The organism is Cellvibrio sp. BR (assembly GCF_000263355.1).
Lineage (GTDB): Bacteria > Pseudomonadota > Gammaproteobacteria > Pseudomonadales > Cellvibrionaceae > Cellvibrio.
Window position 1 is genome coordinate 875,523 of the sequence record NZ_JH668201.1, and the last position, 115,343, is coordinate 990,865.

The following is a 115,343-nucleotide window of genomic DNA, read 5'->3' on the forward strand; positions in this document are numbered from 1 at the left end:
AGCTATAGTCCTAAGGAGGGGCGCACTTTACCAAGGTGAATTCGCAAGGACAAGACCCAAAAACACTTTTTTCTGCCCTGGCCTCACAAACCCTTAGTAATTGCCTAAACCGCGTGCAAGATCGGCTTTTAAATCACCAATATCTTCTAGACCCACTGCAACCCGAATCAGGTTTTCGGTAATTCCGGCATCAGCTTTTTGCTCAGGTGACAAACGCCCATGCGTTGTTGTTGCCGGATGGACGATGGTGGTTTTGGTATCACCCAAGTTAGCAGTGAGCGACATAATACGTGTCGAATCAATAACCTTCCATGCTTCCTCGCGCCCGCCTTTCACCCGGAACGACAAAACACCACCAAACGCAGATTGTTGTTTAGTCGCTAATTCATAGCCGGTGTGGCTCGGCAAGCCAGCATAAAACACTTTCTCAACCTGAGGATGACCGTTCAACCATTGCGCCAACTCCAGCGCATTGCGTGAGTGAGCCTCCATACGCAATCGCAAGGTTTCCAAGCCTTTGAGGAAAACCCAGGCATTAAAAGGGCTCATGCTTGGGCCGGCACTACGAATGAAACCCAACACCTCATCAACATATTGTTTAGCACCGGCAACTACGCCCCCCAAACAGCGCCCCTGCCCATCGATGTATTTTGTTGCTGAGTGAATAATCAGATCAGCTCCAAATTTCAAGGGTTGCTGCAAAGCTGGGGTACAGAAGCAATTGTCGACCACAAACAAAGCATCGTGAGCATGAGTCAAATCGGCTAAACGCTGGATATCAATTACGTCGCACAATGGATTTGAGGGCGTTTCAACAAACACCAATTTGGTATTGGCAGTAAACCCGGACTCCCACTCAGCGTAATTAGTTGGGTTGACAAAAGTCGTTGTCACACCAAATTTTTGTAAATATTTAGTGAACAAAACAGTAGTGGTGCCAAATACACTGCGCGAGCACAAAATATGATCGCCAGACTTTAGTAATGCAATGCAAGTAGAAAGAATAGCGGCCATGCCTGAAGATGTACCTACGGCAGTCTCTGCGCCTTCGAGGGCCGCGATACGCTCTTCAAACATCCGTACCGTTGGATTGGTGTAACGCGAATAGACGTTACCCGGCTGCGCTCCGGAAAAACGCTCAGCCGCCTCTTGCGCACTACCAAAGACATAACTTGAAGTTAAGTAGAGCGCTTCACTGTGCTCCCCTTCGTGAGAGCGTGTTTGCCCGGCGCGAACAGCCAAGGTGTCCAGTGCCGCACCAAAGAGCGGATCTTCCGCCAGATGATTATCAAAATTATCCATTGTGATTACCCGCTTGTTTTATTAGCCGCGCGCTGCACCGTTGTGCAAACCAATTGGCAACTCCATTTGTTTGATTTTTTTGCCAGACTTCGCACTGTCATTACGCGCTGCTGCCACCTTTTCCAAATATTCGGGAGTCACATCACCAGCACAATACTCACCGGTAAATACCGAGCAATCGAATTCCGTAACATTACTGTTACCTTCCGTTGATGCCGCCACCAAGTCATCCAAGTTTTGGTATATCAACCAATCTGCACCAATCTCGCGGCAAACCTCTTCATCGCTATGACCATGTGCAATTAACTCGGCCGTTGTAGGCATATCGATGCCATAAACGTTGGGATATTTAACAGCGGGTGCAGCCGAAGCAAAATAAACTTTTTTCGCTCCCACATCGCGCGCCATTTGGATAATTTGCTGACAGGTGGTTCCGCGAACAATCGAATCATCAACCAGCAATACATTTTTACCTTTAAATTCCAACTCAATGGGATTGAGTTTTTGACGCACCGATTTTTTACGCTGCTGCTGGCCGGGCATAATAAATGTACGACCGATATAACGGTTTTTTACCAAACCTTCGCGAAATTTCACACCCAGCTTTTGCGCTAGCGCCTGACCGGCAACACGACTGGTATCGGGAATAGGAATCACCACATCAATGTCGTGATCAGGGCGCTCGCGCAAGATTTTTTCTGCCAGCTTTTCACCCTGACGCAAACGGGCTTTATAGACGGAAATACCATCCATAATCGAATCAGGGCGTGCAAAATATACATGCTCAAAAATACAGGGAGTTAAGCGGGTTTCTTTAGCGCATTGACGACGATGTAATTCACCCTCCTCAGTAATATAAATTGCCTCGCCGGGAGCGACATCACCAATCAATTCAAAACCCAATACATCCAACGCCACGCTTTCTGAGGCCACCATATATTCGATACCGCCCTCTTCTGCTACGCGCTTACCGTAAACGAGAGGACGAATACCATGCGGATCGCGGAATGCAATCAATCCATAATTCGCAATCAGCGCGACTACCGCATAACCACCGGTAACTCGATTGTGAACGCCCGCAACCGCAGCGAACATATCATCTGCCGTTGGGCTCAACTTTCCTTGTACTTGCATTTCATGGGCAAACACATTGAGCAACACTTCTGAATCAGAATCTGTATTTACATGTCTAAGATCGGTTTTAAAAATATCCTCACTGAGTTTATCGGCATTGGTCAGGTTGCCATTGTGTGCAAGTGCAATACCATAGGGAGAATTTACATAAAAAGGTTGTGCCAATGCAGGGCCAGAACTGCCCGCGGTTGGATAACGAACATGACCGATACCCATATTGCCCAACAAACGCTGCATATGACGTGTTCTAAACACATCCTGCACCAAACCGTTAGCTTTTTGTTGGCTCATCCGGCCATCCTGACAAGTGACCATGCCAGCGGCATCCTGTCCACGGTGCTGCAAGATCGTCAACGCATCGTAAAGCTGCACATTCACATCGCGTTTACCTACAATACCTACAATGCCGCACATAAGATTGCCTCAATAACAATTAAACAAGATTAAACTTTTTCAGGTGCGTCAACACTGCCAAACAGCGTTAACAACCATTCACTGATCTGGTTATAAGCCGAAACCACCCACTCCTCACAAGCCAGGAAATGGGGAATCAGCGTTGACTCATGCCACCAACCATCCTGATCGACCGGTAAAAAACCAGGCAGAAGAATCAACAGCGCCATAACAACAATAAATGCTCTGGCAGCACCAAATACCATTCCCAATAAACGGTCTGTGCCAGATAACCCCGTGGCACGCACGAGAGCACCAATCAAATAACTCACTATCGCACCCAGTAATAAAGTAGCGACAAACAGCACCGCATAAGCGGTCATCAAACGTATGGAAGGTGTTTCTATCTGATTAGCCAAAAGATGTTCGAACTGGCCACCAAACACTTTGGCAACCAAGACAGCAGCAACCCAAATAAATAATGACAGGGCTTCACGCACAAACCCACGGATCATGCCAATCAAACAAGAGAGCGAAAATATAGCGATAATGGCCCAATCAGCCCAATTCATAGGCTCGCCCGCTCCCATATCAGCAATGAGTGGTTTACAGAGGCGCGCATTCTACCAGAGGTCTATAGTTGATTGCTTTAGGGTTTGAAAGGTAAAACGAGAGAATTAACTTTTAGGCGGGAATCTAATTGGGTTTTGAGCGCGGTGGCTTCTGCTTTGTTTTGTTTTGGCCCAATAAATACCCGGTAAATCGTAGTGTTAGCTAAAGGAACTGCTCTTACATATGCCCGGTGACCGTCGGCTTGCAATTGATCGCGCAGTTTATTTGCACCCTCTTGCACACTGAGGCTTGCCACCTGGATAACCCAGCCTTCCGGCAAAACCTGATCGACCGGTGGCGTAATCGAGGATACGGAGCTCGACTGAGACGTCAGTGATACGGCTGAAGATGCACTGACAACCACAGGGGATGCGGCATTTTCTTTTTCATCAGGCAAAGATGACACGGGAGGATCTTCGGGCACAAACATCGTTTCCGGTGCAGGGGCAGGCTCTATACCCTCCGGCTGTTCAGGCTCATTGAAATCAACAGCGGTAATGCTAGGGCGACCGGGTATATGTGAACTGGTATCTACTTGATATTGCTGGCGGTCCTTAAAAAAGCTAGGCAAGAATAATACCGCGACTGCCGCCAACACTGCCGCCCCAATCAAACGGTGTTTTACTGATTCTCTCACCTAAAACCCCTGTATCAAAAGTTAACCTAGCAAATTACAGCGCGTTATCGATGGCTTTCAAGCCTGCAGCAACCGTATAGAAAGAACCAAAAACCAAAATAATATCGCCCGGGTTTGACGCCAAATGCGCCGCCACCAAACAGTTTTCTACACTGCCACTGAATTGTGCTGAGCACCCCATACTTTCGAGCGTCTCCTGCAATTGGGCAACTGAAGCCGCTCGGGGAATTGATGAAAGATCAGCGACATACCAATGAGTAACAACATTTTTCAAATTTGCCAAACTCTCGGTGCGATCCTTGTCTGACATCATCGCAACCACAGCATGAATTGGCCGAGACACTAGCTGCGATTGCTGTAAGCGGGATAACAAATAAGCAGTCGCTGCAGGATTGTGCGCCACATCGAGAACTATCTCACGATCACGCCACTGCAAACGCTGAAAACGCCCCGGAACCCGCAATCGCGACAAACATTCAAAAGCATCAATGAGAGTCAAATCCAAACCCAAGAGAATAGCAACTTGCAGTGCAGCGGCTAAACTCGGCAGTGGTAATTGCGGTAAAGGCTGATCTGCGAAACGACAATCTCCGCACCACCATGACCAACTATTGTCGTTCTGGGTGAGATAACCAAAATCACGCTCAATGAGATGTAATTTTGCGCCTACTTCTTTAGCATGAGTTGCAATCGACGCTGGCGGTGATAAATCGGCGCACACGACGGGCCTGTCAGAACGCATAATGCCAGCTTTTTCAAACCCAATCACTTCACGGTTATCGCCCAGCCAGTCGGTATGATCCAGTGCAATACTGGTAATTACGGCGATATCAGCATCGATAATATTAATGGCGTCCAAGCGCCCGCCCAACCCCACCTCTAATACCATGGCAGAAACACCACGGCGACGGAAAATCTCCAGCGCAGCAAGAGTGCCATATTCAAAATAAGTCAAACTAAGTGGTTGAGTTGCAAATTCATCTGCTTGCTGACATGCATTAAATATCGCATTAAAAGCAGCACAAATCTCAGCATCAGAAGCTGGATCGCCATCAACAACAATTCGTTCGTTGTAGCGGATCAGGTGGGGGGAGGTATAAACGCCAACCGAGAAACCAGCTGCGCCAAGCAGTGCAGCGGTTGCCGTAACACAAGAGCCTTTGCCGTTAGTTCCCGCAACCGTGACCACTTTGGCAGCGGGAGCTAACAATGACATGCGCTTTGCTACCGCAGAAATACGCTCAAGGCCAAGCTCTATCTCCCGCGGATGATTTTGCTCCAACCAGGAGAGCCAAGCAGGTAGCGACGCTGACTGCATAAATTAACTGTTCGCTTAAACTGCAGCTTTACGGGTGAATTTCGCTAGAAGCGACGCCAATTTATCGCGCATATCACGGCGATGAATAATCATATCGATTGCACCATGCTCCAACAAAAACTCAGCGCGCTGGAAGCCTTTAGGTAATTTTTGACGAATGGTTTGTTCGATAATACTGGGGCCAGCAAAACCTGCACGGGAACCTGGCTCACAAATATTCAAATCGCCTAGCAAAGCTAAACTAGCGGATACACCACCATACACGGGGTCAGTCATGACTGAAATATAAGGAGTCCCCTGCATTTTCAAGCGCTCAATTACTGCGCTGGTTTTTGCCATTTGCATCAAAGAAATAAGTGCTTCCTGCATACGTGCACCGCCAGTTGCAGAAAAACAAATAAAAGGAATATTTTCTTTCAGCGCAATTGTTGCCGCACGGGTAAAACGCTCACCCACGACATACCCCATAGAGCCACCATGGAACGCAAACTCAAACGCTACCGCAACAACAGGCATCCCTTTTAGTTCACCACGCATTGCAACCAGCGCGTCTTTCTCGCCCGTTTCTTTTTGCGCAGCGGTCAAACGGTCTTTATATTTTTTAACATCTTTAAACTTCAAGCGATCAATTGGCTCAACCTCGGTCGCCAATTCCTGGCGATTTTGCGCATCCAAAAACATATTTAGGCGTGCGCGTGCGCCAACCCGCATGTGATGATCGCATTTAGGGCAAACATCCAGTGTTTTTTCCATTTCTGGTTTATATAAAACTGCATCGCACTTAACGCACTTCTCCCAAAGCCCCTCAGGCACTTTGGTGCTACGTTTGGTATCTGTGCGGGAAATACTAGGGATAATTTTATCTAACCAACTCATGGTTGTTTCTCTGTACTCATGTAGATGAAATTAATCGGACGACTTCAGATATAAACTCGCCCGACTCTTTATGAATAAAATCAGTAACTCAAAGACTGTCTATAGCAACACGTATACTACCGACTATATCACCAACAGCACCGGCAATTTCCTGCGCATCTCTACCTGCCATACTGCCCATTTTATCAACCAAAACACTGCCCACAACGACCCCATCAGCCAAGGCAGCAACGGCTTTTGCTGTTTCTGGATCTTTAATACCAAAACCAACGCACACAGGGAGATCTGTCAGTTTGCCAAACTCGGCAAGCTTATTCTTGACTGAATCAACATCCAGATGACCAGCGCCAGTCACACCTTTTAGTGACACGTAGTAGAGAAAACCAGTGGCATGTGCAGCAATTTTTTGCGCACGCGCCACGGTCGTAGTAGGTGCAAGCAAGAAAATATTATCAAGATTATTGGCATCCAAATGAACCTTGAGCTGGACCACTTCTTCCGGCGGTAAATCAACCGTCAAAAGACCATCAACCCCTGCGTCTGCAGCAGCCTTGGCGAACTCAGCATAACCGAAGCGTTCCACTGGGTTAGCGTAGCCCATCAACACAATTGGGGTTGTTGTGTTAGTAGTACGAAACTGCTTAACAAGCTCGATAGTTCCCTTGAGGCTAATATGGTGCTCAAGGGCACGCTCATGACCTTTTTGGATAACAGGCCCTTCCGCCATTGGGTCAGAGAAAGGGACACCTAGCTCAATCACATCAACACCCTGTGCGACCAAGGCATGCATAGTTGGCAATGTAGCCTCAGGATGAGGGTCACCATTAACAATATAAGCAACTAGAATTTTTTTGCCCGCACTCTTGGCTTGCAATAAACGCTGGGAAATACGACTCATCGACAATTCCTGATTTTTCCTGCCGTCACAGCAGTGAATTAAAATATTTTTTGCACCAGTTGAATTAAACAGTTATTCCATCCAAACCAGCGACGGTCAAAATATCCTTATCGCCGCGACCAGAAAGGTTCGCGATAATAATCTGGTCTTTGCTCATAGTTGGAGCCAACTTCTCAACATAAGCCAAGGCATGGCTTGATTCCAAAGCAGGCATAATACCTTCGGTTTTTGTGATTTTGCGAAACGCAGCAAGCGCTTCGTCATCATTGATCGCCACATAATTTACGCGACCAATATCTTTTAACCACGAATGCTCTGGACCAACACCAGGGTAATCCAAACCAGCGGAAACCGAGTGGGTTTCAATGATTTGGCCGTTTTCATCTTCCATCAAATAAGTGCGGTTACCATGCAACACACCCGGAACACCTTTGTTCAAAGGTGCTGCATGTTTACCGGTTTCGATGCCTAGACCACCAGCTTCCACACCATACATTTTGACTGATTCATCAGTCAGGAATGGATGAAACAAACCGATTGCATTGGAACCACCACCCACACAGGCAACCAACGCATCAGGTAGTTTGCCAGCCTGCGCCAATGATTGGCGGCGCGCTTCACGGCCGATAATTGATTGGAAATCACGCACCAATTGAGGATAAGGATGTGGGCCAGCAACGGTACCGATAATGTAGAAGGTATCATCCACATTGGTAGCCCAATCGCGCATAGCTTCATTCATCGCATCTTTGAGAGTGCGTGAACCTGAAGTGACCGGAAATACTTCCGCACCCAATAGCTTCATGCGATACACATTGAGCGCTTGCCGTTTTACATCCTCGGCCCCCATGTAGACACGGCATTTCAAACCCAGGCGAGCAGCCACAGTTGCGGTTGCAACGCCATGTTGCCCTGCACCGGTTTCAGCAATAACACGCGACTTGCCAGTGAATTTTGCCAGTAATGCCTGACCAATCGTATTGTTCACCTTATGAGCACCGGTGTGATTCAAATCCTCTCGCTTGAGATAAATTTGTGCACCACCCAGCTCACGAGTCCAGCGTTCAGCCAAATAGAGTGGCGATGGGCGCCCAACATAATGGGCCATATCCTTGTCGAACTCAGCCTGAAAACCTGGGTCATCTTTCAGGCGAGAGTAAATAGACTCAAGCTCATCAAGAGCATAGATCAGCGTTTCGGATACAAAGCGGCCGCCGTATGGACCAAAATGGCCTTCTGCGTTCGGAAATGCACTGTAATCAATAACAGAATTCTGGTCAGTGTTACTCACCGTTTAATCACCTGTAAGAAGTGGATGCTGTATCAGGCTGAAGCCATACAGCGTCGCGCGTTATTAATAAAAGCTGTTAGTTTGTTGTGATCTTTTTTCCCGGGTGCAGACTCTACGCCACCGCTAACGTCAACACCGTAAACACGCGTTGCCGCTATCGCCTCTCTCACATTGGTAGGAGTAAGACCGCCAGCCAAGACCAGCGGTGTTGATAACCCTTGCGGAACACGCGCCCAATCAAAGGTATCACCTGTTCCACCCGGCACACCGGGACGGTATGCATCAAGGAGGATTCCAGACGCACCTGGATAAGCAGCAATTGCGGAACTTACTTCCAACCCCGGACGCATACGTATAGCCTTCATATAAGGGCGCTTGAAGGATTCACAATAAGCCTCCGCTTCATCACCATGAAACTGCAATAACTGCAGAGGGACTTGATTCAATACGCTGTGTACAAACTCTGGATCAGCATTAACGAATAAGCCGGTAACCGACATAAATGGCCCTGCAGCCAACGAAATTTTTCGTGCCACATCCAGACTAACTGCCCGGGGACTCGCGGCATAAAAAACTAATCCAAGCGCATCGGCGCCAGCATGGGCGACTGCGATAGCGTCATCAACCGAAGTAATACCGCAAATCTTCACACGCATAGAAGACAAAACCGGCCGCTCCAATGTTCAAACCAAAACAGAGCCCGCCAAGAAGTTCCAGAGGGCAAAAATAAGGCGGCGATAATAACAGAATTTACTCATTATGGCCGCAAAAACACGGGAGTAGACTCAGCCCTTATTAGCAAAACCACCAATAGGTTCAGGGAAATACAAAGGCCCGGGTGGAGCACTGGGTAATTCAAAACCTGCAGAGTATTCAACACCAACGAGATATAAACCAAATGGCTTGGCAGTCACACCGCCTGCACTCCTATCACGCGCAGCAAGCACCTCACCAACCCACTCCACCGGCTTATCACCCGCACCAACCGCCATCAGCACACCAACTATATTACGTACCATATGATGCAAAAAGGCATTAGCTTGCACCTCCAGCACAATCAATTCACCGCGCCGCACGATATGCATATATTCGATGCGGCGGACAGGGCTTTTAGCCTGACATTGCGTAGCGCGAAATGAAGTGAAATCGTGCTGCCCAACCAAGTAACTGGCTGCCGCGCGCATCGAATCGACACACAATGGACGCGACGACCAAGTCACCTGATCATGCAATAATCCTGATGGCACTTTCGCATCAGTTAATAAGTAACGATAGGTACGATTCTGTGCCGAAAATCGCGCATGAAATTGGGGAACAACTTCTTTTGCCCAGCGCACACTGACTGAATCTGGCAAATATGGGCGTGTACCTCGCAGCCAAGCCTTTTCAGGCCGAACAGCCAAAGTGTCAAAATGAATAACTTGATTGGTTGCATGAACACCTGCATCTGTTCTCCCAGCACAAACCAAAGATATAGACTCGTTCGCCACTCGGGAAAGAGCAACCTCTAACGCTTGTTGTACAGTCTTAACACCATTTGGCTGAACTTGAAAACCATGATAGTCAGTCCCCTTATACTCAATACCCAAAGCAATTCGATGCATACCCTCTGGCCATAGGGTATCCATTACAATTTCACCACTGCGTGTATAAGGCTTGGAGCTCGGCACATAGTTATCGTTCATACAATACCAATCAAAAAAATCTGAAATAAAAAAGCCTTGCAGGTTAGTGCAAGGCTTTTTAAAAAACAGCGAAGGTTACACTATACGACCAAGCAACTCGTTAGCCTCATCGCGCTGCTCTTCATTGCCTTCATTCATAACCTCAGCAAGTATATCCTTCGCCCCTTCAGTATCCCCCATATCGATGTAAGCACGCGCCAAATCAAGCTTGGTTGCTGCCTCATCGGCATCAGCAAGGAAATCCAACTCCGAATCCATATCCTCATCAGACAAATTGGCCAAGGTAGATTCATCACTGGAATAACTGTCTATATTCAACTCATCGGATTCAGCACCAAAATCAGACAAGGCCTCATCAAACAAATCCTCGTCCTGCTCCAAATCCAGCGGTTGCTCAAATGCAGGGACGGATGCAACCTGCCCGGTCAAATCCTGTAAACCATCACTACCATCGAGTGCCGATGGAAGTTCGTCATGCAGCTCAAGATCGACAACCTCCTCATCAGTGGCAGGCAACCCCGCATCTATAGACTGCTCATCTAGTGCGGCAAACTCTTCATTGAGGGACTCAAAATCAAGTGATTCATCTGCATCTGACAAGTCAAATGCAGTGTCATCAACTTCTGCCAACAAAGATGCGTTTTCACCATCTCCCAGCAGGTCCGCATCGAGTTCAACTTCTTCAACTTTATCAAGATCATCAGTCAACACCAACTTGGTGGAGTCGAGATCCTCTGCCAAAAACTCCAATTCGCTTTCAGTGTGCAAGGGGTAAATATCATCATCAAGATCGAGACCTGGCTCGGCCTCGTCTTTAGCTATTTCAGCAGCAACAAATTCAGCAATGACCGGCTCTTCATCCAGAGCTGATTCTCCATCAAAGTCCACATCAAGACTTTCCATTTCATGATCAAGCGCCGCCAAATCAACATCATCAACATCCATATCCAGATTGAAATCATCCGCAACAACCTCCAGCGATTCAGCGCCGGCCACCGGGCGGGGGGAAACGTCCACCAAACCAAGATCGTCATCAAAATCAAAACTGAATTCCTCGTCTAGATCCTGTGCACCTGACGACACATCAGTAACAATCGAGCTGTTATCTAATTCATCCAACTCTAAAGAAAGGTCATCAGTATTCCCAACCGTAGCAGCTACCTCTGGCTCATCTATATCCGACAAATCAAAATCGAATTCTGATACACCGTCCGCAACATCAGGACTCGCAAGCTGAGAGGGCGCCAGCGAAGCAATGGTGGACTCATCGTCATCCAGGTCCAAATCAAAATCGAAATTGAATTCATCTTCGCTCCCTACCGGAGCAGATACCGCTGGCTCGTCACTGGTAGATGACAAGTTTGCATCCGCTGCACCCAGATCATCTAAAGAGAAATCACCATCAAACTCATCACTGCTGGAAACGTCCGCCACTGCGGAAAACTCTCCAGCACCAGCAATTGTTTCGCGCAACTCAGATGCACGCGATATGAGTGCAGCTCCCGCAACCGGCAAAAGAAGCGCATAGTGTTTATCAAAGGCTGGGGCATTTTGTTGCTGTGCATAAACCTCCAGCAATTTCATGCGAATATCGGCTGACTGTGGATCTTTATTCAGAGCATTGACCAGCATTTCCTCCGCCTGATCCAGCTTCCCATAGGCAATATAAATATCAGCCTCACCAACTACATCACCCGTTTCCGCAACTGCAGTTGTTTCAACATTCTCTTCAAACAGAGAGGAATCGATATCGTCAACAGCTTCCTCTTCATGACGGGATGAGTAGTCTTCTTGATCAGAGACAGACTCATCCAACGCAAATACATCCTCTTCCTCAGCCTGCTGTTGCTCGGCCTGCTGGCGACGACGATAAGCGTAAGCCGCTGCACCGGCACCAAAGAGCCCAAGAACGGCCAGCGCGAGCCATAAAGGATTATCTTTGAGCGAATCAAAAATACTTGGCTCCGCTATAGGCTGTTGAACAACTGGTTTAGGCTTGGGTGGTGTAGGTTGGGGCGGCTGAGCAGCAGCCACACTGGACGCTGCTGCGGAGACAGCTGGAACAACTTCTGTTGCAGCAGCGGATGCTTGAGAAACCTGAGAAGCTGACTGCTCTGCTGCTGGTTCTTGTCCGGCAGCAACTTGAAGAGCTCGTAACTTCTCGTTGCTCACGGCAACCAGACGCTCCATGGTTTCTATTTGAGCTTCGAGATCTTTAACACGAGACCCAAGCTCAGTATTTTCGGATTTGGTTTTGTCCAGCTCTTCCAGCGTGGTAGCCAATTCACTCTCAAGCGCCCTGCCTGAGCCATCGTTAGCACCACTGCCCTGCCCAGCGTTATTGGCACCTGAGGTCGGCGCCGCTAATTTGACTCGACCACTCACCTCTGCAGATTCGGTGCGATTGCTAGTAGAGCGACGAGAAGCATTGAGCTGGGCACCGTAGTTTGAATCGCCAGTGGCCTGCGCAAACTGACTGACAGCTTCCGACTTGGCAACCGAGGTCATATCACTGGCATCAGGAACACGTAAAACCTGCCCACGACGCAACTTGTTGATGTCACCGTTTATAAACGCGTCAGGGTTAGCGCGATATAGGGCCATCATGCTTTGATGTACTGACACACTGGAATCAGGGCGAGCACGCAATGCGATCTCCCATAAAGTATCGTTGGCACGAACTTCATATTCATCGCTATTAAGTGGGGACTTGGTAGCACTGGATGGCTGACGAGATGATGGTGCACCCGAGGACACTGTAGCACTGCGTGAGGTAACGGGTGCCGTAGTTTGCGCACGCGGTGATGGGGCCGTAGCCGCTGGTGCAGCCACCGAAGAGACCTTGGCATCCTCCTCAAATGTCGGCAAATCCATCAATAATGTGTATTCACGCAACAGGCGCCCAGCAGTCCAACGCGCCTCTATAAGAAAGTTCAAGTAAGGTTCGCGTACCGGGTTGCGCGACCTGATAATTACTTTGGGGCCATCCGCAGACTCCAAATCAACCTGAAATTGCAGTTCGGTATAAAAGTAAAGGCGATCTACGCCATTTCGTTCAAAATCTGCCGGAGAAGCAAGCGTAACGAGAATTTGTTCAGCGGTTAAATCGCGGGTATCAAGCAACTTTACTTCAGCTTCGAGCGGCTGATTAAGCGATGATTTGAGTTTAACCTCACCCAACCCCAAAGCACTGGCATAGGGCGACAGCACAAAGGATGTAAGACCACAGGCTAAAACCAACTGACGAAGACGCATAGCGCTATCCTTTTATTATTCCACGGCTTAATTGAACTAGAGCAGCCAGACATTTTAGTTGATAAACACAGCGTAACGCCGGTCAAGAGTGCTGTGTCAAAGAGGTATAAAACCTCGAATGAATCTTCAGTATCGTTCGTAAGTATTCATTATAAATAGCTTTTTATCAATACTCGGGGTCTTGACAAAGCCCTCGGAAAGATCACTTTTTAATGATTTCCAGCAGCGTTTTGATAAAAATGTGAAAAAAGGCTGACATTTAAATCCTTGTTTAGCTTGTTTTGACCTATAAAAAAGCAAAAACCTCCGAGGAAGCCATACCCTCGGAGGTTTTAATTTCGTTCAAATCATTAAATCAAAAGTGACTATTTGGACTCTTTGAGTATGCGCAGCATACGGCGCAATGGCTCAGCAGCACCCCACAACAACTGGTCACCAATCACGAAAGCAGAAATATATTCTGGACCCATGTTGAGCTTGCGCACTCGACCCACACCGATTTTAAGACCACCCGTGATGGAAGCTGGGGTCAATTCCTGCTCAGTGATGCTGCGGTCGTTTGGCACAAACTTAACCCAATCATTGCCTGACTTGATGATGGATTCAATCTCTGCAAGCGGAAGATCTTTTTTGAGCTTGATAGTCAACGCCAAACTATGGCACCGCATAGCGCCAATGCGCACACACAAACCATCAACCGGTATGGTGTCGGCATTCCCCAAAATTTTGTTAACTTCAGCCTGACCTTTCCACTCTTCTTTGGACTGACCATTATCCAATTGCTTGTCGATCCAAGGGATCAAACCGCCAGCAAGCGGAGCTGGAAAAAATTCGCACGGCACATCGTTACGGATAGTGTTAGCCACTTTTCTGTCGATATCCAAAATCGCTGAAGCAGGTGTTGCCAACTCATCAGCCACAGCATCATGAATCACACCCATACCTTTCAACAATTCGCGCATGTGGTTGGCACCACCACCCGAAGCTGCTTGATAGGTCATAGAGCTAACCCAATCCACCAAGCCCGCATGGAACAAACCACCTACACCCATCAGCATGATGGAGTTAGTGCAGTTACCCCCAATAAAATTTTTAACGCCTTTTTTCAGCGCCGAGTCGATAACACCCTGATTAACCGGGTCAAGAATAATGACCGCATCATCTTCCATACGCAGACTGGAGGCCGCGTCGATCCAATAGCCCTTCCAGCCAGAGGAGCGCAGCTTCGGGAAAATCTCATTGGTGTAGTCACCACCCTGACAGGTAACAATCACATCCAATTGCTTTAAGTCATCAACTGAATAAGCATCCTTCAATGCAGGTAGTCCAGCGGCAACAGCCGGGGCAGCACCACCTACATTTGACGTGGTAAAAAATACGGGCTCGATAGCTGCAAAGTCGTTTTCTGCTTGCATACGCTCCATCAACACAGAGCCGACCATACCGCGCCAACCTACAAAACCTACTTTCATCTCAGTCTCTCTTTAACAATTCACAAGCTAATGATTAGGCCAGCGCTGCAACAACAGCATCGCCCATTTGCGAGGTAGATACTTTGGTCTTACCTTCCGTATAAATATCTGCGGTGCGATAACCTTGGTCCAACACCTTGCCGACCGCAACCTCGATTGCGTCTGCAACCTGAGGATAACCGAGCGAATAACGCAGCATCATGGATACTGACAAAATCGTCGCAAGCGGGTTAGCTATGTCCTGCCCGGCGATATCCGGTGCAGAACCATGGCAAGGCTCATACATACCGCGACCATCCTTATCCAATGACGCCGACGGCAGCATACCGATAGAACCCGTCAACATAGCAGCCGCATCGGACAAAATATCACCAAACATGTTGCCAGTCACCAACACATCAAACTGTTTTGGCGCGCGCACCAATTGCATAGCGGCGTTATCGACATACATGTGCGACAGCTCGACATCCGGATACTCTTTATGCAGGGTATCCATCACCTCGCGCCACAACATAGTAGCTTCAAGCACATTCGCTTTATCTACCGAGCAGACTTTTCCATTACGCTTGCGCGCCATTTCAAATGCAGTACGGCCGATGCGGATAATCTCGCTCTCGGAATATTTGTAAGTGTTGTAACCTTCGCGCTCGCCATTTTCCAATACACGAATACCGCGCGGCTCACCAAAATAAATACCGCCTGCCAATTCGCGTACGATCAAAATATCCAAGCCAGAAACCACTTCCGGCTTCAGCGATGATGCATCTACCAACTGTGGATATAACAACGCCGGGCGCAGATTCGCATACAAACCCAATTGTGAACGGATCTTCAGCAAACCTTTTTCCGGGCGAATCGAGCGATCCAATTTATCCCACTTGGGGCCACCAACAGCACCCAACAAAATCGCATCGGCTTTGCGTGCTTTTTCGAGCGTGGAATCCGCCAGAGGAACGCCATGCACATCAATTGCGCAGCCGCCCATCAATTCGTTTTCAAAGGTTAAGCCCAAATCGAATTTGGCATTAACCACATCCATCACTTTGCGCGCTTCACGCACAATTTCAGGGCCGATGCCATCGCCTTCCAGAATTAAAATATGTTTGCCCACAAGCATTCTCCAATTAAAAAATTCTTATTTCGCCTCTCATTTAACTACATCAAACAACCAAGGAGCTTCAACACGCTTTTTGGCTTCGTAAGCGCGAATGGCATCGGCATGTTCAAGGGTTAAACCAATATCATCCAAACCATTTAACAAGCAATGTTTGCGAAATTCATCTACATCGAACGCAAAACTTTCACCGCTTGGGGTTTTAACAACTTGCGCAGCCAAATCAATTGTCAATTGATAGCCTTCTGCCGCGTACATTTCATTAAACAACTTATCGACAATCACATCACTTAATACGATAGGCAGCAAACCATTCTTGAAACAGTTGTTATAAAAAATATCGGCAAAGCTGGGGGCGATCACGCAGCGAAAGCCGTAGTCATCCAATGCCCAAGGCGCATGCTCGCGGCTGGAGCCACAACCGAAATTTTCGCGCGACAACAGCACAGTCGCACCTTGGTAACGGGGGAAATTCAGAGGAAAATCCGGGTTTATTGGGCGCCCTTCGCAACTTTGATCCGGCTTACCTTCATCGAGATAGCGCAGCTCATCAAACAAATTTTTTCCGAAACCGGTACGTTTAATCGATTTCAAAAATTGCTTGGGAATAATCATATCGGTATCGACATTGGCGCGATCCATAGGAGCAGCAACGCCTTGCAAAACGGTAAAACTTTTCATCGCGGTCTCCTACTGATTAATTGAATGTGCGCACATCGACAAAATGACCGGCAATTGCAGCGGCAGCAGCCATCGCCGGGCTCACCAAATGCGTTCTGCCACCGTAGCCCTGGCGCCCTTCAAAATTGCGATTGGATGTTGATGCACAGTGCTCGCCATTACCCAATTTATCCGCGTTCATCGCAAGGCACATAGAGCAACCCGGCTCACGCCACTCCAAACCGGCAGCGATAAAAATTTTATCCAGCCCTTCGGCTTCCGCTTGCGCTTTTACTGCACCAGAACCAGGAACCACAATCGCCTCTTTTACCGATGACGCCTTGGTGCGGCCTTTCACCACTTCAGCTGCGGCGCGAATATCTTCAATGCGCGAATTAGTGCAAGAGCCTATAAATACGCGATCAACATGAATCGAGGTAATCGGTTGGTTGGCTTGTAAACCCATATATTGCAATGCGCGCAACATACCTTCGCGCTTGACCGGATCAGTTTCTTGCGCCGGATCGGGCACCTTGTCCTCAACCGAAACAACCATCTCCGGCGAAGTACCCCAACTCACTTGCGGCTTGATATCAGCGCCGTTTAATTCAACGATGGAATCGAAATGTGCGCCCTCATCACTCACATAATTTTTCCAATCGGCTACGGCTTTTTCCCACAATTCACCCTTGGGTGCATAGGTGCGCCCGTTAACGTAGTCGATGGTCGTTTGGTCTACCGCCACCATACCGGCACGGGCACCCGCTTCAATCGCCATATTACATACAGTCATACGACCTTCCATGCTCATATCGCGGAAGACCTGACCGCCAAACTCCATCGCGTAGCCAGTGCCACCGGCGGTACCGATTTTGGCGATGATCGCGAGCACAACATCTTTTGGTGTCACACCCAAACCGAGCTTGCCATCCACTTTAATGAGCATGTTTTTCATTTTTTTAGCGACCAGACACTGGGTCGCCATCACGTGCTCTACTTCGCTCGTACCTATTCCGTGTGCCAATGAACCCAAGGCGCCATTGGTAGCGGTATGGGAATCACCACAGACGACGGTCATACCGGGTAAACAGGCGCCGGTTTCAGGGCCGACAACGTGCACAATACCTTGGCGGTGATCATTGATCTTGAACTCGACAATACCGAATTCATCGCAGTTATCATCCAACGTCTGCACCTGGATCAAGGACACCGGGTCTTCAATCCCCGCAACACCATGAGCCCGCTCTTTTTGCGTAGTTGGAACATTATGGTCTGGGGTCGCGAGGATAGAATCCACCCGCCACGGCTTGCGGCCAGCCAAACGCAGGCCATCAAACGCTTGCGGGGAGGTCACCTCGTGAACTATGTGACGATCTATGTAAATGAGTGCAGAGCCATCATCGCGCTGCTGCACGAGGTGGGCATCCCAAAGTTTGTCGTAAAGCGTTTTAGCGGCCATGGTGAATCTCCAATCATTCGGCTTACACGGTGTTTTGTTATGAATAATCAGGTCTGCCCGATCATTACTGCATGGGAGCAATAGTACGACCAGACAACCCATAAAACAAATTTATCTTTTTTATATATTGCATTCCAAAATGGAATGAATTAAAAAGCCTTATGGATACTCAACATTTACAAGCATTTGTTGCCATAGCAGAGAGCGGCTCATTCTCGGCAGCAGCCGAACGATTACATCTTACGCAGCCTGCAATCAGCAAACGCATTGCTTTGCTGGAGGAGCAATTAAAGTCACCATTATTTGATCGGATAGGTAGACAGGTTGCACTCACCCATGCTGGTCAGGTTTTGTTAAGCAAAGCGACACTAATATTGTCCGAGGTGACAGCCGCCCAACGCGCCATTGCGGACCTGAAAGGAGAAGTTGAAGGCAAACTGAGCATAGCCACCAGTCACCATGTAGGACTTCATTACTTACCACCTTATTTACGCGAATTCTCCAAGCAATTTCCTCAAGTAAAGCTGGATTTGCACTTTTTGGATTCGGAGCAGGCATATCATGAAATACTCCAAGGCAGATTCGACCTCGCCATCATCACGCTCGCACTCGAACAGGATGCGCGCCTCCAAAGCCACAACCTCTGGCACGACCAACTCCACTTCGTTGCGGCGCCAACCCACCCCCTCACCGCGCAATCGTATCTTCAGCTGGCCGATTTAAGCCAGCACCCTGCGATAATGCCCGACACCAACACCTACACAACACAGTTAGTTAGCAACCTCTTTGTGACGCAAAATGCAGCGTTGAACATTGGTATGGTCTCGAATCATCTTGATACGATTAAAATGCTGTTGAGTATTGGCCTCGGCTGGGGGATCCTGCCCAAACGGATACTGGATAACCAACTGACTATTCTGGATGTTGTACACGAACCTATTATGCGCCCACTAGGCTGTATTCATCATAAGCAGCGCTCACTGAACAACGCCGCAAAAATGTTTCTGCAACTTTTGCACAAGGAAAATCACTCCATCACTCCTACCGCTTCCCAGTGAAAAAACAGCACACAAACACACTATTGTCATGCACTATTATTTACACTAACGCCACTCGTTTCAGTATCTTCAACAAAAGGAACTCACCATGAAATCACTCTCACCAATTGCTAAATACTCGTTTGGCGCCATGTCCTTGCTGATAGCAAGCCATGCCAGTGCCGATACTATTTTTGGCATTTATGCTGGCGCAGGCACTTGGCAAAGTGAATACAGCGGTAGTGTCGGCAACCCTTCAGCCACTATGGATGAGCTGGGTTTTGATGAAAACAACAACAGCTTTTATTACATTGCCGTTGAACACCCCGTCCCACTAATTCCGAACATCAAATTGCAGCACAACGACATTAGCAGTCGCCAAACCGGCTCCTTAAACAGTGATTTCAGTCTGGATAACACCACTTATCCCACAGGTACCGAAGTTTCAACTGATTTTGACCTTAGCTATACCGATGCCGTGCTCTATTACGAATTTCTGGACAATTGGCTGAATCTGGATTTGGGTGTGACAGTTCGTAAATACTCAGGCCAAATGCAAGCGGAGGCATTCGGTGTAATCGATGAGGTCGATGTGGATGTGACACTACCCCTGGGCTATGCACGCTTCCAATTCGATTTACCACTCACTGGTTTTTCGGCCGGCTTTGAAGGCAATTACATCAATTACAGCGGCAACTCAGTCTCTGATTACAGCGCAAAAGTCAGCTACATGTTCGATTCAGCACTGGATCTGGGCATTGAGGTTGGCTACAAAGCCGCGTCCATTAAAATTGACGAAGACGACATAGATACTGATATTCGCTTAAAAGGCCCTTACGCAGCCGCGATTTTCCACTTCTAAGCTTCAGCTACACCAAGTAACCACAACAAAATACAAAGCCCCGCACATGCGGGGCTTTGTATTTTCAACACCTACGAATTACAGGGCGCCTAGCTGCAAATACAGATTGTAATCGCCACTAAATGTAAACCCATAGCCTAAATACAAAGGCCCCAATGGGGTCTCCCCACCCAGATAAATAACGGCAGAATCAAGCCACAAATCATCAGAATTAAGCGTGTATATTTGATCCAATCGCGCGGCTTCTATACCCAAACCAAGACGCAAGTCCCCATTCAAACCCAGCGGCATACGCCCAATAATACGCTCAGTACGAAGGTGCGCATAAAACGCATCATCACCCAATATTTGATTACTCGCATAGCCCGACATATTCAAAAAGCCCCCTAACATCACCGCATCATAAACCGGCAAAACACCCTTCAATGAGGTGATATGAGCGGCGCGCGCCCCAACCACAAAATCATCCAATTTATAAACTGCACCCAGATCAAGCGATAACTTTTTGTAACCCTGATCAGGTGAATCAAAATAACTAATATCCGCTCGCCACCCATGCGAAGGGAAATACAAGCGGTTGCGACGATCCAAATTTAATTCATAAATAAAACCACCATACTGTTCATCCACATCAGGCAATACAACAGCACTAATATCGGCGCTGCCGCGCATGTGATAATCCCTCCACCCAAATTTCGATCGCCCATAAACTCCCAAATTTTTACCCAGTGCCAGCTCGTAATAAGAAGTATCCAATTTGTATTCTGCGACCTGCTGGTCATCGCTATAAATACCAATAGTCTCGCGCTTTCTGAAATAAAGTGGTTCCACAAAAAAGCGCTGACTGGGTGTTAATGGCTGATAAAAATTCAACTCCATTGAAGGCTTCCCACCCACATCGATCGCAGCAAAAAACTCACCGCCATAGGTATTTATCCAGGTATTACGATAGGCTCCGCGAAAATTAAAACTGGAACCCTGACGGTACTCATTATCAATCGCGAATCCGAAAGTAACATAATCAGAACCCCAGTCTTTTTCTCTAACCAATACCTCCAACACATTGCGCTCATCGCGACGAACCACCCTGTAATCAACGCCATCGTAAAAACCATCTCCATAAGTGCGAATTAAATCTTGCTCCAATGCAGCACGATCCAGCGTTTGACCGACCTGCTGATGAATGTGACGGGCTACGAACGCTGGGTGTACCCGCTTGGTAGGCGCTATAACAACTTCATCAATAACGACCGCCTCGCGTACCGAACTGCGCCGCTTTTGCCCCCACAGCGCATAACTTTCCGGTGTCGCTGTGAGCAGACGCAATGCCGATAACTGCCGCTCTGCAGCAGCACGCCCTGTTGCAGCAGCCTCTTCGTAACGGGCAAAGTCAGTGGCCCGGATATCCCCCAACTCTGGCGCGATATAGATATCCACCCCCGTCAAGGTCGATAGGGATCGCTCCACATTTTGTTTGGTTAATATGCCAATCATCTGGGCAGAAACACTGAGCAACGACCCAACTTCCTCAGGCGCCTTCAGGGGTGAGCCAACATTCACAACAATAACCCGATCGGCCTGACAGAGATCGCGCGCGACCTCGACCGGCAGGTTATCAACCAAACCACCATCGACCAGCTTGCGCCCCTGATATTCCACCGGCGCCATCAGCCCTGGCACCGACATACTTGCGCGCATTGCCTGGGTAAGGCTACCGTTGCGAAACACCACCCGCTCACCGGTACCGATATCGGTTGCCACTATTGCGAGCGGGATGGGAAGTTGTTCGATATTGCGCTCACCCAGGTCTTCATCCACTAGCTGATTAAAAAAGAGCTTGATCTTCTCACCTGCGACCACCCCCGGTTGAATTTGAAAACCTCGCTCAGACAACCCCACCTGGGTACCCGCCAAGTAGCGCCTGCTCACTCGCTTTTGGCGGTAACTCAATTGCGAGTAATCGGCCAAATCAAGAAATATGTCTGTCCAATCAGCACCTGCCAGCTTGTCCCGCATCATTTTGGGCGAGAGCCCAGCCGCATAGGATCCTGCCACCAAACCGCCCATGCTAGTGCCCACCACACAATCCACAGGGATACGCTCTTGCTCAAGCACTTCAAGCACACCGATGTGGGCAGCGCCGCGTGCGCCCCCACCACCCAGCACTAACGCGGTACGCCCCGATTCCGCAACAGCAGCCACACTGATGCTGATCAACAACAAACTTACAGCCAGTATTCTCTTCATCTGGTCTCAATCTTCCTTAGGATCTAAACAGGGATATGGGCTTGCCAATAACAGGTACTACGAAGGATCAATCACAAAGGCAAACATAGCAACTTTCTTATAACACCCCAATATCAGCTGCAAATAGCTCACTTATTAACCTATAGAAGACAGATTTAGTTGCTATTCAGAGCACTTAAAGGAGTAGATAGAGGATATATGTCCCTAAATTAGACTCGATTTGAGGATTAATGAAACGACAGTCGTTTTTTTTCATGACACACAAACTACACATCCCAATTTAAGCGTAATTATCAGGTGTTTTGTCATTATTTATTAGCCCAATTAAAAAAAGCATCCCACTTTTTGCATATCATTCGGTAGAATGACCTACAAATTACGAACCTTCAGGAAGCCATGACCATGTCCCACACACAAGTTGATGACCTCAATGTGGTCTCACAAGAGCTGCTGATTTCCCCTGCAGCCTTAAAACATAAAATTCCCCTCACTGAAAAGGCACGGGACGTTGTTACTCAGGGCCGCGAAGTTGTACGCAACATCCTCGACCGCAAGGATCATCGTATTTTTGTAGTGATTGGCCCCTGCTCTATTCACGACGTGGCAGCTGCCAAAGACTACGCCCAGCGCCTGAAAAAACTGGCAGAAGAAGTGAGCGACACTATCTACATAGTAATGCGTGTCTATTTTGAGAAACCACGCACTACCGTGGGCTGGAAAGGGTTAATTAACGACCCCTACCTAGACGATTCCTTCAAAATTGAAGAGGGTTTACATATTGGTCGCCAACTGTTGTTGGATATTGCCGAACTGGGTTTACCTGCGGCAACCGAAGCACTGGATCCGATTTCACCACAATACTTACACGATTTGATCAGCTGGTCAGCCATTGGCGCACGCACTACCGAATCGCAGACTCACCGTGAAATGGCCAGTGGTTTGTCATCTGCTGTGGGCTTCAAAAATGGTACTGATGGTGGCCTGACTGTCGCTATTAACGCACTGCAATCAGTATCCAAACCACACCGCTTCCTGGGCATTAATACCGAAGGACAAGTCGCAATTATCCACACTCGCGGCAACGGTTACGGCCATGTGGTACTGCGTGGCGGCAATGGCAAGCCCAATTACGATTCGGTGAGCGTGGCGGTTTGCGAACAAGAATTAACCAAGGCAAAAGTAGTCCCCAACATCATGGTCGACTGCAGCCATGCCAACTCAAACAAGAATCACGAGTTGCAAACACTGGTAATGGAAAATGTCGCCAATCAGATTCTTGAAGGCAACAAATCCATCATCGGCTTGATGGTTGAAAGCAACATTGGTGCAGGCAGCCAAAGCATCCCAGCCAACTTATGCGACCTCAAATACGGTGTTTCAGTGACCGATGCCTGTATCGATTGGGCCACGACAGAGAACAGCCTACGAAAAATGCGCGACACTATCAAAGAAGCCTTGGTAAAAAGAGCGCAGGTATAGTATTGCCCTCTTACAAACCACAAAAAGCGGCCTTTCATGGCCGCTTTTTTGTTTACAGGCATACCGGATAAAAGTTAGCTTGCTCACAGATTGTTAAATTTATCGACACAAATACCGTTCGTCTCTGGTCTTTTCAGGGGCCGACTGTTAGATTCCACGCCGCAATGACTCTCAGGATGCAACCTCATCTCAATTTAATCCGGTCACCTTGAAAGGCTCACTATGGCACCCAGTCAACCACTCAAAACTGCAATTACCAACATCCACTCAGCGCACCATACCCTTGGCACAACTGCGGTCGTGAAAGCGGTGGAGCTGGGCGAGCTGGCATTGAGCGTGAGTACCATGTTGGGCTGCGACTATATTTTCGTCAGCCATTTTGGCCCCCATGTACTGCTAAGCCCACAGCACCTACATCGCACAATCCGCGAGCTACTCGATATGCTCGACACCTCACCCCAACAAAGCCTGATAGTTAGCGCCGATGAATTACCCGAAGGGAAAATCACTTTCACTCGTTACGATTACGTCTGGGAAAACCGGAAAGTGGTTAGAGTAAACCCCAATCACATAACCGACCAAGAGCAGATCGATTTTATCCAAATGATGTTTGATTGCAGCTCAACCTGCTAACGCCTCTCACTGCTAGCACAGCCCGGCTTCTTGACCTACACTCTCAAAAATTAAAATAAACAGGCACTCATAAGAGCGCCTGTACTTATCGGCAATTATTCAGTCAACCTGTTGTGCAACGGTGAATGCGAACAGAAATGGCGCAATCTTGCGCTGTCCCCTATCGCACATAATTATCAGTCAACTCTTGACGAGTAGTATTTATGCCCAGCTTCATCAAAAAAATCCCCAGTGTTTTCTTAGGGCTCTTTTTCTCTCTAAGCATTTCCCATTGCGCAACGGCAGAACAAAAAACAGTAGTCACCAACATGAAATCCAACGTGCAAACGGATTACATGAACGGGCTGCTAAAGTTGGCACTTTCCTACGCCAATACAAATTATGCCTATACCTCCACACCCGAAGTTTACTCGCGCCCAAGGGTAATGGAGTCCGTCAAATCTGGCAGTATTTCAGTGATGTGGGGGGGAACCTCGGAAGAGATGGAGCGCGATTTTATCCCCATCAGAATCGATGCCTACAGAGGCCTAATGAATCACCGACTCTTTTTCATACGTCAGGGTGATCAGGCGCGCTTCGACAATATCCAAACGCTGGATGATCTAAAAAAAATAAAAATGGGCCAAGGTCGCAGCTGGCAAGATGCGTCAATCCTCGAAAGTGCGGGTCTTGACGTTGTTAAAGCCACAAAAAAGCCCAGCCTCTATTATATGTTAGAGGGGGGGCGCTTTGACGCATTCCCACGTGGGGCCAACGAGGTCTGGACTGAACTCACCGCCTTTCCCAACTTGGCACTGACCGTAGAAAAGCGACTGGTCTTGATTTATCCACTGCCCACTTATTTTTTTGTAACTCCCAAAGACCCAGAGTTAGCCAGAGATATAGAAAACGGGCTCGAAGCAGCTATTAAAGACGGTGCTTTTGACCGATATTTTTATGGCAGCCCTGAAGTTCAGGAGGCACTGGAAAAGGCGGATCTACCTAATCGCCGAGCTATTCGCATCAACAACCCTTATCTCCCTAAAGCAACCCCACTGGATAGAAAAGAGCTATGGCTAGACCTGACACGCCAGGCACCAATCGAAAGCAACAATCAAGAAAATGGGATACAAAACGAGGAATTGCCCCAAGAGTAAAATCGCGCATTAGCCAAAAAGGAAACTTTTCGCGAAAAATATAATCCCATTCATGGTCGGCCCTAGGTTGTTTAGGGGGCCGATACTGCTTTTACCCCCCCATTTCCGCTATTATGAGAGCAACAAGTGGGGCATCCCCTCTAATCGTTCCTGCCACTTTCGCTCGTATGTATTTGACCTTTTGAGAAGCTCTTTATGCAAATTGCTGTTGTGAGATCGCTAAAATTTACACTACTCAGTGTTTTGATAAGCTTGTCGCTCCCAGGTTTAGCCGCTGTCGAAGAGCTCAAACCTAGCCCGGAGCAAAGTAAAGCCGTTACTGATCTGGTAGAAAAACTCAGCAAAGAGCATTACCGGGATCAAGAACTCAATGACGCCCTCTCCTCTCGTTATTTAGACGAATATTTGAAATCGCTGGACAATGCGAAAAATTTCTTTTTACAAGCGGATATTAACGAATTCGAAAAGTACCGCAAAACATTTGATGATGACTATAAAAAAGGTCAATTGGATAATAGCTTCGCCATATATAACCGCTTCAACAAGCGCATGGTTGAACGCTTGGAAAAAGTTATTAAAGAGCTGGACGATCCCAAAACAAAATTTGATTTTGATGTAGAAGAATCAATTGTAATTGATCGTGAAAAGGCGGCCTGGCCAGCTACTGCTGCCGAAGCAGACAAACTGTGGCACCAATACCTCAAGTCAAACCTGCTCAATTCAATGCTGTCAGAAAAGACGCTGGAGGAAAGCAAAACAACACTGCGCAAGCGTTACGCTAATCAACTGCGCCGCCTCAAGCAGCAAACTCCCGAAGAAGCATTTAGCGTGATGATGAACTCACTCACCACACTCTATGATCCACACACCAATTATTTATCGCCCGAAAATGCCGAGAACTTTGATATTAGTATGTCACTGGAACTACAGGGAATTGGCGCCGTATTGCAGAGCGATGAAGATTACACCAAAGTCAGTAGTTTAGTGGTGGGCGGCCCGGCGCAAAAACAAGGTCAACTAAAACCCAACGATAAAATTGTTTCTATTGCACAGGGTATTGATGGCGAGTTTGTCGATGTAGTTGGCTGGCGCCTTGATGAAGTAGTCAAATTAATTCGCGGGCCCAAAGGCACTATTGTTCGCCTGGAAGTGATGCCTGCCGACCCAACCGCTACCGCGAACAAGCAGGTCACTATTAAACGTGAAACAGTAAAATTAGAGGATCAGGCTGCCAAAAAAGCGGTATTTGAAATTAAAAATGGTGACACCACCTTTAAACTGGGTGTTATTGATATTCCGACTTTTTATATGAATTTTGAGGCTTACCAAAAAGGCGACCCCAATTACAAAAGTACCACTCGCGACGTTTACAACTTACTTAATGAATTAAACAAAGAAAAAGTTGACGGGATTATTATCGACTTGCGCGACAATGGTGGCGGGTCTTTACCGGAAGCAGCAATGCTCACGGATCTGTTTGTTGACCCGGGCCCTGTTGTACAAATTCGCCAAAGCGATGACACAGTTTCGCGCAATTATCGCGCTTATCAGCCCGCTGTTTATCGCGCTCCTGTCGCCGTGCTGATCAACCGTTTAAGCGCCTCTGCATCGGAAATTTTTGCAGGGGCAATTCAAGATTACGGTCGTGGCATTGTGATTGGTTCAACCACCTTTGGTAAGGGTTCAGTGCAAAACCTGGTTGACTTAAAACATGGTCGCCTGAAGATAACTGAAGCCAAATTTTATCGCATCTCTGGTGACAGTACCCAGCATCGCGGCGTCATCCCTGATGTCTCACTACCGAGCCTTCTGGATCCGGATGAAATCGGCGAAAGCAGTTACGACAATGCACTGCCTTGGGATCGAATTCATCCAGCACCGCATCAAAACTATTACAACATTAGTAAATTTCTACCGCGGATTGAAACAGCGCATCAAGAGCGCTTGGCACGAGACCCTGAATTTATTTACTTGAACAAGCAAAGCGAAATATTTAAAGAAGCAGCGGCAAAAAAAGAAGTTTCTTTGCGCCTTGCAACACGTAAACAAGAACAGCAGCAGCTTGAAGAACGCATGCTGAAAATGGAGAACGAATTGCGCGCTGCGAAAGGAGAAAAACCTTACGCTGATTATGCAGCGCTCAAAGCAGACAAAGGTGGAGACGATCCGGATGCAGAACCTGAACAAGAAAATAATAAGGAAATTAATCCCAAAGAAGATCCTTACCTGATGGAAGCCGGTCACATCCTTGCCGACTTTATTGGCCAAGTTAAAGCGCCCGAATCAAAAGTCGCACAACAGTAGTATTTTTCCTAAAAAACCCCAAACACCTGAGCACTTGTGCTCGGGTGTTTTTTTAAAAGAGTTTAGTTATGAAGGCCATATCCTTTAACGTCAATAGTATTCGCATGCGTTTCCATCAGCTTGAAGCGGTGATTGCAAAGCACAATCCGGATTTCATTGGACTACAAGAAACTAAAGTTAACGACCCCGAGTTCCCATTGGAAACGATTCAATCGCTCGGCTATCACGTTGAATATTTCGGCCAGAAAACTCACTACGGTGTTGCTCTCCTTTCCAAATATCCATTCAAAGAAGTCATTAAAGGTTTTCCGGGCGGCGATCCGGATGCACAACGCCGTTTTATCGGTGGAGTATTCGACACGCCACTTGGTGAGATAACAATACTCAATGGTTATTTCCCTCAGGGGGAGAGCCGCGACCACGCCATAAAATTTCCAGCCAAACGAAAGTTTTATGGCGATTTGATCGATTACCTGAAAAATTTTGAAACACCGGATAAACAACTGATCGTCATGGGTGATATGAATATCTCGCATCAGGATATTGATATCGGGATTGGTGAAGTCAACCGCAAGCGTTGGTTAAAAACCGGTAAATGCAGTTTTTTACCTGAAGAACGTGAATGGCTGAATGAATTGCTGGCCTGGGGCTTAAAAGATAGTTTTCGCGAGCATAACCCGGAAATTTGTGACATTTTTAGCTGGTTTGATTATCGCAGCGGAGGCTTTGAGGATAACCCCAAACGCGGCCTGCGCATTGACTTGATTTTGATGACTCAAAGCCTGCTGGATAAATGTGGCGCCAGCGGAATTGATTACGATGTTCGAGGAATGGAAAAACCTTCAGATCACTGCCCTATCTGGGTTGAACTGAAGGTTTAAGCTTTAGAGCGATAAATCAAAAATTGTGGTTAGAACAAGCTATCAATAACACCGTGATGGCAAGAAATGACATTCACCGTGCAATAACCCTATGAATACCCGGTTTCATAACCACACATTGTTGGTAAATGAAGCTTCAATATTTCCGCCAGCCGGCGTGTTGCCGGTCCGGCGAAATCGCGATCCGCAAAGGTCAAGTAAGTGGTCACCTCGCGCACCGCACCTACCTCAACCGGTAAATACTTCAAGCGCCCAGCGGCAATATCCTCATAAGTGTAAGCATCGGGTAACCAGGCATAACCAAGCCCCAACCGAATGGCATCAAGTGAGGTTTTGATATGGCTCACCGTCCAGCGCTGATCAGCCTCCTGCCAACCTTCAGTCCTGCGGCGATACTGCCCCGAATCGCGCACGATAATTTGTCGATGCTGGCGCATATCTTCATAAGTAATAGGTCGACCAAGATGCTGTAACGGGTGGTCAGGACTAGACACACCATGCATCACAACCGTGACTAATTTTTCCCCCATAAACCCCGTAGGCACTCGTCCGCCAATCGCTAAGTCAACCTGGCGCTGCAGCAACGCATCCTCGGTACCACTGAGTACTGACTCAAACACTTCCACCCGTGTATCCGGAAAATCCTCTGCAAAAATGGCCAAACACTGCAACACCCGCGCCGGAGGGATGATGATATCGGCAGCGATTTTAACCAAAGGCTCGACTTGCACAGATAAACAGCCCGCCGACTTTTCCAAGCGCTCCGCTTGTTCCAATAGTTGTTTTGCCCGCCGATATAACAGCTCACCCGCTGCCGACGCTACCGCTTTACGTCCCTGCAATTGGAAAACCTTTACTCCCAGCGCCAATTCCAATTGCGATATGGCATAAGACACTGCCGATTGGCTTTTATTGAGCAACTCAGCTGCCTTTGCATAACCGCCCGCATCGATCACCGCCAATAACGCGCGCCATTGCTCCAGAGTTACTTTATTTTCCGTGCTGACCACCCGCGCCGGGGTTTGATCTTGTGCCATAGCGACGCTCCCACTCCAATGCCATCAAATTGATTAAATAATTAGATCATAAGCAACCAAATATCGCTATTTATCATTCGCTCGTCAAATCATTAAATGGATACATGGCAATTAAGCCACCCCAACGAGGAATATGACATGGCAACTCTTTTACAGATCAATAGCAGTTTGTTCGGCGAGAATGGTAACTCCAGCCAACTTTCCCAAGAATTTGTACAACGCTGGAAAGCCCTAAATCCAACTGGTGAGGTAATCCTGCGCGATTTCGCCAAGGAAACTATTCCCCATCTGGATGCAACTCGGGTACAGGCACTCTTTACCCCTGAAGCAGACCGCACGACAGAACAACAAGCAGTCGTCGACTACTCGGACAAAATTATTGCCGAGATTCAAGCGGCAGATGTGATTGTGATTGGTGTACCACTCTATAATTTTGGTGTGCCTTCAACGCTGAAAGCCTACTTCGACCACATAGCTCGTGCGGGCGTCACCTTCAAGTACACCGAAACCGGCCCCGTTGGCCTGTTAAATGACAAACCTGTTTACATCATTGCTGCTCGCGGTGGAGTTCATCAAGGTCTGCCCAGCGATACCCAAAGCCAGTTCCTGAACAACTTCCTGAGCTTTGTAGGGCTAAAAGATGTACGTTTCATTTATGCAGAGGGTCTGAACATGGGCCAAAAAGATCAAGCCTTTAGCGCCGCTAAAGCAGCAATTAGCGAAGAGGTTGCGGCTTAAGCCGCCCTCCCGCCTAACCTTAACGAGGAAAATATTATGCAACGCCAGTTACAACAAATCCTTCAAGGGCGCGAGACCAGTGATGGTGCTGGTGTTCGCATTAAACGCAGCCTTGGGCAGCATCAACATGCGCGCTTTGATCCCTTCCTGATGCTCGATGAATTTGGTAGCAGCAGTGCAGATGATTACATCGCCGGGTTTCCTGCTCATCCACACCGCGGATTTGAGACAGTGACCTACATGCTTGAGGGCCACATGTTGCATGAAGACCACATGGGCAACAGAGGCCATTTACGCAGCGGTGATGTGCAATGGATGACCGCCGGGCGCGGCATTATCCACTCCGAAATGCCACAGCAGGAACATGGCTTGATGCGCGGTTTTCAGCTCTGGTTGAATTTACCCGCTGCGGAAAAAATGAAACCAGCACACTACCGTGATATTCCGGCCGCCGATATTCCACAAGCAAACTTACCGGGTGGCGGACGCATCAAGGTGATCGCCAACACAGCAGTGATCAATGACAAAATTGTCAGCGGCCCCATTCAAGGGTTAAGCACTGAAGCAATTTATTGGGATGTACATCTACCCCAGCATGCAGAGTTCAATCATGCCATTCCAAGCGAGCACAATACTTTCATCTACGTGTATGAAGGCGATGTTGCAATCGGTGAAGATAGACGTAAGCTCACCCAAGGCAATGCAGGTCTGTTAAGCAAAGGGGATGAACTGAAAGTACAAGCACTCGGCGCAGACACCCGCTTTTTGGTGATTTCAGGTAAACCCATCAAAGAGCCGATTGTGCAGTACGGCCCGTTTGTGATGAATACTACGGATGAAATTGAACAAGCTATTCAGGATTATCGCGCGGGAACCCTGGCTAGTTGAATGAAATAATGTATCGATAGGCCATTGCAGTCGCTATCGATACAGCAAATTAATAATCTAAAACCATGGTTTGATAACGGCGGCGCCCCAGTGGCCTCTCTTGATGCGCAGCTAACCTGGCTTGCGCATAATGTTCCGCCACGGCTATTGCCGCACAATTAATGATATCCAAATTACCTGCATAGGTTGGCAAATAGTCGCCAACGCCCTCCACAGTCAAAACGATTTGCACACCACCATCAATGCTTATGGGTTCGGACTGCAATTTATATCCGGGCACATAGGCCTGCACTATTTTTTCCATGTCCAACAATGCACAACGCAAAGCGACCATATCAATCGCATCCGCATAGGCACACAAGGTATTTAACATAGGTTTTTGCGTATGCGCTTCGTCACTGATCAACTCAATATCAATCGTGTTAATACCAGTGTATTTATATAAACCAGCGCGGGTATTGCGATAATACTCATCGATATTGGCAAGAGTACCAGGGCCGATAGAATCAGGAGAGACAACAGACTTCAGGCTGAGGCGACTAATATTGGGAATCAAGCTGGCTAGCACATAGGCAAGAGGAATGGATGATTGGCCGCCACAGGAAATCATACTGATATTTTTATTTTCCAACGCTTCACTAATACCCAACGCAGGCACACAGCACTCACCTATTTGAGACGGCGTTAAGTCGATAGCAAATATTCCCAACTGATCAAAAATTTGTGCGTGCTCTATATGGTGTGCGGCTGATGTGGCATCAAAAACAATATCACAGCGGCAAGACTGATCAGAAAAAACCCTAACACCTTTATCGGAGACAGGTACACCTAACTTAACTGCATGTTGCATTCCTGCCGATTGTAAATTTCTGCCCGCAAATATTACGCATTCCATATAGGGTGATCGCTGAACTTTTATCAGTAAATCTGTCCCGATCTTACCTGTTCCCAAAATACCTACCCGCAACCGGCCACTCGGTTTAGCGACGGCAGCTTTTCCACCCGTAAAAAAATCGCCTTTTAATAATGATGTAATAAACTGCATAATCAAATCCTTAAGAATTATTGCATTAACCGACCAACTATCGGCGACCACTAAAGCGCAGCAAAGATTCCACAATAGCGTCATGTTGAGAACATCAAGGATTAATTTTCGCGAACCATCTCGCATTAATTTAAAAAGTAAATATAGAAAAATAAAATAGAGCTACGAATATAAATATTACAATTTGAAAAATACTTAATAGAAACAGCATCAAAATCATAAAATAAATTAGAACACCAATTTAGATGCCACAATTTTTTTATCCCGCGCTAAAAACCTATCATCACACTCTGCAAATGTTCATAATCGCGCGCCCACTGATAAAGAGTGAAGCCACAATATTAATAACGAATTCAAGATAGCCTTAGCACTGCATTCGCACCTGTACTTTGACCTGAGGTATTGTCGAAGTGAAATATGTTTTTTGACAATTACGAACCAAAGGAGAATCAAGTGGTAAAACAGCCCAAGTATTATTTCGAGACCATTCTGGGAATTAATGCGCCATGGTCGATACAGGACGTAAGTATTGATGAGAAGAATAAAATAATTAAAATCGATATTGCCTATCAGCTGGAAAAATCAAAGTTTTCTTTCTTTGCAAAGCCCAGTGAAACAACATCACAAAAAATTCAACATACCAATAATGTTAAGCGTTGGACACATACCCGGCTAGGACAATACAGCTGCCAAATTAACTCTGCTTACTTTGATCCCACTATTACAACCTTGGGTGTAAGTAGAGATAGCCTGTTACAACCTGGATTTTTGGGGGATGCCAACCGGAACTATAGTCATCAGCTGCGGCAACAAATTGCGCTAGCTCATACCCGAGGTTTGGCTGCTGAAGCAATTTCACAAATGCTGCTGATTGAACCATCATTGGTTGATGAAGTGCTATCGGATATAGAGAAAACACCAGAATCCTATCGTATGGCAATAGTTTTACCCACCGAAGTAGATCCCATTTGGGAAAACATGGTCCACGATAAATTTCACCTAAAAACCCAGTCCTTTCCGCTGCGACTAATGCTATCAAAATTAAAGCTAAGTATTATCGACCCCAATACCCATGTTCAAATAAACGATGCAGTGAATGAACTGCGCAAGTTTTTTATTGCGCATATAAATCACTTGGAATCCGAAGTTGGGCAAATATGCGCGCTATCCAATAAAAAACACACCATAGATGAAAGACAAACAACAACTACAAAATTGGTTTTGCCTTCACTAAAAAATAGCATTTGGATGAAGTTGGTAAGCGGAAAGGTAGATCTAAAATCCACAAACATGCCATTGAATCTATTTTTGGTTCGGCTGCGACACGCGTTCACCCATATGGATGATAATAATAATCGTATTACAGCACTTAATTCATTGCGGGAATTCTTTCGTAAGAATGCAAGAACATTGAAAAAAGAGTTGATATTAATGAATCAACTCATGAATGCACCTGAGGAAAATCAGTTTACGCTACCGGATGAAAACAGTGGTATTTGGCAACGAATTCTTAAAGACGACACGTTTATTCCCAGCTCACACATAGCTTACAAATTATTGCTGGCTAATCTTCGCTCCCAGTTGCTGATGAACCCTGACCCGGTCGTTGAATTAACGGCTGCGCGCCGCGTAAGGGATTTCATCAAACACAACCAGCGCTTCATGCAACAAGAATTGCGCATGGTCATAAATAATAGCCACGCACATTAATTCGATTCCCAAGGAGATAGATATGGCACAAGAGGCCGACATCAGTATTCGCAGCGAGCTTATCGACCGCGTGCAACTTATCGAAAAAATTAACAAAGGGGAGTATTTGGTTATTGCAGCAGATGAATCAGTATTGACTGATCTTCCTTCGGGCAATTGGATTGCAGGGACTATTCCTTACTTCATGACCGCAGAGGGTGGCACTGCAGATCGCAACAATATGTTTGTGCATACCATAGACGGTGTGCAGTCCTCTAACGCGCCGCGCATTACCCTTTGTGATGGCAATTCCATCTCACGCATAGCACAAGAGGCGCCGGAGCATGGCTTCACCATTGTGATATTGCCAGCTATGTCAGAAATACATTTAGCCTACGCACAAAATTCACCGGACTACACCAATATGTATTTTTCACCCATTATTGGTTGGATTTCGGGCGTGCACCTGGACGATATTGGCAGCCGTAACGCAAAGGTAGGGTTTGGCCCGGCGCGTGGCATGCTCTTTGATCAGCAAGCGGTTGCAATGCATATTCCATTGCCGGTTAATCAACTTGCCAACATTAATATTGTCAATCTGTTTACCCAGGGTAACGGCCCTGAAATCAAATTCAAACATACCGGTTTTAGCGCTACTGATTGCACCATCAACGGTGAGCCAGCAAATTTAGCCGATTACATCAAGCATGCAAAAATTGATACTCGCCTACCACTGGTAGCAAATTATTCCGGCGTGATGGTAAATGTCAGTATCCAACAGGTTGATGAAGCAAATAATAAAGTTGAGCTTTATGCACCGGTGTTTGCAGATATTAGCTATCGTTTTGCCAAGCCGGTGGATAATTACATTGAAAGTTTTAACAAAGAATTATCGGCATCTGCCAGTGAGGGAATTTCATTTTCCTGCAACTGTATTCTGAACTATCTTTACTCGGAACTGGAGGGAAAAAAGACCCGGGATTTAACTGGCCCGATTACCTTCGGTGAAGTTGCCTATCAATTGTTAAACCAAACTCTGGTGTATTTAAGTATAAGCGGCGGTTCACGCTAAGTAGATAAAAACAATAAAACCCAACAACCATTAACAATCAATAAATAACAGCCAATAAATAATAAAAAGAAAAATACACGAGCAATAAAAAAGGCGGGCACTCAGGTGCCCGCCTTTTTTATACTCGGCAGCAACAATCATCGCCCGGCGCCATACGCCTGAATATATTGCTGTAAAGTTTTTTCATTGCGGCGAATAAAATCAATATCCGCCTGTGGAACTGCCAATACAGCAGGGTCAGCTTTTTCTTTTAATTGCTTGGCTTGATCTTCCGTCACTTTACCCAAATCGCCAAACAAAAAGTAAGCGGCAATTGCATTACCTAACTTGGTGCTTAACCGCATATATTCACCCACTGATTTCCAACCGTACTGTCGAACTATGCTATCAGCCTGCCCCAACAAATTCTCCTCACGCAGCACCAATTCAATGTACTGATCCTGCTCTATCGAAGAGAGAGCTTCAAATGTTTTAAATGATTCTGGAGTGAGGTGGCGAGCATCAATAGCCTGTATCAGTGGTGCCATATCGCGGTTGCTTTTCATCCAGCGATTAACCGATTGCACATTCAGGTTATTGTTGTCGGGCAACAATTGCGCATGGCTTGACATCGCCACCAATACTATTAAAAAAACACTGAGAAACTGAGTTATACATTTCATTGTGTTTACCGCCTTATCAAGAAACACGCAAGCTAATGGCGGCGGTCAGCGACCAAATCCAAAAGAAAAAGAATACTAAAAATGGGGTAAGAATACCCAATGACAAACCTGCCACCCCCTTCCCTTCATAAAAGGGAAAAAACACAAAGAGTGTGATCAGGGTAGGAATCAAGGCAATCACGAAGCTACGCGCAAATATACTGCTCGCATAAATCGGCAACAAAAACAAAAACCCCCACAAACCACCCCATACAATGCGTGGGTACATCCAATGCGGGGAGAGAGAACCTGCAAGCCGTACATTTAACGATTGGGTAATGCCGTAATAACTAAATAGCCACATAACCACACACATGACCAACCCACCCAAACAACCTGCCCCAAATACCGTTAATGTATTTCTCATAAAAGCTCACTCGCACAATGACTGATGTATAACGACAGCGAAGGTCCAAACCCGACATAACACCTGACAGGAATAGCCCCCTCTATTTAGTGGACGACAGTGTAGCACCGCAAATTAACACTTGGTTACACGAAGTCTGCAGTTTGAGCTGTTACAATAGCGGCTCAGTTTTTAGTCAGCCCTTCTTATTTATTACCGGCGATTGCATTATGTTTCGTTTTTTTGAAAGCCTGATAAAGCCCTTCCCTCCGCAAGAACCCACTAGCCCACCCAAAACGCTCTATGCATTTTGCCGGCACTATAGCCGGGGCGCGGAATTTTATTTGATTGCCATGGCCGTATTTACCGGCCTCATTGCGATTTTAGAAGTCTCGCTGTTCGGCTTTCTTGGCAATTTAGTGGATTCGCTTAATCAGCACACACCGGCTGTTTTTTGGGCGGAATCCCGGCAGGAATTAATCTGGATGGCGGTTATCCTGTTAATCGGTTTACCCGTTTCAGTATTAATGCACTCATTAATCATGCACCAAACTTTGCTGGGCAATTTTCCCATGCGCATTCGCTGGCAAGCACACCGCTACCTGCTGGGACAGAGCTATCAGTTTTATCAAAATGAATTTGCGGGCCGTGTAGCGACCAAAGTGATGCAAACGGCGCTGGCAGTACGCGAAACTATTATGAAGCTACTGGATGTACTGCTTTATGTAATGGTGTACTTCAGCAGCATTCTGGTATTAGCCTTTTCGCTGGATTGGCGCCTAGCGCTCCCCTTAATTGTTTGGTTTTTTGTGTACTGTGGCCTGCTCTATTACTTTTTGCCACGCCTCTCTCAAATTTCTACTGCGCAAGCCCATGCACGCTCGGATATGACAGGCCGCCTGGTGGATACCTATACCAATATTTCTACGGTGAAATTATTCTCCCACTCCAATCGCGAGGCCGATTACGCCAAAAAAGGCATGGAATATTTTTTAACAACAGTTCACCCACAAATGCGCCTTGCCACCCTACTCGGCACCAGCGTATGGGTTATTAGTGTGATCCTTATTTTCTCCATTGCTGCCACCTCGCTTTGGCTATGGTCAAACGCAGCGATTACAACCGGAGCCATTGCTGCGGCCATTGGTTTGGTATTGCGTTTAAACGGTATGGCGCAATGGATTATGTGGGAAGTGTCTGCACTATTTGAAAACATTGGCACCGCGCGCGATGGCTTAAACACCTTGTCCATTCCCCGCGAAGTGCAGGACAAACCCAATGCCAAGCCGTTACTTATCCAACACAGTGCAATTGACTTTAAATCGGTAAACTTTAACTACGGCAAACACGAAGGTTTGCTGAATAACTTTAACCTGCACATTAATGCCGGTGAAAAAATTGGCCTGGTTGGTCGCTCCGGCGCGGGCAAATCCACTCTGGTGAATTTATTGCTGCGGTTTTACGATGTGGACAGCGGCAGCATATTAATCGACCAACAAAATATCGCCGACGTGAAACAAGAAAGTTTACGCGCACAAATTGGTATGGTGACGCAGGACACCTCGCTCCTGCACCGCTCTATTCGCGACAACCTGCTCTACGGTAAACCAGACGCTACCGAAGCAGAAATGGTTCAAGCAGCACAGCAAGCGGAAGCGCATGATTTTATTATGGGTCTCAGCGATAACGAAGGCCGCACCGGCTATGACGCCCATGTGGGCGAGCGCGGTGTAAAACTATCAGGTGGGCAGCGCCAGCGCATTGCTATAGCGCGGGTGCTCATTAAAAACGCACCCATTTTGATTATGGATGAAGCTACATCAGCACTCGACTCCGAGGTGGAAGCCGCCATCCAAACCAATTTAACCACGCTAATGCAAGGCAAGACTGTAATCGCAATCGCGCACCGTTTATCCACCATCGCGGCGCTGGATCGTTTAATCGTGTTGGATAAAGGCCAAATTATTGAACAGGGAACCCACAATGAATTGATTGCATTAGGCGGTGTGTATGCGCATTTGTGGGCACATCAGTCAGGCGGATTCCTGGGAGAGTTCTAGCACGTTTTTGAAATCATTTTCATTGTGATAAATGTGGCGGGTTGCTGCGCGAACCCGCCCTACTTACACACACAGCTACTTCTTGGCGAAATGTAAATCCCATATCACCAACAAAATTCCAATCAAAAAACCCACGTGGGCTAATACCGCACCCACCGCAAATAACCAACCCAAAAATACCGGGCCACCATCATCAGGGCCAAACAAACTGTACAGCATGATCGGCGCTGCACTTGCCAGCACCAACATCAAACTTAACGCAATTATTTTTATACCGCGCGGCGATTTACTATGCAGCACCATGCGGATGGGATTCCACATAGCCCTTACCACATCAAATCGTCAGGAATGACGTAGTCTTTATAGGGATCATCTTCATCCACTTTATTGTCTTGCTTGGTATTGGCAACCACCACAAATTTATCATCGCGCTGTGCTATTTTGTCAGCAACGATACGCGGCACCAGCTCGTAACCTTCACCCAATTTCACTACCGCTAATAAACCCCGCGCAATTTGCTCCAGCACCAAAGGCGATACCCGCATTTTCTTGATGAGCTTACCATCGGTAAAGTTGTACTCCACATCGCCATTACCCGCACCTTTAGATTGGCGATGATTTTCGATCAGCTGTTTAATTTGCGCAGCAATGGCTTTTTGTTGCAACTCCAAATCGCGCTGGCGATTTAATTCGCGGTCGCGCTCGATTTTTTCCAACCGCGCCTGCTCGGCCGATTGTTTTACTTCATCTATCACTTCTTCGCTGGAGCGGCGCGCCACATTGGTTTCTTTGCGTTTCTCTTTGTTGGCCTGTTTGGCTTTTTTGGCATCAATCAAACCGGCTTTTAATAGTTGGTCTTGCAAGGAGGCCATAATAAATTCTGCTCAAAAAATTAAGTTGTTGAATTAAGTTGTTGGATAGGCATTTGCCGGGTAATGCGCCCTCACCCACGCAGCACGTTTGGCAATCGCACGGCGTTTTTCATCGCTCTGCGCGTCCAGGTGTTTTACCTGTAACGCGAGGCGCGGATGCTTGACGAATTTTTCGCGATGTTTGGCGAGAAATTCCCAGTACAGCGTGGTAAAGGGGCAAGCATTTTCCGTTTCAGCAGCATCGGGCTGGTAAACACAGCCATCGCAGTAATTGCTCATTTTGGCAATGTAGCGACCAGTGGCAATGTAGGGCTTGGACGCCATTATGCCACCATCGGCGTACTGGCTCATCCCCAATACATTGGGCAATTCCACCCATTCCACCGCATCCACATACATAGCGAGATACCAAGCGTGAATTTGCTGCGGTTGCACCTGCCACAGCTGGGCAAATAAACCGGTCACCATTAACCGCTGGATGTGGTGCCCATAGCCGTGATCCAATACTTGTTTGATGCTCTGCGCCAAGCAGTTCATGTCCACCGCACCGGTCCAGTAAAAATCCGGTAGGTTGTGCTGGGCGTCCAGCGCATTCATGGTTTGCCACTGCGGCATCAAGCTCCAATAAAGTCCGCGCACGTACTCGCGCCAGCCGAGAATCTGACGAATAAAACCCTCCACGGCATTTAAAGGCACAGCTCCTTTTTGATAGGCGCGCTCGGCGGCGGTGATCACCTCCAGAGGCGAGAGCAGTTTGAGATTAAGTGCCGCCGATAAGCGCGAGTGGTAGAGCCAGGGTTCGTTAGTCCACATGGCATCCTGATATTCACCAAACAGCGGCAGATTTTTGTCGATAAAAAAGTCCAACAATTGCAGCGCCTGGTTGCGATTAACCGGCCAGCCAAAACTGATTAAATTACCAGGATTAGTGGGGAAGAATCGCTCAATTGTCGCGATGGCACTCTGGGTCACGGCATCAGCCGGAAATACTAATGCGGCATCCAGCAAGCCAGGGCCTTGCGCCGAAAAGGACCCGCGATTGTCTTTATCGTAATTCCACTCGCCGCCTTCGGGCTGATCACCGCGCATTAAAATGCCGGTGCGCTTGCGCAATTGGCGATACCAATATTCCATACGCCACTGTTTTTTACCTTTTTGCCAAGCGGTAAATTCGCCGGGTTGGGCGATGAAATGATTATCCGCCAGCAGCTCCAACGGCAGATGGTGTTCGGTGCAAAAGCGCCGGAAGGCTTGCAGCACCCGATGATCCCCCGGCAACACCAAACGCAGTTGTGCAGGCTGATAGTGCGCCAGCGTTGCTGCAAGCGCAGCGGAAAAATCGCGTAGGCAAAGCTCATCCAGCGAAATGTAATGCAGCGGCAATTTTTCATCGCGTAGGATTTGTGCAAAGTGTCGCATGGCCGCCAGAAACATCACACTGCGCTGTTTATTGGAGGGAACATGGGTACTTTCGCCCTGCACTTCTGCCATCCACAACAGATCTTGTCCGGGATCAAAATCATCAAACAACGCACTATCGCAATTGAGTTGGTCGCCCAAAATCACACACAAGCGGCGAATATTTGCAGGGGGGTTGTCGCTTGTGGGCGCAGTTTTTGTAGCAGGCTTAGTCATTGATTGGTTTTATCCTTGGTTTTTCGCGCGGAACTAGCGCAAGCTTTGGAACAATATTTAACCTCTTGCCACACCCGCTCCCATTTCTTGCGCCAGCTAAAAGGGCGCTGGCAGTGAACGCAGATTTTCTCGGGTAAATGTTGTTTTTTCATAATGTCATCTATACGTGCCGGGGCGTTTTGCTAATACGAAAGCGCCGCCTGCTGGTATCATTCGCGCCTTATTTATCCTCGTGTAAACCTGACTATGCCAACCAACACCATCAAACGCTGGGACATATTTTGCCGTGTGATCGACAATTTTGGTGATATTGGCGTGTGCTGGCGCTTGGCGCGCCAGTTGGCGGCGGAGCATCAACAGCAGGTACGTTTATGGGTGGATGATATTGCATCGCTAAAACGCATCTGGCCAGAGACCAATATGCAAGAACATCAGCAGCTGGAAGGTGTAGAAGTGCGCATCTGGCATGCGGCGTTTGATGCATCAACTCAGCCCGCCGACGTAGTAATTGAAGCCTTTGCCTGTGATATTCCAGACACTTACCTACAAACAATGGCGAAACTCAAGGCCAGCGGCAAAGCGCCGGTTTGGATCAATCTGGAATACCTGAGCGCTGAGCCTTGGGTAGCAGAATGCCATGGCATGGCCTCCGTTCACCCAGCCACAGGCTTGCGCAAAACCTTTTTCTTTCCTGGCTTCAGTGCGCCTACTGGCGGTTTGTTGCGGGAGCAAAACCTGCTTAGCCAGCGCGATGCATTTTTTCGGTCGCAGTGGCTTAATCAGATGAACATAGACCCAGCACCCAACAGTCTGCTGATCTCCCTGTTTGCTTACGAGAATCCCGCCATTGGTGGTTTACTAGCCGCGTGGAAGCAGTCATCACAACCAATCCACTGCTTGGTACCGGAAGGGAAAATTCTCAGCAGTATTAATCAACACTTGGGTAAAACCCTGGTCTGTGGCGATATTTATCAATCCGGCAGCCTGACAGTGCAAGTCATCCCTTTTCTCACCCAGACCGAATACGACAAGTTGCTCTGGGCCTGCGACATTAACTTTGTCAGGGGTGAGGATTCTTTCATCCGCGCCCAGTGGGCCGGAAAACCGGTGGTATGGCATATCTATGTGCAAGATGACGATGCACATCTGGTCAAATTACAGGCATTTTTAGCCGTCTATGTACCCAAAGATCAGGCGCTCAGGTCGGCCATAACCCAATTCTGGCTCGATTGGAATGAAGCCGGACATACCGATAGCAGCTGGATCACCTTGATAAACCTGCTGCCCGCATGGCAGGAGCACTGCAAAACCTGGACTCAGGCACTGAGCGAAACACCGGATTTAGCACAACAACTATGCAACCATTGCCTGGCAATGCCGGGCTAAAAAAGCACTACAGAAAAACACCAAAGAACTGTATAGTAGCGCGCCGATTTCAAACCCGGGACCTCTGGGGGCTTAAGGCCCGCGCGCTCTGCGAACCAAGGCTTCCCTCCTATTCGTTAACCATTGCAAACTGGGATTTACCATGAAAAATGCTCAAGAATGCCGCGCAGGCAACGTTCTGATGATCGACGGCTCACCCTGGGTTGTTCAAAAAGCGGAATACAACAAATCCGGCCGTAACTCTGCCGTAGTTAAAATGAAATTGAAAAACCTGCTGAGCGGCATCAACACCGAAACAGTTTACCGTGCAGACGACAAATTCGACGACATTCAACTGGATCGTAAAGAAGTAACCTACTCCTACTACGCCGACCCAATGTACGTATTTATGGACCCAGAGTTCAATCAATACGAAGTAACTGCTGAAGAATTGGGCGACCTGTTGCCCTGGATGGAAGACGGCATGGAAGACGTATGTGATGCGGTGTTCTACGACGGTAAAGTAATCTCCGTAACTCCACCTAACGCCATCACTCGCGAAGTGGCTTACACCGAACCTGCAGTACGTGGCGACACCTCAGGTAAAGTGATGAAGACCGCCAAACTCAACAACGGCACCGAACTGCAAGTGGCGGCGTTTGTTGAAATCGGTCAAAAGATTATCATCGACACCCGTACTGGCGAATACAAGTCTCGCGCTTAATCGCAGAGCTGTATCGCAGTTAAAAAATGGCGCCCTTGTGGCGCCATTTTTATTGGTGTGTGGTATTGAACTATTTTTGTTGTTGAATATCTATCCATTTGTGTTTTTACTGACATCAGGATTTTAGTGTTAACAACAATAGGAAATATCATGCACACAATATCTTCACTCAAACTTTTACTTTCCCTTTCCCTCGCCTCACTAATTTCGTCTGCCCATGCCGATAGCTTGCACGACCTGCAACAAGCACTAAAAAAGTTTGAACAAAATTCACCGTTCAGTGCTCAAGTGACTGCCAGCGTGAAAAACCAAAACAAAGAAGGCGACGATCACAATATCAAAGAAGGCCTTGCCCAATTTGCGGTAGAACAAAACCCAGCGGGGTTACACATCCGCTATTCACCGGAACTACTCAGCAATATCGACCGGGAAACTGAAGCCAAAAAACAAAACCCACAAGCATCAACCCCCACAACCGAAGCGATGAATCGTTTCAACTATTCGGAAATCAGCATACTACTCAACCCCGTACGCGATATCGGAGACGATTTAAGCAAAGCACAATTAGTGAAGGAAGAACACGTCATCTACAACGGAAAATCCGCGCGTTTACTTCACCTACAAATTCCGCTTGAAAACCTGAGCGAAGAAGAGCGCAAAAATCTCAAAAAATACCGTACCGACCTGCAGTTCTGGATTGACGAAAATGGCACCCCGCTCGCGAGCCGCTCAACCGGAAAAGGCTCTGGTCGTTTTGCGCTAGTCATCGGATTTGAGTTTCATTTTGATGTTGAAAAAACCTATATCACCCAAGGCAACCGATTATTGGTTGCAAAGCTTTCATCGACATCCGGCAGCAGTGGTGCCGGTATGGATACTAACGAAGCGATCACGGCAAGTTTGAAATTGCTGAATTAGCCCAAGTGCACGCGGAATTATTTTTAGATGATAGTGGTCAATTTTTTATTTTCGCAGCGCCCAAAAGAGTCGAGGCAACAACAACGCCAATAAAATCACCCCAAATAATACCGCCTCAAAATAACTGGAACGCACCTGCATAAACACATGCACCCAGGCAAGAATTGCAATTAAGTAAATACTTTTATGCAGTCGTATCCAGTTATTCCCCAAGCGTCGCATCATTGATTTAGTTGAAGTAATTCCCAACACAACCAACAAAATAACAGCAGGGATAGTAACCAGAATATAAGGCCGCTCGACCAATTCTTTTCCGAAGCGAGAAAAGTCCAACCCTAAAATAAAAACCAGAAAAGCAAGTACATGCAAAACGGCATAAAAAAGTGTAAATTGGCCCAACATACGCCGATGGGGTTGCAACCAGCGGAAGTGAAAACTTTTGAAATTGATAAAACGCCGCAGCGGTGTTACGGCAAGGGTGATAAACAAAAAATAGATTGTCCACTCACCCGTAAACAACACAATGGTTTTAGCTGGATCTGCACCCAGCTGATTTGTCAGTGTTTTATAAACAATAAATACCAGTGGAATCAATGAGAGGAAAAAAATCAGAACTCGTCGCCACAATACAGGCATAACAATCACTCTCAATAAAATTTACGCAAATCCATATCTTTATACAGATGCGCCACCTGCTCCGCGTAACCATTAAACAATTGCGTAGGAATAATGTTCGGGCGCAATAAACCGCTCGGCAAACGTCGCTCTTCCGCTTGACTCCAGCGTGGATGACTCACTGAAGGGTTTACGTTAGCGTAAAAACCGTACTCATCAGGCGCGAGCATACTCCAGGTGGTTTTAGGTTGCTTTTCGGTGAACTCGATTTTCACAATGGATTTGATGTATTTGAAACCATATTTCCACGGCACTACCAAACGCAGCGGCGCACCGTTTTGATTAGGCAACACCTTGCCATACAAACCCACCGCCAAGGTGGTTAAGGGGTGCATGGCTTCATCCATGCGTAAACCTTCGCGGTATGGCCAATCGATGGTGCTAAAACGGCTTTTTTGCCCGGGCATTTCTGAGGGACGCTCAAGCGTGGTGAACGCCACATATTTTGCTTTACTGGTTGGCTCAGCGCGCTTAATTAAATCGGCCAGTGAAAAACCCACCCAGGGCACCACCATTGACCATGCCTCGACACAGCGCAAGCGATAAACCCGCTCTTCCAGTGCAATACCTTTTAATAAATCTTCCAGTGCAAAGGTGCCGGGCTTGCCAACCTCACCCGCTATTTCAACTGTCCAGGGATTTGTTGTTAACACATGGGCTTTTGCGGCGGGATCCGTTTTTTCGTAGCCGTATTCATAAAAATTGTTGTAACCAGTAATGTGCTCGTAAGGCGTAAGCGCATCAGGGATAACTTCCTTATTCGAACTTGCCTCAGCGATTTGTTGTTTTAGCCAATCAGGCCCTTTTACTTCTGCCTCAGTCACCTGACCAGGTGCCGCTAAAATACCCGGCGCGGCGGCCACACCAACACCCAGTGCAGCAACACTCATCGCACCGCGCATAAAATCGCGGCGCGCGTTATAGATTGCTTCAGGGGTAATTTCGGAAGATGGGATATCGCTTGGTCGCTTGATAATCATATTGACCTCGGTAATGCGGAAGGATTTGCTCTATAGACTCACGGCAGACACATTTGTTACTTGAGCAGCGCAAAAACATAATTTCTGCCGTTGTGGTCGCACACAAAATAGCGATCACCCAAGGTGTCACAGTCTGTGATGCTCAACGCCGGAGGTACACTAACTGACTCGCTGACGGCCATCGCTGCCTTATCTTTCTTAAGAAAGCCAAACATAGTTTCAAAACGTTGCGCGAAATCCAATCCTTTGGTTTGTAAATCTTGATAAAGATAGGCGAACTTTCGATAAGTCATGGTCACCGCACACAGGCCAATTTCACACATTTTGTCGATGTATTTTTCGTAGCTCGCCGCTAGCGTCACTGAACTACCTTTCACGTTCGGCAACGCCATAGTGTTATAGGCGTCTAGCGCACCAGCCGCGAGACGGTGATTGGCTTTATTCCCTAATAGTTCGTAGTTGGTGTCAACACAGCGAATGTGACGCCCTTGTAATTCACACGCTGACGAATTCATAGGGCTTGATTCGATCAAATTATTACGTGCAGAAACAACACGTGGTTCACCGATAGAAGAACGAACGGAAGTAGGCGCAAGGGTTGGGGCTAGATTGGCAGGCAATAGCGCTGGGGATAATTTTTTTACCGGTGCGGGTAACTTGATTGCATTGCGTTCTGCCGGGCGTTTTAACAGCGAAAACTGAACCTGTTCGTTATTCTTTTTAAATTGATGAAACGGCGGTAAATTTTTAAGTTGTGCTTTGGCTTGCAACTGACAATAGACTTGCTCGTAATAGGTTTCGGCCGAGGCAAAACAAAAGGTGTCCGCCTTGGCGCCACTAGTCAGTAACCATAAAAAAATGATACTGAAACAATAATGACGCATGGGCATTCACCTTTTTATCTATTAATGCGTAATCAACCAACATTGGTGGATTTTAGGGTTGCGTTTAAAATCCTCATCAATCGTTTGTGCGCTGATATCCTTAATAGTGAAACCGCTGAGCGCATCGGCATCCAATTTAAAACTGCGCAGATTGTTAGAGAAAATCAGCGTACCGCCCTCTGCAAGTGAACGCATGGCATTGTTGATCATACCCACATGATCGCGCTGCACGTCCAACACATCTTCCATCCGTTTTGAGTTGGAAAAGCTGGGCGGGTCGAGCAGAATCAAATCAAATTGCTGATCGTTATCTTCCAGCCACTGTAAACAATCTGCCTGCTCCAAACGGTTGCGCGATTCACTCAAACCATTTAACGCATAATTCTTACGCGCCCAATTCAAGTAAGTGTTAGACATATCCACACTCACGGTATAACGCGCGCCCGCCATGGCGGCGTGTACACTTGCGGTTGCGGTGTAGCAAAACAGGTTCAGGAAACGTTTGTCTTTAGCCATATTCGCAATCATCAAACGCACAGGGCGATGATCGAGGAACAAACCGGTATCCAAATACTGCCACATATTGATGTGCAGTTTGGCCTGCCCTTCCTGCACACTAAACACATCACCTGTCGGGCGCTCACTGATTTTTTCGTACTGACTGGTGCCCTTATTGCGGCGGCGTTGTTTGTAGCTGATATTTGCGGCGGGAATATCCAGCACAAATGGTACGGCCATTTCAATTTCAGCAAAACGCTGTGCGGCGCGATCTTCATCGACCGATTTGGGCGCCGCGTATTCCTGTACATGGGCGTAAAGTTGCGGAGCATGATAGGACTGGGTTTGACCGCGATAAATATCAATGGCAGCCGAATATTCCGGCATATCTGCATCGTATAAACGGTAGCAACTGATATCGTTTTTCTTCGCCCACTTTTCCAATTGTTTGAGGTTTTTTTGCAGGCGATTTACCAGCATCTGCGCGCCATTAGACAAGGCAGCAGCTTGCTCTTTTTTGTTTTCGATTTTGACGCGCTGTTCTGCTTCTTTGCGCTCTGTATCATCTTTACTAAAACGCGCATCCTGTTCAACACGGCTTTGCACAAACGCCTCGCTGCTGATGCTAAACATCAACAGTTCGCTGGGGATGGTGCCATTAAAGAATTTGTATTTTTTATCGGCGCGCAAACCCATTTGTTTGCCCAGTTCCGGGTTACCGGTAAACACACCCGCACGCCAACCTTGGAATTCATTGCGCAACCGCTCGCCCAAGTGGGCATACAATAATTTTAGCGATTCAATTTCACCCAAGCGCTCACCGTAAGGCGGGTTGCTAAGCACCAAACCAAATTCCATTGTTTTATTGTGCGTCGGTTTAACAAAATCGGCCAATTCTTTGCGGCTCACACGCAACCAGTGATCCAACTCGGCGCTGACAATATTTTCTTCTGCCGCGCGAATCACTTTTATATCGGCGTCATAGCCGCGAATTTCCGGTAAATTTTCACGCGCGAGGCCGATTTTTTTGCGCTCGAACGCTTCATCGCGCAACGCCAGCCAAATGTCATTGCGATGATTCAACCAGCGCTCAAAACCAAAACTGCCGCGCAACAAGCCGGGCGCAATATCCGCTGCTATTAACGCCGCTTCAATCAAAATTGTTCCAGAGCCACACATAGGGTCCAGCAGCGCACCACCTTGCGCGGCAATCTCTGGCCAACCGGCGCGAATCAAAATACCCGCTGCCAGATTTTCCTTCATAGGCGCACTGCCCTGTTTAATGCGGTAACCGCGGCGATGCAGACTGTCGCCCGACAAATCGATACTGACAATTACTTTGCTCTTGGATAGACGCACATTTACCCGCAAATCCGGGTCGCGTTTGGCGACGGAGGGGCGCTCGCCGCTGAAATCGCGCAGACAATCGACAATCGCATCTTTTACTTTTACCGCGCCAAACTGGGTATTACGGATCGCATCGTTAGTGCCAATAAAATCCACTAACAGGCTACCACTCGGGCTTAAATGCTCCTCCCAGCGCAACTCACGTACACCGTCATAGAGTTCTTCCTGACTATTGGCCTCGAAACTTGCAAGCGGTAGTAACACCTTATTGGCCAAACGCGACCAGAGGCAGACCCGGTACGCCAGCTCTATATCGCCAGAAAAATAGATGCCCGCAACCGTCTCGCGCAGGTCTTCTGCGCCAAGGGTTTGCAGCTCGGTATAGAGCAAGCCTTCCAGCCCTTTGGGGCAGGTAGCGAAATATTGATATGTCATTAATGTTTCCAATATGAACTTTTCTGAACCACACCTGACTAAACAAAGGTGTTTGTCATTAAGTTGTCAAATACATTTGCTAGGCCGATATGCCATATAGAACGGCCTATGTATAAAAATTTAATCGTTCACGACGCAGGTTAAATCTGGTGTACTCACCCAACCTGTTAACGCTAAGGAGAATCCAAGAACCAGTCAGACCGGCAAGTGAAAGACCGCAACACCGCTTTCGTCGATAACTAAAACCTATCGATAATCCACAACTTAGAGGTGCTATAACTGATGAAACGTCAAAAACGTGACCAAACAGAACGCGCATTTGTAAAAGGGTATCAAGCAGGTATTGATGGGCGTTCAAAAAGTCTTTGCCCCCATGAAACAGGCCAAGCTCGCCAACAATGGCTAAATGGCTGGCGCGAGTCGCGCATTGATCAATGGGATGGCTACAGCCGTTTGGCACAGGTTCAAAAGGTTAACAACATTCAACCCATGGCCATGAGTGGCTAATGTTTAACTCGCCTTATTGGCATCGAACACAGTCCTACAAATTTTTTACCCAATCATGTTAAATGAATAAGCCCGCTACTGCGGGCTTTGTTCTATTCAGGGCATTAATTGTCGATTTATAACACAGCAGTTTGACCAGCCCTACCAACTTACAGACCTTTTTGATAACTGGCGATCCCTTGCGCGGCGCGTGCAATCAGCGCAGGGCCTTCGTAAATAAATCCACTGTAAATTTGTACCAGGCTGGCTCCAGCGCGGATTTTATCGGCGGCACTCGCGCCATCCAAAATCCCGCCTACGCCAATAATTGGCAACTTCCCGCCCAGGCAAGCATTGAGGGTTTTGATCACATAAGTGCTCTTATCGCGCACAGGCAAACCACTCAGACCACCGGCCTCATTGCCATTTTCATACTCTTCCACACCCACGCGGGTGATGGTGGTATTAGTAGCGATAACGCCATCCATACCTTCTTGCAACAGAATACCAGCAACTTGGTGGATTTCGCCTTCATCCATATCCGGGGCGATTTTTACCGCGATAGGTACATAGCGACCGGTTGCCTTGTGCAAGGCGGTCTGTTCCGTTTTGAGTGGCGCTAACAATTGCGACAGCGAGTCGCCAAATTGCAAGTTGCGTAGACCGGGAGTATTGGGTGACGAAATATTCACAGTGATGTAATCAGCGTAGTCATAGACTTTACGCAGGCAGGTCAAATAATCATCTACCGCATTTTCAACGGGCGTTACCGCATTTTTACCGATGTTAATGCCGAGGATCCCGTTATAACGGCGTTTTTTAACCTGCGCGACCAAGTGGTCAACACCCTTATTGTTAAACCCCATGCGATTAATAATCGCTTGGGCTTCAGGAATGCGAAACAAACGCGGTTGCGGATTGCCGGGCTGCGGGCGCGGAGTAATAGTGCCAATCTCCACAAAACCAAAACCTAAGGCGCCAAGCGCATTAAAATAATCACCATTTTTATCCAAGCCTGCGGCAAGCCCAACCGGGTTGTCAAAGCTTAGCCCCATAACCTGCACCGGGTTGCTAGGCACCTTGCTGGTAAACAGACTCAAGAGACGCAAGCGCTCAGCGGCGCCGAGCATATCCAGGCTGAGTTCATGGGAGGTTTCGGCGTCGAAGCGGAATAATACATCGCGAATATGCTGATACATGGCAGGCTCTTGGCAGATCAATAAAGGGAGTCAAAACAGGGCGCAAGGATACTGGATTACAGCCCCCAAATCACCCCAAACCTTGAGTTTATCCACCCAGGCGCTGGATGGATTGAAAGCGATTATCCTCATCAAAATTAATTTGAAATGTGCCGCGCACCCCATTGTGCAACACAAACGGCCGCAAAATACCCGCCGGAAAACGAATACTGCGGCCATCTATACTCTGGGCAAAAACGGTTTTGGCGCTGCCTTCATACAAGCGCTGAAATTCTTCGGCTGAAATAGCCAAGCTGACTACAATACTTTTCAAGAAAACCCCACAACAAAAAAACAAATACGACAAAACGAAAAGCCATTCTAATCAGATTTTAAATTGCAGGGTATTTTCCAATAGACGATCCGCCCCCTGACGCAGATTCAAACTGTAACCGAGGGTTTTCTGCACCTGATCCAATATATTTTCCGACGAATCGCCCAACTCACGGGTACTGCGCGACATTTGTTCTGCCACTGCCGCTTGTTGTTCGGCAGCGGTAGCGATTTGGGTATTTAAATCGCGCAACATTTCCACACTGTGCACTATTTGTTGCAGCGACTCACCGGCACTGGCGGCACTTTGCACCGAACTCTGGGCGCCGTCAAAACTCTGCAAAATAATATCCACCGCTTTACCCGCACGCTGCTGTAATTTCTCAATCACAGCGCGGATTTCCGCCGTTGAATCCTGGGTACGTTTTGCCAGCGAACGCACCTCATCGGCCACCACTGCAAACCCTCTACCCTGCTCACCTGCGCGCGCTGCTTCTATCGCCGCATTCAGTGCAAGCAAATTCGTCTGCTCGGCAATACTGCGAATTACCTCCAGCACCGCACTGATGTCCGCCACATCGCGTTGCAATTCAGTGATGATTGTTTTGGCTTCACCCACATCACTTCCCAAACGGTTGATGACCGCTATAGCCTCATTCACGCGTGCGCGCCCTTCAATTGCCGTGTCGCGTGCAATATCGGTAGCGGAGCTGGCCTCCACGCAGGTGCGGGCCACTTCGCGCACAGTAGCCGCCATTTCAGTGGCCGCCGACGCAGACTGTTGGGTCTGGTTATTCTGCTGATCCAACTCACCTTTAGTGACGTCTGTTACGGCTTGTAGCTCAACCGATAATTTATTAACTTGATCTGCCGACCCTTGGATATTATTGATCAAGCGCGATACCTGATTCACCATCGCGGCCAGATTATCAGCAACTTCACCGATGACATCCTTGCTGCTCACCTGCAAGGTCTCAGAAAAATTACCGTTTTTGAGCGATTGTGTCAGGTTGTTTACGGAGTGCACGCTGGCATTGAGTGCAGCGAGAATTCCCATCGCAACATAGCACCCCAGAATCACGCTCCCCAAGGCTACTGCTAACAGCAGTAGCCGCGTATCGGCAGCTTGTGCACGTGCAGTTGTTGCACTGCGCATCAACTGCTCGCTGGCAAGCACGTCCACTGCGGCCAGCGCATCAATCACTGTTGTTGCCTGCGCAAAAAACACGCTATTAGTGACAACGGGCGATGCAGGTGCGAGCGCATCTTGTAGCAGCATAGAATCAAAAAGAGCAGCGGATTTATTGAATTTATCGACTGATGTTGAAAAATAATTGGCGAGGGTTTGATCCTGATTTAACAACTGGATTTGCTGCTCAAAACTGGTCAATGCTCTCTTTACGCCAAAATGCAACCCAACCAATGTTGCGCGTTCCTCAGATGTAATTACCTGATCGGTCAAGGCACCGGCACCACGCCCCCGCAACTGCCCGAGCAATTCCTGGAGTTCAGGAATTTGAAACAGGGTTAATTGCGAGAGGTAATAATTGTCGCGCGTGGATTGCAGTTCAATATCAAAATAATCCACCAGTAATTTAATATCAGCTTGCACGCGCGCGACTAACTGCGTGTGCCCGATAAAACTTTTTGCAGCATCTTTCTCGATAGCCGCCAATTTTAGTGCGCGCCAGGATTGCTCTATTTCTGATAATGCAGAATTAAATGCAGTAGTTTCATCAATACGCTTGATTACCAATGCAAAGTCCTGATCCAGCTTTTGCTCAAGCTGCTGCAGAGCTGGTGCTTTATCGCTTGCTCCTGCCAGATACTGCGCCATGAGGCCGCGATGTTGCGCCAACCCAAGAGCGATAGGTTTTACCGCGAGTATCAATTCCACACCGGTTTGGGTGCGCACCGCCGCCGCAACCGTACGATTATTTTGCAACCATTGCTGGCTTAACAACCACACAAATGGCAACAGAAAAATAAGTACAATGGTGAGCAATTTGCTGGAGAAAGACATTTTATTTGCCAGCTGAACGGCTGGCGCAAAGAGACTGGACATAGCTATTCCCTGATAACAGTTAACAATAAAATAAACAGCGGGCATACCGCACCGCCGAGTTAATCACGCACAATTGTCCAGCGTCTCGCAGTGCTGGGTAGCTTGTGCCAAGTCCAACAGGTCACGCAGCGCGACTGCAATCATCGCAAAATCGGTTCCATTGGCGGCCTGTAATTCATTGACCATGGATTTCCAACGCGCAATTAATAATTGATGCTGCGCACTCCAGCGCTCAATAAGCTGCTCCAAATCCATCGTATCTTCCATCAACCTTACTAACGCCACACTCAGATTGCGCAACTGTGATTCCAGGTCGCCCAGGTAGGTTTCGCGCGCCATGGCCTGCCAAAAATTATCCACTGGCAAATTGGAAATCTGTGCAGAAAACCAAGGCAAACTTAAATAATTTCCCAATGCAAAATACACTTTAGCCAAACTTTCCACGGGCTGATTGGCAATGCGCGCGGCCTCTATCACACTTAAACCGGAATAGAGATCCGCTGGGTGTGCCACACGTTTAATAAGCGTTTCTGGTAAACCCAGCGCACGCAAATGGTCTGTAGCGGCCAACCATTCCTGCAATGTCTCACCATTAAGTAAATGCACTAAATTTTCATTGATATGCATCATACCCGGGATAAATAGCTGCACTTCGGTTGCAGGGTTTAAATAACTGCGGCGATTGCGCAAAAACCAGCGTGTCGCGCGGCGAATTTTGCGCATCATGCCGTTAATCATTTGCAACTGCAGTGCAGATGAAATACTGATTGATGTTCGCTCAAGCGCGATTAAAAACTCGGGCATAGCGTAAATATCACGAGCGATTACATAGGCTTTAGCAATATCGTCTACACTCGCACCTGTAGATTCCATCAAGCGCTGCGCAAAACTAATGCCCATGGTATTTACCATATCATTGGCAATTTGCGTGGCGACTATTTCATGGCGCAAACGGTGATTGCGCAACGCCATGGGAAATAACTGCGAAATTTTTTGTGGAAACGCTGTTTCAATAAATGCCGCCATGTAATCATCGTCGGCAATAGCAGCTTGCGCGAGATCTTCTTTTAACACTGCCTTGGCGTAAGAAATGAGGATCGCCAACTCGGGGCGGGTTAAGCCTTTACCTTGTGTTTGTCGCTCCAATAAATTCTCATCACTCGGCAAAAACTCCAATTTGCGATTTAACCGCCCCTGCTGTTGCAAAGCATTCATCATCCGGCGATATTCCGCGCTGCGCGCCAGTGCATCCGACTGCGCCACACTTATTGCTTGCGCTTGACGGCGATTGTTATAGAGCACTAGCTGGGCTACGTTATCGGTCATATCTACCAATAATTGGTTGCGCTGTTTTTGGGTGAGATCACCATTAACGACAATTTCATTTAATAAAATTTTGATATTGACCTCGTGGTCCGAACAATCCACACCACCGGCATTATCAATAAAATCCGTATTGCAGGCGCCACCCTGCAAACAGTATTCGATACGACCGCGCTGAGTCATACCCAAATTACCGCCTTCACCAAATACTTTGCAGCGCAATTGTTCGCCATTAACGCGCAAACTGTCATTGGCCTTATCACCCACCTCGGCATGGGTTTCAGCCGCTGCTTTGACATAAGTGCCTATGCCGCCATTCCAAATTAAATCTACCGGCGCCTGCAATAATTGATGAATAAATTCGGTGGGTGTGAGGTTGGTCGCATCGATTGCAAAACGCGCGCGTATTTGCGGGGTGAGCACAATCACTTTTGCGCTACGCTCAAATACGCCACCGCCTTCGCTGATTAAATGTTTAGCGTAATCACTCCAGCTACTTTTAGGCAGTGCAAACAACCGTTGACGCTCGGCAAAACTGGCGGCAGGGTCAGGTTCGGGGTCGATAAAAATATGCTGATGGTTAAACGCGGCCACCAACTTCAAGGCTGATGAAAGCAACATCCCATTGCCAAATACATCACCCGCCATATCACCAATACCTAACACGGTAATGGGTTGGCTTTGCACATCAATTTCTTTTTCCAAAAAGTGGCGCTGCACGGAAATCCACGCACCGCGTGCGGTAATACCCATACCTTTGTGGTCATAACCCTGACTGCCACCTGAGGCAAAGGCATCCCCCAACCAATGGTTATATTCCTGAGAAATTGTATTGGCGATATCAGAAAAACTGGCGGTACCTTTGTCCGCCGCTACCACCAGGTAAGGATCATTATCGTCGTAACGCACTACATTATTGGGCGTTACCACACTGCCATCAATTAAATTATCGGTAAGGTCTAATAAGCCGCGAATAAACCATTGATAACACGCTATCGCTTCTTGTTGTTGCTGTTCGCGCGTGGCATTGGCAGGCATTTTTTTGCATACAAATCCGCCCTTGGCACCGCTCGGAACAATCACCGCATTTTTAACCTGCTGGGCTTTTACCAAGCCCAACACTTCGGTGCGATAATCCTGCAGGCGATCTGACCAGCGCAAACCACCGCGCGCTACTTTACTGGTGCGCAAATGCACACCTTCCATACGTGTTGCGTACACAAAAATTTCAAACAATGGTCGCGGCTCGGGAACTTCTGCCAAACCTCGCGGTGAAAATTTAATGGAGAGATAAGGTTTATAAGCACCGAGTTCATCGCACTGATAAAAATTGGTGCGCAAACTATTATCGATTAGCGCCATAAAACGACGAATGATGCGATCGTCGTTCAGGTTTTGTACCTGATCCAAATCGCCAACAATGCGCGAGCGAACTGCGTCGATTTGTGCGGCAGTAGATTCACCCTGCACAAGCGGATCAAATTTGTGGTGAAACAATTCAACCAGCTGGCGCGTTAGATCGGCTTGATTCACCAGCGCCGTCGCCATGTAATTAATACTGAAAGGAAATAAGGTTTGATGCATATAATTGGCATAGGCGCGCAGCATCACCACTGAGCGCCAGTGCAAACCTACACTACCCACCAAGGTATTAAACGCATCGTTATCGGCATCGCCCTGCCAAATAGCAATAAAAGCATCGGCAAGTACGGTTTTTAGCGCTGAAAATTCCAGAGTAGATTCTGCTTGATGCGCGAGTTTGAAATCATGCACCCACACCACCTGACCAGAGGTGCTACGAATATCATGAGCACTTTCACTGATAACCCTGAAACCCAAATTCTCCAACACCGGAATAACATCGGACAGTGCCAATGTGGTTGTGGGGTGAAAAATTTTGAACTGTAAACTTGCGCCCTGCTCCTGACCACGCAGCTGGTAAATACTGAGCGCGATAGGTACAACATTTGTGCTGCTGCGCGGTATCTGCTCCAGCAAGGATTGAATTGTGTGAATATCCTGCACAGCGGTGCGCGCATCATATTGCTCCTGATACGCCGACGAAAAAGCATCGCGAAACTCGCGCAACAGTTGGGCACTGGCCTCTTCGCCATGAGCTTCCTGCAGTGCGCCCAGTAAAAAATCTTCCCAAGAGCGGGTGATATTCACAATGCCGGCTTGCAGTGCCGCGACATCCACCTGTAGCGGCACATTTTTATCCAATTTAAATACCAGATAAACCCGAGCCAAAATGGATTCAGAAAAATAGGTGGTAAATTCGCATTCGTGAGAGCCTATGGCCTTGCCAATAAGCTCCTGAATGGCCAAACGAATTTTGGTAGAAAAATAATCGCGCGGCACATAGATAATAAAGTTAATAAATTTGCCAAAGGGATCGCGTCGCATAAATAAGCGCACCATGGAGCGCTCATTAATTCGCGCGACACCCATCAAGGTTTCGTATAGCTCGGCACTGCTGCTCAAAAATATTTCGTTGCGCGGAAAGGTATCCAATAGCTGACGAAAATTTTTGCCATCGTGACTGGATTCCAATAACCCGCTGCGCGCAAACACCTGGGCAACCTTGGTGCTAATCAGTGGGATATTGGCCGGGTTCATCAAATACACTGCTGAAGTGTAGAGCCCGAGAAAACGCGCCTCGCCAATCACTTCACCCTGGGCATTGAAGCGTTTGATGATTACATAATCCGAATAGGCATAACGATGCACGCGTGCGCGCAACGAGGATTTGGAAAACACAATGGGCTGCGGCACCAAATGAAAGCGCGCCATACCTTCGTTGAATAAATCCATCGCTAAGGTTGATGGTGGTGTATCGCGCAGGGCAAAAATCCCCAGTCGCTGGGCGGTAATTTCGCGCAGTGTTTTTTTGCCCTCCAGCTCACAAAATTCGTACTCGGAATAGCCCAGAAACGTGAATTTATCCTCTGTGAGCCAGCGCAAGAAGGCTTTGGTTTCCTGTACATGGGCAACGCAGGCGGCATCCTGCATAAAGTTCAAATTCTGTTCTGCGGCCAATGCGGCGGCGCGCATGGGTTGGTAATCCCTGACCACCTGTTCCACCTCAGCTAATACACTGCGCAAACCGCTGGTGATGGCCGCCAGTTCTTGTGCGTCACTGTGCGCACTGATCTCCATCACGATTAATGCTTCGTGATTTTCCGTGGTCGCTGCACCATTGCGCGCCTGTACGCTGACTAACTGCTGGCCGTCGCGCTCTACTTTCAACACGGTGCTTTTGATGGTGTAAATGGGAATGCCACGGCGATTTACCTCAATGCGCAGCGAATCCACCAAAAACGGCATGTCGCGCTGTAAAACGACCAACACCGTATGGGAACTGACCCAGCCATCCTCGGCCAGGCTTGGGTTAAACAGCCGTATTTTGGGCTGGCGGCGATCGTACAGCGCCATAAACTGCCACCACTGGTACACGCTGCCAAACACATCGCTCAGTCGCTTGCCGAGCAATTCATCAAGCGGATAGTGGTTGAAAAACATGCTGGCAAAATCGCCAAATACTGGCTGTTCTGCGGCAGGTAGCTGCTCGTTGGCATAACGCGTAAATTCTTCCAAAAATTCGGCTGGCTTATGCTGGCTCACCAAAGTACTGTTCATGGCATATGCTCCTGTTTGTGCCGCGACTGAATTCTTTAAGCCTAGTCGAAAAATCACTGTAAACACTTGAAATTACAGGGAACCGACACCAGTAAGAGCAGTCTATTTAGCACTTTTGTGGCGCTGTCGCGCGTGCTCGTAACGCCCTCAGCAATGACTAACCCTTAATCGCCCTCTTGATTACAACACAAGGTCTTCAACTCCAATGCAGGCATATCAACAATTACAGTCTCTGAACACCTGGCTTAACGATCAAATCATCGGACAGGAACATTTGACCCAGCGCCTATTAATTGCGCTACTTGCCGATGGCCACTTGTTAGTTGAAGGCGCGCCCGGCCTTGCCAAAACCAAGGCGATTAAAACCCTGGCTCAGGCTATTGAAGGCAACTTTCATCGCATTCAGTTCACTCCGGATTTATTGCCATCCGATGTTACCGGTACCGATATCTACCGCCCTGAGCAGCATCGCTTTGAGTTCCAGCCCGGCCCGATTTTCCACAATTTAGTACTCGCCGATGAAATCAACCGCGCGCCCGCCAAGGTGCAATCGGCGCTGTTGGAAGCTATGGCTGAGCGGCAAGTGAGTGTGGGCAGCAAAACCTACCCACTGCCTGGTTTGTTTATGGTGATGGCGACACAAAACCCCATCGAGCAAGAAGGCACCTATCCGCTACCCGAAGCGCAACTCGACCGCTTTTTATTACATGTGGTAGTGGATTACCCCAGCATTGATGCCGAGCGCCGTATTTTAAAATTGGCCCGCAATGAAGCCGCCGCGGTAAGCAGTGAGCAACCGGCGCAAATTTCCCAAGCAACCATTGAAGCCGCACGCAAAGAAATTCTGGCGATTCACATGGCCGAAAGTGTTGAGGACTACATCGTCCATTTGATCAACGCCACCCGCCGCCCCGCACAATACTCGGCGGAATTGGCCGGGCTGATCGAATACGGTGCCAGCCCCCGTGCCACTATCGCGCTGGACCGCTGCGCCCGAGCACACGCCTGGCTGGAAGGCCGCGACTTTGTCAGCCCCGACGACGTGCAAGCCGTGGCCCACGATGCACTGCGCCATCGCCTGATTTTAAGTTTTGAAGCCGAGGCAACCGGCACCACACCCGATCAGGCTATCAACCAACTACTTGCTGCCGTACCTTTGAGCTAATTGTTATGCGCAACCAACAGCAAGTTAAAAATGAGCAGCAGGAATTGAATCCGCGCGGTGCTTACACCGAATTAGCATCGTTATTGCGCTGCCGTTTTTCCGCACAGGATCTAAAACTCTTCGCTCACAGGCCGGCACGCAGTTTATTGTCCGGTGGTGAACGCACCCGTTTTCGTGGGCGGGGGATGGATTTTGAAGAAGTGCGTCTATATCAACCGGGCGATGATATTCGCTCCATTGATTGGCGAGTCACCGCGCGCACCCAAGTCGCCCACACCAAAATTTTTCGCGAAGAGCGCGAGCGCCCGGTATTTATGCTGGTGGATCAACGCTCGCCACTTTTTTTTGGCAGCACGCGCTGTTTTAAATCCGTACTCGCGGCGCACATTGCCGCCCTGCTCGGTTGGGCGGCGCTGGCCAACGGTGATCGTTTGGGCGCGTTGGTATTTGGCGATTACGACCAGCGCGATGTACGTCCGCGCCGCAGCAAACATGCGGTGCTGGAATTATTGCATCAGCTGCAGGATTACAATCACCGCCTTGTATCGCCGCTCATGCCCGAACCTGGCACGCTAGCCAATGGCCAACCGCAACAAGCAAACCGCCTGCAAGACATGTTGGCCGATGCACGACGTATCGCCAAACCAGGTTGTGCACTGTTTATCATCAGCGATTTTCACGATATGGATGAAAGCGCCGAGCAACAGCTGTTTGAGCTGGCTCGCCATACCGATGTCACCCTGATTCATATTTACGATCAACTCGAACGACAATTGATCAGCAACTCAGCGCTCACCATTAGCAATGGCCGTGAACGGTTGCAATTAGCCGCAAACGAAAAAGCATTTCAGCAAGCCTATAAAAATCAATTTGACCGACACCTGAACTTGCTCACAACCATCTGCAAACGCCTGCGTATTCCACTGCTAAGTTTTGCCACGCAAGACGATGTTCAGGATGGCTTGCGCAAAGCATTCGGACGTAAAAAATAAATTCACTGAAAAAGAACAATAGTTACTTATGCAACCGCCACCTATGCAAGCAACACCTTCACCACTGGATCAATTAGCCGACATTCATTTGCCCGACAGCCTAAGCTGGTGGCCACTCGCACCTGGCTGGTGGGTTTTAATCGCATTATTCATCATTGCCATTATTGGCTTTTTTATCTGGCGCACGCGCAAACAACAAAACTATTACCGCCTTGTTGCCCAGCAAGAACTCGCCGCTATTTATACGCAGTATCAGCAATCACAAGATACCGCTGCCTATTTGCACTCGCTCAGTGTGTTGTTGCGCCGCACCGCAATCACCGCTTACCCACAGAGTTTTAACGCCAGCATTAAAGGTGCAGAGTGGTTGAGTTGGTTGGATGCTGTTTGCCCGGCGCTCAACCAAAAATTTTCCAGCGAGCTCGGGCAAAGTTTATTAACCAGTGCGCACCAGAAGAATCCGCAGGTGGATGCCACCGGTTTGTACCAGCTCAGTGAGCAGTGGATAAAACTGCATTGCAATCATCGTCAAAAACTTCCCAGCCTACAAAAAGCCACCACACAAAAAGCTAGCGCAACAGCGGAGGCCAACCATGTTTGAAATGCATTGGCCTTGGTTACTTCTGTTGGCTCCCCTGCCCTTAGTGATGGCATTTATTCCCGCTAAAAAACGCATTGAAGCGGCGCTGCGGGTACCCTTTTATCAACACGCCAGCCAACTCGAACAACACAGTAAACTCGGCATTAATAAACGCCCGGCAAAATTATTGGCGCTGTGGCTGATTTGGATTTGTTGTTTATTCGCGGCGACCAATCCCCAGTGGGTTGGCGAGCCAACCAGCATGCCCTCTAGCGGGCGCGATTTATTAATGGCAGTAGATATATCCGGCAGTATGGAACAAACCGACATGGCCATTGCTGGTCGTCGCGTAACGCGCTTGATGGCTGTTAAAAAAGTGATTGGTGATTTTGTGGTGCGCCGCAATAGCGACCGCATGGGGTTAATTTTGTTTGGCGCCCAAGCTTATTTACAAGCGCCACTCACTTACGATCGCAAAACCGTTAATCAATTATTGCAAGAGGCACAAATTGGTTTTGCCGGGCGCGAAACTGCGATTGGCGATGCAATTGGTCTCGCGGTAAAACGCCTGCGTGATCGCCCGGATGCCAGCCGCGTACTGGTGCTCTTAACCGATGGCGCCAATACTGCAGGACAACTCTCACCCGATAAAGCCACCGAATTGGCGCAGCAAGCAAAAATTAAAATTTACACCATCGCGTTTGGCGCTGAGTCAATGGAGGTGCCAGGTATTTTCGGTTCGCGTACTGTTAATCCATCGCGCGATCTGGATGAGCCAACCATGGTTAACATCGCCGAAAAAACCGGCGGCAAATATTTCCGCGCTCGCAATTTGGAAGAGTTAGATAATATTCATCGCGAGCTGGATCGCCTTGAACCCATTGAAATGGAAACGGAAACATTTCGCCCGGTACAAACCCTATTTTACTGGCCACTGGCTATCGCTTTTCTGCTGAGCCTCTTGCTCGCCTGCCTGCATGTTTGGCAAGGCCGTGCAGCGCGCGTGGAGCATGCATAATGACTATTGAATCACTCCTTACACAGTTCCATTTTTTGCGCCCTTGGTGGTTAGGTGCACTGCTGCCCGTGGTAATTATCGCCCTATTGCTTTGGCATCAAAAACACAACGCCAAACAATGGCAGCAAATGGTTGCACCTGAACTTTTACATTATTTATTGGATGGTCAAACCACGCGCATTAAACCTTGGCAATTATTGGCCTTATTGTTTGCGTGGGTTGTGAGCTGCATTGCACTCGCGGGCCCCAGCTGGGAAAAACGCCCGGTGGCAGTGGAACAAAATCAGCAAGCACTGGTAATTATGTTAGATCTCTCCCCATCCATGATGAGCGAAGATTTAAAACCCTCGCGTTTGGTGCGCGCCCGTTTAAAAATTGCCGACATGTTACGCCAGCGGGAAGATGGTCAAACCGCATTGTTAGTCTATGCGGGTGATGTGCATGTAGTGACACCACTCACCGACGACACCGAAACCATTAACAATATTATTCCCGCACTGCACCCCAACATCATGCCAGCGCAAGGCAGCAATACCGAAGCGGCCGTCAACCGCGCACTGCAATTATTAAAAGACTCATCAATTACGCAAGGCGATTTATTGTTAATCACCGACGGCGTGGATGAGGATGCGCAATACACAGTGCGCGATATTATGAATCGCGAACCGCAATATCGTTTGTCGATTCTCGGTGTAGGTGGTGATACTCCCACACCCATTCCCAGCAGCAAAGGTGGTTTTGTGCGCGACAACGCACGCAACATAGTCACCACCAAGCTTAACAGCGACGAATTGCAACAATTGGCGAGTGATAGTCGTGGCCGCTATCGCACACTAGCGAATACCAGTCGTGATATTGATTACCTGCTCGATTTCCCCGCGCCGGCACAAGCAGAAACCCAACGCGTTGAACGTGAGTTTGATAGCTGGTATGACCGTGGCCACTGGCTGGTATTACTGCTGCTCCCCATAGTGCTGTACAGTTTCCGCCGCGGTGTGCTGTTGAGTTTATTGTTAGTGCCACTAATGGGCTTAACACCCAACACCAGTTATGCCATGAGCTGGGACGATTTATGGAAAAATAAAAACCAACAAGCCCGTGAACAATTACAACAAGAACAAGCCGCCGCCGCGGCACAAACCTTTACCGACCCGGAATGGAAAGCCAGCGCCCAATATAAAGCAGGCGATTACGCGGCAGCCGCCAAAACCTTTGCCGACTTTAATACTGACCGCGGGCATTACAACCGTGGCAATGCACTGGCAAAAGCAAATCAGTTAGCCGAAGCATTAAAGGCTTATGACCAAGCACTGAAATTAAATCCCGATTTGGAAGATGCCAAAAAAAATCGTCAGCTAGTGGAAGAAGCACTGAAGCAACAACAAGAGCAACAAGAACAACAAGAACAAAATCAGGATCAAAATAAAGAGCAAAACGACGAGCAAAAGAAGGACCAGCAACAGCAGGAAAATAGCGATCAGCAGCAGGGTCAACAAAATGATCAGCAGCAAAACGATCAACAACAGGATCAGTCGCAAGAAAATCAAGCGGACAATGAACAGCAAAATCAACCAAATCAGCAGAACGAACAACAATCTTCAGCTAATCAGGACGAGCAACAAGAGAACGCTGAGCCTGAACAATCCGATGAAGAAAAATCTGACGCGCAAAAGGCCGCCGAGGCTGCTCAGCGTGAGCAAGAGGAACAGCAAGCAGCGGAAGCCCAGCAACAAATAGCTGAACCTACTGAGGATGATTTAACCGATGAAGAACGTCAGGCCATGGAGCAATGGTTGCGCCGTGTGCCGGATGATCCGGGCGGTTTGCTGCGCAACAAATTCAATTACGAACATTACAAACGCAATCAGGAAATTATGAATGGTGATTGGACACCGCCTGAAAACGGGGCTGAAAATCGCTGGTAATTTTTAACGTATCACTTTCCAGCCAGCAACCAAAATACAAAATGCGTATTGCTCTCCATAGCGACGGAACAGAATGATGAAAGAATCCAGCTTTAGCATGAAAAAATGTGCACGCCAATTAGTGGGCTTTATATTGATGATCACCGGACTCAATGTTTACGCAGGCAACCTCACCGCCAGCGTCGACCGCGATACACTCGGGCTGGAAGAAACCTTCACGCTGGTATTGCGCTACGACGAACAAATCAATGCCACACCGGACCATGAGTTGCTGCAAAAAGATTTTGATATTCTCAATACCCAAAGCGGTACCCAGATGAGCATTATCAACGGCAATATGGAAGCCTCCACCGAATGGAAAATTGCACTCGCCCCCAAACGCATCGGCACCCTACTTATTCCTTCGTTCACCATTGATGGTGCCATTAGCGATGCAATCCCCATCACCGTGGAAGGAAAAAGCCGTACACCCAAAAATAACGACAGCCAGGTCAATGTAGAAATTGAAACCAGTAAAGACAGCGCCTATGTGCAGGAGCAAATTATTGTCACCTTGCGCCTCTATACTACGGTGGGTTTGAGCGGAATCGATTTACAACCGCTGCAAGTAAAAGATGCACTGGTAATGCAACTGGATGAAAAACAATATCAAACCAAAATCAATGGCCGCCCTGGCGCCGTAGTAGAAACACGCTACGCAATTTTCCCGCAACAAAGCGGTGAACTGATTATTCCCGGGGTGCTTTATCAAGTATCGCTTGATTCAGGGCAGCGCGATTTGTGGGATAGATTCTATGGCAACAGTCAAAGTAATATCCTGCGTTTGCGCACCGAAGAACAACGCCTTACGATAAACCCCGCACCAGCCGCGTATAGCCAAAACTGGTTGCCGGCAACCAAGGTGGAATTAGTTGAACACTGGAGTGCCAGCATTGATTCACTCAAAGTGGGCGAACCAATTACGCGTACTATTACAATCAAAGCGGATGGTTTAACAGCCGGACAAATCGCACCGCTACAATTACCGAATGTGGATGGACTCACTTTTTACAGTGATCAGGCACAAACGGACGACCAAAAAAATGCTCAGGGAATGATAGGCTCGCGTATAGAAACCATTGCGATAGTTCCCACCAAAGCCGGCCGCTTTACGCTCCCGGACACAACTGTGTCATGGTGGGACACCAACAAACAAACGCAACAAACTACAACACTTCCAGCAGTAACACTCAATGTAGGCAGCGGCGCTATGTCACCCAACAATATGGCACCGCCTGTCGATACACAGGTTGAAGATGAACAAACAAATAGCATTCCGCTTAATACCGACCTGAGCAGTATTGCTGCCGAGAATCCAGTAGTCACAACAAAAACACCGGCTTGGCTTTATGCGTCTAATTTAATCACCTTGTTGGCTGCGTTATTTTTTGCGTGGCGTTTTTGGACCGCGAAGCGGGAATTAACACAACGGCAGGATAACAAGCAGCACCTACTGACGCGTGAACATGAATCGGAAGCCGCCGCTTGGGCAGACGTGAAACGCGCACTGGGTGATAAAAACCTGCCGTTATTGCGTAAAGCCATTCTTAGTTGGAGCCAGATTTATTGGAACGATAAAACTTTAACCAGTTTGCACGGTGTCGCCCTACGCGCCAAAACACAGCCACTCACCGACGTATTACAACAATTAGACAGCGCTATTTTTAGTAACACAGCCAGCACACTGGACAGTGAAAACCTGTTGCAGTTAATGGCCAACCTCCGCCGCCGCAAATACAAAAAAACGGCTACCGGTGAAACCCTGCAGCCGCTATATAAACATTAAAAAAATGAAAGTGACGCTCCGGTGCTCACTTTCAATATCTATCCCCGATCATATTCAAGCCGCTCAATTTGTCGATCAAATTGGTTAAGCACATGCTCAATACAGCGGGTCGCTAATTTAAAATAATCTGCGGCCTGAATGCTGGGGCGATCTACCACCAGCTGGGTTTCAATGCAATGTAATAAATGGTGTATTTCGCTCCGCGATTGTTCCGGCCAGGTTGCATCAACACTGGATGCAATTTTATTGCGCAGGTGATTCAACTGAATACGCAACACACTTGAGCACTGCCCTTTCGCTGCCACGCCTGTTCCCAACGCACGCGCCTGCCCGATGTATTCGGCAATGGATAACAGGTAGCGCCAATCGGTATCCATCGCATCGCCGGTAACTTTAGTAAGGTGGTGCACGTCCGCAACGTCATCAATCAGATAGAGCAAGTTGGCGATAAGAATATTGTGCTGCTTAAAATTTTTATCCGCATCGCCCTGCATATAAAGCACGCTCAGCCGCGACCAATGATCGACCAGACTGGACCATTTAACATTACTGCGCATCCATTCGCCGGACGAATCTACATCTGACATAGTGCGTTTTATATTCTGCTCAAGGGATTCAATATCCTGCTTGGCAGCGGCATTACCATTGATAAACCCTGTGGTTAAACCCCGGTGTTGCTGAATGTAAGTAAGCAAACCACGCAACAGTTTTATGTAGGCAATACCCTGCACAAATAATTTACTAGCTTGATTACGCCTGTGCTGTAGGGAAACCATTAAAAATAATAAGAAACCTGCAGGAACCGCCAGTAGCACAATGGTGAGCAAGAGAGGAGTTTCCATTATTTTTACTCCGCTTGGTGGGTCAATTTATGTAAGTGGTCTGCAATCTCTGCCGCTTGACCGGCGCGAAAACTATTTTGATTGGCTAGGTCGGCAACAGTCTCTATATGTTTTGAAATTTCGCGCGCGGCAATACTCTGTTGACCGGCAGCAACTGCAATCTCATCAATTAAACTGAATACAACATCCGTGGTGGTAAGAATAGATTTTAATGAAGCATCGGCACTGGCAACTTCTTGCAACGAGTTATCGGTTTTTTCCACCACACTTTTCATACTGCCCAATACCTGCTGCATACTCTCTTGTACGCGGGCAATATTGGTTGCAATTTCTGCCGCAGAACCATGACTGCGAACTGCCAGTGCACGAACTTCATCAGCGACTACTGCAAAACCGCGCCCATGCTCACCTGCACGCGCCGCTTCAATCGCCGCATTCAATGCCAATAAATTGGTTTGCCCGGCAATATCACCAATGATTTTGGACATTGAGGTAACGTTTTGCATAAGCGCATCCAACTGACTCACACGCACTTCGGTTTCGCGCGCGAGGCTCGCTACGTCATTCACTTCACGGCTTGCACCCGCGAGGGACTGCCCTCCCTGCTTACTTAAATCGCAGGCGCTAGTTGCCGCATCACGCGCGGCAGAAATTCGGCTACTAATGTCATCAATACTGTGGCTGATCTCGGTAATTGCCGCCGCACTGGAGGTAGTGGCATTGGATTGATAGGCCGCACTTTTGGAAACTTCTTTTGCGTTGGTTGCGAGTTCCAATGAGGAGTGGCCCATTTCTTTTACTGCATCTTTATATTCTGCATTGCGTCGTTGGCGCGCTTTAAAAACCTCGATAAACGTATCGTGCAAACCGTGTAATGGGCCAGTCACTAATTGATTCCAGTCAACAGTTTGTTCGCGATCGACAGCGAACAAATACTGTTTTATTCCCGCAATATCTTTGTTGACCCCACCCACAATACCCAGGATCAAAACCACGATGAGTAGTAGCGGCACAATCAACCAAAGGCTCACACTATTTAGCGCGATTGCTCCGGCTACCAACAGCAGATTGCCGAATATCGCCACCAATAAAACCCAGGATTTAACTGAGGCAACCGCCTGCCCCAAGAAACGCACCATCACTTACCTCCACACCACAAAACCAACAACTCGTTAACCGAACCACAACCTATCGCCCAAAAATAGTGCAAAGAACTTTTTAAGAAAATTGAAATTACCGCCTGCACTCGCCCTCTAACGGGGCAACAAAACCACTTGCGCACCAAAAACTATACATTCGAAAGCTAGGTGCCAGAACCAAAGCCCTATTTCAAAATAATAAGATGCTTGCTTCAACATTCATGCCATATCTGAGGTACAAGAAGATCAGGAAAAAAAATGGCCGTTCAGTGAACGGCCATTTTTAGTTTAATGATTGAGAAAACTCGCTAGTGCTGTTTAACGCACGCCGCTATACCAAGCTTTTGCTTACCACCTCAAATACATCCTTGGAGAGATTGGGCTCCGCCAAGATTCGCTCTAACTCTGCTTTCATCAGTGCCTGGCGAGCCGGGTTATATTTTTTCCACTTGGTTAAGGGGGTTAACAAGCGCGCTGCAATTTGTGGGTTTTGTTTATTCAGGTGGATAATTTGATCTGCCAAAAATTGATAACCCGCACCCTCGCCTGCATGAAAGTTAATCGCATTGGCATTACAGAAACTGGCAATTAACGCGCGAATTTTGTTCGGGTTTTTTCCATCAAACCCCGCGTGTGTTTGCAGGGCTTTGACTTTGGCAAGCGTGTTGGGTAATACGCAACTGGCCTGCACACTCAACCACTGGTTAACCACTAAAGACTCGTGCTGCCAGCGCTGATAAAAATCGGCCAGCGCCTGTTCCGCCAACTGCTGACCAAGCGGGGCCTCACTGTTGACCAATTGTGTCAAAGCTGCCATCACATCGGTCATATTGTTGCTGGTGCGATACTGCTGTTCACAGGCGTGAATCAGGTTTTCATCATTGAGCAACATTAAATAAGCCAGCGCGACATTTTTTAAACTCCGCGCCGCAATCGCATCGGCTGTTGCACTGTAGCTTTGCTGATGATCGTAGGCTTGATAAATACGTTCAAAATCTGCGCGCAATTCCCGCGCCAGTGCTTTGCGCACGGCGGCGCGACTGAAATGAATCGCCTCAACATCAACTACATCAGCCAACTCACTTAAATACGCTTCCGTTGGCAAGCTGAGCATATAAGCGACCATTGCCTGATCAAGACTTTCATCCTGTAATACGCTGCGATAAGCCGCGACCAAATCTGCATCTACCACCCAACCCGATAAATCACCGCCCTGCTGGTAGTGCTGCATAGCAGTATAAATGGCTTGCAAGCCCAACTGCTGACTCGCTTCCCAGCGATTAAAACCATCGCTGTCGCGGCTCATGAGTAATACCAAATCGGCACGGCTGTATTGGTAATGCATTTTGACCGGGGCGGAAAAACCACGCAGTAAACTGGGCACCGGTTTTTCCTGAACACGCTGAAATACAAACGTTTGTTCTGTATCCGTCAGCTCGATAACTTTGTGTGTATTATCGTCCGTTTCAAAATCTGGCCCGGCATCTTTTACATAAAGCGGTAAATCCCCCGCACTACCCAACAAGCCCATCGCAATCGGAATATGGAATGGTAGTTTGTGTGCGCACTCGGGCGTGGCCGGGCAAGATTGGGTGATGGTCAATGAGTATTCTTGCGCATCTTCATCGTAATGATCGCGAATTTCCAAACGCGGTGTGCCCGCTTGTGAGTACCAGCGTTTGAATTGGGTTAAGTCGCGACCAGAAGCATCGGCGAGCGCCGCAACAAAATCTTCCGTAGTGACCGCCTGTCCATCGTGACGTTCAAAATATAAATCTGTGCCTTTGCGGAAATTTTCTTTGCCGAGCAAGGTGGCGAGCATACGGATAATTTCTGCGCCTTTTTCGTACACAGTCATGGTATAAAAATTAGAAATTTCGATATAGGACTCAGGGCGAATCGGATGCGCCATGGGGCCTGCATCTTCCGCAAATTGCAAGGTGCGCAATAGACTAACATCTTCGACACGTTTCACAGTGCGCGAACCCATATCGGCGGAAAATTCTGAATCGCGATACACGGTAAAACCTTCTTTTAAACTCAATTGAAACCAGTCGCGACAGGTGACGCGGTTACCGCTCCAATTGTGGAAATATTCGTGGGCCACTACACCCTCTACGCGCTGGAAGCCGCCATCGGTCGTGGTTTCCGGTTTGGCGAGCACACAGGAGGTGTTGAAAATATTCAGACCTTTATTTTCCATCGCGCCCATATTGAAATCGTCCACCGCGACAATCATAAAAATATTCAGATCATATTCGCGGCCGTAAACTTCTTCATCCCAACGCATGGAATTTTTAAGCGAGGTCATGGCGTGGTCGCACTTGTCCAGGTCTTTGGGTTCTACAAATATTTTCAGTGCGACATCGCGCCCCGAACAAGTGGTGAAACTATCCTCGATATGCGCTAAATCACCTGCCACGAGTGCAAATAAATAAGCCGGTTTTTTAAAGGGATCATGCCAGGTGGCATAGTGGCGATTATTTTCCAGTTCGCCCTGATCGATTAAATTACCGTTGGATAACAGCACCGGAAATTTTTTATCCGCCACTACCGTAGTGGTGAATTCGCTCATTACATCGGGGCGATCGAGGTAATAGGTGATTTTGCGAAAACCCTCCGCTTCGCACTGGGTGCAATACATAGTGCGCGAGCGATACAAACCCTCCAGTGAGGTATTGGCCTCCGGTTTTATTTTGGTGATGGTTAATAATTTGAATTCGGCAGGCGTATTAAAAAGCGTGAGGCTCTCCTCGCCAAATTCATAATCACCCTCACCCAAGACTTTTCCATCCAGCGCGATAGAAACTAACTCCACATCAGCACCATGCAACTTGAGTTGAGTTGCAGGGGCAATTGCTGCGGGGTTGCGATACAAATCCAACATAGCGCTGACAATCGTTTCACCTTCATAAATTTCAAAACGCAGATCCGTCGTTCTGATTAAATAATCAGGTACCCGATAATCCTTGAGATAAATCGTTTTAGGTTGTTGGTTTTGAGCGGGAAGCGATTGTTCAACAGCAGTCATAATAAATTCCTGAGTCGCAGAAAGATGAAGGAGTTATTCAACCCACTTGATGGGTTTATCGGTGTGGGCATGATCGTGATCATGGTCGTCATCACCACAAAAGGTATGTGGCTCAGGTGGAATGTAACCCGTGTGCTGCTCTGGCGGTAAATTTTTGTGTTCGTAGGCAATCACTGCCTGCATACACAATTGTCTCTGCTCGGCAGAGAGACGATTACCATCTGCCCATTTACCCAGCTCTACCGCGCGTTTTAAATTTTGATAAATTTCTGGCGTAAGGCTGGACAGTAATTGGTGTAAATCCATAAGAAGACTCGTACAAAAAATTAACGAAGAAAATAACGACCCGTGAATAGCGCATAAACCGCACCAGCAACCAAACCACCGAGATGCGCCGCATTAGCGACAGAACCGGCAATAAAATAATCAACCACGCCGGTCATGCACAACACCAGCCACACCAACATAAAACCAATCAATGCGGGCGATACAGCAACCAACGGATGAGGGTTTAAACGTTGGCGCACAGCAATAAAACCTACCAAGGCATAGACTACGCCAGACATTCCACCAAAATTGGAAGAACCGCTCCACATATACTGTGTAAGATTAGAGGCAATACCGGTAACTACCACAAATAATAAAAAGCCCCACTTCCCTTGGAGAATTTCCAGGCGACGCCCTAAATCCCACATCCATAAACTGTTAAACAAAAAATGAAAAATACCGAAATGTAAAAAGATCGGCGTTAATAATCGCCAGAGTTCGCCACCTGACAGTGACTCGCCGATAGGAATGTACTGCGTGTCAGTAAAATCCTGAAAACTAAAATAATGCAAAAATAAATTACCGGTTTCCGTTGTCACCAGTAATCCACCTACCGCACTTAATAAAATTAACGCAAGCACTATGGGAGTATGCATCGCCTGCACCAACAGCGAAGGCTGAGCAGCACCGGCTTGGATATAGGGAGGCGTAACCAAAGGTTCAGCGGTTGTTGAGGGCAATTGCGCTCGCCCATCCTCTAGCTGTTGTAAAAAATCTTGCAGCGCAGGAATCACCGCCGCATCGGTTACGGCCAAACATTGCTGGGCATTTTCCTCAGTAATGCGATGCTCAAGACCACGCTCGTGCAAATAACGGCTGAGGGCGGATAAGTCGTGATCCAAAGAGAAATATTTTACAGCGATCCAGTTCAAAAGCGTCTTCCAGTTATCAGGGGGCGGTCAACCATCAAGGATCTACATAGACCCAAACAAATTTATCCTGCTGTAATTGTGCCTCACCGTCCATGCGATATGCCACCAAACGGCCGAATTTAACCGCACTGTAATCCAGGCACGCGAGGTTGGGCGCTATGGGACGAGGGCTTCCGGTCAGCCAGTAGTGCCCAACAAACAGTGGTGGCTGTTGTGCATCGTAGTACACCATTTGCGAGCGATGTTCAGGTGCAATCTCCATGGTGGCGATATGCTCGGGCAGTGGGTCAGGCTGAAATAATAATTGCCCATAGGTTTTTGCGTCGGGCACCCAAAACTTGGTGCGAAACGCGCTACGAACATAACCATCGGCCGAGACCATTTCCTCACCCTCCGGCAATGGCAAATCCACCCCACCGGTGAGGCGTAGACGGGTGAGGTGCTCCAGGCTGCCCTTGCGGCAAGAGCGCTCCACAAATCCCCAATCAATATGTCCATCACCAAAGTCCTTACGGTGCTGGTCAATCAGGGCCTGATCCCAGCAAGCATGGACAGTGCGAAATACTTGTTGGGTCAGTGGGTGCTCAATTTCCAAAAACAGCGGCAAACTGGCGAACCAATCCATAAACGCTCGCCACTCATGGGGGTAGCGGGAAAACTGCTGCAGGGTTTCGGCGATTTGCCGGGCGGCGGCGGGGGTATGTGCGCGCAAATAGTCGTTTGCGCCCGGCGCGACGGGAGTGCAGTAGGTCATCGCGTTAAATTCGTGGTTGCCGAGAATCATCAGCGCACTGCCCTGCTCGACCATGTTGCGCACCAAGTGCAAAGCCTCGCGAATACGCGGCCCCCGGTCAACTACATCGCCAAGAAAAATGGCTTGGCGAGATGGGTGGCGATAAACACCACGCACTTTTTTGTAGCCCATTAATTCCAGCAGGCGCGCTAAAGTTTGTGCACAGCCGTGGATATCGCCAATCAAATCATAACCATAAGCTTCGCCACGAATAGCGGTTGTTGATACTGATGATGACGGACTCACGACCATACTACTCTCGCAACCATACTACTCTCGCAACAAATGCCCACCCCAGCCTAACTTGGAGCGGCAACGCTGATAGAAGTTGTAATCCAGTGGATGTAGCAACTCGAGTAACTGACTTTTTTTGCGGATACAAATTTCATCGCCCGTCTGTACTTCTACGTGCGAGCTGCCATCACAGGTCACCATCGGCTCGGCGCGATTATGTTCACCCACGCGAATGCTGATTTCACTATTGCCAGCAACAACAATCGGGCGGCTGCTTAGGGTGTGGGGGTTCATGGGAACAACAACAATCGCATCCAGGGTGGGGTGCAATATGGGGCCGCCGCCGCTGAGCGAATAGGCGGTGGAGCCGGTAGGCGTAGCGACTATTACCCCATCTGAGCGCTGGCTGGTGACAAATACACCATCCACATAAATTTCAAATTGCAGCATATGAATAAACTTGCCGGGATGCAGCACTACATCATTCAACGCATCGGCGGTATCAATTAGTTGACCTGCACGCTTTACTTCCATGTCCAGCAGAAAACGTTTTTCCGAGGTAAATTTGCCGGAGAGCACTTCATCTACTTTATTTTCGATATCTTCCGGGGTGATGTCAGTCAAAAATCCCAGACGGCCGCGATTAACCCCAAGCAATGGGACTTGATACTGCGCTAGCGCCCGGGCACCGCGTAGCAAACTGCCATCACCACCAACCACAATGACCAGATCACACACCTGCCCAAGGGTTTCCATATCCATTATCTGCTGGGCACCAGCGACCATTCCGGCGTCGGTGATTAGCGCTGCCGTTTCTGCCTCCAATACAAAGGCTTTGTTGCGCTGCTGCAAAAATCGAATAAGCCGCTTGATGGAATAAACCGCGCGCTCGTTGTTAAGGTGGCCGATAAGGCCGATAGTCGAAAAATGAGTCATAAGTATCACTGGGAGCGCTGATGAAAATGGCAAAAAGCCGACATGTCTGTGGGCTATTATAGCCCTCATCACCGCCAAGACTTAACTTTATGCTAATTGCCCCGCTTGCAGACACCGATCCATTCCACCTACTTCGCCATCAAGCCGTGCGCGATTTGGCCTGGTGTTGCCTGAGCCCACCTTTATTGCAGGAATTATCAGGTAGTAACGCGCACATTTTACCCTTGGTGGACACGAATATCTGGCCTTGGTTACAAGCATTAGATAAACAACCGGCCGCGCTAATGAATGCATTGGCGCAAGTAAAAAGTACACGCCTCGGCATTTATTACGAAACCCTGTGGCGCTTTTATTTTACCCATTCACCGCACTGGCAATTACTTGCGCATAACTTCCCCATTAACCGCGGCAAAGCGACTCTCGGCGCCTTTGATTTTTTATGCCGGCACGGCGACGACTATTGGCATATTGAAACGGCGGTAAAATTTTATTTATGCGATACCCTCGATCCTCAACAAGCACAGGATTGGCACCATTGGATTGGTCCCAACAGCCATGATCGTTTTGATTTGAAATTGGCGCGCTTGCGCGATCACCAATTACCGCTGCATCAAACTCCCGAGGGGCACACTGCGCTGCAACAGCGTTTTCCCCAAGCAGATCAGTGGCGCAGCGGACTTTGCCTGCAGGGGTATTTGTTTTCACCCGCGCCCGCCACCCTATCCATCAATCAATTAACCAGCGCAGAATATATCCATAGCCTGCCGCGAGCGCTGCACAGCCATGCCTCTCAAGCCTTAGGATTCTGGTGGTATTTGCGCGATTTTTTAACACTGATCGCTGACACAAAACTCACTAACGCCAAGTTCAATTGGATAGTTTTAGAACGCGAACAATGGTTCTCACCGGTACAGTTACCGGATGTAAACCTGACGATCGAAGTGGAATTGCTGAGCCAGCAATTGATGCACCAACTGCACCAAACAAAACGGCCGCTCATGGTAGCGGCCGTTATAGAGTCATGCTTGGAGAATGATGAAAAAAATATTATTTGGCGAGAGCAGTTACGCGGTTTTGTGGTGCCAGACGACTGGCCGCAAAACCACAGCAACCCTTAAAAGATTATTTTCCTGCAACCGCCAATCCATCGCGCAACAAATAATTTTGAGTATCAGTCAAATGGATTAGTTGCGCCTGCGGTGTAAAAAGCTGGGCACAATTATCCAGCGCCAAGGTTTTGTAACCCTGCTGCGCCAACAAATGCGCAGCAGCACGACTACGACGCCCGGTATCGCAATAAAAGAGATACGTGTTTTCTTTATTTAGCAGACGGGATTTAATCGCCAAAATATTTAGCGGCACATTAACTGCCTGCGGCAAATGACCTTCGCTGTATTCTTCCTCACTACGCACATCAACTGCTACCGCGCCCTTGGCAATAGTATTTTGCAACTCATTAAAGGCGAGCGTTGCCACCACGGGTTCTTTCAATAGGCGATAAAAATCCTGTTTGCCCAAGCGCATTAACACGCCGTCAGTGCGCATAATCACGCTGGCATTACGCGCTGCTTCATTTACCAGTGCATCCTCGCCAAAACAACGCCCCACACCGATGGTAGCCAGATGTTCGCGCTTATTATCCTGATGGCGCGTAACATCGGCTTCGCCTTCTTTGATGAAATAACACTGGTCGCCAATTTCACCTTGGCGAATAATAACGTCACCCGCGTAAACGACTTGCGGTATCAAGCGCGAAAAAATCTGCTCTACATTTAAAGGAGGAACCTTAAAAAATAAATTGGAGCGCAACACTGTCATCATCCAATCAACATCTTCATCCAGATCACGCTCGCGGGAAATATTGAGCTGTAAGTAATCCGCCACTTCACTCCAAGTGAGCAACTTATCCAATTGCTCACTGTTGATGCGCACGAGACTGCAGTCCGTTTCGGCAATTGCTGTCACCTGACGTGGTTGCTGATGAGCAATAGGAAACAGGGAGGAACGACCTTTGACACGGGTGCGCGAGCCATCACCGGCCACCAGACTTACATCGCCATGAAGTAAATAAACATGTTGCCCATCGTAATTACCCGCCACAAAAAGTGACTGCCCGGCACAGACCGTTTCCTGCGATGCGTTGCTGAGTAGTGCGAGCAGATGGCTCTCACTCATATCTTTAAGTGGCACCAGTGTGTGCGTCAAATTCAGGTCAAATTCAACTGGCGGCATTGGTATGGATTTTTGAGCCTGCATAGCAACATCCTTCATGGTGAAAGCTGATTCTCAAGGGCAATTAAAACCGCGGCGCCCTTGCAAACCACCGGTGTGAATCGCAATAAGGCGTGAGCCGCGCGGCCAATAACCTTGTTGCGCCAGGGAACTAATCCCCCAAAGCATTTTTATTGTATAAACCGGATCAAGGGGAATGCGCGTGCTACGCTCAAACCCCCGCCAAAACTCGAATAAACTCGCACTTGGTTTTTTGGCATAACCGCCGCCGTGAAAACCGGAAATTAATCGCCAGTTATCGGCAAAGTATGATTCCGCAGAAACCAACTCACGATAACAAGTGGCGATATTAGCCCCTAAGTCACCGGCACCTTTCAACACTGAAAAGCCAATTACCGGTTTCTGTCGATCCACACCAGCAGCCAAACCCGCCAAACTAGTGCCCGTACCAACGGGAATGCATACCGCAGCATAATCACCCTGTGTTTGCTGCTCAAGCGCATGGCCCAACAACTGCACTCCACGTGCACCGGCAAGATTAGCTCCGCCTTCAGGAATAAGATATGACGGCCCATAACAAGCCTGCATATCGGTCAGCCAATCCGCTTCAGTTTTTCGGTCGTACTCCGCGCGACTAACAAAAACCAGTTTCATCCCCCAGGCCTCGGCATCCATCAAGGTTGCGCTCAAGTGCGCAGGTCGCTCGCCGCGAATAACACCAATAGCGTTAATGCGATAACGATGCGCCGCAGCGGCCAATGCATGTAGATGGTTGGAATAAGCACCACCAAAACTGAGCACTTGGGAGAAGCCTTGGCTACGCGCCGCCTGCAAATTAAAAAACAACTTATAAAATTTGTTGCCCGACAATTGCGAATCCAACAAATCATCGCGCCTGACCCACAACTCAATGCCCTGCTCGGCGAGCATAGACGTTGTCGCCCGCTGTAAAGGCACTGCTAGAGCAGCATCTGCCAACTGCTGCGCGGTTTCTATCACCACCACAAATTCCTATCGCCGACTATCTGCCAACATCCCAAGAGCCACCGCCTGATGCTGCGCACAGCGATCACTCTCACCGGGGTGGAATTCTAACGGAGTTTCGATAACGGGGATGCTCCTACCGCAGGTCTTGCCACGCGCATCTACCGCGTTACAACATGGCAGTTGATGATGCGCCAACCACGCGAGATACACCGGTTCATTTACACCCACTTTTGCCGCCGCGTAGGCATTGGGGCTTTCCAGATAGACACCAATATCATCGAGCGGAATCGCAACCTCCCCCAAACCGGGCAAAAATGTCACCAGATTAACGCCAGCTTTCACTAGCCGGCCAAGCAATTGATCACCACTGTTTTTGAGCAATTGCTGGTTTTCATGCTTAAGTTGGACAAGCTCTTCTTTGAGTGTGCTTTCGTTTTGGTGACGATAAAACAACTCAACCTCGCGCATGTCCAACATTTCACGCAGCTCGGCGGTAGCAGCGTGGATTTTGGCATCCAGCTCTAACGAAAAATTTTCCTGCAACAACTGGATTTGGCTGGATTCACCTTGCTGCGCGGCCTTGAGCTTGTGTGCAAAATACTCGCGCATCCCTTCCACCTTGGTCGCCTGGATATCAAGTGTTTCCTTGAGGGTTTGATTGCGCTCCGCCAGCTCTTTGTTCTCTTGCGCCAATTGCTGCAACTTTTCCTGATAAGCCAAAACACGCTTTTGGTGTTCTTGCTGTAAGCCGTGCAGTTTTGCCTGCTTTTGATTCATCAGGGTTGCAATATGCAAGGTCTGCTCATTAGTTAGCAGCTCGATTTGCTTGGCCAACTCGGCCGTATAGTAATCGTGTAACCGCTGCTCCAAGGCTGCCTGCTCACGCGCAAGCACCTCTTCGCTCAACACCTGATTGGGCACAATTGCATCACGCGAGGATCGAGCAGCTGGCTTTTCGGCTTTAACCACAAACCCCAAGCGATTGGCTTTCACCGCATCACGAATAGCAATAAAACTATTATTGCCAACCTGCATGGAGGGATCCCAAAGGTTCTTTTGATGCCAAGCAACCGGGCATTGGCTGTAACACACCAGGCGCACCGCACCCACGCCCATATCGGGGCCTGTCCCGGCCGAGTCCAACAATTGCTGTAAAGGGACATTCCAGCGTCGATCAACCATGCCTTGCTCATCAAAACTGATAAGGAAAAACACCAGCCCCGTTACAGCCAAGCCGCTGCCCACTTGTATATAGGCTGCCTTGACGGAAGCGCCGGCAAAATCAGGAATGGGGATAAAACCATCAAGAATCGCCTCAAATTCCGTATAAAGCAGCTCACGAGCGACGCGCTCATGATCAAATAGAAAAACGGCTTCAAAATTTGCTGTGGAGGGGTGCGACATAGGCGGGAATCTCAAGCCTGGCTTAGGACAGCTTGAGTATAGGAAATCAGGCGCCAAAAAAAAGTGAACAACCCCCTCTCCGACTGATTTTCAGGCGGATTTGCGGCCTACTCGACGAATTTGAATAGAATAAATTAAGCCGAAAAAACAACTAGTTATAGGTGCCAGGCTTAAAAAAATAGAAAAGTGATTAAAATCGTGAAAACAGGCGGGGAAAATCAGAGGAAGTTAACCAGAGCCTTGCAGCAAAACGCTGCAGCAGCTCTTATTTAGATGTCTGAGTAATCTTCGTAAAAGTCATCATCAGCATCGTCGTACTGGATATCCAGTAAATCTTCAACATAGTCTTGCATGGGAGTATCTCCTTGGGTTTGGTTGTTATGTACGCTATTCAATGGACAAGCAGATCAATCGCTTGTTCCTGGGACTAGGCCGCACAAGAAGCAAACTACCAACGAGATGTGACAATTATATGTACAGATAAAAAGAAAAAGCCCGCAACCTGTGCGGGCTTTTTGTATAGTGGCGGACCGGACGGGGCTCGAACCCGCGACCTCCGGCGTGACAGGCCGGCATTCTAACCGACTGAACTACCGGTCCGCATGCTTCTCAAACTGAGTATTTTGCATTGATGCTCTTGTTCATGAGAGCGCAAAATGTGGTGGGCGGTACAAGACTCGAACTTGTGACCCATGCCTTGTAAGGGCATTGCTCTACCAACTGAGCTAACCGCCCCTCGTTGAGAGGTGCGCATTCTATCGAATTTGAACTTCGTGTCAAACATTTTTCAGCGAAAAATATAAAGTTTTTTTAATTTGTACAAAACAGAGGCAAAGGCGAGTAAAAAGCCAACAGACTGATTCAAACTCACCCTGTAGAAATCGCCAACCTGGAATTGCATTCGATATATTTACCGGCAGCGAGTAGATTATCAGCCCGATCAAGAGCAACAACATCAACCAATGAATATACCCAATCCATTCAGCAGCCTCTCGGCAACCGATTCCATTACCGGAATGGGTATATTGGTCATTTTTCTGATAGTCCTGCAAACCTTACTGATTATAGGTTTACAGCGCAGCCGCATGAGCAATAAACGCGCACGCAATGCGCTCAAAGAATCACAGAAGGCGCTCGAACAACGTATTCGCGAACGCACTGATAGCCTGTATTTAACCAACAACCTACTTATCGATGAGGTAGCGCGGCACGAGCAAACGGGACGCCAACTGCGCGAGACAAAGCTATATTTACAAAGCATGATCAACTCAATGCCATCGATTATTATCGGTGTCACCGCCGATGCGGAAGTAACTCACTGGAACGCCGCTGCCGAAAATACCTTTGAAATTTTTTCTCACGATGCGCTGGGGAAAAAAATTACTGCGTTACTACCTCGCTTCCCCATCACACTGCAAACCATTCAGACTACGATTCGCGAAGGCGAGCCTCTATCCAGCCAACATGTGCAACAGCATGACGATGAAAAAAATCGCTATTTTGAAATAACTATTTATCCGTTGATCTCACGTACCCAGCAAGGGGCAGTGATTCGGATAGATGATGTTACATTTAAAGTAACCATTGAAAACTTGATGATTCAAAATGAGAAAATGTATTCGCTCGGCGAAGTAGCAGCAGGCATAGCCCACGAAATTAATAACCCGCTCAGCGTTATCCTGCAAAATGCCCAAAATATTCAGCGCCGTACCGACCCGCAGCTGGCCATGAATCAAACACGCGCACAACAATTAAATGTTGACCTGAAAAGCCTATACAATTATTTGTCAGCCAGTGAAATTCCACAAATGATGGATTCAATCCGCGAAGCGGGCGAGCGCTCAGCCAGTATTGTGCGCAACATGTTGGAGTTCTCCCACAACTCCAAACGCATTATTGACCTGATTGATATAAAACATTTGCTTGAACAGACCATTGTACTTAACCGCAGCACTCAACATGCAAATGAAAATAATCAGATCGCTATAAACACTCTGTATGTAGAACCTCTCCCCCCCGTAAAAGCATCTGCACCGGAACTACAGCAGGTTTTATTGAATTTATTGCGCAACGCCACTCAAGCGCTTAATCAGTATAAAACTCAAAATCCGCAGATCCTTATTAAGGTCTATGTGGAAAATAATAATCTTGTGATAGAGGTTCAGGACAACGGCCCCGGCATGACAGATACTGTGCGCGAGCATGTTTTTGAGCCATTTTTTACCACCAAAGAAGTCGGCTCTGGCACAGGTCTGGGTTTGTCAGTTTCCTATTTTATTATCACTGAGCGCCATCAAGGTTCTATTGATGTTAAAACCTCCCCCGGCAAAGGCAGTAATTTTATTATTAAATTACCACTTACCAGCGCTCAATAAACAATAGGCAACCCTAGCAAGCTTAATAACAATTAAACTGAATCATCGAGGGGAAAAATGATCAAACCATTACACTTAACCATGATTAGCCTGAGTGCCCTGATTTTTAGCGGTTGCGCTACAGCGCCGCCGCCACCTATTGATGCCAATACACTTGCCTCCGCTGCCGAAAAAATTCTCTCCGAAAACATTTACTACAATGAGCTGTTCACTAGCTGCGCGGCACTGGGTGGCGAAATTGAAGTCGATGCAATAAATGTGCAGCAAAACTGGTTAAATGCTAACGCGCCATTGGTGGTAGCAGCCGATAGTTACTACAGTCAACAGCAAGCGGAAAACAGCTTTGAATACGCGGGGCTAACCCTTGCACCCACGGCCATTCGTCTGGTGCTTGATGCCAGACAAAAAGCAAAAGATGAACTTTCACTGAGCAAACGCAGCCCGGCAAACCAGCAAAAAACCTGTGCCTTCAAGCTCGCACAAATGGCACCCGCCACACTGCCGCTGAGTAACGACCCAGCGATTGCCCGTGCCCAAACAGAACTGCTAAAACACCAACCACTGGATGAAACACCGCTCAGCGCCCCGCGTTTAGCAGGTGGTATCAACGCCATTCCCGGCGGAAAAAGTTTTTTCACGATCAACAAGAGCCATCAATCCAACTGCCCTGATGCTTACACCTTAGTGATCGCCAATGACTGGCCCAAGGAAGCTTACGCTAACTTCTGCGGCGCCAAGGCAGTGGAAGTGCTGATTTGCGACTGGGGCAAATGCGACATAAAAAAGTTATAATGGCCGAAAACAAGCTCCGGCAACCCGGAGCTTGAGTCATTTTTGATGAGCCATTTATGATTCCTACCGATTTCTCCCCCGCTAGCTACCAAGATCAACTCCGCGAAAAAGTTCGTCGAATTACAGCCGATTTTTCGGCTTTTTCATTGCCCGACATTCAGGTTTTTTCATCACCGGAAAAACATTATCGGATGCGTGCCGAATTTCGTGTCTGGCATGAAAAAGAGCGTACCGATTACGTGATGTTTACGCAGGACGAATTCAAGCGTCCCTATCCAATCCATGAGTTTCCGGTTGGATCGGCGCTGATGAATAACCTGATGCCGCGTTTACTCGCTGAAATTAATAGCGATGAATTACTTCGCCACAAACTGTATCAAGTTGAATTTCTGACTACCCAAAGCGGTGAAGCACTCGTCACTCTGATTTATCACAAAGCCTTGGGGGATGACTGGATAGCGCGCGCGCGTACGCTGAAAACCGCATTGAAAATTGATATTGTTGGCCGCAGCCGCAAGCAGCGTTTATTGGTAGAACGCGATCACGTTATTGAACGGTTAACGGTTGCCGGACGCGAATACCAGTATCAACAAGTTGAGGCCAGCTTTACCCAACCCAACGCCAAGGTGTGTGAATCCATGCTCGGTTGGGCGGTAGAACACAGCAAGGAAATTGGCGGGGATTTATTAGAACTCTATTGCGGGAATGGTAATTTCACCCTGCCCTTATCACAGAACTTTGACAAAGTATTAGCCACTGAAGTATCAAAAACCTCAGTGGAATCGGCGCTGTTTAATATCGCTGCAAATAAGATCAACAATATTCAAATTGCGCGCATGTCGAGCGAGGAATTCTCTCAGGCGATGGATGGTGTGCGCGAGTTTAATCGTCTGCGCCATATCAATTTAGCGGATTACAACTTCACTAGCATTTTTGTGGACCCGCCTCGCGCAGGGCTTGACCCACATACCACCAGTATTACCCAGCGCTTTGACAATATTATTTATATCTCCTGCAACCCCGATACATTACGTGAAAATTTAAAAATCATTAACCAGACTCACACGATTAAAGCCTTTGCGATTTTTGATCAATTTCCCTACACACATCATGTCGAATGCGGCGTAGTGTTGCAGAAAAAGTAATGGGAAATAATTAGTGCTTTGGAAGCTTCATTCGCTGACAAGTTCACGCGTCATATAAATCGCAGGACCAGAGTAGGATGCAAGATTGTACTGCTGGGTTTCATCCAGTTGCGCGCACTCATTGAAACCTAGTTTCTGCCAAAAGGATTTGGAGTTTTGCACCGATACTAACGCTGCTGCACGCAATTCCCGTTGACGCGCCTCCTTCAAAGCGTGATTCACCAACATTGGCCCCACACCACAGCCCGCCGCCGACTTACTGATTGCAAGATCATGTAGATAGAGCGCTGTAGAGTCGGGCTTGTGCGCAAACTCGCTACCCCAAGGTGATACCTCACCCAGCGCAGATTGATAGCCGACCAGATAACCACACACCTCCCCCGCACGCTCTACTACCCAGGATGTATCCGGCGTTTGTGCAAAACGTGCGTGAATTACCTCGTCAGTTTCCAGAATTTCATCGATATAGGCTTCTGCTTGAATACGGATAACATCAGCAAGGTCGCACAACTGCATGGCACGACAAATAAACTCTACAGTCATTCTTAAATAGCCTTAAAAATCGCGTCCCAGAATGCGCTTGGCTGCATCCATCACAAAATCATTAAACGTAGCTTCGTGATTCAAACGCTCCAGATCAAACTTGCGCTGCTCGGCATTGGACAAGTTTTGCCATGCCTCCAAATAAGGAATATGGCTGGTTTTTTCGCGCAGTTGATAAAACGCCGAGAATTCGGTTTTCACCTCCCCATTCACATCCAATGTATCCAGTAACCCGGCGATCCGAATACTCGCCTCAGTCAGGGTCAACTCTTGATTGTGCAGCGCTTGTGCCAATATTTGGATGCTTTTATTAATCCATTCACGCTGCTCACGCTGCGCTTGTTGATTGGCAAGTTCCTGTGCTTTTAATTTTTGCTCACGCTCTTTTTGTTTGCGATACACCTGAAATACCAAACGCCCGGCAATGACCGCCAACACAATAATAATTAGCGAGCCTAACAACATTAATATCGATAACAACGTCATAAGTAATCTCTACAGAAATTCCGGGAAATAAATTATTTAGGGCATGCCTGATATAAATCAGGCTCTATCATCTTCCAACCCACCGGCATCCAACAAGTATTCTTCGCTATCACTGCCAGCCTCTTCCAACAAATGACCGGCGATGGATTTTTTAGTTTTAGCACCTAAACGACGAATATCATCCACGCGTTTCACCAAATTGCCACGCCCGGTTTGCAAACGGTCACGAGCTTTACTGTAGGCTTCTTGCGTTTTATTGAGTGAATTACCAATAGCATCCAGCGATTCCAGCAACAATACAAACTGGTCGTGCAATGCGCCCGCTTCTTTCGCGATGCGCTCAGCATTTTTGTTTTGCTTTTCGTAGCGCCAGATATTCTCTACAGTGCGCAAGGTTGCCAAGAGTGTTGTTGGGCTTACCAAAATGATATGGCGATCATACGCTTCGCGGTACAAGCCAGGCTCATGCTGCAAGGCAAACATAAAGGCCGCTTCAATCGGGATAAAAATAAACACAAAGTCGAGCGCTTTAATACCATCAAGCTTTTCGTAGTCTTTAATACTGAGACTTTTAATATGACTGCGCAGCGAATTTACGTGTGCATTTAGATACTGCTTGCGCTCAACGTCATCGTCTGCACTGCAGAATTTTTCATAATCAACCAGCGAGCATTTTGCATCGATCACAATATCTTTGTTTTCGGGCAAGTGAATAATCACGTCCGGCATTAACCGGGAGCCATCGCTACCGGTGAAATTAACTTGGGTGTCATATTCGCGGCCTTTCTGCAAACCGGATTCCTCCAGTAAGCGTTCCAGCACTACTTCACCCCAATTACCTTGGGTTTTACTATTTCCTTTTAGTGCTTGCGCGAGATTAACGGCATCTTCGCCAATTTTTTGCGCCTGTTTTTGCAACTCAACCACTTGGCCAGAAAGGCGATTGCGATCGGCATTTTCTTTTTCGTACACGTCTTCCACTTTTTTACGGAATTCCGTGAGTTGCAATTTCAGCGGGTCAAGCGTGTTATCGAGTAGCGTTTTGCTATTTGCACTAAACTGCTGTTGCTTATTTTCAAAAATTTTATTGGCGAGGTTTTCAAACTCTTTGGCTAACTCTACTTTGGCATTCTGTAGCAGCGCGAGTTGTTCAGCGAAATTTTTTCGCTCTTGTTCCAAACGGGTTTTCAGTTCGGTAGTTTCTTTAGCGAACAGCACAAGCTGTTCATCTTTACGCAGGGATTGCTGCTGTAGCTCATCAAAGTGGCGGGTTTTCTCACGCAGAGCCGCGGCGTCTTGCTGCGCAACGCCCAAAGACTGCTGTAACTCAACAGCGTGTTGTTGAACCGATTGAAGCTGTGTTTTGATTTCAACCAGCTGGAGTTTGAGCTGATTACTGTCCTGTTGCAGCGCCGCTTCACGCAGGTCGTGACTGTGTTGCAATTGCTGTTGAGCAGCTTCAAGCTCATGGGTTTTGGTAAGCACAGCTTGGTCGAGGCGGCGCCCGACAATCCAATACACCATCAGGGCGCCAATAACCAAACCCGAAAGGGCGGCAATAAGAGTTAGTACCGTTGGATTCACTAAAAAACTCCAGAATGTAAAACGCGGCTAGGTTTTATCGGCCGCGACCGTTAAAATCGCCGCCATTTTAGCAACATATCGCCGCTTTCAGGCTATTGATTTGACTCACCTATGAACACCACCACCTCGTCTTTTCAGGCTCCGCGTATTCTGGTATTCGATTCCGGTGTCGGCGGTTTGAGTGTCGCCCGCGAGATCCAGCAGCGTCTACCACAGAACCCGTTGGTTTACGCCTCGGACAATGCGTTTTTCCCCTATGGTACCAAGGGCGAGGCGGAGCTAATTACGCGTGTGGATCAGGTGATTGGCGAGCTATTGCTGCGCTACCCAGCCGATATCCTCGTCATCGCCTGCAATACCGCCAGCACACTCACCCTGCCCCATTTGCGCAGCAAATTGAGCTTGCCCATAGTCGGGGTAGTGCCTGCGATCAAACCTGCCGCGCTCATGAGTAAAACCGGGGTAATCGGCCTGCTCGCCACACCTGCCACAGTCGCTCGTCCCTATACCCACGAATTAATCCGCGAATACGCAACGGATTGCCAGGTAATTTCATTGGGCAGTAGCGAGCTGGTGCAAATCGCCGAGCAAAAATTACGCGGCGAAACAATCGATGTGAATGCGATTAGCAAAATTGCCCAGGAATTAATGCGCGATGATCAAGCAGAAAAAATGGATGTGCTGGTTTTAGCCTGCACACATTTCCCGCTGTTGAGGGATGAGTTGGCGCAACACTTGCCCGCACAATTAAAACTGATCGACTCGGGGGCAGCCATAGCACGGCGGGTAGAGTTTTTGCTCGCTGATGCTGCAGAGCCACCGGCAGGTTATATACCAGAACATCTTGCAGTATTTACCAAACACACTGCAGCTGCCGAGCAACTTGCACCAGCATTAACCCGTTTTGGCATTCACCAGCAGGCTTATCTCAATATTTAAAATCCTCCTAAAAAAACCGGGCAGAAAATGCCCGGGTTTTATCTTTACTGCTTAACCATTAATAATTAAACCTGCAAACTCAGACCACCAGACGTAATTCATGTCCATCGGGCTGCAAGTTGCGCAAAATATCCATGCTGGTAATAACACCCTGCGCAATTTTATTGTCCGCCACTACCACGCGATGGATATTGTTTTTCACCATCACCGCCGCCACTTCCGCCACACTGGCATCTGGTTTTACAGTAATAATTTCGCGTTGCATGATTTGATGCACGGTGCAGTTATATTCTGCCCTGTTACTCCAATCCCGCAGACTGACTTCATCCAAATCAATTTCACAACTTTCGCGATAATAATTTCGCAGTGCTTCGCGGCGATTGGTTTCATCCATGCTACTGAATTTAAAAATATCCGAAACCGTCACCACACCAACTAACTCGTGATCCGATGCAATAACGGGCGCGCCGGAAATACCGTGTTTAATAAAAAACTCAGCAAGGCGATGGATAGTCCAACCCTCGTAGGCACTTAACAAGGTTTTACTCATAATCGCTTGGGCGGTATGGCTATTTTTATGGCTTATCGACATAACTGATTCCTCGCAGAAAAGTAAATGGCGCATTAAGTATTAACCCTGGTGAAAAATTCGACACCATAAAAATCGCCCATTGATTAGACTTTTTCTGCATTAAAAACCACCTTTAGGTTCTTGCCAGAAAATTCTTTCACCCAATAAAAAAGCCGCTGGATGAATAATCCAGCGGCTTTTAGCAATCACATAAAAATTATTACAAATCAGTGATTGGCTTATATTTTGGCACTAACATCTTCATAACGCCCCAGGCCAGCAAATAGGCTACCGCGCAAACGGCAAACATAATAGCGTAACCCGTGTAAATATTGCCTTGTGCGCCGTAGTAGTCAAACAACCAACCACCGGTTTTAGACAAAAATACACCACCCAAACCGCCCGCCATACCACCGATACCGACTACTGAACCTACGGCTTTTTTCGGGAACATATCCGACACTGTGGTGAAGATATTCGCAGACCACGCCTGATGCGCTGAGGCGCCAATACCAATCAGAATTACCGGCACCCAAAAACCGTAATGACCGAGAGGTTGTGCGAGTAACACTACCAGCGGGAAGAGCGCAATCACAAACATAGCGCGCATACGACCATCGTAAGCGTTGTAACCTTTGTTCATGAAATAAGTGGGGAACCAACCCCCACCGATACTGCCAATCATAGTCAAGCTATAAAGCACGGTTAAAGGCAACATTAATTGCGTGCCGGTCAAGCCGTATTGCTCACCCAAATATTTCGGCAACCAAAACAAGAAGAACCACCAGACACCATCGGTCATAAACTTGCCAAAAGCAAAGGCCCAGGTTTGGCGATAGCTAAGGAGTTTGAACCATGAGGTTTTCAATTCCTCTTCGACTGCAACCACCGGCGCTTCGCCCGGATTGGTATTGATGTAATCCAACTCAGCCTGACCCAAGCGTTTTTGCTTGGTGGGGATTTCGTAATAAATCTGCCAGAGCACCATCCATACAAAACCTATGGCACCAATCACGATAAACGCGGTTTGCCAGCCCCAGTTAACTGCAATCCAGGGCACAGTCAAAGGCGCAAGAATCGCACCTACGTTGGCACCCGAGTTAAAAATACCGGTGGCAAAGGAGCGTTCTTTTTTAGGGAAATATTCAGCGGTGGCTTTGATGGCGGCCGGAAAGTTACCCGCCTCACCTATCGCCAATACAGCGCGGGAAATCATAAAACCAATAATCGACACCGGAATTGCCGCTATACCCGCAATCGCCAGCACATTATTTGTGAAATGACCAATGGGTACCGCGTAGGCATGCATGATGGCGCCGATAGACCAGACAACAATCGCGACTATATAGCCCAACTTGGTACCAAGTTTGTCGATCACACGGCCGGCAAACAGCATGGAGATGGCGTACACAAATTGGAATACCGCCGTGATATTGGCGTAGTCGCTGTTAGTCCAGCCAAACTCTTTGGAGAGCGCCGGTGCTAATAAGCTGAGAACTTGACGGTCAAGATAATTAACAGTGGTTGCAAAGAACAGGAGGGCACAAATGGTCCATCTGTAGTTGCCAATAAGTTGCTGGTTCATAAGGTCACTTGCTTATCGTTATGGAGTACAAAGGGAATCATAGCTGCTGTTTCTGATATCGCTAAAAAAGCGATGTCAGCAAAATAGCGAGCCGATGAAACTCTCACCGGATATTGTATTGACCTTAATTTGCCTGATTGCTTGTCGCAAGCTGCCTGTTTGGCATTTTGAGTGCCGTCCCTATGGGCGGTGTCGACAATGAGCGGGGCTATTGCGACGGCGAACATCCAATTGTTCTTTTATTATGATGCGGAAAAGTAACATGATTCCCCAGGGCAAACAAGCCAAAGGAATAGTTAACTCCTTGTGCGACAAGGGCTTATAACCAAACTTTACACCCGCCAACAAACCACACAAGAAAGAGTCACGGTGCCATAATGCCGCTTACTTTTTCTTGCTACCGTTTACATGGCTCAGGCAAACATCATTATGGTTGATACCTATTTCGACATTACGCCCTACCTGAGCGCGATTGCGCGCGATCAATTAATCATCACTGCCAACAATCGCCTGCGCAACCATATGCTGCGCGCCTACGGGCAATGGCAGGCAAGTAATAGCACCCTGGTCTGGCCCACGCCACGCATCTATTCGCTCAGCCAGTGGCTTGGATCCCAATGGGAGCTGTTGCAAAGGCGCGCTTATAGTCCAGCGGCGCAGCGCATAATCAGCAACCTGCAACGTCAAACCCTGTGGGAAAAAATTATCGGCGAATCCTCCCTCGCCCAGGCATTGCTGCAAGCCGAACCGCTGGCGCAAGCGGCAGACAGTGCTTTGCGCAACCTCGAACTCTGGCAATTAAATGAAGAGGATGTACGCACCGCCGAACCCATGCTCAATCCCCAAAGCAATAGCTATTGCTGGCTGACTTGGCTGGGTGATTTTCGCGCGCGCTTGAGCAAACTCGGTTTTATTACTCAGGAAATGGCGAATCAAATTTTGATCGCCGCCTTTAAACAGGGTGAATTACAGCCAGAAGCGATGATTTGGCTTACCGGTTTTGATGATATTCCCCCGCAACATCAGGATCTCATCAACAGCGCCTGTCATGAATTAACCAGCATCAAACCGCTCAATAATGCCAGTCAGTTGCAGCGCACCGAGCTTAATACCACTGAGCAAGAAATGCGTGCGGCGGCGCTGTGGAGCAAACAACAGCTGGAGCAAAACCCGGCGGCGATGATTGGCATTATCGTGCCCAACCTCGGCCAGTGCCGGGATCAAGTTGAACGAATATTTGTTGATGTATTTGAACCGCTCGCCGCCCTGCCCGATCAACCGCGCTACACATTGCCGTTTAACTTTTCCGCTGGTACACCACTCGCGACTACACCGATTATTGCGGCCACACTGGACTTACTCGAATTACAAAAATCCTCCTGGGATTTGGAGAGCATTTGTAATTTGCTACTCTCGCCTTTTTTTGGCGATGCCGAAAAAGAATTAGTCTTGCGTGCGCACTTGATCCAAACCCTGCGCAAGCTTGGAAAGTTCACTATTAGTTTGAGCGATTTACGTTACCACTGCCAAAAACTCACCAGCAAATTAGCAATACCTGAAAGCGATTCCAATCTGATTACCCGCTTGGTGCAATTGGAAAATTATCGTCGCCAAAGTTTTGGTTTTCGCAGCGCCGAATACTGGTGTGATTTTTTCCAGCAGCATTTGCAATTACTCGGCTGGCCCGGAGCGCGCCGGTTAGACAGCCAGGAATACCAGCAGCTCACGCTGTGGAATCAAGTGCTGGATAATTTTTTGCAGTTGGATGGCACCGGCATTAATTTCAGTTACAGCAATGCCATTCAGCAACTGCGCAGTATCGCCGGTAAAACACCGTTTCAGGCGCAAACACCCAACTCACCGATTCAAATTCTCGGCGCACTCGAAGGTGCCGGTTTGCAATTCAGCCACTGCTGGGTGATGGGTTTACACCATCGCCAATGGCCGCCGGTGCCAGCCCCCAACCCACTGCTGCCCAGCAATTTACAGCGCACTAAAAAAATGCCTCACGCCAGCGCCGAACGGGAATTGGAATTTGCGCGCGCACTCACCGCCCATTACCAACAGTGTGCAGCGCAGGTGATTTTTAGCTCGGCCCACAGTGACGACGACAGTGAACTCAGCCCCAGCGCCTTAATTCGCCATTTACCACTCACACCACCCGCGCAACTGATTCACAGCCATGTAACTGCCAGCGCGGAAAATTATTCACTGCTGGCACAAAGTAAAGCCTGGGAATTGGTGGATTGCACAAATGCACCCGCGCTGGATATTACGCAAGAACCGGTGCGCGGCGGTGCAAACTTATTTAAAGAACAAGCCGCCTGCCCGTTTAATGCCTTTGCACGTTTGCGTTTGGGTGCAGCACGAATTGAGGAACCCGTTGCCGGTTTCTCAGCGATTGAACGCGGCAACTTATTACACGAAGCGCTAGCCACTATTTGGCGCGAATTAAATAATCACGCTGCACTCGTCGCGCTGGATGAAGCCTCACTCACCACCTTAATTAACAATGCCACACAACAAGCGGTTGACGCGCTCAAACAAAAGCGCGGCACCTCCGTTGGAACCTATTACGCACAACTGGAACAAGAACGCTTGAGTGCGCTGTTAGCAGATTGGTTAGCGCAAGAAAAAATGCGTCCGCCCTTTACCGTGATCGCGATTGAAGAAGAAGTACAGATTACCTTTGCCGGTTTACCGCTGAAATTGCGTATCGACCGTATTGATAAATTAACCACTGGCGAACTGATATTAATCGACTACAAAACCGGTCAACCCAAAGCCGCCAGCTGGCAAGGCGAACGATTGGATGAACCGCAGTTGCCACTCTATGCCGTGACTGCTAGCAGCGAAATTGCCGCCATCGCCTTTGCCCAAATCAATGCCAAAGCCATGCAGTGGATTGGCACCGGCGAATTGCATGTCACACACGATGGCATCTTTCCCGGCAAACAAAGTTGGGATGAACAATTGCACGAATGGAAAAACAATTTACAACAACTCGCACAGGATTTTATTCAGGGTGATGCCCGCGTCGATATGAAAAACCCAACCACCGCCCAATATGCCGAAGACTTATTACCGCTCAACCGTTTGCTGGAAGCTGATGCACTCGCCGCGTATATGCAACGTCAGCAAGGAGCGGTGTAATGTCGATCATCATTAACCAACCTATCACTCAACCAATTGATCAACAAGTTCGTATTGATGCGCTCGATCCACAAACCTCATTTGCAGTTTCAGCGCCCGCCGGTTCCGGTAAAACCGGCTTGCTTACCCAACGCGTATTAACGCTGCTCGCGACCTGCGATGAACCCGAAGAAGTATTGGCGATTACCTTTACGCGCAAAGCGGCCGGTGAAATGCAAGACCGCATTATGCAGGCGCTCTGGCAAGCCGCCGACTCACCCGAACCCAGCGACCCCCATGTATTGCGCACCTGGAAAATTGCGCAACAGGTATTGCAGCGCGATCAAGAATTACAGTGGAATTTATTGCACAGCCCACAGCGTTTGCGCGTGCAAACTATCGACAGCTTATGTCGTTCCATCACCAAACAATTGCCCCTCGCCAGCGGTATAGGCGCACAGCCAGACACACTGGAAGATGCCGAACAAGCTTACCAATTAGCAGTGCGCGAATTATTTAAATTACTAGAAGAGGACACGCCGTTACGCGTGGACTTAACTCGCCTGCTGCGCCATTTGGATAACAACCTTCCCGCCGTAGAAAAATTATTAACCGGGTTGTTGGGCAAACGCGAACAATGGTTGGGCGTATTGCTGCAGGCGCGCCATGAAGAGGCGCGCATTTATTTGCAAGCCGTCTTGCAGGATGTGATTCGCGAACAATTGGAACAGGTTTATAACGCGTTGGTTATTCACGCCAGCGAACTCTGTGCAATTGCAGATCGTGCAGCGACTAATTTACAAGAGGAAGGCGAGCGCAAAAATCGCATTCACGAATTATTGGGCATCACTCACTTGCCAGAAGTCGAACCAGAGGCCATTAATGAGTGGCTAGCTATTTGCGATTTACTGCTCACCAACGGCGGCACGTTTCGTGCGCGCTTGACCAAAGCAGAAGGCTTTCCCGCTGGCAAAGAAAATGCCGAATTAAAAAACCAATTCAGTGCATTAATTGCCGCCCTCACCGACACGGCGCCTGACGCTGAACAATTATTACAAGAAGTACGCAATCTGCCACCACCACACTACGCCGATCACCAATGGCAGTTGCTCGATAGCCTCACCAGTATTTTGCCGATTTTAGTTGCGCAATTAACACTGGTATTTAAGCAGCAGAGCGCAACGGATTACACCGCTATCAGCCAGGCCGCATTAGTCGCACTGGGTGATGAAGAATCGCCCACGGATCTCGCGCTGCAATTGGACTATCGCATTCGCCATATTTTGGTGGATGAATTTCAGGATACTGCCAGCCCGCAGCTTGAGTTATTGAAAAAACTCACCAGTGGCTGGCAAGCCGGTGATGGCCGTACGTTATTTATTGTGGGCGATGGCATGCAGTCCTGTTACGGTTTCCGCAACGCCAATGTGGGTTTATTTTTGGATGCACGCCAACAAGGCATAGGTTCGGTAGATTTAACGGCGCTGGATCTACAGGTGAATTTCCGCTCGCAAGCCGGTGTAGTGAATTGGGTTAATAGTATTTTTCAAAACGCCTTTCCCGCGCAGGACGACATCAGCCGCGGCGCCGTCAGTTATTCGCCGTCCGTTGCGTTTAAATCCGAACTGGAAGGTGATGCGGTGCAGTTCTACGCGTGCACTTATTCATCTGAAACTAAAAATACTTACAGCAGAAGCAGCGATGAAAGTGAGAGCGATGACGGCGACGAGCCATCATCACGCGTGCACGCACAGCAGCAGGAAGCCGTTAAAGTTGTCGAGTTGGTACAACAAGCACGCTACGACAACCCCGAAGGTAGCATTGCGATTTTAGTGCGCACCCGCAATCATCTCGCGCGCATTTTGCCTGCGCTCACCGCCGCCGGTTTGCACTACCAAGCCACGGAAATTGATCGCCTCGCCAGCCGCATGGCGATTGTGGATTTACTCTCGCTCACCCGCGCACTATTAAACCCCGCCGACCGCACCGCATGGCTAGCCATTCTGCGCGCGCCTTGGTGCGGCTTAAATAATCACGACCTGCACGCGCTTACCACGGCAAATTTAGCGGACGTTAATCCACGCCTGAATGACAATGCGTTTGCGGTAGTCTGGCCGCAGCTGGTTAATTTTGAAAAAATAGTTTCACTCAGCACTGCAGGCAAAACGATTCTTGCACGCGTAGTGCCGGTATTGCAGCAGGCGTTAACCGAAAAATATCGTAAATCGTTGCGTCAATGGATTGAAGGCGTGTGGTTTGCTCTGGGCGGCCCCGCCACACTGCTGGATGAAAACGACCGCGATAATATCAACAGCTTTTTTACCTTGCTGGACAAACACCAACAAGGCGGCAGCATTCGCGATTGGCAAGTATTTAATAACGCCATTGAGCGTTTATTTGCTGCACCGCGTGCCGATGCCGACCCGAAACTACAAGTAATGACCATTCACAAATCCAAGGGATTGGAATTTGATACGGTCATTATTCCCGGCTTGGATCGCAGCGCACGTAAGGACGACAAACAGTTATTGCTCTGGCAAGAACGCATTAACCATCACGGCGAAAAACAATTACTGCTCGGCTCACTCGCCGCTACCGGCAAAGAAGAGGACCGCCTCTACACCTTTATGCGCCGCGAGGCAGATAAACAACAAGCGTTTGAAGCAACCCGCTTGTTATACGTAGGCTGTACTCGCGCCATCAAACGTTTGCATTTAATTGCCTGTATCAACACCAAAGACGATGAATTAATCGCGCCCGCCAAAGCATCCCTGCTGCACAGTATTTGGCCGTTTGTAAACGAAAGCGCACAACTTATTCCGTGCAAATCCACCAGTGATAACCAAACAGGCAGCAGCGACCGCAAACCGGGTTTGCAACATTTGCTGCGCCTTGTTCCCACCTGGCAAGCACCCAGATTAAATGACGTAACACTGCTGCACAGCTATCGCGGCCACGAATTCGGTGCCACTCCATCAGGGAGTGATGAAACCACAACTGAAAATCCATTAAATATTCCCGAAGTGGAAACCACCGCCGCCCGCCTCGCGCGTCACACCGGCACGGTGATTCACAGTGCACTGCAAGCACTGGTCGAAAATAAATTCGTCACCAATAGTGAATCTATTACCGCTGATGTATTTATCAACCAACAACAACCTTTCTGGAAAATCCAACTACAACAACTCGGCTGGCATGGCGACAATTTACAGCGCGCCCTGCAAAAAATCGCCCAAGCCATTCACACCACCCTCTCCAGCGAACAAGGCCGCTGGTTGCTCAATTGCGACCACGAACAAAGCGCCTGCGAACTCTCGCTGATGCAAAAAAACAAACAAGACGTAAGCGAATCCATCATCGACCGCACTTTCGTCGCTGAGGGTATACGATGGATAGTGGATTACAAAAGCAGTGAACCGGAAAGTGGCGAAACTGAAACAACTTTTATCGCACGCGAAATGGAAACCTATAAAGAGCAATTACTGCGTTACCAAAAACTGCTAGCAGCAACAGAACCCCATCCAATCAAAACAGCACTTTATTTAGTGAGTATGGGGAGGTTAGTTGAAACGGTGTAAGTAAAACCCCCGAGCGAAAGCTCAGGGGTCAGGTTCATTTAATAGATTGGTAACAGCGTTATTTTTGTTCCAAAAAACCCGCCTTCACGTATAGGATGGTATCTCTGATATTTAACGATGACTCTCTCCATGCGATCACCTGTAAAACACGAAATACTTCTGGCCATTTTAGTGGGTATGGCGGTGCTGCTGGCGGTGTTCTTTAGCATTAAACAGTTCACCGCGCTCAATGCGCTGCAATGGTTACTGATTGCGGACTGTTTATGGTTTTATGTGTGTTGGCAATTATGGCAGCGGTTGGAGTTGAACCGCGCAAGTGAAGGTGCTCCACTCTACCCCACTCTGGGTTGGGCGAACCGGTTGACCTTGTTGCGCGGTGGATTGATTGCATTAACCGGAGGATTTTTGTTTCAACCGCAAGCTGCGGGATTAATGGCTTGGGTTCCAGGTGCGTTGTATACCTTGGCAGCAATTCTGGACCGCATGGATGGATTTGTAGCGCGGCGCAGCAAACAAACGAGTTTATTGGGCACTGAGCTGGATACGGTGTATGACGCGCTGGGGTTAGTGGTTGCGCCGTTATTAGCAGTGGGTTACGGAAAAATTCACTGGAGTTTTTTATTGGTAAGCGCAGCCTATTATGTTTTTGTGTGGGGGCTGTACTGGCGGCGCACACATAACTTACCGGTTTATCCACTTATGCCCAGCATGTTACGCCGCACGCTCGCGGGCTTTCAAATGGGGTTTATCGCGTTTATTTTATTACCCTGCTTTCAGGCACCACTGACACTAATTATCGGTATCGCGTTTATGTTGCCAATCCTGCTTGGTTTTATGGTGGATTGGTTAGTGGTGAGTGGCCGCATTGAATCCAACACAACTAATAGCCACTTTTTTAATCGCCTCGCGCAGATTAGCCACAATAGTTTGCAACCATTGTTACGGCTGGTATTAGCTATTGCATTTTTATTGTTCATAACCAGCAACAACGTTTTATCGCTCACTTGGTTACCAATTATTTTATTTCTTGCGGTAGCCATGACTTTTTTTGGGTTGGCTGGCCGTGTAGGGGCGTTGCTGGTAGTGGTGTTAGTTGCTTTATTGCAGGGCGATAAACCTGTTGATGCAATTACGGCAATTATTATTTTCAGTGGTGTGTGGTTAATGCTGCTGGGAACTGGCCGCTTCAGCCTCTGGCAGTGGGACGACCAGTGGGTAACCCGCCGCGATGGCGAGGAGCACAATTAATGCAGCGCGCCGCATTCTTTACGCTCTTGTTGTGGCTAATCGCCGTAGCCTTAGCAACATGGACACTCGCGCAATTACCCCTTGCCGACATAACACACAGCATTAGTTCCCTCAGCGCCGTGCAATGGATTTTTTGGTTAGGGCTTAACGCGCTTATTATTGTGCTGCTCGGCTTGCGCTGGCAATTATTAACCCAGGCATTGGCCGCGCCGGTTAATTTGTTAAAACTCTTGTTGATTCGCCAAGCGGGGCAAGCAGTAAGTTTCATTACCCCTGGCCCACAATTTGGCGGTGAGCCGCTACAAATTTATTGGCTGTACAAATACGGGCTTCCGCTGCGCACAGCACTCTTGTCCTTGGGGCTGGATCGGTTTTTTGAGCTGTGGGTTAATTTTTCTGTGCTGTTGCTAGCAGTGTTATTACTGCTTGCCGGTGTGGGTGACACCCTTCAATACGACACTCTCCAATACGACATCATCAAATACAACGCTATCGGCGACTGGCAAACAGCGCTACTGCCACTGCTGATTTTTTTAGGGTTGATGTTTTTGCTGGCGTGGGTTTTAGTGAAACAACCGCAGTGGATAAATAATCGCCTTGAACGCATTGCCACACGCTGGCAACACAATCATCGTTTGAACAACATCAATCAACACTGGCAGTCATTGGGCGACGATTTGCGCACCGCACTGCGTACACAAAAAATTCGCTTTTCATTCGCGCTGTTATTGTCAGTACTCGGTTGGGTGGGATTATTAGGTGAGCTGTATTTGATTTTGCATTTGGTGGGCATTGAAGCTAACGTGCATTCTTTTCTGATTATTTTAGTGGCGATGCGCATGGCGCTGTTGCTACCTATGCCCGGTGGAGTGGGCACCTTGGAGGCATCTGTACTCTGGTCATTTCACACTTTGGGTTTACCCGCCAGCGCGGCCTTGGGTTTAATTGCACTCATGCGCGTGCGCGATGCCATTGTGTTGTTGGTCGGGTTGGCGTGTTTGCGCGCTAGCAATACCACTAACGCACAAACCAAATCCATTACTGAAACCTAAAGAAGCTTTGAAATATTCACTTCTCGTCATATCCGCGAACGCGGGTATCCAGAAAAATCAACAGCATGGATTCCTGCTTTCGCAAGAATGACGAATATTTCAGAGACACCCTAGCTTTTCTTCCCCAAGATTAAAACGATTTGCGATAGGCCGCCCAACAGGTGGCATTTTCCCAAAGTTTGATCGTGAGCGAACCCGTACCGGGTGGGTGAATCAGTGCGATGACTTTTTCATTAATAATGCGACTGAAATGTTCGATGCTGGGGTTTAATCCAGCAAATTCTTCTTTGTCATTCAACAGGCTATCGCGGAAGTACCCCACTACTTTATCCAGCGCCGCTTCTATCTCAACAATATCCACCAAATAACCGTGTTTATCCAATTGGTCGCTTTCAATACTCACTTCCGCCACATAGTGATGTGCATGCGGAAAATTTTCACTGCCCCAATCGCCGCCGATCAGAAAATGGTTGGCGATAAAATCGCGGGTCACTGCAACGGTATACATAAAATCCCTGCCTGCTAAAAATTAATAAATTGAAAAAGATTAAGCGTGTGAATAACAAAAGATGGCTTGCAGTATCTCCGCTGGAGACTGGTGCAAACGCTGATAAAGTGCTGGTGCTTCACTGAGCGGGGCGCGATGGGTAATTAATTGGCTGGGCTGCAGCTTGCGCAACATTTGCCAGGTAAGTTCAAACCGACGAGCCTTATCCCACCGGCCACTCAATTCCGGCGCAAGGCTGCTCACTTGGCTGGTGGTAATTGTTAAACGATTGCGATGGGCATTTCCACCCAGCGCAATCGCTGCAGTTTTATTACCGTACCAACTGCCGATAACAATCCGGCTTGCAAAACCACTTAACTCAATCGCCAAATTTAACGCATCGGGCGCGCCGCTCACTTCATAAATGAGATCGGCACCCGTGTTATTTTCTGCAACCCTTAATTGTTGTTTAAGGGCATTAATATCTGCCGTCGAAAATGGATCGAACGCCTTACTTACGCCGAGTTGCAAAGCACGCTCGCGGCGCACAGCAATTGCATCCACCCCGTGTAATTGAGTCAGCGGAAACTGCGCTAATAAATTTGCCAACAACAATCCCACAATGCCCTGCCCCAATACCACCACGCGCTCACCCAATGCGGGGCTGCCATCCTGAATTAAATTAACAGCGGTTTCCATATTGGGTAAAAATACGGCGTCCTCCGCAGCTATGTCTGCAGGAACAGGAATAACAGCGGCAGGTGTGGCGATAAAATGGCTGGCGTGTGGTTGAAACGCAAATACACGTTGACCGATTAACGCTGCGTCCACACCCGCACCCACTGCTTTAACAATACCAACACTGGCATAGCCGTATTGCAGCGGATATTGCTGCTGATCTTGTTGCTGGGAACGCAACACAGCGATAGTCGCATCAAGCGGCATTTCATTGGGAATTTGCCCGCGATATACAAGCATTTCGGTACCGGCACTGATCGCTGAGCATTCCACTTGCACCAACAATTCACCTTCAGCCAGTGCGGTGAGAGGTTGTTCGCGCACTTCAACTTGTTCAATGCCGGTGAACCAGAGTTGCTGTGCATATACAGGTTTATTTTGGCCAGCGTCAGTCGTCATATTGCGTAATCCCTTATGCTGTGTGATCGCTATAATTTAAATTGCCCCACACGATTAAATCATCACCCAGGCGTTCAGAGAAAAAAGGTTTTAACTGTGGAAATGTACCGCGCGATTGATTACCTAAACCAGTCACTGCTTTGTAGCCGCCTACAAATTGCGGCGTAATAGTGAGCACCAGTGCGTCCACCAAGCGGGCTTTTAAAAACGCACTTATAACACTAGCACCACCTTCCACCATTAAACTTTTTATGCCGCGGCTCCATAATAATTTCAACGCGCGCTGCAAACACACGCGGCCATCGGCATTGCCTTGCAGTGCGGTAATTTCCAAACCTTCAATAACGGTACCCTGATCATCTACCGTGGTTAATACCCAGCAGCGTTTATCCGGCAGGCAACACAAGCGCGCTTTTGCTGGAATGCGCAATTGACTGTCCAACACAATTGGCTGCGGGTTGTGACCAATCCAGTGGCGCACGGTGAGTTGCGGGTCATCACTTAATACGGTGCCTATGCCAACTAAAATGCCGTCGTGCATGCTGCGCAATTGATGGGTTAACCGCAGCGATTCTTCACCACTCAACGCGAGTGGTTCATCGCAGCGCAGCGCGATACTGCCATCAAGGCTTTGCGCATAGCTTAGGGTCACGAAGGGCCGCTCGCTGGAACGAAACGCGTTTTTATTCTGGGTCAGCCAGTTTTCAATTCGTTGATTGAGGTTCATGCAAATCACTGTGATGGGATGAAACAAACGGCTTACTAAATAACAAATGATCCATGCGTTTGGCTTTGGTGATCATATAACCTTTATTCTCGGCGTTGGCCGCAATTTCCAGCGGCACACGCGCCACCACCTTGATGCCTTCCGCCTGTAATGCCTGGATCTTGGCGGGATTATTGGTCATCAAGCGCACGGATTGCACACCCAAATCCTCCAGAATACACGCGGCTAGCGAGTAGCTTCGCTCATCGGCACCATGGCCTAACATAAGGTTGGCATCAACCGTGTCGTAACCCTGATCTTGCAAGTTATAGGCAAGCAACTTTTGCTCAAGACCAATTCCGCGCCCCTCCTGACGCAAATAAATCACCACGCCTTGCCCCTCCTCCGCCACCAGCGCCAGCGCGCGGTCCAATTGCTCACCACAATCGCAGCGCAATGAACCAAGCACATCACCAGTGAAACACTCTGAATGAACACGAGCCAACACGCCCTCTGCGCGAGTCAGGTCACCCATGTAAAAGGCCAGGTGCTCTTTGTTATCCAGCGTATTGGTGTAATAACACAATTGAAAATCCCCATAGCGCGTGGGAATGCGGGCGGCAGCAGTGCGAGTAACAGACGGATTTGGCATATACAAAATCTTTAATAGTGAGAGGTAAACTCTATACGATGGCCGTGATCTTATGGGTCAGTCGCGCAATAGGCAAGGCAAGTCGCTGGTAATAGACCCTACACTAATAGAGAATTGCCGCGCGTGGGTTTATCGACATTTTCAACGAGTAGAGTGCAATGGCTAAAATTTATTTTGCAATTCCCGGCGATATCAACACCCTCACCGGTGGTTATGCCTATGACCGGCGATTGATCGCAGAGTTGCGCGCACTGGGTCACAGTGTTGAACATCTGCAACTATCCTCTCGCTTTCCGCTGCCCGACACCAACGCACTCGCCGATGCCGCCGCACAATTAGCTGCCCTGCCCGACCAGGCGCTGGTAATGATTGATGGCCTTGCTTACGGTGTGATGGAAACTATCGCAGAGCAGCATGCCGCGCGTTTAAATATTATTGCGCTGTGCCATCACCCACTCATGCTTGAATCGGGTTTATCCAGTGTGCAAATACAGCAGCTTTTTTTATCCGAACAGCGCGCACTGAATGCGGCCAAGGCGGTGATAGTCACTAGCCCAATGACCGGTAAAATTCTTGCCGAAAAATTTGCAATTCCCGCCGCAAAAATGACGATTGCATTGCCGGGCACCGATGCGCAAACCTTTGCCCCCTGTATCGGCAACCCGCCGGTGCTCTTGTGTGTGGCAACACTGACCCGTCGCAAAGCGCATGACGTATTAATCGATGCGCTCGCGAATGTTAAACAACTTGCATGGACACTGCGCCTGGTGGGCGGCACAGAGTTTGACCCGGAATGGACATCGCTGCTAAAAAATAAAGTGGCGCAGTATGGGCTTGAGCAGCGCATTGTTTTTCTCGGCAGCATTGCTGAACCAAGCAGCGAATACGCCGCAGCAGATGTATTTGTGCTGCCATCATTATTTGAAGGTTATGGGATGGCGTTTGCGGAAGCGCTCAGTTTTGGTTTGCCAATTGTGGCTGCCCGCGCCGGCGCAGTGCCCGACGTAGTGCCCGACAGCGCCGGCATTTTAGTTGCACCGCAAGATTCCTCCGCGCTCAGCGCTGCGCTACAAGAATTGCTAGCTGATACTGCCGCACGCAAAAAATTACAACACGGTGCACAAGCAGCGGCGCGCGATTTACCCAGCTGGAAAGATACCGCTGCCGTAGTTGAACAATTAAGCGCGCAACTATCCACACAACCATCCATACAATCAATGGCAGGAAAAAGTGAGTAAAAAATGAGTAGCTTTTCAATCGCATGGTTGGATTTACGCGAAGGCTCCGATTTTGCCGCGCGCGATAAAACATTGGTAACACAGGCGCTGAACTGGCTGGGTCAGGCAACAGACCGCGTATCACCCGACCGCATTATTGTTGACCTGGGTGCAGGTACTGGCTCCACGCTGCGCGCGCTAAGTAAATTGGGTGCAAACAATATTGTGTGGCGTCTGGTGGACCTGGATGAAAAATTATTGGATGAAGCGCTGCGTCGCCACGGCAAAAATTGTTTGATTGAAGACTATCAAGCGGATTTAACAATCATTGAGGAACTACCGCTGACCGGCGCGCACATAGTGTCGGCATCCGCCTTATTTGATTTGGCCTCAAGTACTTTTATTGATGCCTTAGTCGCGCGGCTCGATGCACGCAAAACCGCTGTTTATGCCGCCCTGAATTACGACGGCACAACCACTTGGTCACCGGCACATCCGCTGGATGAAAAGGTACTAACCGCATTTAACCAAGATCAGCACCGCGACAAAGGTTTTGGCCCCGCGCTTGGCCCGGACTGTACCGGATATTTACAAAAAGCACTGGAAAATAACGGCTATGCCGTAACCATCCAACCCAGCCCCTGGCAATTAGCAGCAAAAGATCACGCCATGTTGACCGAATTAATTAATGGTATTGCCGCTGCCGTGAGTGAAGGTTATGGGTTAACAGCACAGGCGCTGGAGGACTGGAAAAATTTTCGCATTGCCAATGTGGCCGAAGGCAATTGCACAGTCGGCCATTGGGATTTGCTCGCACTACCGCGTTAATCTTCAGGTAGCGAAAATGCCTCGATAAATTTATTACGCAATTCATTCATAGGCCACACCGGTGCATCCGCAGCGGGCACCATTCCACTGCTCCACTGCCAGTGCGCCACTGCATTTATCAATGCGGAGTCGCGGGTAATTAAATGGATTGGCACATCGCGGTTAACCGTTTTAATGTCGCCCGTTTCGCCCGTAACAATCGGCGCTGGCTGGTGGTCACCCAATACCAACACCACCATATTGTCATCGCCGTAATTCATCACGTAAGACGCGATAGTCTCCAGCGCATATTCAATCGCCAAACGAAATTGTAAACGGATACGCGCTGTTTCCTTCCAAACTTCTTCCGGGCTATCACCACTCATCGCTTGCGCATTAAACACAGAGCCATCACCAACAGCATTCCAATCGATCAATTGCGGAATGGGTGTCCAGGGCGCGTGGGATGAAATCAGTGCAATCTCTGCCATCACCGGTGTAGGTGTCGCGCTGGACGATTGTGTAGCAAGCTCCCGCGCATGAAATGCAGCAAGCGTGTATTGATCCGGCATGGTCACCCAATTAAAAGGTTTACCCGCGTAACCGAAATTGTGTGCATCATAAATTTGGTCGTAACCATAATAATTTCCTTCCGGCCAATCCATAGTAATCGCGGGCATTACCGCCACAGTGCGCCAACCTGCGGTGTTAAATACGCGATTAAGTGTAGGCCGCTCGCTCATCATCAAACTGTTGTAGCGAATCTGGTTATCAATCCACAAACCCGACATAGCGGTACCGTGAGCCAGCCAACTCAAACCACCCAGAGTCGGCGAGGTTAAAAAACCACTGCGCACCGCAAAACCTTTTTCCGCTAATTCGTCACTCGTGCGCGCCAGCAAGGGGCGAATATGTGGCGCAAATTCGGGGTTGTCCAACACCGTGCGCCCATAGGATTCTACAAATATCACCAACACATTTTTATCGCGCAACAACGCCAATACATTCTCATCAGCACGCACGGAGTCATCACTTTTATCTAACTGCGCCCGAAACAATTTCATATCGGCTGCCGTAGTCAGCATGTCATGGGTATGCGCTGATAAATATTGATAAAACTTCATTGCCGCAAATGGCGACCCAACAAAAAACAACAGCACCCACAGCACCAACCCAACCGCTAAAACCACCGCCGATGTACGCACAGAAACCAACAACAACTGCCGCACCCGCCCCAAAATCCAAAAAGCACCCAGCACAATTAACAACACCACAAACAACAGCAATACCGCTATCACCAAGGCACCCGCCCGACCAATGGTTCCATCGAGCAAATTCATGCCGTTAACCAACAAATAACCATCAAACAACGGATTAAACGGCCGCGCGAACACCTTAAAAGTCGCCATATCCGCACAGGTAAAAATCACACCCACCGCCAATAACACCGCCGCGACCCATCGCACCGCCATACCAACGCGCCCCGGCAGCAGGAACAACAACCCAATCACCAACAATTCCAGAGGGATCACTAAAAATGACGATGCGTTAATAGCACTAATACGATTCGGGATAACCAACGCAATAAAAATCAAAACAAGCGCAGCAATATTCAAACTGGATTGAAAACGAAACAAAAGCGCCTCCCGTTAGTAACGATGCGAACAAAAAACCATCCCCCAAGCATAATGGATACGCAGTCACGGGAGCAAAGGTTGTATCAGTAGCTTTCAGTGCAGACAATTCCGACTCCGCAAACAAAACACCCGAGCGTGGCTCGGGTGTTTGTAGGCGTGTCTCATTAGAGAAGTAGCTGGAGATCGTAAACGGCCAAAAAGTGGAAGTTAGCGGCTGCCAAGATAATTAGCAGGCTCGGTAGTCGGGTCGATTTTTTACCACAATCACTTGTTATGAACTTTTAGTCTTTAAGTTTTGGAATACTAGTGCAGTGCTCATTACCAAAGTCTTCCACCTTCAGATGCTCAACAAGCTCTACGGCAGCATTTTTTTCGCACTGATATACCAACAACGCCTGCCCAGCTCCGCATGCAGAAAGGTTTATACCTTCCGCTTGACAAAATGTTTTTACTTTGCACCTCTTCAATTGGGTCTCAATAAATGACTCCTGATACGCTTTCATTTCAGCCATATATTTATCCGCATTACAGGTTTCGCTGTCACGATTCTTGATGTTTTCGAAAATAGCCTTGTTATAGTTTTCTATTTTTTTTGTGGCTTCTAGCTCTATGCAGTCAGCGAAGGATATTTCGTTGAAATCATCATCAGTTGAACAATCTGAGCCTGCAACACAAAAATAAGGAAAGGCTGATATAAAAATTAACATTATTTTCTTTAGCATAATCTACCTTTTTCATAACAGTTTATTAAACGGCCATAGCTGTATATCTTCCCACCACATATCATTTCTTATGCGAGTTTGCAGCCACCTATAATTACATAAATATCAAATAGTTAAAATTGATTTGGTGTTTTAAAAAACTAGTATTCCTGCTCGCGCTTCATATCACTAGTCGAATATCACTTTTACCCGGTTTTACTGAGTTAAGTTAATCAATAGTGTCTTGCAGAGATATCGTCACCCCACCGCTTTTGCATCCTGTTGACCCATATCAAAACAACACTGACTGCAGCTGTTTTAATAGCGCTACTGTTAAGAGCAAACATCCACTTAAACGGAATGGACAATGAGACAACGTGTTTACAAAAAAATGGCGGGGACTTCTGCCGTGTTTATCCCCGCCGAGTTCAACCATGCATCGCCCGTTGAACGCGATGGTTTAGTCTGGACGGATAGTGAATTGAGCATGCCGGAAAGCCCGCAAACTATGCAGTGGAAACCACCGCTGGACAGCTCGCTGGCATTGGAAGGATTGGAAGAGTACGACCCACCTGCAGCGGGTGATGCGCGCTATGTAACTAAATTGGGGCTCGCGTTTGTGTATATCGGGAAAATTCGTGGCTGGGTCGCGCTGACAGATTTTGTATAAGCATTCCTCACGCGTCAGGATATAAAACCCTATATGGGGCGTAACACACCGAAAAGGAATTTGATGACTGTTATAAAAAGAACTCATTCATTGTGAGGAGTTCATCATGCCTAACGAACACGAGATCCGCGAACTGGCTTATTACCTTTGGGTATCTGAAGGTAAACCCAGCGGGCAAACCGATCGACATTGGCAAATCGCCACCAAGATGGCCGCCGAACAAAAACATGGATCGCCGTCGCCCAAAATATCCACTGATCCTTCAGAAGCAAAAGGCACAACAGAACCCGAACAGCCTGATCAAACCTAGTGTTTTAATAGCAGCGAAACCCTGTTGGCAAATCGTGCGAGCCTTATTGAGTCCGTCGCCAAATCACAAAACCCAACCACACAAAACCGACTGAAAAAAGCAGCCCGATAAAATGACTGCGGGAAATACCGACAGCAATGACGGCGATGTTTTTATCGTCGGGGTCTACATAAACCTGAATCAGCTCGCCATTTTTTAGCGCTGTTTGCGGGCGACTAATGCCAAACCCGATACGAGTGCCGCGATATTCTTTACCATCCACCTCGTAGCTATATTCCAACCAACGCCCACCGTAATAACCTCCTGCCAAGGCACCGCGCAATTCGTTGGTGACGGTACCTTTGTGCACTGGCCAATGCGCGGCAGCAGTACTTTTATAAATATTGCTCGCGCTGGATAAAAACAACATACCAGCCGCAACTATGCACAATCCAAAAAAAAGTGAGCGCAGACGTTGATATTTTTTCTCGTTGTCGGGATTCATTTACACTCTCGCAAAAAATTTAATTACCAATCACCCGCAGCCTTATCAAATACTGATAAACACAACCATTACAGGGCATTACACCAAGAACACCCTCACTTTACCTGCAATCACTTCCTCGTCAACCAATAGAAAACAAAAATTATCGCGCCACAAAAAAGAAACCCTATACTTCACAGCAGGTTAGATAGCAATTGGACAGTTGCTACTGGAGAATTAAAAGCTGGAGACTTTTTTTGGACAGTTTGAATCATTACCGGGCACTTTCCCCGACCAAACTCTGGCGGGTTGGCAGCCGTCGGGATAAGACCATTATTTTTGGTGGCTGGTTTGCGCTGGTGCTGGCAAGTATCGCGCTCGGGTTGCTATCGGTAATAAAAAGTTGGTCGGGTATACCGCTGGATTTTGGCGGTGTCACAGTTTATATCACCGTTTACCCTACCCTGATTATTTGTTTATTCCTCACCCTCACCTGCGGTTGGCGCTGGGGGGCAATTCCTGCTTATTTATCCACGCTTTCACTGGCGCTTTACTCGGGCATGCCATGGCATTGGGCGATCATTTTTGCCTGCGCGAACCCATTGGGTTTTGCGATTCTGGCGGTTGGCTATCAAGCGATTCCAGCGAATAAAAACTTACGCGACTCCAATTCATTATTGTTTTATATCCAGCTGAGTTTTGTGGCGAGCATTTTTAGCTCCAGCGGCGCACTCATTTGGTGTTATACCAACCACATTGATCGCACTGCCCTGCTGGCAATTTGGCAGGGTTGGTGGCTGGGCGCATTTTTGCAAAGTGTATTTATTGTGGGCCCATTGCTCGCGCTCTTGTGGCCCAAAATTGCGCGCTGGCAACAACATCACCCTGCCTATTTACGCCTTGCCAGCGGCAATGTACGGCGCTCGGTATTGCGCCTGCTGGGGGCAATTACCATCGGTGTACTGGTGTACGGTGCGGCTACGATTCAGTTAGCGAGCAATCAGTTGGATCGCGCGCTTATCACTAGCAGCAGCTCCATGAGTGCTGAAGTGAGTAATGCCATCATGATTCTGCAGCAGACCACTTGGGTATTTTTTTGGGTATTCGCGATGATTATTTTATTTATCGCATTTTTTGGTTACCAACTGTTTACCCGCTGGCAACGCTCAACCAATGAATTATTAAGTGATCTGCACAGTGCCAACGAAAGCCTGGAGTGCCTTGCCCAAACTGATGGTCTTACCGGTCTGCTCAATCGTCGCACTATGGATGAACGCTTGAGCAGTGAATGGCTCCGCGCCAGCCGTATGGGCAGCGGTGGCGCGCTGGTGATATTAGATATCGACCATTTTAAGAATATTAATGATCATTATGGTCACGCCGCGGGTGATGCGGTGATCCGTAATATTGCGCAGGCGATACAAGCGGAAGCGCGCGGGATGGATATCGCCAGCCGTTATGGTGGCGAAGAATTTGTGATTGTACTGCCGCAAACCGACGCAGAAGGTGCACTGCAATTTGCCGAGCGGATGCGCAATCGCATTGCGACAACTGCGGCTTATCACGAGACCAAAGAACTCCGCGCAACGATTAGCTTGGGTGTAGCTATTTTTTCTGCGCAGGATACCTCTTTTAACGCATGGCTCGCGCGGGCGGATCAGGCGCTGTACCGCGCGAAAGAAGCAGGACGCAACCGCGTTGTGGTGGCGAATTAACTCGCATTCACCACATTGCTATTCCCATCACAAACAAAAATCCCATCAAAAAAAAAGCCGCCCGGGATTAAACCGGGCAGCTTCCTATTACTGCTTGCTCAAATGCGCAAGCGCGGCGAATTACAAACCAATTACGTTCTCGGCTTGTGGGCCTTTTTGACCTGGTTTTACGTCGAACTCTACACGCTGGCCTTCAGCCAGGGTTTTGAAACCTGAACCGCTGATTGCGCTGTAGTGAACAAATACGTCCTGGCCGGCCTCGCTAGCGATAAAACCAAAACCTTTAGACTCGTTGAACCATTTAACGGTACCAGTGCTTCTAGCCATAATAAACCTCGATGTTTCTTTAAATAAAAATGAATACCCCAAGTGGGATTGCGCTGGCGGATTCAGATCTTACTTATGAAAAACAAAACGAGGTGCTAAGAGATTCACTGCTAGTACAACGATGTGACTTACCATAAATAATGCTGCTAACTGGCCAGCTGGGCCAATATATTATTCGGCCCGCTGCAAGTAAAGAGGGTGATTTGACAAAGATTATGGCTTTTTAGTTATAAGGTAGCACTACTCCACGACATCTCCCGCCGTATTAAATTTATCCAGACATTTGAGCTAAATCAACTATTTACCGCCCCCGTTAAAGCTGCAACAATCACTCATCATACTGTTGGCGCGGAGTTTTCCTGCCATAGTCTTATATTCGAGGTGGTGGACCCATGACAGCTAATCAGAACATTGTAAAAACCCAGGATTCAAGCTGCCCTCACGATAAGCGCGTCAGCTGCGGCAATTGCCGTTTAAATACTATTTGCCTGCCTATCAGCCTGCACATTGAAGATATCGACCGCCTGAACGGCATTATCCAACGCGGTAAACCGCTACAAAAAGGCGATTATCTCTATCGCGCTAATGACCACTTTCACTCGGTGTATGCCATTCGTTCGGGTGCAGTAAAAGCACTGACCCTGAGTGATAACGGTGAAGAACAAGTCACCGGGTTTTATTTGCCCGGCGAGGTAGTCGGCATGGATGGTATTGCCGACAATCGCTACACCAATTCAGTAATCGCATTAGAAACCGCATCGGTGTGCGAAATTCCGTTTAATCGCATGGAAGAATTGAGCTTGCAAATCCCTAATCTGCAACGTCACTTTTTTCAATTGATGAGCCGCGAAATTACCCAGGATCAGCAAATTATTACCCTGCTGAGCAAAAGCAGCGCCGAAGAGCGCATTGCCGCCCTACTGCTAAGTATTTCCAGCCGCAATAGCCGCCGCCAGCTATCGGCCAATGCCTTCCGCTTACCTATGTCGCGCACCGATATTGGCAATTATTTGGGCCTGACCATTGAAACAGTCAGCCGTATTTTTACTCGCTTGCAAAAACAGGAGGTGATTTCTGTGGATAAAAAAGAAGTCCTCATCACTAACATGGAGTTGCTGCGCAATATCGCCAATGGCGATGGCCACTGCTAACCACTGCAAGCACCTGCAATAAACCACGAGCACCTACAATGATCAGCAACCAGCGTTTGCAAGACACCCTCGCCGCATTTGATGCCGCCAACCTGCAAGACCCGAATAGCGAAATAGTAGAAGGCAAAACCGTTGCCAAAGAATGGATTTATGCCCAACGTATGAGTGCACAGCTGTCACGTTTTTGCCCCGATGCATCCGAAGCGTTACAGCTCGCGACACGCAGCCAGCATATTTGTCGCTGGAAGATTCCGCGCTCTGACTACCCAATGGATCGTAGCGGCTATAAAAAGTGGCGTCTGGATTTAGCGCAAATGCACGGCGATATCGCCGGTGAAATTATGGCCGCACAGGGTTACGACGAAACAATCATCTCTCGCGTAAAAGACTTGCTGCTTAAACGCAGTTTAAAGCGCGATGAAGAAGTACAAACACTGGAAGATGTGATTTGCCTGGTGTTTATTGAATTTTATTTAGAAGACTTTGCTAGCAAACACGATGAAGTAAAACTGATTGATATTATCCGCAAGACCTGGAACAAAATGTCACCCACGGGCCATGACGCCGCACTGAAATTACCACTGAGTGACAGCATGCTCGCACTGGTAGGTAAAGCGCTCAGCCCGGACACCTGAGTTTATTACCAACAATTTCAATAATTTTCACATAAACAAAAAAGGAACCCCCCGTGTACTTAGCCCTTAAACATTTGCATTTAACTTTTGTTGTACTTTCGCTGCTCATTTTTTTAGTGCGTGGTGTTTTGTTATTTATGAATTCATCCATGTTGCATAAAAAACTGCTGAAAATTGCCCCCCACATTATCAACACCATTATGTTGGTCTCGGGTATTGTGCTCGCGGTACATTTGGGCATGAAACCAGGTGAACAACCATGGTTGATGGCAAAAATTATTGGTTTGGTTGTTTTTATTATTCTGGGTGTAGGTGCCTTTAAAGTTAGCAAACCCCTGGTGCAAAAAATACTATGGATTGACGCACTCGTAGTATTCGCTTACATCATCAGTGTCGCCATCACCAAAAGCCCGATGGGTTTCTTCGGTTAATGTTTCAATCGCACCAGTGGTTTATCACTACTGGTGCGATCTTGCATGCCCATCATCTGATTTTCCCCACGCCTATTATGTTTCTCCCGTGCCAACCATCTCTTGACCTTCTGAATTAAGTATCACCCCTGATAGTGAGGCTAAGGGGTAATTATTTGTATTTTTTGCGGGTTGGCCTAGGCTTAGATCTATAAGTAATTAGTAAGGGCTATTTTATTTACAATACTTGACGTTTCTTAAAAAGTGATTTATATCACGTATCTGCTGTTTAGCTTTCCAATAACTTTAATAATGGCGAACCCTATGAAGAAGATATTTTTGATCATCACCCTTATTTGTTTTTCACCATTCAGCCTCGCTTGCGACGAAACCTGTAAGCGCGCCAAGGCCGAAGCGGCAAATAATATTAAGTTTGCCAGCTACCTCAACCAGAAATATTGCAAAACTACCGGGATGGATTTTTTACTGCATGGGCGCAAGAGCTTGCAAACCTATCGCGAAAAACAATTGCCAACGGCACATCGCGGCGGAGCAAAGAATATCCGCAACTTTATTTTGCAACGCAAAGACTGGCTACAAGAGTGCGATAACTATCTGCAATTGACTGAGCAAGGCCGTATTTTCCGCGATAAAGAAAGCACGGAAAAAATTCTTGCATCGCTGAATGGCACTGCTGAAGAGCTGCACAAAATCATGATGCGCCCCCGTGCGGAAGTGGAAAGCCTGGAGTTGGTTACTGCACCGGCAGGGCAAAAATTTGATGAGCTGTTTAAAAATGTGGATGCACACTACCTTGAACTGCAACGCCGCGGCTTGCTTTAAGTAAGCGATAAAATCGACACAACCACCGCAATAAAAAAACCGGCACATGGCCGGTTTTTTATTGTGTGCTGGAACCCGCGATCAGGATTTCTTTTTCAACGAGAGCACTGGCCGTTCAGGTTTGTCGGGACGCTCTGCAAAATGCTTGGCCAGCTCTTCCCGCGCTTTTATCGCTTCGGATTTAGCATCGGCTACCGGGCTGGAATGCCAGGACTTGGGCGCGCTGCCGCTGGCTTTTGCCAGAAACTCCAGGCCAGATCGCAAGAGCCTTGCCTGATCGACAAAACTAATACCCTCTGGAAATTTGCCGGGATAAACATCACTCGGGTCCTTGGGGTTTCCTTCGATACGAATACTAAAACCACTCGTATGTGTCGCTGTGCCGGCAGCCATATCGGCCACCCAATCCTCAAAATTCATAACTACCACTGATGATGATTAACGGAACCTGCATTAAATCATAAACTATTTATGTGACAAAATAGCTATTGGCTATTTAGCGGGGCCACCTCAAGCACCCCAGCTAAGTACAAACTTATTTGCTTAACCATTTACTGCAGCAGCATTTTCAGCCGCCGCTGATTTGCGGCGCTGTTCTTCGCGCAACTCCAGTTTTTGCGCCCGACGCAATTGACGCTCGGGTGGCAACACACCTATGTGCGCTTGATTGCGCTGTTTGGCCAACTCGATTTGCTTTTGACGCTCGGAAAAACGCGTTTTTTGTTCCTCAGTGAGTTTGTCAAAACAGCGCGGGCAGCACACACCCAACATATAGCGCTCTGACTGTTTGTCTTCTTCGGTAATGGGATAACGGCAACCATGGCACTGGTCGTAAATGCCTTTTTCTAATTTGTGATTGACGGCCACGCGGTTATCAAACACAAAACATTCACCACGCCACAGGCTCTCCTCTTCCGGCACCTCCTCCAGATATTTAAGGATGCCGCCTTCCAGGTGATAAACCTCTTCAAACCCCTGCTCTTTCATGTAGGCCGTTGATTTTTCGCAGCGGATACCACCGGTGCAAAACATGGCGACTTTTTTATGTTTGCTTGGGTCAAGATTCTCTGCCACGTAAGCCGGGAACTCGCGGAAAGTTTCGGTTTTGGGATCAATCGCGCGCTCAAAGGTACCGATTTCATACTCATAAGAGTTGCGGGTATCAATCACTACCACATCCGGGTCGCTGATCAACGCATTCCAATCTTTGGGTTTCACATAGGTGCCCACGATTTGTTGTGGATCGATACCGTTCACACCCATGGTTACGATTTCTTTTTTGAGTTTGACCTTCATACGGTAGAAAGGCTGCTCGTCATAAAATGACTCTTTATAACTGAGGTTATCAAAACGACCATCAGCATCCAGAAATGCGCGCAAGGCATCTATCGCTTCACGAGTACCTGAGACAGTACCGTTGATACCCTCTTCCGCCAGCAATAGCGTCCCTTTAATGCCCTGCTCGTCACAGAAAGTCTTGAGGCGCGGTACCAGCGTTTCATAATCGGGTAATTTGACGAACTTATAGAGGGCGGCAACAACAATCTGACTCATAGATAGCACTTAACAATGTGGGGTTAAACGTAGGGTTAAACGTAAAAATTAAACCTGAAACTAGGCTAGATAAACCTTCACAGATTACTGGGCGCGCATTATAGGCGCTTGTTTTTTGTACAGCCAGTATTATTAATGGTCGTGTTTACTGCCACCAAGACATTGGGGTGACGCCGGAACCACTGCACTTGCCAACCACTCATCCGGGCTGAACGTGTGCAGCGCCAAAGCGTGAACACCATTTTGCAGCTCTTCGGCAAGGCAAGCATAAATAGCTTGGTGGCGCTGTACCTGACGCTTACCTGCAAATGCGGCCGCCGCGAGTACAACTTTGAAATGGGTTTCTGAACCAGGAGGCACCGAATGCATATGGCTTTCGTTAATCACTTCCAGATGCACAGGTTGAAACTCTGCCGCTAGCTTGGTCAGGATACGATTTTCAACAGGTTTCATAAGGTCACCACAGGGTACAAAATTTTACGCGCATTCTAACGGCAAAGACCTACACTATGTTGACTTGGAGCAACTAGTCGCCACTTTCTTACAGAGTAATCACCATCCACCTAGGTAAATGGGATTCATCATGAGCGGTTACCGATTTTTTATCGATCGTCGTAAAGGTAATGATCGCCGCCTAGACCGCGACCCCTGCAAATACCTGCCGCTCGACCTTTACCACCGCAAACGCCGCAAATCCACCGAACGCCGCGCCGCTGATCGCACTCTGGAACAAGATCTGGAAGCATTTTTAGGTCTTTCAACCTCCCCACCCCCTAAGGATTCAGGTAACTCCCATTAAGTTACCCCTCTATTTATTATCTGGATTTAAAACTGATTTAGCTGAATTCATGAATAACTGGCTAGCAAAAAAAAGCCCCGCACAAGGCGGGGCAAACAACGACATAAGGGAGAAAAATTACCGCAGTTACTGCAGATTAAAACGCCCCGGCACTGGCTTTAGCGCGGATTAGCGTAGGAATACAGCCGGTGCGGGCTTGATATTTCGTTTCCACGGCGGCTATCAGCTGCGGAATAACTGCCGCAGGCGCCACGGCCACTACACAGCCACCAAAACCACCACCGGTCATACGTGCGCCGGCCTTACCGGCACCCGCTTCCACTAGAATGTCAACCAGGGAATCAATCGCTGGAGTGGTGATATTGAAGTCGTCGCGCATGGAGGCATGGGATTCAACCATCACCTTGATTAATGCAGGTAGATCACCGGCCGCCAACGCTTCTGCCGCCGCCAAGGTGCGTGCATTCTCGGTTAATACATGGCGCGCACGACGAAAGCTCAATTCATCCAACTCACCTTCAGCGGCCAGCAACTGCGCAAGCTCAACCGCGCGCAATGAAGTTTGACCAAAAAATGCCGCGGCGGTCTCACATTGCTGACGGCGCTGATTGTATTCACTGTCCACCAAACCGCGCTTCACGCCGCTGTGCACGATCAGAATTTCCCAATCGGCGGGCATAGGCACAGGGCGCACCGATAAATCCTGACAATCAATCAATAACGCCGAATTTTCCTGCCCGCGCGCCGAAATAAGCTGATCCATAATGCCGCAGTTACAACCGACAAAATAGTTCTCTGCCGCCTGCCCAATCAAGGCTGCTTCCGTCGGATCAACAGCTTCACCACTGAGCGTCAGCAAAGCGCGAATCAGGGCAATCTCCAACGATGCCGAGCTACTCAGCCCCGCGCCAGCAGGCACATTACCGGCGATGTACAAGTCACCACCCGCCAGAGTGAAACCTTTTTTGCGCAACTCCTGCACCACACCGCGCACATAGTTGGGCCAGGACTCAGCCGCATCATGCTGCTGTACTGCATCCAGATCAACAACACAGGACGCATTATCAAAGTTGTAGGCAACCAAATGCAGTTGGCGATCATCGCGCGGAGCCAGTGCGATAAAGGTGCTGTAATTAATCGCGGCGGGTAGCACGAAGCCGCCGTTGTAATCCGTATGTTCACCGATGATATTGACGCGCCCTGGCGCCTTCACTGTGGTGACCGGTTTAAAACCAAAGGATGCTTCAAATAATTCGCTCACACGAGCGGCAGAGAGTGTCGTCACGCCCGCTTACCTCAATCTAAAATGAACAGGAGATTGCTGACGCAACCGTTCAGCGGCTTGTTCAGGTGACAAGTCGCGCTGTGCTTCGGCCAACATTTCATAACCCACCATAAACTTGCGCACCGTGGCGCTGCGCAGCAATGGCGGGAAAAAATGTGCATGCAACTGCCAATGACTGGCGTCATCTGCAGTGAATGGGGCCCCGTGCCAACCCATGGAGTACGGAAAGGAACACTCAAAGAGGTTGTCATACCGGGCAGTAATGTCGCGCAATATATCGCCCAAACTCACTTGCTCAGCTTCGGTCAACTCAGTGATACGCGCACGCGCCTGCTTAGGCAGCAATAAGGTTTCATAGGGCCAAGCTGCCCAAAACGGCACCACCACCAGCCAATGTTCGTTTTCAACAACAACCCGCTCGCCGCTCGCCGATTCTTTGCGGGCGTATTCCAATAACAAGGATTGTTGGTGCTGCTGATAATAGGCGCGCTGTTGCTGATCCTCTTTGCTCACCAGTGTTGGTAGCTGGGACTGCGCCCAAATTTGTCCATGGGGATGGGGATTGGAACAGCCCATCACCGCACCTTTATTCTCAAAAATCTGTACGCTGGCAAAGCGTTTACCTAACTCGGCGGCCTCTTGCATCCAGGTGCCGATCACCGCGCGGATCTCTTCATCGTTCAATAACGGCAAGGTTTTGCTGTGATCCGGAGAAAAACAGATAACCCGGCTGCTGCCGTATTCCGCCTGGATTTGAAACAACGGGTCGCTGGATTTAGGGGCATCCGGCACTTCTGGCATAAGTGCAGCGTAATCGTTAGTAAATACAAAGGTAGTTTTATAAACCGGATTGATTTCACCACCCGCTCGTAGATTGCCGGAGCAGA

102 protein-coding genes and 3 tRNA genes (2 of these 105 cut by a window edge) are annotated in these 115,343 nt (G+C 48.2%); 41 read left to right on the forward strand and 64 right to left on the reverse strand.

What is annotated here, in order from left to right; all coding sequences use genetic code 11:
• The 16 genes from O59_RS08990 to leuC all read right to left on the reverse strand — a co-directional run.
• Positions 1-12 (reverse strand) — tRNA-Val (locus O59_RS08990); it reaches 65 nt to the left of the window's first position.
• Positions 13-93: 81 nt separating this feature from the next.
• On the reverse strand, positions 94-1,302 hold the full coding sequence (locus tag O59_RS08995; protein WP_007641810.1) for an O-succinylhomoserine sulfhydrylase: 1,209 nt from the start codon (positions 1,300-1,302) through the stop codon (positions 94-96).
• 21 nt (positions 1,303-1,323) lie between these two features.
• Positions 1,324-2,850 (reverse strand): amidophosphoribosyltransferase, encoded by a 1,527-nt coding sequence (purF, locus tag O59_RS09000; RefSeq protein ID WP_007641811.1) that lies wholly within the window; start codon positions 2,848-2,850, stop codon positions 1,324-1,326.
• Positions 2,851-2,879: 29 nt separating this feature from the next.
• Complete coding sequence (locus tag O59_RS09005) at positions 2,880-3,401, reverse strand: CvpA family protein (protein WP_040391795.1); 522 nt, start codon at positions 3,399-3,401, stop codon at positions 2,880-2,882.
• Between the two features lie 77 nt (positions 3,402-3,478).
• Positions 3,479-4,078, reverse strand: coding sequence for an SPOR domain-containing protein (locus O59_RS09010; RefSeq protein ID WP_007641813.1), 600 nt, complete (start codon positions 4,076-4,078; stop codon positions 3,479-3,481).
• Positions 4,079-4,112: 34 nt separating this feature from the next.
• The gene (gene folC / locus O59_RS09015; protein WP_007641814.1) at positions 4,113-5,396 is read right to left on the reverse strand and encodes a bifunctional tetrahydrofolate synthase/dihydrofolate synthase; all 1,284 of its coding nucleotides are present in this window, start codon (positions 5,394-5,396) and stop codon (positions 4,113-4,115) included.
• 15 nt (positions 5,397-5,411) lie between these two features.
• Complete coding sequence (accD, locus tag O59_RS09020) at positions 5,412-6,272, reverse strand: acetyl-CoA carboxylase, carboxyltransferase subunit beta (protein WP_007641815.1); 861 nt, start codon at positions 6,270-6,272, stop codon at positions 5,412-5,414.
• An 88-nt stretch (positions 6,273-6,360) separates the two neighbouring features.
• Entirely contained in the window at positions 6,361-7,170 is an 810-nt protein-coding gene (gene trpA / locus O59_RS09025; protein ID WP_007641816.1) for a tryptophan synthase subunit alpha, read from the reverse strand.
• Between the two features lie 64 nt (positions 7,171-7,234).
• The gene (gene trpB / locus O59_RS09030; RefSeq protein WP_007641817.1) at positions 7,235-8,461 is read right to left on the reverse strand and encodes a tryptophan synthase subunit beta; all 1,227 of its coding nucleotides are present in this window, start codon (positions 8,459-8,461) and stop codon (positions 7,235-7,237) included.
• Between the two features lie 32 nt (positions 8,462-8,493).
• Positions 8,494-9,117, reverse strand: a complete 624-nt coding sequence (locus tag O59_RS09035) for a phosphoribosylanthranilate isomerase (RefSeq protein WP_007641818.1) — start codon at positions 9,115-9,117, stop codon at positions 8,494-8,496.
• Between the two features lie 129 nt (positions 9,118-9,246).
• On the reverse strand, positions 9,247-10,146 hold the full coding sequence (truA, locus tag O59_RS09040; RefSeq protein WP_081489675.1) for a tRNA pseudouridine(38-40) synthase TruA: 900 nt from the start codon (positions 10,144-10,146) through the stop codon (positions 9,247-9,249).
• Positions 10,147-10,221: 75 nt separating this feature from the next.
• A complete protein-coding gene (locus O59_RS09045; protein ID WP_040391797.1) occupies positions 10,222-13,401 on the reverse strand; it encodes a FimV/HubP family polar landmark protein in 3,180 nt (1,059 codons plus the stop codon).
• A 365-nt stretch (positions 13,402-13,766) separates the two neighbouring features.
• Positions 13,767-14,873 carry an aspartate-semialdehyde dehydrogenase gene (asd, locus tag O59_RS09050; RefSeq protein WP_007641821.1) on the reverse strand — a complete coding sequence of 369 codons (1,107 nt, stop codon included), beginning with the start codon at positions 14,871-14,873 and terminating at the stop codon, positions 13,767-13,769.
• A 34-nt stretch (positions 14,874-14,907) separates the two neighbouring features.
• The gene (gene leuB / locus O59_RS09055) at positions 14,908-15,984 is read right to left on the reverse strand and encodes a 3-isopropylmalate dehydrogenase (protein ID WP_007641822.1); all 1,077 of its coding nucleotides are present in this window, start codon (positions 15,982-15,984) and stop codon (positions 14,908-14,910) included.
• A 36-nt stretch (positions 15,985-16,020) separates the two neighbouring features.
• Positions 16,021-16,668: a 3-isopropylmalate dehydratase small subunit gene (leuD, locus tag O59_RS09060; protein ID WP_007641823.1), complete on the reverse strand. Its 648-nt coding sequence runs from the start codon at positions 16,666-16,668 to the stop codon at positions 16,021-16,023.
• Between the two features lie 16 nt (positions 16,669-16,684).
• A complete protein-coding gene (leuC, locus tag O59_RS09065) occupies positions 16,685-18,106 on the reverse strand; it encodes a 3-isopropylmalate dehydratase large subunit (RefSeq protein WP_007641824.1) in 1,422 nt (473 codons plus the stop codon).
• Between the two features lie 161 nt (positions 18,107-18,267).
• On the opposite strand from leuC, the gene O59_RS09070 reads away from it, so the two are divergent.
• Together O59_RS09070 and O59_RS09075 are read left to right on the forward strand one after the other, a co-directional pair.
• On the forward strand, positions 18,268-19,164 hold the full coding sequence (locus O59_RS09070) for a LysR family transcriptional regulator (RefSeq protein ID WP_007641825.1): 897 nt from the start codon (positions 18,268-18,270) through the stop codon (positions 19,162-19,164).
• An 88-nt stretch (positions 19,165-19,252) separates the two neighbouring features.
• Complete coding sequence (locus O59_RS09075; RefSeq protein WP_007641828.1) at positions 19,253-20,005, forward strand: TIGR04219 family outer membrane beta-barrel protein; 753 nt, start codon at positions 19,253-19,255, stop codon at positions 20,003-20,005.
• A gap of 78 nt (positions 20,006-20,083) precedes the next feature.
• Here the strand turns inward: O59_RS09075 and O59_RS09080 are convergent, their stop codons facing one another.
• Positions 20,084-22,252 (reverse strand): patatin-like phospholipase family protein, encoded by a 2,169-nt coding sequence (locus tag O59_RS09080; protein WP_007641830.1) that lies wholly within the window; start codon positions 22,250-22,252, stop codon positions 20,084-20,086.
• A gap of 402 nt (positions 22,253-22,654) precedes the next feature.
• Between O59_RS09080 and O59_RS09085 the strand changes: the two genes are divergently transcribed.
• The 5 genes from O59_RS09085 to xthA all read left to right on the forward strand — a co-directional run bounded on the left by O59_RS09085 (position 22,655) and on the right by xthA (position 28,685).
• Positions 22,655-23,731 (forward strand): 3-deoxy-7-phosphoheptulonate synthase, encoded by a 1,077-nt coding sequence (locus O59_RS09085; protein WP_040391798.1) that lies wholly within the window; start codon positions 22,655-22,657, stop codon positions 23,729-23,731.
• Positions 23,732-23,953: 222 nt separating this feature from the next.
• On the forward strand, positions 23,954-24,364 hold the full coding sequence (locus O59_RS09090) for a hypothetical protein (RefSeq protein WP_007641833.1): 411 nt from the start codon (positions 23,954-23,956) through the stop codon (positions 24,362-24,364).
• Positions 24,365-24,567: 203 nt separating this feature from the next.
• Positions 24,568-25,500, forward strand: coding sequence for a transporter substrate-binding domain-containing protein (locus O59_RS09095; protein ID WP_007641834.1), 933 nt, complete (start codon positions 24,568-24,570; stop codon positions 25,498-25,500).
• A gap of 195 nt (positions 25,501-25,695) precedes the next feature.
• On the forward strand, positions 25,696-27,804 hold the full coding sequence (locus O59_RS09100; protein ID WP_007641835.1) for a carboxy terminal-processing peptidase: 2,109 nt from the start codon (positions 25,696-25,698) through the stop codon (positions 27,802-27,804).
• Between the two features lie 68 nt (positions 27,805-27,872).
• Complete coding sequence (gene xthA, locus O59_RS09105) at positions 27,873-28,685, forward strand: exodeoxyribonuclease III (protein WP_007641836.1); 813 nt, start codon at positions 27,873-27,875, stop codon at positions 28,683-28,685.
• An 89-nt stretch (positions 28,686-28,774) separates the two neighbouring features.
• Here xthA and O59_RS09110 read toward each other — a convergent pair whose 3' ends face one another.
• Entirely contained in the window at positions 28,775-29,722 is a 948-nt protein-coding gene (locus O59_RS09110; RefSeq protein WP_007641838.1) for a LysR family transcriptional regulator, read from the reverse strand.
• Positions 29,723-29,860: 138 nt separating this feature from the next.
• On the opposite strand from O59_RS09110, the gene O59_RS09115 reads away from it, so the two are divergent.
• A complete protein-coding gene (locus tag O59_RS09115) occupies positions 29,861-30,460 on the forward strand; it encodes an FMN-dependent NADH-azoreductase (protein ID WP_040391799.1) in 600 nt (199 codons plus the stop codon).
• A 36-nt stretch (positions 30,461-30,496) separates the two neighbouring features.
• Positions 30,497-31,348, forward strand: a complete 852-nt coding sequence (locus tag O59_RS09120) for a pirin family protein (RefSeq protein ID WP_007641840.1) — start codon at positions 30,497-30,499, stop codon at positions 31,346-31,348.
• Positions 31,349-31,397: 49 nt separating this feature from the next.
• On the opposite strand, the gene O59_RS09125 is transcribed toward O59_RS09120, so the two are convergent.
• Entirely contained in the window at positions 31,398-32,393 is a 996-nt protein-coding gene (locus O59_RS09125; protein WP_157152518.1) for an acetylating acetaldehyde dehydrogenase, read from the reverse strand.
• A 453-nt stretch (positions 32,394-32,846) separates the two neighbouring features.
• Here O59_RS09125 and O59_RS09130 point away from each other — a divergent pair, with 453 nt between their 5' ends.
• Together O59_RS09130 and O59_RS09135 are read left to right on the forward strand one after the other, a co-directional pair.
• Positions 32,847-34,103: a hypothetical protein gene (locus tag O59_RS09130; protein ID WP_040392079.1), complete on the forward strand. Its 1,257-nt coding sequence runs from the start codon at positions 32,847-32,849 to the stop codon at positions 34,101-34,103.
• Between the two features lie 22 nt (positions 34,104-34,125).
• Positions 34,126-35,154 carry a hypothetical protein gene (locus O59_RS09135; protein ID WP_007641843.1) on the forward strand — a complete coding sequence of 343 codons (1,029 nt, stop codon included), beginning with the start codon at positions 34,126-34,128 and terminating at the stop codon, positions 35,152-35,154.
• Positions 35,155-35,291: 137 nt separating this feature from the next.
• Here the strand turns inward: O59_RS09135 and O59_RS09140 are convergent, their stop codons facing one another.
• Positions 35,292-35,816 carry a hypothetical protein gene (locus O59_RS09140; protein ID WP_040391800.1) on the reverse strand — a complete coding sequence of 175 codons (525 nt, stop codon included), beginning with the start codon at positions 35,814-35,816 and terminating at the stop codon, positions 35,292-35,294.
• A gap of 16 nt (positions 35,817-35,832) precedes the next feature.
• Positions 35,833-36,222, reverse strand: a complete 390-nt coding sequence (locus O59_RS09145; RefSeq protein WP_040391801.1) for a hypothetical protein — start codon at positions 36,220-36,222, stop codon at positions 35,833-35,835.
• 209 nt (positions 36,223-36,431) lie between these two features.
• On the opposite strand from O59_RS09145, the gene O59_RS09150 reads away from it, so the two are divergent.
• Positions 36,432-38,261, forward strand: coding sequence for an ABC transporter ATP-binding protein (locus O59_RS09150; RefSeq protein ID WP_040392080.1), 1,830 nt, complete (start codon positions 36,432-36,434; stop codon positions 38,259-38,261).
• A gap of 75 nt (positions 38,262-38,336) precedes the next feature.
• Here O59_RS09150 and O59_RS09155 read toward each other — a convergent pair whose 3' ends face one another.
• From O59_RS09155 to O59_RS21390, 4 genes are read right to left on the reverse strand one after another with little or no spacing between them, the layout of a single operon-like run.
• Complete coding sequence (locus tag O59_RS09155) at positions 38,337-38,582, reverse strand: hypothetical protein (protein ID WP_007641849.1); 246 nt, start codon at positions 38,580-38,582, stop codon at positions 38,337-38,339.
• 5 nt (positions 38,583-38,587) lie between these two features.
• Positions 38,588-39,133 (reverse strand): DUF2058 domain-containing protein, encoded by a 546-nt coding sequence (locus O59_RS09160; protein ID WP_007641851.1) that lies wholly within the window; start codon positions 39,131-39,133, stop codon positions 38,588-38,590.
• Positions 39,134-39,166: 33 nt separating this feature from the next.
• Complete coding sequence (locus O59_RS09165; RefSeq protein WP_007641853.1) at positions 39,167-40,768, reverse strand: cryptochrome/photolyase family protein; 1,602 nt, start codon at positions 40,766-40,768, stop codon at positions 39,167-39,169.
• Complete coding sequence (locus tag O59_RS21390) at positions 40,765-40,920, reverse strand: DUF2256 domain-containing protein (RefSeq protein ID WP_007641854.1); 156 nt, start codon at positions 40,918-40,920, stop codon at positions 40,765-40,767. The genes O59_RS09165 and O59_RS21390 overlap by 4 nt, the downstream gene beginning before the upstream one ends.
• A 94-nt stretch (positions 40,921-41,014) precedes the next feature.
• Between O59_RS21390 and earP the strand changes: the two genes are divergently transcribed.
• From earP to O59_RS09180, 3 genes are all read left to right on the forward strand, one after another.
• On the forward strand, positions 41,015-42,154 hold the full coding sequence (earP, locus tag O59_RS09170; RefSeq protein WP_007641855.1) for an elongation factor P maturation arginine rhamnosyltransferase EarP: 1,140 nt from the start codon (positions 41,015-41,017) through the stop codon (positions 42,152-42,154).
• A 142-nt stretch (positions 42,155-42,296) separates the two neighbouring features.
• Entirely contained in the window at positions 42,297-42,857 is a 561-nt protein-coding gene (efp, locus tag O59_RS09175) for an elongation factor P (RefSeq protein WP_007641857.1), read from the forward strand.
• Positions 42,858-43,007: 150 nt separating this feature from the next.
• Positions 43,008-43,775, forward strand: a complete 768-nt coding sequence (locus O59_RS09180) for a hypothetical protein (RefSeq protein ID WP_007641859.1) — start codon at positions 43,008-43,010, stop codon at positions 43,773-43,775.
• 45 nt (positions 43,776-43,820) lie between these two features.
• Here O59_RS09180 and O59_RS09185 read toward each other — a convergent pair whose 3' ends face one another.
• From O59_RS09185 to rlmKL, 4 genes are read right to left on the reverse strand one after another with little or no spacing between them, the layout of a single operon-like run.
• Positions 43,821-44,411, reverse strand: a complete 591-nt coding sequence (locus tag O59_RS09185; protein WP_040392082.1) for a sulfite oxidase heme-binding subunit YedZ — start codon at positions 44,409-44,411, stop codon at positions 43,821-43,823.
• An 11-nt stretch (positions 44,412-44,422) separates the two neighbouring features.
• Positions 44,423-45,430, reverse strand: a complete 1,008-nt coding sequence (gene msrP, locus O59_RS09190; protein ID WP_007641868.1) for a protein-methionine-sulfoxide reductase catalytic subunit MsrP — start codon at positions 45,428-45,430, stop codon at positions 44,423-44,425.
• A gap of 56 nt (positions 45,431-45,486) precedes the next feature.
• Positions 45,487-46,314: a hypothetical protein gene (locus O59_RS09195; protein WP_040391802.1), complete on the reverse strand. Its 828-nt coding sequence runs from the start codon at positions 46,312-46,314 to the stop codon at positions 45,487-45,489.
• 21 nt (positions 46,315-46,335) lie between these two features.
• Positions 46,336-48,594 (reverse strand): bifunctional 23S rRNA (guanine(2069)-N(7))-methyltransferase RlmK/23S rRNA (guanine(2445)-N(2))-methyltransferase RlmL, encoded by a 2,259-nt coding sequence (rlmKL, locus tag O59_RS09200; RefSeq protein WP_040391804.1) that lies wholly within the window; start codon positions 48,592-48,594, stop codon positions 46,336-46,338.
• Positions 48,595-48,876: 282 nt separating this feature from the next.
• On the opposite strand from rlmKL, the gene rmf reads away from it, so the two are divergent.
• Positions 48,877-49,101 carry a ribosome modulation factor gene (gene rmf / locus O59_RS09205; RefSeq protein WP_007641871.1) on the forward strand — a complete coding sequence of 75 codons (225 nt, stop codon included), beginning with the start codon at positions 48,877-48,879 and terminating at the stop codon, positions 49,099-49,101.
• A gap of 149 nt (positions 49,102-49,250) precedes the next feature.
• On the opposite strand, the gene O59_RS09210 is transcribed toward rmf, so the two are convergent.
• The 4 genes from O59_RS09210 to O59_RS09225 all read right to left on the reverse strand — a co-directional run bounded on the left by O59_RS09210 (position 49,251) and on the right by O59_RS09225 (position 57,618).
• Entirely contained in the window at positions 49,251-50,279 is a 1,029-nt protein-coding gene (locus tag O59_RS09210) for a quinone-dependent dihydroorotate dehydrogenase (RefSeq protein ID WP_007641872.1), read from the reverse strand.
• A gap of 88 nt (positions 50,280-50,367) precedes the next feature.
• A complete protein-coding gene (locus O59_RS09215) occupies positions 50,368-50,592 on the reverse strand; it encodes a DUF2835 domain-containing protein (protein ID WP_007641873.1) in 225 nt (74 codons plus the stop codon).
• Positions 50,593-50,643: 51 nt separating this feature from the next.
• Positions 50,644-52,656, reverse strand: a complete 2,013-nt coding sequence (locus O59_RS09220; RefSeq protein WP_040391806.1) for a methyl-accepting chemotaxis protein — start codon at positions 52,654-52,656, stop codon at positions 50,644-50,646.
• A gap of 63 nt (positions 52,657-52,719) precedes the next feature.
• Complete coding sequence (locus tag O59_RS09225; RefSeq protein ID WP_007641875.1) at positions 52,720-57,618, reverse strand: NAD-glutamate dehydrogenase; 4,899 nt, start codon at positions 57,616-57,618, stop codon at positions 52,720-52,722.
• A gap of 205 nt (positions 57,619-57,823) precedes the next feature.
• Here O59_RS09225 and O59_RS09230 point away from each other — a divergent pair, with 205 nt between their 5' ends.
• The 6 genes from O59_RS09230 (at position 57,824) to O59_RS09255 (ending at position 65,123) form a co-directional block, all read left to right on the forward strand.
• Positions 57,824-58,783: a MoxR family ATPase gene (locus tag O59_RS09230; protein ID WP_007641876.1), complete on the forward strand. Its 960-nt coding sequence runs from the start codon at positions 57,824-57,826 to the stop codon at positions 58,781-58,783.
• Between the two features lie 5 nt (positions 58,784-58,788).
• Positions 58,789-59,775, forward strand: a complete 987-nt coding sequence (locus tag O59_RS09235) for a DUF58 domain-containing protein (RefSeq protein ID WP_007641878.1) — start codon at positions 58,789-58,791, stop codon at positions 59,773-59,775.
• Between the two features lie 28 nt (positions 59,776-59,803).
• Positions 59,804-60,376 carry a DUF4381 domain-containing protein gene (locus tag O59_RS20990; RefSeq protein ID WP_007641879.1) on the forward strand — a complete coding sequence of 191 codons (573 nt, stop codon included), beginning with the start codon at positions 59,804-59,806 and terminating at the stop codon, positions 60,374-60,376.
• The gene (locus tag O59_RS09245; RefSeq protein WP_007641882.1) at positions 60,369-61,373 is read left to right on the forward strand and encodes a VWA domain-containing protein; all 1,005 of its coding nucleotides are present in this window, start codon (positions 60,369-60,371) and stop codon (positions 61,371-61,373) included. The genes O59_RS20990 and O59_RS09245 overlap by 8 nt, the downstream gene beginning before the upstream one ends.
• Positions 61,373-63,298 (forward strand): VWA domain-containing protein, encoded by a 1,926-nt coding sequence (locus O59_RS09250; RefSeq protein ID WP_007641884.1) that lies wholly within the window; start codon positions 61,373-61,375, stop codon positions 63,296-63,298. The genes O59_RS09245 and O59_RS09250 overlap by 1 nt, the downstream gene beginning before the upstream one ends.
• 73 nt (positions 63,299-63,371) lie before the next feature.
• Positions 63,372-65,123 (forward strand): BatD family protein, encoded by a 1,752-nt coding sequence (locus tag O59_RS09255; RefSeq protein WP_081489676.1) that lies wholly within the window; start codon positions 63,372-63,374, stop codon positions 65,121-65,123.
• Between the two features lie 38 nt (positions 65,124-65,161).
• On the opposite strand, the gene O59_RS09260 is transcribed toward O59_RS09255, so the two are convergent.
• The 7 genes from O59_RS09260 to O59_RS09290 form a co-directional block, all read right to left on the reverse strand.
• Positions 65,162-65,965, reverse strand: coding sequence for a nitrate- and nitrite sensing domain-containing protein (locus tag O59_RS09260; protein ID WP_007641888.1), 804 nt, complete (start codon positions 65,963-65,965; stop codon positions 65,162-65,164).
• 5 nt (positions 65,966-65,970) lie between these two features.
• Positions 65,971-67,104 (reverse strand): methyl-accepting chemotaxis protein, encoded by a 1,134-nt coding sequence (locus tag O59_RS09265; protein WP_007641890.1) that lies wholly within the window; start codon positions 67,102-67,104, stop codon positions 65,971-65,973.
• A gap of 331 nt (positions 67,105-67,435) precedes the next feature.
• Positions 67,436-70,135 (reverse strand): aminopeptidase N, encoded by a 2,700-nt coding sequence (gene pepN, locus O59_RS09270; protein ID WP_007641892.1) that lies wholly within the window; start codon positions 70,133-70,135, stop codon positions 67,436-67,438.
• Positions 70,136-70,168: 33 nt separating this feature from the next.
• A complete protein-coding gene (locus tag O59_RS09275; protein WP_007641894.1) occupies positions 70,169-70,441 on the reverse strand; it encodes a YeaC family protein in 273 nt (90 codons plus the stop codon).
• 20 nt (positions 70,442-70,461) lie between these two features.
• Positions 70,462-71,334: a rhomboid family intramembrane serine protease gene (locus O59_RS09280; protein ID WP_007641895.1), complete on the reverse strand. Its 873-nt coding sequence runs from the start codon at positions 71,332-71,334 to the stop codon at positions 70,462-70,464.
• A gap of 34 nt (positions 71,335-71,368) precedes the next feature.
• Positions 71,369-72,379 carry a metallophosphoesterase gene (locus O59_RS09285; RefSeq protein ID WP_007641896.1) on the reverse strand — a complete coding sequence of 337 codons (1,011 nt, stop codon included), beginning with the start codon at positions 72,377-72,379 and terminating at the stop codon, positions 71,369-71,371.
• Positions 72,380-72,397: 18 nt separating this feature from the next.
• Positions 72,398-73,297 carry an NAD(+) kinase gene (locus tag O59_RS09290; RefSeq protein ID WP_007641897.1) on the reverse strand — a complete coding sequence of 300 codons (900 nt, stop codon included), beginning with the start codon at positions 73,295-73,297 and terminating at the stop codon, positions 72,398-72,400.
• A gap of 89 nt (positions 73,298-73,386) precedes the next feature.
• Here O59_RS09290 and O59_RS20995 point away from each other — a divergent pair, with 89 nt between their 5' ends.
• Entirely contained in the window at positions 73,387-74,415 is a 1,029-nt protein-coding gene (locus tag O59_RS20995; protein ID WP_007641898.1) for a DUF1853 family protein, read from the forward strand.
• Between the two features lie 4 nt (positions 74,416-74,419).
• Here the strand turns inward: O59_RS20995 and O59_RS09300 are convergent, their stop codons facing one another.
• The 6 genes from O59_RS09300 to O59_RS09320 all read right to left on the reverse strand — a co-directional run bounded on the left by O59_RS09300 (position 74,420) and on the right by O59_RS09320 (position 78,655).
• The gene (locus tag O59_RS09300; RefSeq protein ID WP_232283057.1) at positions 74,420-75,553 is read right to left on the reverse strand and encodes a cyclic nucleotide-binding domain-containing protein; all 1,134 of its coding nucleotides are present in this window, start codon (positions 75,551-75,553) and stop codon (positions 74,420-74,422) included.
• A gap of 30 nt (positions 75,554-75,583) precedes the next feature.
• Positions 75,584-76,531 (reverse strand): 1-aminocyclopropane-1-carboxylate deaminase/D-cysteine desulfhydrase, encoded by a 948-nt coding sequence (locus tag O59_RS09305; RefSeq protein ID WP_157152519.1) that lies wholly within the window; start codon positions 76,529-76,531, stop codon positions 75,584-75,586.
• A 9-nt stretch (positions 76,532-76,540) separates the two neighbouring features.
• The gene (locus O59_RS09310) at positions 76,541-77,920 is read right to left on the reverse strand and encodes a hypothetical protein (RefSeq protein WP_007641902.1); all 1,380 of its coding nucleotides are present in this window, start codon (positions 77,918-77,920) and stop codon (positions 76,541-76,543) included.
• 269 nt (positions 77,921-78,189) lie between these two features.
• The gene (locus O59_RS22195; RefSeq protein WP_007641904.1) at positions 78,190-78,315 is read right to left on the reverse strand and encodes a hypothetical protein; all 126 of its coding nucleotides are present in this window, start codon (positions 78,313-78,315) and stop codon (positions 78,190-78,192) included.
• A 128-nt stretch (positions 78,316-78,443) separates the two neighbouring features.
• A tRNA-Asp gene (locus tag O59_RS09315) sits at positions 78,444-78,520 on the reverse strand.
• 59 nt (positions 78,521-78,579) lie between these two features.
• Positions 78,580-78,655: transfer RNA gene (locus O59_RS09320), tRNA-Val, on the reverse strand.
• A 227-nt stretch (positions 78,656-78,882) separates the two neighbouring features.
• On the opposite strand from O59_RS09320, the gene O59_RS09325 reads away from it, so the two are divergent.
• From O59_RS09325 to trmA, 3 genes are read left to right on the forward strand one after another with little or no spacing between them, the layout of a single operon-like run.
• The gene (locus O59_RS09325; protein ID WP_007641910.1) at positions 78,883-80,295 is read left to right on the forward strand and encodes a nitrogen regulation protein NR(II); all 1,413 of its coding nucleotides are present in this window, start codon (positions 78,883-78,885) and stop codon (positions 80,293-80,295) included.
• Positions 80,296-80,352: 57 nt separating this feature from the next.
• A complete protein-coding gene (locus O59_RS09330; RefSeq protein WP_040391808.1) occupies positions 80,353-81,087 on the forward strand; it encodes a hypothetical protein in 735 nt (244 codons plus the stop codon).
• A gap of 56 nt (positions 81,088-81,143) precedes the next feature.
• Positions 81,144-82,232, forward strand: a complete 1,089-nt coding sequence (gene trmA, locus O59_RS09335; protein WP_007641914.1) for a tRNA (uridine(54)-C5)-methyltransferase TrmA — start codon at positions 81,144-81,146, stop codon at positions 82,230-82,232.
• A gap of 27 nt (positions 82,233-82,259) precedes the next feature.
• Here the strand turns inward: trmA and O59_RS09340 are convergent, their stop codons facing one another.
• The 3 genes from O59_RS09340 to rmuC are packed head-to-tail and all read right to left on the reverse strand — an operon-like array spanning position 82,260 to position 84,845.
• Positions 82,260-82,775, reverse strand: coding sequence for a GNAT family N-acetyltransferase (locus O59_RS09340; RefSeq protein WP_157152520.1), 516 nt, complete (start codon positions 82,773-82,775; stop codon positions 82,260-82,262).
• Between the two features lie 12 nt (positions 82,776-82,787).
• Entirely contained in the window at positions 82,788-83,261 is a 474-nt protein-coding gene (locus tag O59_RS09345; protein WP_232283058.1) for a DUF2489 domain-containing protein, read from the reverse strand.
• A gap of 57 nt (positions 83,262-83,318) precedes the next feature.
• The gene (gene rmuC, locus O59_RS09350) at positions 83,319-84,845 is read right to left on the reverse strand and encodes a DNA recombination protein RmuC (protein ID WP_007641917.1); all 1,527 of its coding nucleotides are present in this window, start codon (positions 84,843-84,845) and stop codon (positions 83,319-83,321) included.
• 111 nt (positions 84,846-84,956) lie between these two features.
• On the opposite strand from rmuC, the gene murI reads away from it, so the two are divergent.
• Positions 84,957-85,784 carry a glutamate racemase gene (murI, locus tag O59_RS09355; RefSeq protein ID WP_007641918.1) on the forward strand — a complete coding sequence of 276 codons (828 nt, stop codon included), beginning with the start codon at positions 84,957-84,959 and terminating at the stop codon, positions 85,782-85,784.
• 79 nt (positions 85,785-85,863) lie between these two features.
• Here murI and O59_RS09360 read toward each other — a convergent pair whose 3' ends face one another.
• Both O59_RS09360 and O59_RS09365 read right to left on the reverse strand, forming a co-directional pair.
• The gene (locus tag O59_RS09360) at positions 85,864-86,376 is read right to left on the reverse strand and encodes an HPP family protein (RefSeq protein WP_050977007.1); all 513 of its coding nucleotides are present in this window, start codon (positions 86,374-86,376) and stop codon (positions 85,864-85,866) included.
• Positions 86,377-86,575: 199 nt separating this feature from the next.
• Positions 86,576-87,940, reverse strand: coding sequence for an MFS transporter (locus O59_RS09365; protein WP_007641920.1), 1,365 nt, complete (start codon positions 87,938-87,940; stop codon positions 86,576-86,578).
• Positions 87,941-88,369: 429 nt separating this feature from the next.
• On the opposite strand from O59_RS09365, the gene O59_RS09375 reads away from it, so the two are divergent.
• The 4 genes from O59_RS09375 to O59_RS09390 all read left to right on the forward strand — a co-directional run bounded on the left by O59_RS09375 (position 88,370) and on the right by O59_RS09390 (position 96,950).
• Positions 88,370-91,093 carry a PD-(D/E)XK nuclease family protein gene (locus O59_RS09375; protein ID WP_157152521.1) on the forward strand — a complete coding sequence of 908 codons (2,724 nt, stop codon included), beginning with the start codon at positions 88,370-88,372 and terminating at the stop codon, positions 91,091-91,093.
• Complete coding sequence (locus O59_RS09380; protein WP_007641924.1) at positions 91,093-94,650, forward strand: exodeoxyribonuclease V subunit beta; 3,558 nt, start codon at positions 91,093-91,095, stop codon at positions 94,648-94,650. The genes O59_RS09375 and O59_RS09380 overlap by 1 nt, the downstream gene beginning before the upstream one ends.
• A gap of 129 nt (positions 94,651-94,779) precedes the next feature.
• Positions 94,780-95,898, forward strand: a complete 1,119-nt coding sequence (locus tag O59_RS21000) for a CDP-alcohol phosphatidyltransferase family protein (RefSeq protein ID WP_050977009.1) — start codon at positions 94,780-94,782, stop codon at positions 95,896-95,898.
• Complete coding sequence (locus O59_RS09390; RefSeq protein ID WP_007641929.1) at positions 95,898-96,950, forward strand: lysylphosphatidylglycerol synthase transmembrane domain-containing protein; 1,053 nt, start codon at positions 95,898-95,900, stop codon at positions 96,948-96,950. Before O59_RS21000 ends, O59_RS09390 begins: the two co-directional genes overlap by 1 nt.
• Positions 96,951-97,080: 130 nt before the next feature.
• Here O59_RS09390 and O59_RS09395 read toward each other — a convergent pair whose 3' ends face one another.
• Genes O59_RS09395 through ribA form a run of 4 tightly spaced genes read right to left on the reverse strand, consistent with a single transcriptional unit; the run spans position 97,081 to position 99,932 of the window.
• Positions 97,081-97,458 (reverse strand): 6-carboxytetrahydropterin synthase, encoded by a 378-nt coding sequence (locus O59_RS09395; protein WP_007641930.1) that lies wholly within the window; start codon positions 97,456-97,458, stop codon positions 97,081-97,083.
• 39 nt (positions 97,459-97,497) lie between these two features.
• Entirely contained in the window at positions 97,498-98,574 is a 1,077-nt protein-coding gene (locus tag O59_RS09400; protein WP_007641931.1) for a zinc-binding dehydrogenase, read from the reverse strand.
• Positions 98,575-98,587: 13 nt separating this feature from the next.
• Entirely contained in the window at positions 98,588-99,301 is a 714-nt protein-coding gene (locus O59_RS09405; protein WP_007641932.1) for a RibD family protein, read from the reverse strand.
• Entirely contained in the window at positions 99,279-99,932 is a 654-nt protein-coding gene (ribA, locus tag O59_RS09410; protein ID WP_007641933.1) for a GTP cyclohydrolase II, read from the reverse strand. The genes O59_RS09405 and ribA overlap by 23 nt, the downstream gene beginning before the upstream one ends.
• A 158-nt stretch (positions 99,933-100,090) precedes the next feature.
• On the opposite strand from ribA, the gene O59_RS09415 reads away from it, so the two are divergent.
• Positions 100,091-101,170, forward strand: coding sequence for a glycosyltransferase family 4 protein (locus tag O59_RS09415; protein WP_007641934.1), 1,080 nt, complete (start codon positions 100,091-100,093; stop codon positions 101,168-101,170).
• 3 nt (positions 101,171-101,173) lie between these two features.
• Positions 101,174-101,977 carry a class I SAM-dependent methyltransferase gene (locus O59_RS09420; protein WP_007641935.1) on the forward strand — a complete coding sequence of 268 codons (804 nt, stop codon included), beginning with the start codon at positions 101,174-101,176 and terminating at the stop codon, positions 101,975-101,977.
• Here the strand turns inward: O59_RS09420 and O59_RS09425 are convergent.
• Both O59_RS09425 and O59_RS09430 read right to left on the reverse strand, forming a co-directional pair.
• Entirely contained in the window at positions 101,974-103,593 is a 1,620-nt protein-coding gene (locus O59_RS09425; RefSeq protein WP_007641936.1) for a sulfatase-like hydrolase/transferase, read from the reverse strand. The genes O59_RS09420 and O59_RS09425 overlap by 4 nt on opposite strands.
• 281 nt (positions 103,594-103,874) lie before the next feature.
• Complete coding sequence (locus tag O59_RS09430) at positions 103,875-104,315, reverse strand: hypothetical protein (RefSeq protein WP_040391810.1); 441 nt, start codon at positions 104,313-104,315, stop codon at positions 103,875-103,877.
• 346 nt (positions 104,316-104,661) lie between these two features.
• Here O59_RS09430 and O59_RS09435 point away from each other — a divergent pair, with 346 nt between their 5' ends.
• Both O59_RS09435 and O59_RS09440 read left to right on the forward strand, forming a co-directional pair.
• On the forward strand, positions 104,662-104,964 hold the full coding sequence (locus tag O59_RS09435; protein ID WP_151058198.1) for a hypothetical protein: 303 nt from the start codon (positions 104,662-104,664) through the stop codon (positions 104,962-104,964).
• A 106-nt stretch (positions 104,965-105,070) separates the two neighbouring features.
• Complete coding sequence (locus O59_RS09440) at positions 105,071-105,274, forward strand: DUF2934 domain-containing protein (RefSeq protein ID WP_007641941.1); 204 nt, start codon at positions 105,071-105,073, stop codon at positions 105,272-105,274.
• A gap of 43 nt (positions 105,275-105,317) precedes the next feature.
• Here O59_RS09440 and O59_RS09445 read toward each other — a convergent pair whose 3' ends face one another.
• Positions 105,318-105,758, reverse strand: coding sequence for a DUF3592 domain-containing protein (locus O59_RS09445; RefSeq protein ID WP_007641943.1), 441 nt, complete (start codon positions 105,756-105,758; stop codon positions 105,318-105,320).
• 236 nt (positions 105,759-105,994) lie between these two features.
• Between O59_RS09445 and O59_RS09450 the strand changes: the two genes are divergently transcribed.
• Positions 105,995-107,452 (forward strand): GGDEF domain-containing protein, encoded by a 1,458-nt coding sequence (locus tag O59_RS09450; RefSeq protein ID WP_007641945.1) that lies wholly within the window; start codon positions 105,995-105,997, stop codon positions 107,450-107,452.
• 120 nt (positions 107,453-107,572) lie between these two features.
• Here the strand turns inward: O59_RS09450 and O59_RS09455 are convergent, their stop codons facing one another.
• Positions 107,573-107,779, reverse strand: a complete 207-nt coding sequence (locus O59_RS09455; RefSeq protein WP_007641948.1) for a cold-shock protein — start codon at positions 107,777-107,779, stop codon at positions 107,573-107,575.
• A gap of 392 nt (positions 107,780-108,171) precedes the next feature.
• Here O59_RS09455 and fnr point away from each other — a divergent pair, with 392 nt between their 5' ends.
• The 4 genes from fnr (at position 108,172) to O59_RS09475 (ending at position 110,818) form a co-directional block, all read left to right on the forward strand.
• Positions 108,172-108,930, forward strand: coding sequence for a fumarate/nitrate reduction transcriptional regulator Fnr (gene fnr, locus O59_RS09460; RefSeq protein WP_007641951.1), 759 nt, complete (start codon positions 108,172-108,174; stop codon positions 108,928-108,930).
• A 38-nt stretch (positions 108,931-108,968) separates the two neighbouring features.
• Positions 108,969-109,565: a DUF4202 domain-containing protein gene (locus tag O59_RS09465; RefSeq protein WP_007641953.1), complete on the forward strand. Its 597-nt coding sequence runs from the start codon at positions 108,969-108,971 to the stop codon at positions 109,563-109,565.
• Positions 109,566-109,618: 53 nt separating this feature from the next.
• Positions 109,619-109,996: a SirB2 family protein gene (locus O59_RS09470; protein ID WP_040391812.1), complete on the forward strand. Its 378-nt coding sequence runs from the start codon at positions 109,619-109,621 to the stop codon at positions 109,994-109,996.
• Positions 109,997-110,299: 303 nt separating this feature from the next.
• On the forward strand, positions 110,300-110,818 hold the full coding sequence (locus O59_RS09475; protein WP_007641960.1) for a hypothetical protein: 519 nt from the start codon (positions 110,300-110,302) through the stop codon (positions 110,816-110,818).
• An 81-nt stretch (positions 110,819-110,899) separates the two neighbouring features.
• On the opposite strand, the gene O59_RS09480 is transcribed toward O59_RS09475, so the two are convergent.
• From O59_RS09480 to O59_RS09490, 3 genes are all read right to left on the reverse strand, one after another.
• Complete coding sequence (locus O59_RS09480) at positions 110,900-111,238, reverse strand: hypothetical protein (protein ID WP_007641961.1); 339 nt, start codon at positions 111,236-111,238, stop codon at positions 110,900-110,902.
• Positions 111,239-111,361: 123 nt separating this feature from the next.
• On the reverse strand, positions 111,362-112,372 hold the full coding sequence (locus O59_RS09485; RefSeq protein WP_007641962.1) for a rhodanese-related sulfurtransferase: 1,011 nt from the start codon (positions 112,370-112,372) through the stop codon (positions 111,362-111,364).
• A 132-nt stretch (positions 112,373-112,504) separates the two neighbouring features.
• Positions 112,505-112,825, reverse strand: coding sequence for a BolA family transcriptional regulator (locus O59_RS09490; protein WP_007641963.1), 321 nt, complete (start codon positions 112,823-112,825; stop codon positions 112,505-112,507).
• A 130-nt stretch (positions 112,826-112,955) separates the two neighbouring features.
• Between O59_RS09490 and O59_RS09495 the strand changes: the two genes are divergently transcribed.
• The gene (locus tag O59_RS09495; protein WP_040391814.1) at positions 112,956-113,171 is read left to right on the forward strand and encodes a hypothetical protein; all 216 of its coding nucleotides are present in this window, start codon (positions 112,956-112,958) and stop codon (positions 113,169-113,171) included.
• A gap of 136 nt (positions 113,172-113,307) precedes the next feature.
• Here O59_RS09495 and galK read toward each other — a convergent pair whose 3' ends face one another.
• Both galK and O59_RS09505 read right to left on the reverse strand, forming a co-directional pair.
• Positions 113,308-114,456 (reverse strand): galactokinase, encoded by a 1,149-nt coding sequence (galK, locus tag O59_RS09500; protein WP_040391816.1) that lies wholly within the window; start codon positions 114,454-114,456, stop codon positions 113,308-113,310.
• Between the two features lie 6 nt (positions 114,457-114,462).
• Positions 114,463-115,343, reverse strand: partial view of a UDP-glucose--hexose-1-phosphate uridylyltransferase gene (locus tag O59_RS09505; RefSeq protein WP_007641972.1) — the 3' portion only. 163 nt of this gene lie beyond the right edge of the window; the window shows 881 of its 1,044 coding nt (coding positions 164-1,044); the start codon falls outside the window, past its right edge; the stop codon is at positions 114,463-114,465.

Excerpts from the sequence above, each read along its gene's own strand:
- O59_RS09260 (WP_007641888.1), bottom strand. The coding sequence starts at position 65,965 with ATGGAAACTCCTCTCTTGCTCACCATTGTGCTACTGGCGGTTCCTGCA.
- O59_RS09095 (WP_007641834.1), top strand. The coding sequence starts at position 24,568 with ATGCCCAGCTTCATCAAAAAAATCCCCAGTGTTTTCTTAGGGCTCTTT.
- O59_RS09250 (WP_007641884.1), top strand. The coding sequence starts at position 61,373 with ATGACTATTGAATCACTCCTTACACAGTTCCATTTTTTGCGCCCTTGG.
- O59_RS09390 (WP_007641929.1), top strand. The coding sequence starts at position 95,898 with ATGCAGCGCGCCGCATTCTTTACGCTCTTGTTGTGGCTAATCGCCGTA.
- O59_RS09005 (WP_040391795.1), bottom strand. The coding sequence starts at position 3,401 with ATGAATTGGGCTGATTGGGCCATTATCGCTATATTTTCGCTCTCTTGT.
- accD (WP_007641815.1), bottom strand. The coding sequence starts at position 6,272 with ATGAGTTGGTTAGATAAAATTATCCCTAGTATTTCCCGCACAGATACC.
- O59_RS09115 (WP_040391799.1), top strand. The coding sequence starts at position 29,861 with ATGGCAACTCTTTTACAGATCAATAGCAGTTTGTTCGGCGAGAATGGT.
- O59_RS09440 (WP_007641941.1), top strand. The coding sequence starts at position 105,071 with ATGCCTAACGAACACGAGATCCGCGAACTGGCTTATTACCTTTGGGTA.
- O59_RS21390 (WP_007641854.1), bottom strand. The coding sequence starts at position 40,920 with ATGAAAAAACAACATTTACCCGAGAAAATCTGCGTTCACTGCCAGCGC.
- O59_RS20995 (WP_007641898.1), top strand. The coding sequence starts at position 73,387 with ATGCTAATTGCCCCGCTTGCAGACACCGATCCATTCCACCTACTTCGC.
- rmf (WP_007641871.1), top strand. The coding sequence starts at position 48,877 with ATGAAACGTCAAAAACGTGACCAAACAGAACGCGCATTTGTAAAAGGG.
- earP (WP_007641855.1), top strand. The coding sequence starts at position 41,015 with ATGCCAACCAACACCATCAAACGCTGGGACATATTTTGCCGTGTGATC.
- O59_RS20990 (WP_007641879.1), top strand. The coding sequence starts at position 59,804 with ATGCAACCGCCACCTATGCAAGCAACACCTTCACCACTGGATCAATTA.
- truA (WP_081489675.1), bottom strand. The coding sequence starts at position 10,146 with ATGAACGATAACTATGTGCCGAGCTCCAAGCCTTATACACGCAGTGGT.
- O59_RS09395 (WP_007641930.1), bottom strand. The coding sequence starts at position 97,458 with ATGTATACCGTTGCAGTGACCCGCGATTTTATCGCCAACCATTTTCTG.
- O59_RS09360 (WP_050977007.1), bottom strand. The coding sequence starts at position 86,376 with ATGTCGATAAGCCATAAAAATAGCCATACCGCCCAAGCGATTATGAGT.
- asd (WP_007641821.1), bottom strand. The coding sequence starts at position 14,873 with ATGAAAGTAGGTTTTGTAGGTTGGCGCGGTATGGTCGGCTCTGTGTTG.
- leuD (WP_007641823.1), bottom strand. The coding sequence starts at position 16,668 with ATGAAAAGTTTTACCGTTTTGCAAGGCGTTGCTGCTCCTATGGATCGC.
- O59_RS09145 (WP_040391801.1), bottom strand. The coding sequence starts at position 36,222 with ATGAGAAATACATTAACGGTATTTGGGGCAGGTTGTTTGGGTGGGTTG.
- efp (WP_007641857.1), top strand. The coding sequence starts at position 42,297 with ATGAAAAATGCTCAAGAATGCCGCGCAGGCAACGTTCTGATGATCGAC.
- O59_RS09495 (WP_040391814.1), top strand. The coding sequence starts at position 112,956 with ATGAGCGGTTACCGATTTTTTATCGATCGTCGTAAAGGTAATGATCGC.
- O59_RS09435 (WP_151058198.1), top strand. The coding sequence starts at position 104,662 with ATGAGACAACGTGTTTACAAAAAAATGGCGGGGACTTCTGCCGTGTTT.
- leuC (WP_007641824.1), bottom strand. The coding sequence starts at position 18,106 with ATGGCCGCTAAAACGCTTTACGACAAACTTTGGGATGCCCACCTCGTG.
- O59_RS09265 (WP_007641890.1), bottom strand. The coding sequence starts at position 67,104 with ATGGTGCGTTTCTTGGGGCAGGCGGTTGCCTCAGTTAAATCCTGGGTT.
- O59_RS09135 (WP_007641843.1), top strand. The coding sequence starts at position 34,126 with ATGGCACAAGAGGCCGACATCAGTATTCGCAGCGAGCTTATCGACCGC.
- rlmKL (WP_040391804.1), bottom strand. The coding sequence starts at position 48,594 with ATGACATATCAATATTTCGCTACCTGCCCCAAAGGGCTGGAAGGCTTG.
- O59_RS09480 (WP_007641961.1), bottom strand. The coding sequence starts at position 111,238 with ATGAATTTTGAGGATTGGGTGGCCGATATGGCTGCCGGCACAGCGACA.
- purF (WP_007641811.1), bottom strand. The coding sequence starts at position 2,850 with ATGTGCGGCATTGTAGGTATTGTAGGTAAACGCGATGTGAATGTGCAG.
- O59_RS09165 (WP_007641853.1), bottom strand. The coding sequence starts at position 40,768 with ATGACTAAGCCTGCTACAAAAACTGCGCCCACAAGCGACAACCCCCCT.
- O59_RS09465 (WP_007641953.1), top strand. The coding sequence starts at position 108,969 with ATGATCAGCAACCAGCGTTTGCAAGACACCCTCGCCGCATTTGATGCC.
- murI (WP_007641918.1), top strand. The coding sequence starts at position 84,957 with ATGAACACCACCACCTCGTCTTTTCAGGCTCCGCGTATTCTGGTATTC.
- O59_RS09365 (WP_007641920.1), bottom strand. The coding sequence starts at position 87,940 with ATGAACCAGCAACTTATTGGCAACTACAGATGGACCATTTGTGCCCTC.
- O59_RS09140 (WP_040391800.1), bottom strand. The coding sequence starts at position 35,816 with ATGAAATGTATAACTCAGTTTCTCAGTGTTTTTTTAATAGTATTGGTG.
- O59_RS09160 (WP_007641851.1), bottom strand. The coding sequence starts at position 39,133 with ATGGCCTCCTTGCAAGACCAACTATTAAAAGCCGGTTTGATTGATGCC.
- O59_RS09185 (WP_040392082.1), bottom strand. The coding sequence starts at position 44,411 with ATGCCTGTATTGTGGCGACGAGTTCTGATTTTTTTCCTCTCATTGATT.
- O59_RS09210 (WP_007641872.1), bottom strand. The coding sequence starts at position 50,279 with ATGTATCAGCATATTCGCGATGTATTATTCCGCTTCGACGCCGAAACC.
- O59_RS09310 (WP_007641902.1), bottom strand. The coding sequence starts at position 77,920 with ATGTCGCACCCCTCCACAGCAAATTTTGAAGCCGTTTTTCTATTTGAT.
- O59_RS09485 (WP_007641962.1), bottom strand. The coding sequence starts at position 112,372 with ATGAGTCAGATTGTTGTTGCCGCCCTCTATAAGTTCGTCAAATTACCC.
- fnr (WP_007641951.1), top strand. The coding sequence starts at position 108,172 with ATGACAGCTAATCAGAACATTGTAAAAACCCAGGATTCAAGCTGCCCT.
- O59_RS09445 (WP_007641943.1), bottom strand. The coding sequence starts at position 105,758 with ATGAATCCCGACAACGAGAAAAAATATCAACGTCTGCGCTCACTTTTT.
- xthA (WP_007641836.1), top strand. The coding sequence starts at position 27,873 with ATGAAGGCCATATCCTTTAACGTCAATAGTATTCGCATGCGTTTCCAT.
- O59_RS09125 (WP_157152518.1), bottom strand. The coding sequence starts at position 32,393 with ATGCAGTTTATTACATCATTATTAAAAGGCGATTTTTTTACGGGTGGA.
- O59_RS09300 (WP_232283057.1), bottom strand. The coding sequence starts at position 75,553 with ATGCAGGCTCAAAAATCCATACCAATGCCGCCAGTTGAATTTGACCTG.
- folC (WP_007641814.1), bottom strand. The coding sequence starts at position 5,396 with ATGCAGTCAGCGTCGCTACCTGCTTGGCTCTCCTGGTTGGAGCAAAAT.
- O59_RS09070 (WP_007641825.1), top strand. The coding sequence starts at position 18,268 with ATGGATACTCAACATTTACAAGCATTTGTTGCCATAGCAGAGAGCGGC.
- O59_RS09455 (WP_007641948.1), bottom strand. The coding sequence starts at position 107,779 with ATGGCTAGAAGCACTGGTACCGTTAAATGGTTCAACGAGTCTAAAGGT.
- O59_RS09080 (WP_007641830.1), bottom strand. The coding sequence starts at position 22,252 with ATGAAGAGAATACTGGCTGTAAGTTTGTTGTTGATCAGCATCAGTGTG.
- O59_RS09330 (WP_040391808.1), top strand. The coding sequence starts at position 80,353 with ATGATCAAACCATTACACTTAACCATGATTAGCCTGAGTGCCCTGATT.
- trpA (WP_007641816.1), bottom strand. The coding sequence starts at position 7,170 with ATGAGTCGTATTTCCCAGCGTTTATTGCAAGCCAAGAGTGCGGGCAAA.
- O59_RS09415 (WP_007641934.1), top strand. The coding sequence starts at position 100,091 with ATGGCTAAAATTTATTTTGCAATTCCCGGCGATATCAACACCCTCACC.
- O59_RS09120 (WP_007641840.1), top strand. The coding sequence starts at position 30,497 with ATGCAACGCCAGTTACAACAAATCCTTCAAGGGCGCGAGACCAGTGAT.
- O59_RS09150 (WP_040392080.1), top strand. The coding sequence starts at position 36,432 with ATGTTTCGTTTTTTTGAAAGCCTGATAAAGCCCTTCCCTCCGCAAGAA.
- O59_RS09255 (WP_081489676.1), top strand. The coding sequence starts at position 63,372 with ATGATGAAAGAATCCAGCTTTAGCATGAAAAAATGTGCACGCCAATTA.
- O59_RS21000 (WP_050977009.1), top strand. The coding sequence starts at position 94,780 with ATGCGATCACCTGTAAAACACGAAATACTTCTGGCCATTTTAGTGGGT.
- O59_RS09110 (WP_007641838.1), bottom strand. The coding sequence starts at position 29,722 with ATGGCACAAGATCAAACCCCGGCGCGGGTGGTCAGCACGGAAAATAAA.
- O59_RS09325 (WP_007641910.1), top strand. The coding sequence starts at position 78,883 with ATGAATATACCCAATCCATTCAGCAGCCTCTCGGCAACCGATTCCATT.
- O59_RS09220 (WP_040391806.1), bottom strand. The coding sequence starts at position 52,656 with ATGTCCAGTCTCTTTGCGCCAGCCGTTCAGCTGGCAAATAAAATGTCT.
- O59_RS09195 (WP_040391802.1), bottom strand. The coding sequence starts at position 46,314 with ATGCGTCATTATTGTTTCAGTATCATTTTTTTATGGTTACTGACTAGT.
- ribA (WP_007641933.1), bottom strand. The coding sequence starts at position 99,932 with ATGCCAAATCCGTCTGTTACTCGCACTGCTGCCGCCCGCATTCCCACG.
- O59_RS09345 (WP_232283058.1), bottom strand. The coding sequence starts at position 83,261 with ATGACGTTGTTATCGATATTAATGTTGTTAGGCTCGCTAATTATTATT.
- O59_RS09230 (WP_007641876.1), top strand. The coding sequence starts at position 57,824 with ATGCAGGCATATCAACAATTACAGTCTCTGAACACCTGGCTTAACGAT.
- O59_RS09275 (WP_007641894.1), bottom strand. The coding sequence starts at position 70,441 with ATGGATTTACACCAATTACTGTCCAGCCTTACGCCAGAAATTTATCAA.
- O59_RS09375 (WP_157152521.1), top strand. The coding sequence starts at position 88,370 with ATGGTTGATACCTATTTCGACATTACGCCCTACCTGAGCGCGATTGCG.
- O59_RS09035 (WP_007641818.1), bottom strand. The coding sequence starts at position 9,117 with ATGCGTGTGAAGATTTGCGGTATTACTTCGGTTGATGACGCTATCGCA.
- msrP (WP_007641868.1), bottom strand. The coding sequence starts at position 45,430 with ATGATTATCAAGCGACCAAGCGATATCCCATCTTCCGAAATTACCCCT.
- O59_RS09430 (WP_040391810.1), bottom strand. The coding sequence starts at position 104,315 with ATGCTAAAGAAAATAATGTTAATTTTTATATCAGCCTTTCCTTATTTT.
- O59_RS09400 (WP_007641931.1), bottom strand. The coding sequence starts at position 98,574 with ATGACGACTGACGCTGGCCAAAATAAACCTGTATATGCACAGCAACTC.
- O59_RS09045 (WP_040391797.1), bottom strand. The coding sequence starts at position 13,401 with ATGCGTCTTCGTCAGTTGGTTTTAGCCTGTGGTCTTACATCCTTTGTG.
- O59_RS09420 (WP_007641935.1), top strand. The coding sequence starts at position 101,174 with ATGAGTAGCTTTTCAATCGCATGGTTGGATTTACGCGAAGGCTCCGAT.
- O59_RS09475 (WP_007641960.1), top strand. The coding sequence starts at position 110,300 with ATGAAGAAGATATTTTTGATCATCACCCTTATTTGTTTTTCACCATTC.
- O59_RS09290 (WP_007641897.1), bottom strand. The coding sequence starts at position 73,297 with ATGACTCATTTTTCGACTATCGGCCTTATCGGCCACCTTAACAACGAG.
- O59_RS09225 (WP_007641875.1), bottom strand. The coding sequence starts at position 57,618 with ATGAACAGTACTTTGGTGAGCCAGCATAAGCCAGCCGAATTTTTGGAA.
- O59_RS09155 (WP_007641849.1), bottom strand. The coding sequence starts at position 38,582 with ATGTGGAATCCCATCCGCATGGTGCTGCATAGTAAATCGCCGCGCGGT.
- O59_RS09100 (WP_007641835.1), top strand. The coding sequence starts at position 25,696 with ATGCAAATTGCTGTTGTGAGATCGCTAAAATTTACACTACTCAGTGTT.
- O59_RS09090 (WP_007641833.1), top strand. The coding sequence starts at position 23,954 with ATGGCACCCAGTCAACCACTCAAAACTGCAATTACCAACATCCACTCA.
- O59_RS08995 (WP_007641810.1), bottom strand. The coding sequence starts at position 1,302 with ATGGATAATTTTGATAATCATCTGGCGGAAGATCCGCTCTTTGGTGCG.
- O59_RS09075 (WP_007641828.1), top strand. The coding sequence starts at position 19,253 with ATGAAATCACTCTCACCAATTGCTAAATACTCGTTTGGCGCCATGTCC.
- O59_RS09235 (WP_007641878.1), top strand. The coding sequence starts at position 58,789 with ATGCGCAACCAACAGCAAGTTAAAAATGAGCAGCAGGAATTGAATCCG.
- O59_RS09245 (WP_007641882.1), top strand. The coding sequence starts at position 60,369 with ATGTTTGAAATGCATTGGCCTTGGTTACTTCTGTTGGCTCCCCTGCCC.
- O59_RS09085 (WP_040391798.1), top strand. The coding sequence starts at position 22,655 with ATGTCCCACACACAAGTTGATGACCTCAATGTGGTCTCACAAGAGCTG.
- pepN (WP_007641892.1), bottom strand. The coding sequence starts at position 70,135 with ATGACTGCTGTTGAACAATCGCTTCCCGCTCAAAACCAACAACCTAAA.
- O59_RS09490 (WP_007641963.1), bottom strand. The coding sequence starts at position 112,825 with ATGAAACCTGTTGAAAATCGTATCCTGACCAAGCTAGCGGCAGAGTTT.
- O59_RS09180 (WP_007641859.1), top strand. The coding sequence starts at position 43,008 with ATGCACACAATATCTTCACTCAAACTTTTACTTTCCCTTTCCCTCGCC.
- O59_RS09285 (WP_007641896.1), bottom strand. The coding sequence starts at position 72,379 with ATGGTCGTGAGTCCGTCATCATCAGTATCAACAACCGCTATTCGTGGC.
- trmA (WP_007641914.1), top strand. The coding sequence starts at position 81,144 with ATGATTCCTACCGATTTCTCCCCCGCTAGCTACCAAGATCAACTCCGC.
- O59_RS09340 (WP_157152520.1), bottom strand. The coding sequence starts at position 82,775 with ATGACTGTAGAGTTTATTTGTCGTGCCATGCAGTTGTGCGACCTTGCT.
- O59_RS09380 (WP_007641924.1), top strand. The coding sequence starts at position 91,093 with ATGTCGATCATCATTAACCAACCTATCACTCAACCAATTGATCAACAA.
- O59_RS09405 (WP_007641932.1), bottom strand. The coding sequence starts at position 99,301 with ATGAACCTCAATCAACGAATTGAAAACTGGCTGACCCAGAATAAAAAC.